The organism is Kocuria atrinae (assembly GCF_039531425.1).
GTDB lineage: Bacteria > Actinomycetota > Actinomycetes > Actinomycetales > Micrococcaceae > Kocuria > Kocuria atrinae.
This window is the reverse complement of record NZ_BAAAQA010000026.1, coordinates 1-89,094: the sequence shown is the minus strand read 5'-3', so window position 1 is coordinate 89,094 and position 89,094 is coordinate 1. Positions and strand designations below refer to the sequence as shown.

The 89,094-nt window shown below is 63.2% G+C and carries 71 protein-coding genes, 2 tRNA genes, 1 rRNA gene and 1 riboswitch; of the genes, 46 read left to right on the top strand and 28 right to left on the bottom strand.

Going from position 1 to position 89,094, the window contains the following annotated elements; genetic code table 11:
- Nucleotides 1-287: 287 nt before the first annotated feature.
- Together rrf and ABD283_RS12185 are read left to right on the top strand one after the other, a co-directional pair.
- A 5S ribosomal RNA gene (gene rrf, locus ABD283_RS12190) occupies nt 288-404 on the top strand.
- A gap of 348 nt (nt 405-752) precedes the next feature.
- Nucleotides 753-2,762: an acetoacetate--CoA ligase gene (locus tag ABD283_RS12185; protein ID WP_344225272.1), complete on the top strand. Its 2,010-nt coding sequence runs from the start codon at nt 753-755 to the stop codon at nt 2,760-2,762.
- Nucleotides 2,763-2,912: 150 nt separating this feature from the next.
- Here the strand turns inward: ABD283_RS12185 and ABD283_RS12180 are convergent, their stop codons facing one another.
- The 3 genes from ABD283_RS12180 to ABD283_RS12170 are packed head-to-tail and all read right to left on the bottom strand — an operon-like array spanning nt 2,913 to nt 6,310.
- Complete coding sequence (locus tag ABD283_RS12180; protein ID WP_344225271.1) at nt 2,913-4,589, bottom strand: FAD-binding oxidoreductase; 1,677 nt, start codon at nt 4,587-4,589, stop codon at nt 2,913-2,915.
- A 29-nt stretch (nt 4,590-4,618) separates the two neighbouring features.
- Nucleotides 4,619-5,524: a lysophospholipid acyltransferase family protein gene (locus ABD283_RS12175; protein ID WP_344225270.1), complete on the bottom strand. Its 906-nt coding sequence runs from the start codon at nt 5,522-5,524 to the stop codon at nt 4,619-4,621.
- A gap of 3 nt (nt 5,525-5,527) precedes the next feature.
- Nucleotides 5,528-6,310, bottom strand: a complete 783-nt coding sequence (locus tag ABD283_RS12170; RefSeq protein WP_344225269.1) for an SDR family NAD(P)-dependent oxidoreductase — start codon at nt 6,308-6,310, stop codon at nt 5,528-5,530.
- 89 nt (nt 6,311-6,399) lie between these two features.
- Here ABD283_RS12170 and ABD283_RS12165 point away from each other — a divergent pair, with 89 nt between their 5' ends.
- The 7 genes from ABD283_RS12165 to ABD283_RS12135 all read left to right on the top strand — a co-directional run bounded on the left by ABD283_RS12165 (nt 6,400) and on the right by ABD283_RS12135 (nt 14,000).
- Nucleotides 6,400-7,299, top strand: coding sequence for a hypothetical protein (locus tag ABD283_RS12165; RefSeq protein ID WP_344225268.1), 900 nt, complete (start codon nt 6,400-6,402; stop codon nt 7,297-7,299).
- Between the two features lie 87 nt (nt 7,300-7,386).
- Nucleotides 7,387-9,693, top strand: coding sequence for an HAD-IB family hydrolase (locus tag ABD283_RS12160; RefSeq protein ID WP_344225267.1), 2,307 nt, complete (start codon nt 7,387-7,389; stop codon nt 9,691-9,693).
- Nucleotides 9,648-10,463, top strand: coding sequence for a ferritin family protein (locus ABD283_RS12155; RefSeq protein WP_344225266.1), 816 nt, complete (start codon nt 9,648-9,650; stop codon nt 10,461-10,463). The genes ABD283_RS12160 and ABD283_RS12155 overlap by 46 nt, the downstream gene beginning before the upstream one ends.
- A 2-nt stretch (nt 10,464-10,465) precedes the next feature.
- Nucleotides 10,466-11,062, top strand: coding sequence for a TetR/AcrR family transcriptional regulator (locus ABD283_RS12150; RefSeq protein WP_344225265.1), 597 nt, complete (start codon nt 10,466-10,468; stop codon nt 11,060-11,062).
- Between the two features lie 159 nt (nt 11,063-11,221).
- Complete coding sequence (locus tag ABD283_RS12145) at nt 11,222-12,178, top strand: amino acid ABC transporter permease (RefSeq protein ID WP_425552836.1); 957 nt, start codon at nt 11,222-11,224, stop codon at nt 12,176-12,178.
- Entirely contained in the window at nt 12,175-13,035 is an 861-nt protein-coding gene (locus ABD283_RS12140; RefSeq protein WP_344225264.1) for an amino acid ABC transporter ATP-binding protein, read from the top strand. Before ABD283_RS12145 ends, ABD283_RS12140 begins: the two co-directional genes overlap by 4 nt.
- An 8-nt stretch (nt 13,036-13,043) precedes the next feature.
- Nucleotides 13,044-14,000, top strand: coding sequence for a transporter substrate-binding domain-containing protein (locus tag ABD283_RS12135; RefSeq protein ID WP_344225263.1), 957 nt, complete (start codon nt 13,044-13,046; stop codon nt 13,998-14,000).
- 13 nt (nt 14,001-14,013) lie between these two features.
- On the opposite strand, the gene ABD283_RS12130 is transcribed toward ABD283_RS12135, so the two are convergent.
- Genes ABD283_RS12130 through ABD283_RS12120 form a run of 3 tightly spaced genes read right to left on the bottom strand, consistent with a single transcriptional unit; the run spans nt 14,014 to nt 17,633 of the window.
- Nucleotides 14,014-15,294 (bottom strand): DUF4032 domain-containing protein, encoded by a 1,281-nt coding sequence (locus ABD283_RS12130; protein WP_344225262.1) that lies wholly within the window; start codon nt 15,292-15,294, stop codon nt 14,014-14,016.
- A 1-nt stretch (nt 15,295) separates the two neighbouring features.
- Nucleotides 15,296-16,099: a trehalose-phosphatase gene (otsB, locus tag ABD283_RS12125; protein WP_344225261.1), complete on the bottom strand. Its 804-nt coding sequence runs from the start codon at nt 16,097-16,099 to the stop codon at nt 15,296-15,298.
- On the bottom strand, nt 16,092-17,633 hold the full coding sequence (locus ABD283_RS12120) for an alpha,alpha-trehalose-phosphate synthase (UDP-forming) (RefSeq protein WP_344225260.1): 1,542 nt from the start codon (nt 17,631-17,633) through the stop codon (nt 16,092-16,094). Before ABD283_RS12120 ends, otsB begins: the two co-directional genes overlap by 8 nt.
- Before the next feature lie 193 nt (nt 17,634-17,826).
- Between ABD283_RS12120 and ABD283_RS12115 the strand changes: the two genes are divergently transcribed.
- Together ABD283_RS12115 and adhP are read left to right on the top strand one after the other, a co-directional pair.
- Nucleotides 17,827-18,702 carry a DsbA family protein gene (locus ABD283_RS12115; protein WP_344225259.1) on the top strand — a complete coding sequence of 292 codons (876 nt, stop codon included), beginning with the start codon at nt 17,827-17,829 and terminating at the stop codon, nt 18,700-18,702.
- A gap of 161 nt (nt 18,703-18,863) precedes the next feature.
- Nucleotides 18,864-19,889: an alcohol dehydrogenase AdhP gene (gene adhP / locus ABD283_RS12110; protein WP_344225258.1), complete on the top strand. Its 1,026-nt coding sequence runs from the start codon at nt 18,864-18,866 to the stop codon at nt 19,887-19,889.
- Nucleotides 19,890-19,963: 74 nt separating this feature from the next.
- Here adhP and ABD283_RS12105 read toward each other — a convergent pair.
- Nucleotides 19,964-20,037, bottom strand: a tRNA-Thr gene (locus tag ABD283_RS12105).
- A gap of 175 nt (nt 20,038-20,212) precedes the next feature.
- On the opposite strand from ABD283_RS12105, the gene ABD283_RS12100 reads away from it, so the two are divergent.
- Nucleotides 20,213-20,719 (top strand): ferritin, encoded by a 507-nt coding sequence (locus tag ABD283_RS12100; protein WP_344225257.1) that lies wholly within the window; start codon nt 20,213-20,215, stop codon nt 20,717-20,719.
- Between the two features lie 141 nt (nt 20,720-20,860).
- Here ABD283_RS12100 and ABD283_RS12095 read toward each other — a convergent pair whose 3' ends face one another.
- The 3 genes from ABD283_RS12095 to ABD283_RS12085 form a co-directional block, all read right to left on the bottom strand.
- The gene (locus ABD283_RS12095; RefSeq protein WP_344225256.1) at nt 20,861-21,463 is read right to left on the bottom strand and encodes a TIGR03085 family metal-binding protein; all 603 of its coding nucleotides are present in this window, start codon (nt 21,461-21,463) and stop codon (nt 20,861-20,863) included.
- Between the two features lie 63 nt (nt 21,464-21,526).
- On the bottom strand, nt 21,527-23,506 hold the full coding sequence (locus ABD283_RS12090) for an ABC transporter ATP-binding protein (protein ID WP_344225255.1): 1,980 nt from the start codon (nt 23,504-23,506) through the stop codon (nt 21,527-21,529).
- Complete coding sequence (locus tag ABD283_RS12085) at nt 23,503-25,248, bottom strand: ABC transporter ATP-binding protein (RefSeq protein WP_344225254.1); 1,746 nt, start codon at nt 25,246-25,248, stop codon at nt 23,503-23,505. The genes ABD283_RS12090 and ABD283_RS12085 overlap by 4 nt, the downstream gene beginning before the upstream one ends.
- 129 nt (nt 25,249-25,377) lie before the next feature.
- Here ABD283_RS12085 and ABD283_RS12080 point away from each other — a divergent pair, with 129 nt between their 5' ends.
- From ABD283_RS12080 to ABD283_RS12040, 9 genes are all read left to right on the top strand, one after another.
- The gene (locus ABD283_RS12080) at nt 25,378-26,625 is read left to right on the top strand and encodes an Nramp family divalent metal transporter (RefSeq protein ID WP_344225253.1); all 1,248 of its coding nucleotides are present in this window, start codon (nt 25,378-25,380) and stop codon (nt 26,623-26,625) included.
- Between the two features lie 83 nt (nt 26,626-26,708).
- Nucleotides 26,709-27,500, top strand: coding sequence for a DeoR/GlpR family DNA-binding transcription regulator (locus ABD283_RS12075; protein ID WP_344225252.1), 792 nt, complete (start codon nt 26,709-26,711; stop codon nt 27,498-27,500).
- Nucleotides 27,497-28,453: a 1-phosphofructokinase family hexose kinase gene (locus tag ABD283_RS12070; protein WP_344225251.1), complete on the top strand. Its 957-nt coding sequence runs from the start codon at nt 27,497-27,499 to the stop codon at nt 28,451-28,453. The genes ABD283_RS12075 and ABD283_RS12070 overlap by 4 nt, the downstream gene beginning before the upstream one ends.
- Nucleotides 28,454-28,512: 59 nt before the next feature.
- On the top strand, nt 28,513-30,696 hold the full coding sequence (locus ABD283_RS12065; protein WP_344225250.1) for a PTS fructose transporter subunit IIABC: 2,184 nt from the start codon (nt 28,513-28,515) through the stop codon (nt 30,694-30,696).
- 13 nt (nt 30,697-30,709) lie between these two features.
- Nucleotides 30,710-32,440 carry a phosphoenolpyruvate--protein phosphotransferase gene (gene ptsP / locus ABD283_RS12060; protein WP_344225249.1) on the top strand — a complete coding sequence of 577 codons (1,731 nt, stop codon included), beginning with the start codon at nt 30,710-30,712 and terminating at the stop codon, nt 32,438-32,440.
- A gap of 107 nt (nt 32,441-32,547) precedes the next feature.
- Nucleotides 32,548-32,829 carry an HPr family phosphocarrier protein gene (locus ABD283_RS12055; protein WP_344225248.1) on the top strand — a complete coding sequence of 94 codons (282 nt, stop codon included), beginning with the start codon at nt 32,548-32,550 and terminating at the stop codon, nt 32,827-32,829.
- A 121-nt stretch (nt 32,830-32,950) separates the two neighbouring features.
- Complete coding sequence (locus tag ABD283_RS12050) at nt 32,951-34,861, top strand: FMN-binding glutamate synthase family protein (protein WP_344225247.1); 1,911 nt, start codon at nt 32,951-32,953, stop codon at nt 34,859-34,861.
- 115 nt (nt 34,862-34,976) lie between these two features.
- Entirely contained in the window at nt 34,977-36,059 is a 1,083-nt protein-coding gene (locus tag ABD283_RS12045) for a lipid II:glycine glycyltransferase FemX (protein WP_344225246.1), read from the top strand.
- A gap of 99 nt (nt 36,060-36,158) precedes the next feature.
- Nucleotides 36,159-38,168, top strand: coding sequence for a threonine/serine exporter family protein (locus ABD283_RS12040; RefSeq protein ID WP_344225245.1), 2,010 nt, complete (start codon nt 36,159-36,161; stop codon nt 38,166-38,168).
- Nucleotides 38,169-38,218: 50 nt separating this feature from the next.
- Here the strand turns inward: ABD283_RS12040 and ABD283_RS12035 are convergent, their stop codons facing one another.
- Nucleotides 38,219-39,073 (bottom strand): siderophore-interacting protein, encoded by an 855-nt coding sequence (locus tag ABD283_RS12035; RefSeq protein ID WP_344225244.1) that lies wholly within the window; start codon nt 39,071-39,073, stop codon nt 38,219-38,221.
- Between the two features lie 19 nt (nt 39,074-39,092).
- Nucleotides 39,093-39,776: a uracil-DNA glycosylase gene (locus tag ABD283_RS12030; protein ID WP_344225243.1), complete on the bottom strand. Its 684-nt coding sequence runs from the start codon at nt 39,774-39,776 to the stop codon at nt 39,093-39,095.
- A 65-nt stretch (nt 39,777-39,841) separates the two neighbouring features.
- On the opposite strand from ABD283_RS12030, the gene ABD283_RS12025 reads away from it, so the two are divergent.
- The 5 genes from ABD283_RS12025 (at nt 39,842) to ABD283_RS12005 (ending at nt 44,636) form a co-directional block, all read left to right on the top strand.
- On the top strand, nt 39,842-40,066 hold the full coding sequence (locus ABD283_RS12025; RefSeq protein WP_344225242.1) for a DUF3263 domain-containing protein: 225 nt from the start codon (nt 39,842-39,844) through the stop codon (nt 40,064-40,066).
- A gap of 92 nt (nt 40,067-40,158) precedes the next feature.
- Nucleotides 40,159-40,854: a hypothetical protein gene (locus ABD283_RS12020; protein WP_344225241.1), complete on the top strand. Its 696-nt coding sequence runs from the start codon at nt 40,159-40,161 to the stop codon at nt 40,852-40,854.
- 281 nt (nt 40,855-41,135) lie between these two features.
- Entirely contained in the window at nt 41,136-42,767 is a 1,632-nt protein-coding gene (gene groL, locus ABD283_RS12015; RefSeq protein WP_344225240.1) for a chaperonin GroEL, read from the top strand.
- A 98-nt stretch (nt 42,768-42,865) separates the two neighbouring features.
- The gene (locus ABD283_RS12010) at nt 42,866-43,600 is read left to right on the top strand and encodes an MgtC/SapB family protein (protein ID WP_344225239.1); all 735 of its coding nucleotides are present in this window, start codon (nt 42,866-42,868) and stop codon (nt 43,598-43,600) included.
- A 40-nt stretch (nt 43,601-43,640) separates the two neighbouring features.
- Nucleotides 43,641-44,636 (top strand): RNase H family protein, encoded by a 996-nt coding sequence (locus tag ABD283_RS12005; RefSeq protein WP_344225238.1) that lies wholly within the window; start codon nt 43,641-43,643, stop codon nt 44,634-44,636.
- 6 nt (nt 44,637-44,642) lie between these two features.
- Here ABD283_RS12005 and ABD283_RS12000 read toward each other — a convergent pair whose 3' ends face one another.
- The 4 genes from ABD283_RS12000 to ABD283_RS11985 all read right to left on the bottom strand — a co-directional run bounded on the left by ABD283_RS12000 (nt 44,643) and on the right by ABD283_RS11985 (nt 47,571).
- Entirely contained in the window at nt 44,643-44,933 is a 291-nt protein-coding gene (locus tag ABD283_RS12000; RefSeq protein ID WP_016997837.1) for a WXG100 family type VII secretion target, read from the bottom strand.
- A gap of 104 nt (nt 44,934-45,037) precedes the next feature.
- Nucleotides 45,038-46,510: a sensor histidine kinase gene (locus ABD283_RS11995; protein ID WP_344225237.1), complete on the bottom strand. Its 1,473-nt coding sequence runs from the start codon at nt 46,508-46,510 to the stop codon at nt 45,038-45,040.
- Nucleotides 46,511-46,514: 4 nt separating this feature from the next.
- The gene (locus tag ABD283_RS11990) at nt 46,515-47,228 is read right to left on the bottom strand and encodes a response regulator transcription factor (RefSeq protein ID WP_344225236.1); all 714 of its coding nucleotides are present in this window, start codon (nt 47,226-47,228) and stop codon (nt 46,515-46,517) included.
- 85 nt (nt 47,229-47,313) lie between these two features.
- Nucleotides 47,314-47,571 (bottom strand): hypothetical protein, encoded by a 258-nt coding sequence (locus ABD283_RS11985; RefSeq protein ID WP_344225235.1) that lies wholly within the window; start codon nt 47,569-47,571, stop codon nt 47,314-47,316.
- Nucleotides 47,572-47,720: 149 nt separating this feature from the next.
- Here ABD283_RS11985 and ABD283_RS11980 point away from each other — a divergent pair, with 149 nt between their 5' ends.
- The 3 genes from ABD283_RS11980 (at nt 47,721) to ABD283_RS11970 (ending at nt 50,000) form a co-directional block, all read left to right on the top strand.
- Nucleotides 47,721-48,104, top strand: a complete 384-nt coding sequence (locus ABD283_RS11980) for a cold-shock protein (protein WP_344225234.1) — start codon at nt 47,721-47,723, stop codon at nt 48,102-48,104.
- Entirely contained in the window at nt 48,088-48,705 is a 618-nt protein-coding gene (locus ABD283_RS11975; protein WP_344225233.1) for a DUF3027 domain-containing protein, read from the top strand. Before ABD283_RS11980 ends, ABD283_RS11975 begins: the two co-directional genes overlap by 17 nt.
- Nucleotides 48,706-48,770: 65 nt before the next feature.
- Nucleotides 48,771-50,000: an MFS transporter gene (locus ABD283_RS11970; RefSeq protein ID WP_344225232.1), complete on the top strand. Its 1,230-nt coding sequence runs from the start codon at nt 48,771-48,773 to the stop codon at nt 49,998-50,000.
- A gap of 100 nt (nt 50,001-50,100) precedes the next feature.
- Here ABD283_RS11970 and serC read toward each other — a convergent pair whose 3' ends face one another.
- Entirely contained in the window at nt 50,101-51,222 is a 1,122-nt protein-coding gene (gene serC, locus ABD283_RS11965) for a phosphoserine transaminase (protein ID WP_344225274.1), read from the bottom strand.
- 198 nt (nt 51,223-51,420) lie between these two features.
- On the opposite strand from serC, the gene ABD283_RS11960 reads away from it, so the two are divergent.
- The 4 genes from ABD283_RS11960 to ABD283_RS11945 all read left to right on the top strand — a co-directional run bounded on the left by ABD283_RS11960 (nt 51,421) and on the right by ABD283_RS11945 (nt 55,214).
- The gene (locus ABD283_RS11960; protein ID WP_344225231.1) at nt 51,421-52,137 is read left to right on the top strand and encodes a metal-dependent transcriptional regulator; all 717 of its coding nucleotides are present in this window, start codon (nt 51,421-51,423) and stop codon (nt 52,135-52,137) included.
- Nucleotides 52,138-52,476: 339 nt separating this feature from the next.
- Nucleotides 52,477-52,634: riboswitch (cyclic di-AMP (ydaO/yuaA leader) on the top strand.
- A gap of 5 nt (nt 52,635-52,639) precedes the next feature.
- Entirely contained in the window at nt 52,640-53,332 is a 693-nt protein-coding gene (locus ABD283_RS11955; protein ID WP_344225230.1) for a C40 family peptidase, read from the top strand.
- Between the two features lie 242 nt (nt 53,333-53,574).
- Complete coding sequence (locus ABD283_RS11950; RefSeq protein WP_344225229.1) at nt 53,575-54,723, top strand: NlpC/P60 family protein; 1,149 nt, start codon at nt 53,575-53,577, stop codon at nt 54,721-54,723.
- A 212-nt stretch (nt 54,724-54,935) separates the two neighbouring features.
- Nucleotides 54,936-55,214: a hypothetical protein gene (locus ABD283_RS11945; RefSeq protein WP_344225228.1), complete on the top strand. Its 279-nt coding sequence runs from the start codon at nt 54,936-54,938 to the stop codon at nt 55,212-55,214.
- On the opposite strand, the gene ABD283_RS11940 is transcribed toward ABD283_RS11945, so the two are convergent.
- Complete coding sequence (locus ABD283_RS11940; RefSeq protein ID WP_344225227.1) at nt 55,185-56,075, bottom strand: DUF4031 domain-containing protein; 891 nt, start codon at nt 56,073-56,075, stop codon at nt 55,185-55,187. The genes ABD283_RS11945 and ABD283_RS11940 overlap by 30 nt on opposite strands.
- A gap of 63 nt (nt 56,076-56,138) precedes the next feature.
- Between ABD283_RS11940 and ABD283_RS11935 the strand changes: the two genes are divergently transcribed.
- Nucleotides 56,139-56,211: transfer RNA gene (locus tag ABD283_RS11935), tRNA-Arg, on the top strand.
- A 48-nt stretch (nt 56,212-56,259) separates the two neighbouring features.
- Here the strand turns inward: ABD283_RS11935 and ABD283_RS11930 are convergent.
- Nucleotides 56,260-56,955, bottom strand: a complete 696-nt coding sequence (locus ABD283_RS11930; RefSeq protein ID WP_344225226.1) for a hypothetical protein — start codon at nt 56,953-56,955, stop codon at nt 56,260-56,262.
- A gap of 165 nt (nt 56,956-57,120) precedes the next feature.
- Between ABD283_RS11930 and ABD283_RS11925 the strand changes: the two genes are divergently transcribed.
- Both ABD283_RS11925 and pcrA read left to right on the top strand, forming a co-directional pair.
- On the top strand, nt 57,121-57,852 hold the full coding sequence (locus tag ABD283_RS11925) for an NHL repeat-containing protein (protein ID WP_344225225.1): 732 nt from the start codon (nt 57,121-57,123) through the stop codon (nt 57,850-57,852).
- A gap of 52 nt (nt 57,853-57,904) precedes the next feature.
- Nucleotides 57,905-60,358, top strand: coding sequence for a DNA helicase PcrA (pcrA, locus tag ABD283_RS11920; RefSeq protein ID WP_344225224.1), 2,454 nt, complete (start codon nt 57,905-57,907; stop codon nt 60,356-60,358).
- Nucleotides 60,359-60,379: 21 nt separating this feature from the next.
- On the opposite strand, the gene ABD283_RS11915 is transcribed toward pcrA, so the two are convergent.
- A complete protein-coding gene (locus tag ABD283_RS11915; RefSeq protein WP_344225223.1) occupies nt 60,380-61,114 on the bottom strand; it encodes a hypothetical protein in 735 nt (244 codons plus the stop codon).
- Between the two features lie 227 nt (nt 61,115-61,341).
- On the opposite strand from ABD283_RS11915, the gene sucC reads away from it, so the two are divergent.
- Both sucC and sucD read left to right on the top strand, forming a co-directional pair.
- On the top strand, nt 61,342-62,511 hold the full coding sequence (sucC, locus tag ABD283_RS11910; RefSeq protein WP_344225222.1) for an ADP-forming succinate--CoA ligase subunit beta: 1,170 nt from the start codon (nt 61,342-61,344) through the stop codon (nt 62,509-62,511).
- A gap of 32 nt (nt 62,512-62,543) precedes the next feature.
- Nucleotides 62,544-63,461, top strand: coding sequence for a succinate--CoA ligase subunit alpha (sucD, locus tag ABD283_RS11905; RefSeq protein ID WP_344225221.1), 918 nt, complete (start codon nt 62,544-62,546; stop codon nt 63,459-63,461).
- Nucleotides 63,462-63,563: 102 nt separating this feature from the next.
- On the opposite strand, the gene purU is transcribed toward sucD, so the two are convergent.
- The 5 genes from purU to ABD283_RS11880 all read right to left on the bottom strand — a co-directional run bounded on the left by purU (nt 63,564) and on the right by ABD283_RS11880 (nt 71,445).
- A complete protein-coding gene (gene purU / locus ABD283_RS11900) occupies nt 63,564-64,436 on the bottom strand; it encodes a formyltetrahydrofolate deformylase (protein ID WP_344225220.1) in 873 nt (290 codons plus the stop codon).
- Between the two features lie 703 nt (nt 64,437-65,139).
- Complete coding sequence (locus ABD283_RS11895) at nt 65,140-66,312, bottom strand: VIT1/CCC1 transporter family protein (protein ID WP_344225219.1); 1,173 nt, start codon at nt 66,310-66,312, stop codon at nt 65,140-65,142.
- Nucleotides 66,313-66,435: 123 nt separating this feature from the next.
- Nucleotides 66,436-67,653 (bottom strand): benzoate/H(+) symporter BenE family transporter, encoded by a 1,218-nt coding sequence (locus ABD283_RS11890; RefSeq protein WP_344225218.1) that lies wholly within the window; start codon nt 67,651-67,653, stop codon nt 66,436-66,438.
- A gap of 96 nt (nt 67,654-67,749) precedes the next feature.
- Nucleotides 67,750-68,295 carry a TY-Chap domain-containing protein gene (locus tag ABD283_RS11885; RefSeq protein ID WP_344225217.1) on the bottom strand — a complete coding sequence of 182 codons (546 nt, stop codon included), beginning with the start codon at nt 68,293-68,295 and terminating at the stop codon, nt 67,750-67,752.
- A 156-nt stretch (nt 68,296-68,451) separates the two neighbouring features.
- The gene (locus ABD283_RS11880) at nt 68,452-71,445 is read right to left on the bottom strand and encodes a DEAD/DEAH box helicase (RefSeq protein WP_344225216.1); all 2,994 of its coding nucleotides are present in this window, start codon (nt 71,443-71,445) and stop codon (nt 68,452-68,454) included.
- A gap of 150 nt (nt 71,446-71,595) precedes the next feature.
- Between ABD283_RS11880 and ABD283_RS11875 the strand changes: the two genes are divergently transcribed.
- The 4 genes from ABD283_RS11875 to ABD283_RS11860 all read left to right on the top strand — a co-directional run bounded on the left by ABD283_RS11875 (nt 71,596) and on the right by ABD283_RS11860 (nt 80,191).
- Nucleotides 71,596-74,733 (top strand): hypothetical protein, encoded by a 3,138-nt coding sequence (locus tag ABD283_RS11875; RefSeq protein WP_344225215.1) that lies wholly within the window; start codon nt 71,596-71,598, stop codon nt 74,731-74,733.
- A 164-nt stretch (nt 74,734-74,897) separates the two neighbouring features.
- The gene (gene betT, locus ABD283_RS11870) at nt 74,898-77,060 is read left to right on the top strand and encodes a choline BCCT transporter BetT (RefSeq protein ID WP_344225214.1); all 2,163 of its coding nucleotides are present in this window, start codon (nt 74,898-74,900) and stop codon (nt 77,058-77,060) included.
- Nucleotides 77,057-78,550 carry an aldehyde dehydrogenase family protein gene (locus ABD283_RS11865; protein WP_344225213.1) on the top strand — a complete coding sequence of 498 codons (1,494 nt, stop codon included), beginning with the start codon at nt 77,057-77,059 and terminating at the stop codon, nt 78,548-78,550. The genes betT and ABD283_RS11865 overlap by 4 nt, the downstream gene beginning before the upstream one ends.
- Nucleotides 78,551-78,604: 54 nt before the next feature.
- Complete coding sequence (locus ABD283_RS11860; RefSeq protein ID WP_344225212.1) at nt 78,605-80,191, top strand: GMC family oxidoreductase; 1,587 nt, start codon at nt 78,605-78,607, stop codon at nt 80,189-80,191.
- A gap of 67 nt (nt 80,192-80,258) precedes the next feature.
- On the opposite strand, the gene ABD283_RS11855 is transcribed toward ABD283_RS11860, so the two are convergent.
- Nucleotides 80,259-80,555 (bottom strand): hypothetical protein, encoded by a 297-nt coding sequence (locus ABD283_RS11855; protein WP_344225211.1) that lies wholly within the window; start codon nt 80,553-80,555, stop codon nt 80,259-80,261.
- 259 nt (nt 80,556-80,814) lie between these two features.
- Nucleotides 80,815-81,969 (bottom strand): glycosyltransferase family 4 protein, encoded by a 1,155-nt coding sequence (locus ABD283_RS11850; protein WP_344225210.1) that lies wholly within the window; start codon nt 81,967-81,969, stop codon nt 80,815-80,817.
- A 102-nt stretch (nt 81,970-82,071) separates the two neighbouring features.
- Here ABD283_RS11850 and ABD283_RS11845 point away from each other — a divergent pair, with 102 nt between their 5' ends.
- The 3 genes from ABD283_RS11845 (at nt 82,072) to purH (ending at nt 86,576) form a co-directional block, all read left to right on the top strand.
- Nucleotides 82,072-83,874 (top strand): cell division protein PerM, encoded by a 1,803-nt coding sequence (locus tag ABD283_RS11845; RefSeq protein ID WP_344225209.1) that lies wholly within the window; start codon nt 82,072-82,074, stop codon nt 83,872-83,874.
- Nucleotides 83,875-84,318: 444 nt separating this feature from the next.
- Nucleotides 84,319-84,912: a phosphoribosylglycinamide formyltransferase gene (purN, locus tag ABD283_RS11840; protein ID WP_344225273.1), complete on the top strand. Its 594-nt coding sequence runs from the start codon at nt 84,319-84,321 to the stop codon at nt 84,910-84,912.
- A 53-nt stretch (nt 84,913-84,965) separates the two neighbouring features.
- Complete coding sequence (gene purH / locus ABD283_RS11835) at nt 84,966-86,576, top strand: bifunctional phosphoribosylaminoimidazolecarboxamide formyltransferase/IMP cyclohydrolase (RefSeq protein ID WP_344225208.1); 1,611 nt, start codon at nt 84,966-84,968, stop codon at nt 86,574-86,576.
- Nucleotides 86,577-86,692: 116 nt separating this feature from the next.
- On the opposite strand, the gene ABD283_RS11830 is transcribed toward purH, so the two are convergent.
- The gene (locus ABD283_RS11830; RefSeq protein ID WP_344225207.1) at nt 86,693-87,931 is read right to left on the bottom strand and encodes a VWA domain-containing protein; all 1,239 of its coding nucleotides are present in this window, start codon (nt 87,929-87,931) and stop codon (nt 86,693-86,695) included.
- 660 nt (nt 87,932-88,591) lie between these two features.
- On the opposite strand from ABD283_RS11830, the gene ABD283_RS11825 reads away from it, so the two are divergent.
- Entirely contained in the window at nt 88,592-88,969 is a 378-nt protein-coding gene (locus ABD283_RS11825) for a hypothetical protein (RefSeq protein ID WP_344225206.1), read from the top strand.
- The last annotated feature ends 125 nt before the right edge of the window (nt 88,970-89,094 follow it).

Below are 89,094 nucleotides of genomic sequence, written 5' to 3'. Positions count from 1 at the left end.
TATCACACACAACAAATCATCAATATTGTTGTTCGCGTTCACTATGTGGTTGACAACCAACAACACCACGGAGAGACCCTGTGTTGGGTGTTTCTGGTCTGGGGTTGGTTTGGTAATTGAATAATGGTCCACAACACCCGTGGTCTTGTTCCCCCCTTTTTTTTGAGTGGGGGTTCGGGTTGCGGGGTACTGGAACCCACCAACACTGCAGGGGCTGGTCTCTTGTTAGGTGTTGGGATGTATAGGTTTCCCACTACGCGACGTTCTCGTGTTGGTGGGGTTGGGTTTTCGGTGGTTATAGCGTGGGGGAAACGCCCGGTCCCATCTCGAACCCGGAAGCTAAGGCCCACAGCGCTGATGGTACTGCACTCGGGAGGGTGTGGGAGAGTAAGTCACCGCCGGAATTAACGTTAGTTGAGGGGATACACGCCTGTTGGTGTGTGTCCCCTCAACGCTTTTAACATCGCCTATGTAGCGCGGTGGCCAAGAGGAGGGGTACCGGCTCACGCTGGTACCCCTCCTCTTCGCATTTAACAGGCATGTCGAAGCCATGAGTGGTTGCTCTGCATCAGCGGGGCAGCTGCCCATGGCTTTCGTTGTTTAACAGCCGCGCCGGTTTGGGAGGTCGCCTCAAGGACACGGTGGTATTTGTGAACATTCATCTCCGATGTGCGTTTCGCCGTCGGGGACCCTTGCGCAGTACAGCAGAATAGGTGTGTTCCAGGACACGCCGCGCTGAGGAGATATGCGTCATGAACCCCATCAACAGTCAGAGCCAACGGACGCCGCTGTGGACTCCCTCTCAGGACGACGTCCAGACGTCGCGAATGTTTGACTTTGCCCGGTGGGTCTCGAACAGGAACGGACGCCAGATAGCCGATTTTCGTTCCCTGCACAGTTGGTCTGTGGAGTACCCCGAGGAATTCTGGCGGGGAGTGTGGGATTACTTCGACATCGTTGCGTCGGAGTCTGCGGATGTCGTCTTGGATGGGGCGTCGATGCCCGGCGCCCGCTGGTTTCCCGGTGCCAAACTGAACTACGCGGAGAACACGCTGCGCGCTGCGCGGTCGCGTCCTGAAGCCGTTGCCATCAGAGGCGAGCACGAGAGTGGAGAACCCACTCGCCTGACGTGGGGTCAGCTGGAATCACAGGTTGCGTCCGTGGCCCGCAGACTGCGTGAGATCGGGGTGGTGCCCGGGGATCGCGTAGCCGGCGTCTTGCCGAATATTCCGGAAACGACCGTGGCTCTCTTGGCCGCCGCGTCCGTGGGCGCAATCTGGTCCGTGGTGAACACCGACTTCGGCCCGGGCGGCGTCGCGGATCGTTTTGCCCAGATCGAACCGAAAGTCCTCTTCACAGTCGACGGGTATGAATTCGGTGGCAAGCTGCGGGATATGACCGACAGCTACCAGGCTCTGCGCGGCGTATTGCCGACCGTGGAGCACCTGATTGTGGTGGATCAACAACCCGTCGGTCGGGTGGGGCAGTTGCCGGTTGATGCGCTGCGCTATTCGGAGATCATAAATTCACCCGCGGAACCCGCATACGAGCAGGTTTCCTTCGAACATCCACTCTGGATCCTGTATTCGTCCGGGACCACGGGTAAACCGAAGGGGATCGTGCATTCGCACGGAGGCGTGGTGGTGGAGTTTCTCAAGGCACTGGGCCTCCATGCTGGTCTGGGCCCAACCGATGTCGCCTATTTCGCGGTGGCCACCACGTGGATGGTGTGGAACATGTTGGTTGGCATTCTTCTCACTGGCGCCACGATCATCACCTACGACGGCGCTCCCACATTCGGCGGTCCTCAGAAGTCTCTGGACTTGGTGGCCAAGAATAAAGCCACGTTCTTCGGCACGGGAGCAGGTGTGCTGACCATGATCGAACGATCGGGCGTGGTTCCTAATGTGCACCAGGATTTCTCCGCGTTGAAGTCCATCCTGGTCACGGGGTCGCCGTTGCCTGACTCCACATGGGATTGGGTATATGAGTCGGTGTCCGACAATGTCCGGCTCGGATCTGATTCCGGTGGTACTGACATCACCAGTGCCTTCATCGGCTCGAACCCCTACCAGCCGGTGTACCGAGGTGAGATCCAGGGCCCTTACCTGGGCGTGGATGCCCAGTCCTGGAACGCTCGCGGGGAACGTGTGTGGGATGAGGTGGGGGAGCTGGTCATCGCTCAACCGCTACCCAGCATGCCGGTGTACTTCTGGAACGATGCCGATGGCTCGAGATATCGGTCGGCGTACTTTGACATGTTCCCGGGCGTGTGGCGACACGGGGACTGGGTTACGCAACTGAGTGATGGCCCGTTCATCGTGCATGGCCGCTCCGACTCAACGATCAATCGGGGCGGCATCCGGATGGGCTCTGCGGACATCACCCACGTGGTGGACCAGGTGGCTGGGGTGTCGGCGTCCATGGTGATTGGTGCCGAGCTGGCCGGCGGTGATTACTACATGCCACTCTTCGTAGTCCCGGACCCCGCAACAAACCTCACGGATGAGCTGCGGGCAAGGATCGTGACAGCCATTCGGGACGAGATATCGCCGCGTTACGTGCCGGACGAAATCATTGAGGCCCCGGCCGTTCCCAAGACTCGAACGGGCAAGCTACTGGAGATTCCGGTCAAAAAGTTGTTCCAGGGTGCGGATCCAAGCAGTCTCAATCGTGCAACCGCCGAGGATGCCGAGGTCCTCGATTGGTATGCCCGAACCGCAAATGAATACACGGCTCGGAAAACGCGCCCGTCTGCATGAATCGGGCGCTGTGAAACCACATTGAGGCGGTAACGCAACCAAGTGTCATCGCCTCCGTGGTGGCTCAGGAAACGAACTGCTCCCCTGGTACGAACCAAAGGTTTCGGATCGCAGCAGGGGAGCAGCGCAAGTGACTGTCGAGAGACGGCGTTAGGAGATGACCTTTCCGGGGTTCAGGTTGTTCCCGGGGTCCGTGCTGGTGAACAAGGCTCGCATGATGTCTGCGCCCTCGGGGGAAATGTCCTGCTCCATCCACGGCTGGTGCTCCAGGCCAACACCGTGGTGGTGGGACAGTGTGCCACCGTTGTCGATGAATGCCTGCTGAATAGCACTCTTGACGGTGTGGTACTCCTCGTAGGGGTTCTCGTCGTTGTAAACGTAACCGAACGTGAAGTACAGGCAAGCTCCCGAATGGTAGGAGTGGGACATGTGCGACATGATCCACCCCTTCTTGCCCAGGGCCGCATAGGCGCGTTCGGCGGCGTCGTAGACGGCCTTGTGGACCGTGGTGAGCTTGGACCAGGGCGCTGCCGTCTCGGACACGTCACCCACGGTGTTCTGCTCGAGCAGGAAGTCGCGCAGGTAGGGGGTGTCGAACTTCTTCTGGTCGTAGAGGGCCCCGGGGCCTGAACCGAGCACGATGGCCCCGTTCTTCTTGGCGATGCTGGACACCGCCTTCTTACGCGCTTCCACATTCTTGGGGGATCCTTCGAAACACACGTAAGAGATGCACATGTCGTCCGTGTCCCAGCCGCGTTTACGCATCACGGCCCAGAGTGCCTCTTGGCCCTTGGCCGCGAGCTTGCCCTTGGTCGACGTCGGCTCTTTCTGCGTTGCGAGCGAGAAAGCCGTCTCGTGCGCATCGGAAACACGGGCGAACGCGAGCGGAATCTCCGCTTCGGTGAACTGTCGAACTGCAGTGAGCGCCTGCTGCCATGTGGGATACATGTAAGCAATGACCTGGTGCTTCTCGGGCAAACGATGGACGTGAACGGTCAGTTCCGTAATGATGCCCAACCGCCCCTCGGAACCGATGATCATTTCGCGCAAGCTCGGGCCCGTGGAAGTGGACGGCAAGGGCCGCAGCACCACGGTTCCGGTGGCACGCACCATGCGAAGCCCGCGAATAATGTCTGCGATGTCCCCGTACTTGTCCGATTGCATGCCCGAGGAGCGAGTCGCGGCCCAACCCCCCAGTGTGGAGTACGTGAAGGAGTCCGGGAAGTGGCCCAGGGTCCAGCCGCGAGCATTGAGCTGCTCTTCCATGTCGGGGCCGAGCACACCGGCCTGAATGGTGGCGAGCCCTGAGGTTTCGTCAATCTCGAGGACCTTGTTGAGACGGCCGAGGTCCACGGAGACAATGCAGCGATCTTCCGAAGGATCCGGCTGCAGGCTGCGTGAGATGCTGCTGCCGCCACCGAAGGGGATGAGAACCAGATCGTGCTCGACCGCTGCGCGCATGAGCGCAGCAACTTCGTCCTCGGTGCCCGGGTAGATCACGACATCCGGGATGCGGTGAAAATCGTTGCGCAATGTCTGGAGTAGTTCCAGAACGGATTTGCCGGCCCAGTGGACCACACGCAGCTCGTCGTCGGTGCTCACGTTGTCCGCGCCGCTGATGTTGCCCAGTAGCTCGAGAATCTTGTCCGGCGCTTGTGAAGCGGGAACGTTCGCGGTCGAGAAATCCACGGTGTCCCGCTCGCGCGGACGCAGCGTCACCCCGATGGCCTCCTTGACGAAGGGTGCAAAAGCGGGCTTGTTCTCGTAATTGAAGAAAACGCCTTCTTCGCCCCAGCCCCACCATTTCTGGTGTTTTACGTGTGCCACTGCTGTGCGACCTCTTTCTTCGGGGGTATTCAGTCTTGAATTTTGCTTCGGTTCGAAGCGTACAGTGCACGAACCGCTGCTTCGATGCGTTCGTTGAACCCGGCAACGGTTTCGTTTCCGCGTGTTCGCAGGGGCGCCCCCACGGCAACGACAACCGGTGGCCTACCGGGGCGCGGCCAGCTCGAATCCTTGGGCATGGCTTCGTGGGCACCGATCAAGGCCACGGGCACTACGGGTATCTCCAGCGAGTGAGCCAAACTGGCCGCGCCCACCTTGAAGGGGGCCATCTTGCCCGTCTTGGAGCGTGTGCCTTCGGGGAAGATCAAAATGGGGATTCCCGCGGCCAACAACTTCTTGGACAGGCCGCGGTTCGCCCCGGTTCCGGTGCGGTCAATGGGGAAGGCATTGAAGATCAACTGCGTGAACAGCTTTTTGTACCAGGCCGTAAAGAAATAGTCTGCGGCAACACCAGTGGCCAGATAACGGGAGATGTAGTGGGGTACCCCGCTCATGACCAGCGGGGCATCCAGGTGACTCGAGTGATTGGCCACCACTACGCAGCCGCCCTTCACACCGAACGCGGCGGGATCCACCACATTGGTTCGGGTGATCAGGCGATTGACCAAACCCTTGAAGAAGATGGTTTGTGCGATCTTCCGGGCGATCCTCCGGCCGGTATGTGTGTAGTAGGCCGTACCTACCTTGGCCGATTCAGCCGGCGGGGCCGGGGGAGCGGGATCGGCCTGTGCAACTGGCCCTTCCAGCGACTCCATGATGTGGGGCCGCTCGACCGGCTGGCGGGTGTGCTTACCGCGTGCCCGACCGCTCGGCTCCTTGGGCTGGCCCGGCTGTTCGTTGAGCCGGCGCGCGTGTTTCCCTCGAAACCGGTCGGTCTGGTCCTGAGGGGGTTTCGGCTGATCGTCCTGCGGTGCCATGGATCAGGCCTTCTTCTCGCGCTTGCGTGCCCCGGAAACCTGCCGAGAAATCCAACGCACCGTGGGGCGGGGCAGGTGATGCAGCGCTGTGAAAACTGTTTTGTATCGGATGGTGGGAATCGAGATGACCTTGCCCCGAGCGACGTCGGCGAGGGCTTCATCCGCGACGCTGTCTGCGTTGAGCCACATGAAGTTGGGGATCGAGGACCCCGCGATGCCCGCGCGACTGTGGAACTCGGTGCGCACCCAGCCGGGCAGAACGGCGGTTGCCTGCACGCCCGTTCCGTGCAGTTCGACCGCCAGCGATTCGGTCATGGACGTGACATAGGCCTTGATGGACGAATACTGGCCCATGGTCACACAGCCGGCGATAGAGGCGATATTGACGATCCAACCGGTGCCACGGTGCATCATGGATCGGCCAGCGGCACCGGAGAGCAAGGCTACTGCGCGGCACATGACATCCGTGCCCACATCGTGCGGGGAGAAGTCTTCGCTCAAGAAGGGCGTACCCACCGAGAAACCGGCGTTGTTGACCAGCAAATCAACGGGGGCTGAAGTGTCTGCCAGGCGCTGTGCAACGCGCTCCACGTGTTCACGGTCGGACAGATCTGCCGCTATGACCTCCACATGAATGCTGTACTCGCCGGCCAGATCTTCGGCTACTTCCCGGAGCCGATCCTCGTTGCGGGCCACCAGGATCAGGTTGAAGCCCTCACGGGCTAACGAGCGTGCGAACGCGGCTCCTAGGCCTGACGTTCCACCGGTCACAAGAGCGGTAAGCATGCCACTAAGATACACTACGGTAGGCGTAGCGAATCGGGTTCATGGCCCGTGCGGGCACAGATTTTGCTCGGAGTCATCGAGGAGGGACAGTGACAGAGGAGTCCTACCTGGCATTGCACCGGCAGGGCAGGTTGTACGGGCCCACGGACCACGAACTTGTCCTACGAACTCCCTTCGAGGTCCGACAATTCACCCGCGACGCCCAGGGAAGCCTGCGCGGGGACATCGATATGACCGCCTTCCACCAAAATCCGTTGAGCGAGGAACGGCTCCGAGAGCTGCGCTACCTGTGGGACGTGGAACGCTCCACCATGGGGCAGGTCCGCCACGTGGTGGTCAGCTATACGAACAAGGAATCGCGCGTCGCGGCTTTCCTCACCACGTGGGCCTATGAACGTCACTGGATCGCCGATGCCTATCAGGCCGTTCTCGAGGCACACGGCCAGGATGTTTCCGGCCCTGTGGAACACGACCACTTGCTCCTCGATCGTGTGGAACGCGCGCTCGACAACCTGGCCCCCATGACGGATTCCGTGTGGACCAACCTTTTCGGCGAGGATGTCGTGGCCGGGCAGATGGCACGCGGCTGGGCCCGCGAGGCCGCAGTGCGAGCGGCCCTGGAGACGTTCGACGACGCCGCAGCCCATCCCGATCTTTCAGCCCTCCTCCGGCGCGTGGTTGAGCTCAAGTCCGTTCACCAACGATTCTTCGCGGTGGAAACAAGCGAGCGAGTGCGTCGCTCTCCCCGAGCGGCGTCCTTCGCGCGCCGATACGTGTCCTTCGGCTTCAATCCGCTGCGACCGGTGGGTGTCTCACGAGCGGCCTTCCGAGAGTTCGTCGTCAGCTTGTGCCCCACGGTGCGCGACACCAGCCGACTGCTGCAACGAGCCGATGAACCGTTGCAACGAACGCACGAGACCGCCGGTACGGAACCGCTGCGCAGGGCGCTCGAACGCGATCAAGTGGTGAACCGCTACGCTCTTTTCTAAGTTGTTGAACCCAAGGAGACGGTGGCCAACCGTCCCCGTCTTCACGCCACGGGCGTGCCAGAACACCCCTACCTCCGGAGGATCCCGTTGACCCAGACCACCACCAAGCGCGTACTGCTCACGGGAGCCACCGGGTTCCTGGGTCAGGCGGTCCTGGAACGCTTGCTGTCCAGCCACGACGACATCCATGTCACCGCGGTGATCCGGCCCAAGGGATCTCTGTCCGGGCAGGCTCGACTGAAGCAGCTGCTGCGCAAACCCGTGTTCAAGACGTGGCGTGAATCGGTGGGGAAGGAACGTGCGGAGGGGATCTTCACGGAGCGCACGAGCGTCCTCGAGGGCGATCTCACCGGTCTGGCGAGCATTACGGAACCTTTCGACGTGGTCGTGCACTCCGCTTCGACCGTGTCCTTCGATCCGCCCATCGATGAGGCCTTCAAGACCAACGTGGGCGGCGCCGTGGGCCTCTACGAGTTGCTGCGGGCAACGGGCCAGAACCCCCACGTGGTGCACGTTTCCACGTGCTACGTGGGTGGTATCGCCAAGGGCCTGCGTCCAGAAGCACCCGTGGATCACAGCGTGGACTGGGACGTGGAGTTCCAGGCCGCGGTCCGTGCCGCGGACACCGCCCAGGTGGAATCCCGCTCTCCGGAGCGGCTGCAGTCCTTCATTGAGAAAGCCACCTCCCAGTTCGGCAAGGAAGGTCCCAAGTCTGTGGCCCGCGCCGCGGAAGAGGCTCGGCAGGCATGGGTCCAGGAACGACTGGTCGACCACGGACGCACCCGTGCACAGTCGCTGGGCTGGACCGACATCTACACCTTCACCAAGGCCCTGGGTGAGCGTGTAGCGGAGGAGAAGTGGGCCGGCGCGGGACACCAGCTGTCCATCGTGCGTCCGGCAATCATCGAATCCGCACTGCGCTACCCGTTCCCGGGCTGGATCGACGGTTACAAGGTGGCGGACCCGCTCATCATGGCCTATGCCAAGGGCGCGCTGCCCGAGTTCCCGGGTCTACCCGACTCCGTTCTCGACGTGATCCCGGTGGACTTCGTGGTCAATGCCATCGTGGCCCTGGTCACCCAGGGGCACCGAGCGCCGTCCGGCGAGCTGACCGAAGAAACGGATATCGACCCGCAAGCAGCCTACTACCAGGTGTGCTCGGGGGCCTCGAACCCCCTGCCCTTCCACCAGATGTACGAGAACGTGCGGGAGTTCTTCCTCGCACAGCCGCTCGAGGACTCCAACGGAAACCCCATTGCTGTTCCCGAGTGGAAGTTCCCCGCCAACAATGCCGTGGAGCGCGGCCTCGCGCTCAAGGAGAAGCTCGCCGCCGCGGGTGGCAAACTGAGCGCCGTCCTGCCCGCCACGGCTCGTACCCGGGAGTGGACCAACTCGCTGCACCGGATGCAGACAGGTCTGGGGTCGCTGCGCACCTACGTGGACCTCTACCAGAACTACACGCGCACCGAAATGATTTTCGACGATACGCACACGCGTCGTTTGGACCGGGCACTTCCTGAGTCCGCACCCGAGGATCAGCACTTCGACCCGCGCGCCATCGACTGGCGGGACTACTGGCAGAACGTACATCTCCCCGCGCTCACCGAGATGACCCGCGCCTACGGTCGTTTGAAAGCCGCCTCGCGCAAGCGTGAATCCCGACCGCGCGGACTCAAGTCCGGAACCGACGTGGTGGCGATCTTCGACCTCGAAGGCACGGTGGTGTCCGGCAACATCATCACGCAGTACGCCAAGCTGCGCCGCAGGGAACTGAGCCCGGTGCAGTGGCCCGGCGAGATCACCGAACTGCTCGGCAACGCACCCACTTACGTCAAGGCAGAACGCCGCGACCGCGGTGAATTCATCCGCGCGTTCCTGCGCCGCTACGAGGGCGTGTCCGTGGAACGAGTGGAAGAGCTCATGAACGGTTCGTTGGGCCGGGCCATGGAGAAAAGCCTGCGACCGGGTGCTCTGCAGCGGATCGAGGAACACCGTGCAGCTGGACACCACACCGTGCTGGTCACGGGTTCTCTGGACCTATTGGTGAGCCCCATCGCGGACCTGTTCGACCACGTGGTGGCCGGACGCATGGAGGTCACCGACGGCAAGCTCACCGGCTACCTGGCCACCCCGCCCCTCGTGGACGAGGCCCGCGCACAGTGGCTCAAGCGCTACGCGGAAGAGAACGGATTCGACCTGAGCAGGTCCTACGGATACGGCGACTCCGTGGCCGACGCGAGCTGGTTGTCCCAGGTCGGACACGCATACGCCGTGAACCCAGATTTGCCGCTGTACCGCCGCGCCAAGAAGTCGCACTGGCCCATCGAGGACTGGAGGAAGCCTGAGCCATGGCCTTCAACATCGACAAGTTCGCAGAGACATCGCAGCGTGTGAAATGGGCTGATCTGGACATGGGTGAATTCATCACCCACCCACTGCCCGAGAGCACCCTGCGCTGCCTGCGGTACATGTGCGATGTGGAGTACCACACCGTGTGCTACATGCGAGACATGTTGGTGACTCCTTCGCACCAGGACAAGGACGTTTCCACGTTCATGACCATGTGGAACCGCGAGGAGTACTGGCACGGTGAGGCGCTCGCCGAGGTGCTGGGCTTGCACGGCATCGTGGTCGACTACGACGAGCTCAAGGCCAAACGCATGAAGCTCGGGTGGTCCGAGGCGCTCAAGCCGCTCAAACAGTCGCTGTTGTCCAACATGGTGGGCGCGGACTTCATCGCCACCCACATGGCCTGGGGTGCAGCCAACGAGTGGTCCGCGGTCGCGGCGTACCGACGGTTGGCGGATCTCGAGAAGCATCCGGTGCTCGCCGTTCTACTCAATCGGATTGCCGCTCAGGAGTCTCGGCACGTTGCCTTCTACGCGACCCAGGCTCGACGTCGCTTGGAGTCCTCCCGCAAGGCCCAGCGGCTCACGCGCTTCGCCCTGCGAAAATTCTGGGCGCCCGTGGGCTCCGGGGTCATGGACCCGGACGAGGTGGACCATGTGATGCGCGAGCTTTTCGGCGGTGCGGACGGTGCCCGCGAGATTGATCGACTGGACCACAACATTGCCAGATTGCCGGGAATGGACGGGCTGCGGATCTTCCATAACGCGACCGCGCACGCGCGCGAGTCTCACCGGTCGGAAACCGTAACGGCCTGAGTATGGTGGCCGATACGACCACGCCGGAACAGGGAGGGGCAACGGACCCGCGCACCGCTCGCACCGACCGGAAGATTCTGGCGGGTGCGTTGAAACTGCTGCGCGAGTCAGGTCCCCAAAAGGTCACGATCGAAGCGGTGGCGGTAGTCTCCGGCGTTGCCAAGACCTCGATCTATCGTCGCTACAACAACAGCGACGAGTTGCTCGAGGCCGTTCTGGAGCAGGTGTACTCCACACTTCCACCGGTCCCGCCCACCTCGGGGGATTGGGAAGACAGCATGCGCGAGGCCATCGAGGTGCTGTTCGAGGACATGGGCAAGGGCGTGGCTCTGACACTGCTTCAGGACCCGGGTTCAACGATTTCGGAAGTACTGCGTCGCAAGATCATCAGGCCGCGCATGGAAATTCTTCGCAACCTTCTGCAGCGCGATGTGGAACTCGGGCTGATCCGCGAGAACGTTGACCTGGACGTGGTGATCGATTTCATGCTGGGTGCTTCCTACGCCCACGTGGCCAGGTTTGGCAGTTTGGGCGACGACTGGCCGGCCCGAGTGCACGCCACGCTGACGAACCTCGTGGCGGTTGAGAGTGGGGAGTGACACTCATACCGTCTCCAACTCACGACGGATCGCGTGCTGAAAACCCGACTATGAAGTTTTGCGTCTGACGTTTGGGTTCACGGACGCCGAACCTCCTACGGTGAATGACGTTGCCGCCTCCGGCGGTGAGTCCTACCCGTGACAGTCCAGGAGTATCGCGTGACACCGTCATCCACCGCCGCGCCCGCGGACACAGAGCGCTCGGGGCCACCCGGCACACCGCAACAGCGGCCCGAGACCTTGACCGTGGTACCCGCACGAAATCCCTGGCGCTGGGTTGGGACCGCGCTGGTGGCACTGGTGCTGTTCGGCATCGTGTGGTCACTCCTGACCAATCCCCGATGGCAATGGGACGTGGTGGCCCAATGGCTCACCGCGGAGTCGGTGATCAACGCCCTGGGCAACACCCTGCTGCTCACCGTCATCGCGGCCGTGGGCGGGTTCCTCCTGGGCTTCATCCTGGCACTCATGAGGATGTCCAATTCGGGTCTGCTGTCCTCGGTGGCGTGGTTCTACATTTGGATCTTCCGCTCCGTGCCCCTGCTGGTTCAACTGTTGCTCTGGTACAACGTGGGCTATCTCTACGAGGTGATCAGCGTGGGTATTCCGGGCACGGACGTGACGTTCTTCCAGGTGCCCACCACGGACATCGTGAACAAGTTCGGCGCCGCGGTGCTGGGGCTGACGCTGCACCAGGCCGCCTACTCCGCGGAGATCATTCGCGGTGGCATCCTGGCCGTGGACCAAGGCCAACAGGAGGCAGCGGCGTCGTTGGGTATTCCGCGCTGGCGCCGCTCCACGCACATCGTGCTGCCCCAGGCGCTGCGTTCCATCCTGCCGCCGGCATTCAACGAGATCATCAGCCTGGTCAAGGGCACCTCGGTGGTCTACGTGCTCGCGTACAACGAGCTCTTCTACACGATCCAGGTGATCTACGCCCGCACCAATGAGGTCATTCCCATGCTGCTGGTGGCCACGCTGTGGTACGTGATCATCACGACCGTCCTCAACATCATTCAGTACTACGTGGAGCGTCACTTTGCCCGCGGTGCGGTGCGGACGCTCCCGCCCACCCCGCTGCAGCGGTTGCGTTCACGCTTGGGAGGCACGCGATGAGTTCCAACGCCCACAACAGCCAGCACACTCCGCCGGAGCAGATGAAGGATAAGAGCCAGGAACCGAAGGTTCGGCCCGCCAATGGGCACGTGGTGATCGAAAACGTCTACAAGTCCTTCGGAGACGTGCGGGTGCTCGAAGGCGTGAGCCTGGACATCAAACCAGGGGAGGTCGCCGCCATTCTGGGGCCCTCAGGATCCGGCAAATCCACGCTGTTGCGTACGGTCAACCATCTGGAGAACATCGACGCCGGCCGCATCACCATCGACGGCAAAATGGTGGGTTACGAACAGCGAGGCGACAAACTCTACGAACTGCATGAGAAGGAGATCCTGCGCCGACGCACCAACGTGGGCATGGTGTTCCAGCAGTTCAACTTGTTCCCGCACCTTCGCGTGTTGGACAACGTGATGGAAGCCCAAGTCTCCGCGCTCAAACGGTCCACAGCGGAAGCCAAGGCCAAGGCCCGGGAACTGTTGAAGCGCGTGGGCCTGGAGGACAAGGAACTCGCTTTCCCCCGGCAGCTGTCCGGTGGCCAGCAGCAACGCGTAGCGATCGCACGCACACTCGCACTGGATCCCGCCGTGGTGCTCTTCGACGAACCTACCTCGGCCTTGGACCCCGAGCTGGTGGGGGAGGTACTGGACGTCATCCGAGACCTTGCATCGCAGGGCGTCACCATGCTGGTGGTGACCCACGAGATGGGGTTCGCGCGCGACGTCGCCGACACCGTGATCTTCATGTCCGACGGACTCGTGGTGGAACAAGGCCCGCCGCGCGAAGTGTTCTCCGCTCCCAAACACGGACGGACCCGGGCGTTCCTGGGGTCGGTCCTGGAACCGGCGTACAACCTGTGAGCCGCGCAATGGACCGCCGTACGGTGCTGCGCGCAGCCGGCCTGGGTGGCCTGGGCTTATTGGGGTTGAGTGCGTGCACCCAGCCCGAGCAGCCGCAACCAACTCGCGAGGACGGGGTGCCCTTCGACCTGAGTCCCGAACAGAACAGCCGGGTCCGCTCCGAGGTGGACCCCGCGGCGCGGGCGTTGCTACCCGAGAAAATCGCAGCGGGTGGGGTGCTCACCGCGGGTGTGCTCAACACCTCCCCGCCCTTGGCATTCAGCGCGACTGATGATGTCACCCCCATTGGTTCTGAGGTGGACACCGCCTACCTCATCGCGGACAAGCTGGGGCTCGAACTGAACCCGCAGGTCACCTCATGGGAAAACTGGCCGCTCAAACTCGGCGCCAACGAGTATCACGTGGCTTTCGCCAACGTGGGTGTCACCGAACCGCGGCTCAAACTCTACGACTTCGCTACCTACCGCGCGGCCTATATGGGCTTCCTGGCGCGCAAGGGCCAGGGGCCGGTGGTGAGTTCGCCGGACGACATCTCGGGGCGGAAACTCTCGGTTTCTCCGGGTACCAACCAGGAAAAGATCATCATGGCCTGGAACGACCAATTGGTCGCGGAAGGTAAGAAACCCGCAACGCTGGATCTCTACTTGGACAACACCAACGCGGTCCTGGCGCTTGCGGCCGGGCGCATCGAGTACTACTTGTCGCCGTTTCCCACGGGCTCCTATTACGCGGCCACCCGCGATGATCTCGAGGTTCGAGGCAAGATCAGCGCCGGGTGGCCCAGTTCGACCCTCGTGGCCGCAACCACGCTCAAGGACTCTGGCCTGGTCAGGCCTTTTCAGGCAGCGCTACAATCTGCCATTTCCTCCGGTGAGTACCGGGAAGCCCTCACACGCTGGGGGCTGGAAGAAGAGTTCCTGCCCGAGTCGCTGATCGTCACGGAGGAGACGGGGATGCCCTCGTAGGGCGAGTGAAGGGCTAGAAGATGTCCTTCTCGTCCGGACGCTTTGCCAACTGTGACTGCACATAGTCCGTCACAGCCTTACCTGTCGGGATATCTTTTCCGGCTTTCTCGGACATGAACCAGCGATGTTCCAGAACCTCATGGACGATCTCCGCGGATTCGAGCTTGCGCCGCATTTCCGCAGGAACCGCCTCCATGATGGGCACGAAGATCTCACGCATCCACAGCTGTGCCGTGAGATCTTCGGGTAGGCCCGGGTACAACGCCTGCCCGAACTGGCTGATGTCCGTGAGGATGCGGCGCGCCTGATTCTCGTGGGTGTCCAACCCGGTGAGGTGCAGCAGGCGTCGAGAGTGGTGTCCTGGTTCGACCACCCGAGGACGCAAATGAACCTGACCGGAATCGTCGGATTCCAGGGAAGCTTCCTCGACGTCGAAGCCCAGTTCGTTCAACCGCTCCACTCGTGCCTGCACACGCCAGCGCTCATCCAGGGCGAAACTCTCCTCCGCTGTGAGTTCTTCCCACAGGCTGGTGTACGTGGAGACCAAGCGGTCCGAGATGTCGAACGGGTCGACGTTCTCCGGGGTCAAGCCCACTTCCTCCAGGCGACGCTGCATGTGTTCGCCGGCCAGCAGGTCCATGACCTCTCCAGCGACATTGGTACGGGCCAATTCGATGTCGTACTCGCGTTGGCCGCGGGAAAGTTCATTGTGGATCTCACCCGTTTCGGCGTCCACCAGGTAGGCGGCGAAATGACCGGCGTCGCGGCGGAACAGCGTGTTGGAGAGCGAGACATCGCCCCAGTAGAACCCCGAAAGGTGCAACTGGACGATCAATGAGGCCAGCGCGTCCACGAGCAGCTCGACCGTTTGAGGGGAGGGAACTTGCTCGAAAATAGCCCGATATGGGAGAGAGAAACTCAGGTGATCCGTCACGAGAGCGGCGGGTAACGGTTCGCCCTCTTCGGTGAAGCGGTTGGTGACGACCGCGTCCGGGGTGACCGACGGGGTGCCCATGCGCAACAGCCGCCGTAACAACCCGTACTCCCGTTGGGAGTAATGGGGTGTGGTTTCTTTGACCGCCACGACCGTGGAACCCACGTGGGCAAACCGCACCACGTGGCGCGAAATCCCGCGCGGGTAGGCCGCCAGAACCTCGGGCGGCCATTCCTCGAGGGGAATATGCCAGGGCAGGTCCAAGAGCGCCGGGTCCGGGAACGCGGTGTTGATCGAGACCCGTCGGGAACCGGGGGGTGTGGGTGAACCGAGCGGTGCTGGTGCCGGGGAGGCGTTCATGTCACTTGATACTAGTCACCGCGCGTGCCCGTTGGTCGGCGAAAACGCCCAAGAGGTCCGCGAGTTCTTGCGGTCCGCTCACTCGCTGGGCGGCAACAGTTTCTTTGTCCCCCACCTTGATACCGAGATCCTGCCCGGTCAGAAGCTCCATGGCGTCCTCGTCCGTGACATCGTCGCCGGCGAAAACCGTCACGTCCGGCGACGCCGCGGTTTTGATGATCCGCAAACCGTCACCCTTGGTCGCGCTCAGTACGGAACACTCGACCACTTGCTGCCCGGGGGTGATGCGCAAACCGTCCAGAGCCGAGTAGGCGCGGGTCATCTCGTGCAAAGCGCGTTCAGACACCCCGGCGTCCTTGATGGGCCGGGTATGGAAGCACACCCCGGCGGGTTTCAGCTCCGCGCGGGATCCCGGGTAACGGGACACCATGTCTTCGGTCGCGTCCACAGCGCGGTCCAAAAGGGCCAGTTGCTCCGCCGTCAGATTGATGTCATGTTCGGCATCTTCCGGCAGATCCGGCAGGGCCGACAGATCCATTTCCGCACCGTGGGATCCGGACAACACCATGTGGCGATCCGGATCCACTACGTCACGCAAGAACTCCAACGGCCGCCCGGAAATGATGGCCACCGTGGTTCGGGGCAGGACAGCGAGAGCATCCAGCGCGGCTCGGGCTTCGGGCAATGGTCGCGAATCAGCGGGGTCCTCGGTGAAGGGCGCCAAAGTGCCGTCGAAATCGAAGGCGATCAACAGGTGCTCCGCGCCTGCAGCACGGGCCAGAGCGTCACTGACCGTTTCAGTCATGGGATTCACTTTCTGCCGATTGTTCGCCGTACTGGGCGAGGTCCTCCAGGAAGCGCTGAGACCAATCCACCACGTCGTGGGTGAGTACCTGTCGCCGCATGGAACTCATCCGCTTCTTGGCCTCTGCCCCGGACATGTCCCGGGCGTACAGCATGGCTTCCTTCAAACCGTCGATGTCGTGCGGATTGACCAGGATCGCCTGCTTGAGCTGCTCGGCCGCACCCGTGAATTCGGACAGCACCAGAGCACCCGAGCGGTCTTGTTTAGCGGCCACGTATTCCTTGGCCACCAGGTTCATACCGTCACGCAGCGCGGTCACGAGCATCACGTCCGCCGCCATGTACAGGGCCACCATTTCCTCGAACGGATAACCGTGGTGCAGATACCGCACCGCCGTGTTGGCCATGGTGTCGAACTGGCCGTTGATCCGACCCACCATGCCCTCGACCTGTTCGCGCAACTGGATATAGGAGTCCACGCGCTCGCGGGACGGGCTGGCCACCTGGATCAAGGCGGAATTCTCGACCGAGAGTTTCTCGTCCTCCAGGAGTTCTCCGTAGGCCTTGATGCGATGCAGGATCCCCTTGGTGTAGTCCAAACGGTCCACGCCCAGGTAAATGGTCTCCGGGTTGCCGAGTTCCTGCCGGATTTCCTGGGCGCGCTTCTTGGTTTTGGGGTCCGAGGCCAACTCGCGGATGGCCTCAACATCAATGGAGATGGGGTAGGCCGCCGCGTGGACAGTCCACGACGTCTTCTGGTCCCCGGCCCCGCTCGATTCCTGAGCTGACGCGGACGACGACGTCGCGGCGTCGTCGTCCGCGAAGGCCGTCTCGGAAAATTCAGCGGCGCCGTTCGTGAAGCGCACCCCGAGGAACTTGCGTACGCAGCGCTGGAAGTTCTGCGCGTCCCCGGGGCGCTGGAAGCCGATCAGGTCCGCGCCGGTAAGACCTTCCAGGACCGCCTTGCGCCACGGCAACTGGGAGTAGATCTCCGTGGGAGGGAAGGGGATGTGGTTGAAGAAGCCGATGGTGATGTCAGGGCGGAGCTTGCGCAGCATGCGCGGCACCAACTGGAGCTGGTAATCCTGGACCCAGACCGTGGCTCCCGGGGCGGCTGTCTCAGCGGCCATGCGCGCGAACCGCTCGTTGACCCTGCGGTAGGCGTACCACCAGGTTCGGTGGAACTCGGGCGGGGCAATCACATCGTGGTAGAGCGGCCAGAGCGTGGCATTGGAGAAGCCCTCGTAATACCGTTCGACCTCCAGTGCGGAGAGGCCCACGGGGACCAGGTGGAATACATCGTGGTCGAAGGGCTCGAGCGTCTCGTCAGGGGCACCGTGCCACCCCACCCAGGCGCCGTCGCGCGTTGCCATGACCGGTGCCAACGCACTCACCAGGCCGCCGGGGGAGCGGCGCCACGTGCTCTCACCGTGCTCGTCAATATCGCGATCGACGGGAAGTCGATTGGAGACCACCACGAAGTCGTACCCGTCAGTGGGTACCTCCACTTGGTGATCGGATTGGTCTGCAAGCACAACGAACTCCTTCCGCCCACGACATTGGGTTTACACCCATTCTAAGGTTGCGTACTAACTATTGGGTGGGGCGGGGACAAGGTGATCGCTTGTGAAGCTCCCATTTTCTGGACAACCCCTGAATCGTGGTGACCGCGGGGGCCGGGTAATCTGAACGTGACACATCATTTGACCGGAAGGAATCACGGACTCCATGGCTTCCCAGAAAAACACGGCCGGATCGTCGACCGCGGATCAGGCGCGCGAGCGTGCCCGTCAGATTGCGGACCGCGAGGCACGCAAATCCAATGGCAAGTCCAAGGGCCTGATCGCGGGCATTATTGCTCTCCTGCTGGTCATCGGCCTGATCATCGCGCTGGTGGTCTGGCAGAACAACAAGAACACGATTCCCGAGGCCGGTCCGGTGCCCGCCAGCGCCAACCAGTGGGGCGGCATTCAGGTCAATGAGTCCCAAATTCCCCAGAACACCTCGGATGTGGACGAACGTGACATCAACGACGTGCCCGAGCGTCCGGAAACCGTGGACGAGTCCCAGACCCCTCCCGGCATTGTGAACCCCGATGACGCTGCGGACAACGGAGAACCGGTACAGCTCGTGGTCTTCCAGGACTTCGAGTGCGTCCACTGCGCTGATTTTGAGGCCGAGAACGGCGATCTGATCAAGGAAAAGGTGCTTTCCGGGGACGTGACCTTGGAGAACCGTAACCTCAACTTCTTGGACAGCGGTAGCCCGGACGCCTACTCCTCGCGTGCCTCCAACGCTGCTTACCTGGTGGCCGAGCAGGTCGACCCGGAGCAGTACATGGACTTCACCAAGGAGATCTTCTCCCACCAGGGCTCCGGCGGCCTGAGCAACGAGGAAATCGCCGAGATCGCGTCCAAGCACGGTGCCAACGTGACCGCCGACCAGCTGAGTGAAAACACCTACCGCCCCATGGTCAACATCATGGCCCAGGAATCCGTGGCCAACGGAATCGCCGGGACGCCCACCATCTTCGTGGACGGCGAGCGCTACGCACAGGGTGACTTCGAGAAGGCCCTCAACGACGCCATCAAGGCCAAGAACTAAGGCTGCCTGTCGGGCGTACGAGTCCCGACGGATCTCGCTGAAGCGGGCCCGGTACCTCACGGTGCCGGGCCCGTTTTTCATTGAGACTGTGATGTCCGTCTCCTATACTGAAATTCCGTTGCGGCGGGCATCTAGACAACAGCGTGCAAAGGAGCATGACGATGAGCTCGACTTTCCAGGCAGCAGTAGTCCACAACTTTGGCGATGAACTCACGATTGATGAAGTGGAAATCCCCCAGCCGGGGCCGGGCGAGGCCCTGGTCAAGCTGATCTCCTCAGGCGTGTGCCACACCGATCTGCACGCTGCGGAGGGGGACTGGCCCGTCAAGCCCAAGCTTCCGTTGATTCCGGGTCACGAGGGCGTGGGCACCGTGGTCTCCGTGGGTGAGGGAGTGGACGACCTCAGAGAGGGTGACCTGGTGGGCAATGCCTGGTTGGGAAGCGCCTGTGGTAACTGCCAGTACTGTCGATCCGGCTGGGAGACCCTGTGCGAGGAGCAGGGCAACTCCGGGTACGCCACGGACGGGTCCTTTGGCGAGTACATGCTGGTCAACGCCAAGTACGCCGCGCGCATACCGGAAGGTTCCGACCCATATGAGGTAGCCCCCGTGTTGTGTGCCGGTGTCACCGTGTACAAAGGCCTCAAGGAAACCGAGGTGCGCCCCGGTGAGTGGGTCGTGATTTCAGGCATCGGCGGTCTGGGCCACTTGGCCGTTCAGTACGCGGTAGCCATGGGTATGCGCGTGGCCGCCGTGGACGTGGCCGATGACAAGCTTGCGCTCGCCAAGAAGCACGGCGCGGAGGTCACGGTCAACGCGTTTGCAGCGGATCCGGCGGAAACCATTCAGAAGGAAATCGGCGGCGCCCACGGCGTGCTGGTCACGGCCGTGCACCCTGATGCGTTCGGCCAGGCGATCAACATGACCCGCCGCAAGGGAACGATCGTGTTCAACGGTCTGCCCCCGGGAGAATTTCCCGCGCCGATCTTCGACATCGTGCTCAAACGACTGACCATCCGCGGGTCCATCGTGGGTACGCGTAAGGACATGGAAGAAGCCCTGGACTTCTACGCCCGCGGCATGATTCATCCCACGTACCACACCCGTGAACTCGGCGAGATCAACCAGATCTTCGACGAGATGCACCACGCCAAGATCGATGGCCGCGTGGTCATCAAGTACCAGTAGCGAGCGGCTGGGCTGCCTCAGACTATGACAACGGCCCGGACGCTGAAGACAGCATCCGGGCCGTTGCCCTGCCGAGCCCCCTGCCGGATTCGAACCGGCGACCCTCTGTTTACAAGACAGATGCTCTGGCCATCTGAGCTAAGGGGGCGTGCCCGTTGCCGAACTGAGTGGCACGGCGGTGGGACCGCTCCATATTACTGGACAACGCGTGGATGGACGAACCGCGACCCTCCGTTGCTGAGAGCGGCATCACTTAGGGTGCCCGTACTTAGTTAGGAATTACTCACTATCGAGCGGCACTCAAACGTGCTTTCATATCAATCATGGAAATCAAGGGAAAACTTGCCCAAGCTATCAACGATCAGATCACCATGGAGCTGCAGGCCACGGTTGTGTACCGTCAGCTCGCCATCGAGATGGACGTCGCGAGCCTGCCCGGATTCGCCAAGTGGTTCCGCGCCCAGGCCGCCGAGGAAATCACGCACGCTGAGAAGTTCATCGATCACATGGTGGACCGCGGCGGGGATCCCCAGATCGGTGACATGGCCGGACCCGATATCCAGGACAAGTCCGTTCTCGGCTGCTTCGAGGCCGCTCTGAACCACGAGCGCAAGGTCTCCGAGTCCATCCGCAACCTGTACCGCCTGGCGCAGGAAGAGGGCGACATCGACTCCATGCCGTTGCTGCACTGGTTCATCAACGAGCAGATCGAAGAAGAGGCCACCGTGGAAGAGATCTGCGATCAAGTGCGCCTGGTCCATAACGACGGTCCCGGTGTCCTCCGATTGGACGGAGAGCTCGGCGCACGTAAGGCACCCACCGTCGCATAGCTTGCCCGCACTTGGGGTGAGCGACAAAGGCCGGCACTGCGGATTCGCAGTGCCGGCCTTTTGCTGTCCCTTATTAGGACTTATTCGATACAGCCATCCTGCCAGCGGCCACTATCGAAGGATTGTCAACGGTGGTCTTGCCTACTCCTGAGTGATCTCCACATCAGCCTGTTCCTGGCGGCCGAAGGCCCACAGCAACAGTTCGGACGGTTCGCCGCGCACCAGGTCCACGCGGCGTGCGGAACGCTTACCTCCACGAACGGCACCGAAGCCATTGGCCAACAGCACCACCGAGTTGGATTCCTTGCGCAGCAGAGCCGGGCCCATGAGCTTGAGAATGTTCCAGAGATCCTTCTGCTCATCGTGGAGCAGCTGCCGCGCGTGCCACTGGGGCTGGGCGCGGCGGACGTCCTCGTGGTGAACGAAGAACTCACCGGTGTTCATGCGCTTGTCCACGGGGGACCAGCGTCCGGGGGAGTGCAACGGCGGGCGCTCCACGAGGTCGACGAGCTCTTCCCAGGGCATGTCGTTGTACTTGTTCTCCACGGTTTTGAAGTGGGAACCCACAACGGGGACCTTGGGTGCGAAGATGCCCACGGCGGCGTCGGGCCGGCCATCGCGAATCACCAGGTGGACGGCCAGATCGCGCGCGTTCCAGCCCTCGCACAGGGTGGGGGCATCCGGACCTACGCGGCGCAACAGAGCGGCCAAGTGGCGACGTTCAACATTGGCGAAATTAGTCATTGAGAATCCGTTCTAGCAGTGCGTACGGTCAGTTTCCACGGTAGACGGGCAGGGTGCTGATTACTAGCGACCCTCCGCGGGGGCTTCCTGGGCAGGATCCTGATCCGAGGGCACCTCGCTGGTCTCGGCGTGTGCTTCCGGGGCGTTGAACTGGGAATCGTAGAGATCCGCGTAGTAGCCGCCCAAGGCAATGAGCTCATCGTGGGATCCCTGCTCCACGATTTTCCCGGAGTCCATGACCAAGATGGTGTGCGCGTCGCGGATCGTGGAGAGCCGGTGAGCGATCACGAACGAGGTGCGCTGGGCTCGCAATGCGGCCATGGCGTGCTGCACCAACAGTTCCGTGCGGGTGTCCACCGAGGACGTCGCTTCGTCCAGGATCAGCAATGAAGGCTGTGCCAAGAACGCGCGGGCAATCGTGATGAGCTGCTTCTCACCCACGGAAATGCTCCCGCCCTCTTCATCGATGTGAGTCTCGTAGCCGTCAGGAAGGGCTCGGACAAAGCGGTCCACGTAGGTGGCCTTGGCGGCATCGATGACTTCATCATCGGTGGCGTCCTGACGGCCGTAGCGAATGTTCTCCATGATGGTTCCGGAGAACAGCCACGCATCCTGGAGCACCATGCCCACCTGGGAGCGCAGTTCCTTGCGCGACAGATCGCGGATATCGATGCCGTCCAGGGTGATGCAGCCTTGGTCGATCTCGTAGAACCGCAGGATCAGATTCACCAGTGTGGTTTTGCCGGCGCCGGTGTGACCCACGATGGCCACCGTATGACCGGGGTGCGCCTCGAACGAGAGGCCTTCGATGAGTGGACGAGCGCCGTTGGCCAGTGCCTCCTTGTCGTACGAGAAGCTCACGTTGTCGAAACGAACGTGTCCACTGGACCGAGCGGGCAGGTGCTCGGTGGCCGTTTCAGGATCCTGCTCCTGGGCGTCCAACAACTCGAAGGTGCGTTCCGCGGAGGCCACGCCGGACTGAAGCTGTGTTGCCATGCCGGCCACTTGGGACAGCGGCTGCGTGAATTCGCGCGAGTACTGGATGAAGGCGGTGGCATCACCGAGAGTCATCTGACCCGTGGCCACGCGCAGACCGCCGAACACTGCAATTCCCACGTACGACAGGTATGAGATGAACTGCATGACCGGCATGATGGTGCCCGACATGAACTGGGCGCCGAAGGATGCGTTGAAAAGCTTCTCGTTACGCTCGTCGAATGTGGCGTCCATGTCGTGCTGACGGCCATAGGCGTGCACCAGTTCGTGGCCCGAAAAAGACTCTTCGATGTGGCCGTTGAGGTGACCCGTGGCCTCCCACTGTTGGGTGAACAGCTTCTGGGACCGTGTACCGATAAATCCTGCGGCTACTGCGGAGAGCGGGAGGGCGATCAGTGCGACCAACGCGAGTTGCCAGGAGACGATGAACATCATCACGGTGATGCCGATGACCGTGAGCACACTCTGCACCAGCTGGGAGAACGCTTGCTGCAGAGCGGTCTGGATGTTGTCCACGTCGTTGGTTACACGGGACATCATGTCACCGCGCTGTCGTGAGTCGAAGTAGCTCAGGGGGAGAGCGTTGATCTTCCGCTCCACCTCCGCGCGCAGGTTGTACACCACGCGCATCACCACGATGTTCAGAACATAGCCCTGCAACCACATGAGCAGCGACGCCACCGCGTACATGCCCAGTACCGTGAGGATCAGCGTGCTCAGGAGCGTGAAGTCCACGCCCTGTCCCGGAACCAGGGTCATGGCCGACATCATGTCCGCAAGGGTGTCCTGGCCCTGCGCTCGCAATCCGTCGATCACCTGGGCCTTGTCCGCACCCTCGGGCAGTTGCCTACCGATCACGCCGGCGAAAATTACGTCCATGGCTCGACCCAGCACACGAGGCGCGTAGACGCTCAGCACGACTGACACGATCACCGCGGCGAACACCACCGTGAGCGCCAGTTTGTGCGGGAACAACAATTTGACCAGCCGGATCGCGGAAGGCCAGAAATGCCGCGGCTTCTTGGCCGGTGCTTCCATGTCGCTCATTGAAGCCCCTCGGTGCTCTGCTCAGCGCTGAGCTGAGACTCGACGATTTCGCGATAGGTATCGCTGGAGTCCAGCAGTTCCTGGTGCGTCCCCCTGGCAGTGATCCGTCCGTGCTCGAGCACCAGGATCTGGTCCGCACCAGTGATCGTGGAAACGCGTTGCGCCACGGTCACCACGGTCGAGTTGCGAGTGACAGGGCGCAGAGCGTTACGCAGGTTGGCGTCCGTGGTGACGTCCAACGCGGAGAAAGAGTCATCGAAAACGTACACGCGGGGGTCGGTCACAATGGCGCGTGCAATGCACAGCCGCTGCCGCTGGCCTCCGGACACATTCGTGCCGCCCTGGGAGATCGGAGAGTTCAGACCCTCGGGCTTCTCCCGGACGAAGCCATCTGCCTGAGCCACCTCGAGGGCCTTCCAGAGTTCGTCGTCCGTAGCTTCTTGGCGGCCGAACCGCAGGTTGGACGCAATGGTGCCGGAGAAGAGGAAGGGTTTCTGCGGAACGAGCCCCACGCTTGAGGCCAACTTCTGTGGTGGGTACTGCGTCAGGGGGACCTCGTCCAGGGTGACTTTTCCCGAGACCGGATCGAAGAGTCGCGGGATCAAGTTCACCAGTGATGATTTCCCCGAACCGGTCGCGCCGATGATGGCCAGAGTTTTGCCGGGCACCGCCGTGAAACTGATGCGGTCCAGCACGGGGGCCTCAGCGCCGGGGTACTGGAACGTGACGTCATGGAACTCGAGCGTGCCGTGGTGGGATACGGGTTCCACGGGGTGGGCCGGGGCGTTCATGGTGGGCTTGGTGTCCAGTACTTCGGTGATGCGCTCGGCACAGACCACCGCTCGGGGAACCATCATCATCATGAACGTGCCCATCATGACGGCCATGAGGATCTGCAGCAGGTACTGCAAGAAGGCTGTCAGGGAGCCGACCTCGATGAGCCCTTGATCCACCCGGTGGCCACCGAACCACAGCACTGCGGCCGTGGCGATGTGCATGATCATGTTGATGATGGGGAACATCAGGACGAACAAGGCGCCGATCTTCAGGGAGATGTCCGTGAGCTGCTGATTGGCGTGAGCGAAACGCTCGGTCTCGTGCCGCTCCTTGACGAAGGCCCGAACGACCCGGATACCAGTGATCTGTTCCCGGAGCACACCGTTGATGCCGTCAATGCGGTCTTGCATGATGCGGAACCACGGCATCAGCTTGGCCACGATGATTCCCAACAGAACACCCATGACGGGAATGGACACCCACACGAGCCAGGACAGTCCCGGGTCTTCCCGGAGCGCCATGACGATCCCACCCACGCACATGATGGGCGCCATGACCATGAAGTTCAGCCCCATGAGGGTCAGCATCTGGATCTGCTGGACGTCATTGGTGTTGCGAGTAATCAGGGTGGGAGCCCCGAACTTGCCCACTTCGCGAGCGCTGAAGGCTCCGACCTGGCGGTACACCGAGCGGCGGACATCCCGGCCCAACCCCATGGCAGTGCGGGAACCGCAGTAGACGGCAAACACGGCGGCGATCACCTGCACGAAGGCAACGCCGAGCATCACCGCGCCGGTGCGCCAGATGTAATCGGTGTCGCCGCGAGCTACACCCTGGTCAATGATCCGAGCGTTGAGGCTGGGTAGGTAGAGCGTGGCAATGGTGGCGGCCAACTGAAAGATGAGTACGGCGATGATCCAGGGCCGATAGGCGCGGGAGTAGGTGCGCAGCAAACGCAAGAGCATGCGGGGTCCTGACTGTGTCCATAGTGAGCGACGCTCGACTATGACCACAGGATACGCCTGGGCTCAGACAGTCAAACGGGCTAAAGTTTCGGTACACCGAAACTTTGCCATTCTGCCCGAGGAGACGCCTTGTTCAACCGCAGGACCACGGTCGAAAACCGGCCGGCCACCCGCCGCGTCATCACTGCGCTGGGTCCTGCGTTCGTGGCCGCCATCGCCTATGTCGACCCGGGGAATGTTGCCGCCAATGTCAGCGCGGGTGCGAGTTTTGGCTATCTGCTGGTGTGGGTTCTGGTGATTGCCAACGTGATGGCCATGGTGATTCAGTACCTCTCGGCCAAATTGGGCATCGTCACGGGCAAATCCCTTCCGGAGATTGTGGGGGAATCCCTGCCCCGTAAGGCCCGCATCGCGTACTGGGCGCAGGCAGAACTGATGGCGGTGGCCACGGATGTTGCGGAGGTGATTGGCGGGGCCTTGGCGCTGTGGTTGCTTTTCGGGGTTCCCCTGCCGTTGGGCGGCGTGATCGTGGCCGTGATCTCCATGGCCGTGTTGTCCGTTCAGAACCGCCGTGGCCAGCGGATCTTCGAAACCGTCATTCTGGCCATGCTGGGCATTATTACCGCGGGTTTCTTGGCGGGCCTGGTCGTGGCGCCGCCCGATGCGGCGGGGGTGCTGGGCGGTGTGGTGCCGCGATTGGAGGGTTCCCAGTCACTGGTGTTGGCCGCGAGCATGCTGGGCGCCACGGTGATGCCCCACGCCATTTATCTGCACTCCGCACTGTCCCGGGATCGTCACGGGGGCGCGCACGGCGTTCAGCACACTCGGTACCTTCTCCGGGCCACGCGGGTGGACGTGGTGATAGCGCTGATCGTCGCGGGGTCGGTCAACATGGGCATGTTGTTGTTGGCCGCCCGCAATCTCTACGGGGTGGACGGTACAGACACTATCGAGGGTGCGCACGCGGCCATAGCGGAGGCCCTCGGCCCGGCGGTGGGGGTCGTCTTCGCGATCGGCCTGCTCGCCTCGGGGTTGGCGTCCACCGCGGTTGGTTCCTACGCCGGTGATGTGGTGACCGCCGGGTTGCTGCACCGCCAGATTCCTTTATGTGCGCGCCGGATCTTCACCATGGTTCCCGCGGTCATCCTGCTTGCGATCGGCGCCGAGCCCACAGCCGCGCTCGTCGGTAGCCAGGTGGTGCTGAGTTTCGGAATTGCGTTCGCTTTGATCCCGCTCGTGTACTTCACCGGGCGACGCCGCCTGCTGGGGCAATTCACGAACGGACCGTTGCTCTCGGGGGTTGGTTGGGTGAGCGCGGGACTCGTGGTGGTCCTCAATATTGTCTTATTGGGACTCATGGCAATTGGTGTGGCTTAGGGGCTAGTAAAACCACACAAGCACACATAAACTCACATCTTAGTTAGGGGAATCATCGTCGCAGCCCCAACCGTGAGGTGAAAATGTTCGCTGAGGAACGTCAAGAAGAGATCGCCCGACTCGTGGCACAGTCCCGCCGTGTGAACGGCGCCGAGTTGGCCAAGCGATTCTCCGTGACCATGGAAACCGTGCGCCGCGATCTTGCGGTGCTGGAAAAATCGGGGAAGCTGCGACGCGTTCACGGTGGTGCCGTATCCGCGGACCAATCCACCAGTGGGGAGCAGGGGATCGATTCTCGGCAGCGGATCAACGCCACCGAGAAACGGCGGATCGCCGCGGCCGCGCTCGACGTCTTGGACGATTCGGATGCGGGCGCGGTGGTCCTGGATGCGGGCTCGACCGTGGAAATGCTGGCCGACCTCTTGCTGCGCCGTGACAACGGCTTGCAGGACGGCCAGGAGCGACTCATCATCACCCACGCGCTGCATATTGCGGCCAAGCTCGCGGACACGGAGGGCATCGGCCTGGAACTGGTCGGTGGGCGGATCCGCAAGCTCACGTGGGCCGCCACCGGCGCGCGAGCAAGTCAGCACTACGAGCAACTCCGCCCGGACATCGCGTTCGTGGGGTGTAACGGCATCCACGCTCAGTTCGGACTCTCCACCCCGGATCCCATTGAAGCAGTCGTGAAAACGGCCATTGTCCGGGGCGCTCGCAGAGTGGTAGCGATCTGCGATCACAGCAAGCAGGACCGGGAAACGCTCATGAAGTTCTGCTCCCTGCCCGAAATCGACACTCTCATCACTGATCGGGCGCCCGGAGCAGAACTCTCCCGCGCGCTCGAGGAAGCAAACGTGGAGGTGATTGTCGCGTGATCATCACCGTGACGCTCAACCCGTCCGTCGACCGCACCGTGGAACTCGCGGGACCCTTGCAGCGCGGCCAGGTGCAGCGCGCCGACCGGACTCGGCAGGATCCCGGAGGTAAAGGGGTGAACATCTCGCGAGCACTGCAGCTCAGCGGGGAACACACCCTGGCCGTGGTCCCCGGTGACAGTCAAGATCCGCTGCTCGAAGGACTGGACGCGGCGGGGGTTCGCTACAACGCCGTCTCCGTGGGAGCCCCGCTGCGTTCCAACATCACCGTGACGGAACCGGATGGCACCACCACCAAGATCAACGAGCCCGGTCCTGAACTGGACTCCAACACGGTGGACCGAATCATCGACCAGCTGATTGCTCGCGGAGCCGGAGCGCAGTGGCTGGTGCTGGCGGGGTCTGTGCCTCCCGGACCCGCCCCTAATATCTACGCCCACATCACCAACCGCGTGCGCGCGGCCCTGGGGAGTGCGGCACCGCGCATTGCCGTGGACACCTCGGGTCAGCCGCTGGCCGAGGCCGTATCGGAAACCGTTGAATCCCAGCCGGACCTCATTAAGCCCAACGGCGAGGAACTTGCCGAATTACTGGGCCGCAGTGACGGCGAGACCCTCGAATCGGACCCGGCCGCGGCGGCGTCGGCGGCCCGTTCCCTGATGGAACGTGGCGTGGGGGCCGTGCTGTGCACCCTCGGCGGCCACGGTGCCGTCCTGGTGTCCCCGGACGGCGCGTGGCATGCAGTGCATGCACCCGTGACCGTGAAATCCACAGTGGGCGCGGGGGACAGTGCACTGACCGGATATCTGATCGCCCATGTCCGTGGCGAGTCGCCGGATAGCTGTCTGCGTCAAGCCGTGGCCCACGGATCCGCCGCGGCTGCTCTGCCCGGCACCCAAATGCCCTCGATCGACAACACCACACCGCAAGCCGTGACCGTGACGGCCTTGTAGCTGGCCCCCGGGCCGGGCCGGCCCACCTGCGCACATCGCGTACACCACTAGGAGCTCTCATGTCGGACCTCATCAATCCCAGGTTGGTCCTGCTGGACCAGAATCTGGGCAGCACCACCGAAGAAGTGATTCGCGAACTCGCGAACACCGTTCACCGCGAAGGCCGGGCGGAGAACGCGGACGCCCTGGCAGCGGACGCTCTGGCTCGCGAATCCAAGAACGCCACCGGTATTCCGGGTGGCATCGGCATTCCGCACTGCCGTTCGGAGGCCGTTACCGAGGCCACGTTGGTCATGGCGCGGTTGCACCCGCCGGTCGACTTCGGCGCGAAGGACGGCCCCGCGGACATTCTTTTCTTCATTGCCGCGCCGGCGGGAGCGGACCAGGCACACCTCAAGCTGCTGTCGAAACTTGCGCGCTCGCTCATGAAGAAGCCCTTCGTGGCTTCGCTGCGCGAAGCAGAGACCTCGGAACGCGTGGTCGAGCTCGTGGACGACGCACTGGGTCTGGGTACGCCCGCCGACGCCGCACCCACCGCCGACGGCGCCGCCGCACCTTCAGGCAGCGCGGAACAGACGGCTGCATCCTCTGATTCAACCGGAACCGCGGCCACTGGCGCAGCGGCGGGTTCCACCACAGCAGCCGCTGCGGTGGCCGGCCCCAATGCCGTGGCGCAGGGCAACGATTCACGGGGCAACGCCTCACAGGACACCGTCTCCCAGGGAGTAGGTGAGGGCGGTGTTCGCAAACTCGTGGCCGTGACCGCATGCCCCACGGGTATCGCTCATACCTACATGGCCGCGGATTCGCTCAAGAACACCGCGGATGAGATGGGCGTGGACCTGCAGGTCGAAACCCAAGGTTCATCCGGTGCCACCCGCCTGGATCCTTCGGTGATTCGCAATGCGGAAGCCGTCATTTTCGCCACGGACGTGGACGTGCGGGAGCGCTCTCGCTTTGCCGGGCTGCCGTACATTGCGTCCGCGGTGAAGCGCGGTATCGACGAGCCCCGCGAAATGATCGACGAGGCCCTGGCTGCTGCGGACAATCCGGACGCCAAGCGCGTGAGCGGTGACCCCGCAGATGCGAGCCAGACCTCCGACGCCGCCGAAGGCTGGGGCACCCGCATCCGCAAGGCCGTGATGACCGGTGTCAGCTACATGATTCCGTTCGTGGCCGCCGGTGGTCTGCTCATGGCCATCGCGTTCATGATCGGGGATGCGGAGGCGCTTCCCCTCACGGCAGATGAGATTCTCGCGACGGCGACCCTGGGCAACCTGGGTGACGTGTCCTTGGGTGCCTACATTGCGGCCGTACTGTTCAAGATCGGTAGCCTCTCGATGAGTCTTCTGGTCCCGGCACTTGCCGCCTACATCGCGTACGGCTTGGCCGACCGGCCGGGTATCGCCCCCGGTTTCACCGTGGGCCTGGTGGCCAACTTCATGGGAGCCGGCTTCTTGGGCGGCATCGTGGGCGGTTTGCTTGCGGGTCTGTGCGCCTACTGGCTCACTCTTCCGAGGCTTCCCCGCTGGCTCGGGTCGCTCATGCCCGTGGTGATTATTCCGCTGCTGGCCACGCTGTTCGCCGGTGGCCTCATGTTCTTCTTGATCGGTGGCCCCATCGCATTGTTCATGGAGTGGCTCACCGGACTGTTGACCGGGATGAGTGGCGCCTCCGCCATTGCCCTGGGCGCTGTGCTCGGCCTGATGATGTGTGCGGACCTGGGTGGTCCCATCAACAAGGTGGCGTATTCCTTTGCCGCAGCCGGTCTGGGCGCAGCAACCGTTGCCAACACCGCACCGCAAGAAATCATGGCTGCAGTCATCGCGGCGGGCATGGTTCCCCCGCTGGGTATGGCCCTGGCCTCCACGGTTCTGGGTCGCAAGTACTTCACGGCACAGGAACGTGAGAACGGTAAGGCCTCCTGGCTGCTCGGGGCGTCCTTCATCTCCGAAGGTGCCATCCCCTTCGCCGCGGCCGACCCGTTGCGCGTGTTGCCCGCCTCCATGCTCGGCGGCGTGGTGACCGGTGCCATGACCATGGCCTTCGGTGTTACCTCGGCCGCGCCCCACGGTGGCATCTGGATCGCACCCGTCATTGGCGGCTTGCTCGGATTCATCGTGTCCGTCCTGGCCGGCACGGTGATCACCGCAGTGACCGTGGTGGCGCTCAAGCACATCGGTGGCGGACGCAAACGCGCCGCCGAGGCCACCGTTGCCGAACCCGCTCCCGTCAACGCCTAAGGGTGTGAACGACATGGAAAATACTCAGTCAGAAACCAATTCCTTGCAGATGCGTTACACAGGCGTGGGTGTCAGCCCCGGTCGCGTGATCGCGCCGCTGATCCCGATGGCACCGCCCGTGGAGGCACCCCCGGAGGGGGACCCGCTCGTGGAAGATGCCGAGGCCGCCGTCGAACGCCTGAACCAAGCGGCCAAGGCCGTCAAAGCTGAGCTGAAGGAACGCGCTGAACGGGCCCGCTCCGAGGCCGCGGCCGAGGTGCTCAAGGCGACCTCCCTCATGGCGGGGGACAAGGCGCTCATCAAGAATGCCGCCAAGCTGGTGCGCAACCAGTCAGTGAGCCCCGAACGTGCCCTGTGGGACGCGGCCACCGGCTACGCCGACCAGATGCGCGCGATGGGCGGTTACATGGCCGAACGCGCGGCGGACATCGAGGACGTGCGAGCTCGCATCGTTGCCGAACTACGCGGCATGCCTGCACCCGGAGTGCCCCAGCGCACCGAACCGTTCGTGCTGGCCGCCGAGGACTTGGCGCCCGCGGACACCGCGGTGCTCGACCCGGAGGCCGTGGTGGCGCTGGTGACCTCATCCGGTGGACCGCAATCCCACACGGCGATCCTGGCCCGAAATCTGGGTCTGCCCGCGGTTGTTGCCGCCACTGGCGTGACCGACGTGGAGTCCGGGACCCGGGTGTTCGTCGACGGGTCCGCAGGTTCGATCGTCACCTACCCGGGCGAGGAACAGGAGCTGGCGGTCACCGCCTGGCACAAGGCCTCGGAACAGCTGGCGACCTTCAACGGCCACGGCGCGCTCGCAGACGGCACCGAGGTCGCATTGCTCGCCAACGTGGGCACCGCCGACGACGCCCAAGCGGCTGCCGCGGCGGGCGCCCAGGGCGTGGGGTTGTTGCGCACGGAGTTCTGCTTCCTGGGTCGGGACACCGAACCCACGGTCGAGGAACAGACGGAGGCGTACGTCGAGATCTTCAAAGCATTCGGCTCCGCCAAGATCGTGGTGCGCACCTTGGACGCTGGGGCGGACAAGCCCCTGCCGTTCCTCACGGACACCACCGAACCCAATCCCGCATTGGGTGTGCGCGGCTACCGCACCGACTGGACCACCCCGGGTGTCCTGGAACGCCAGCTGCAAGCAATAGCCGCGGCCGCGGATCAGACCGAGGCGAACGTGTGGGTCATGGCGCCCATGATTTCCACGGCCGGGGAAGCAGGGCATTTCGCCGGTCTCGTCCACGCGGCGGGACTCGAGGTGTCCGGTGTGATGGTTGAGACCCCGGCCGCGGCGATCACCGCGGAGCAGATTCTGGACCGTGTGGACTTCGTGTCCCTGGGGACCAACGACCTCACCCAGTACACGATGGCCGCTGACCGCATGCTCGGTTCCCTCGCTGAGCTCAACTCGCCGTGGCAACCGGCCGTGTTGCGGATGATCGAACGCACGGCGGCCGGTGCGCAAGCGGCGTCGTCGGCATCTGGAGAGCACAAGAACGTGGGTGTGTGCGGTGAAGCCGCCGCGGATCCGGCCTTGGCCGTGGTCCTGGTGGGTCTGGGGGTGGACACCCTGTCCATGAGCCCGCGCTCGCTGGCGGCGGTGGCCGCTGTGCTGTCCCGGACCGACCCGGGGCAGGCTCGCACCGTGGCGCAGACCGCGCTGCACGCGACCGGTGCCCAGGAGGCCAGGGAATCAGTCCGAGCCCAGCTGCCCGTGTTGGAACAGCTGGGACTCTGAGCGAAACACTCGGTGCGCCTGGGGACATCCCGGGTGACACGGAACACAATGGAGATACGTCTTGTCCGGGCACTGACTCGGATGAACGCCAACAATGAGGAGTTGCAATGGCAGAACGCACCGCAACCGTGGCCTCGCGAGTGGGGCTGCACGCACGACCGGCAGCGATTTTCGCGGAGGCCGCCGGTGAGTACGAAAACCTGGAAATCACCATCCGTGCTGACGGCGAAGACGCCGAAGAAGGAATGGACGCCGCGTCCGTGCTGTCGCTCATGTCGTTGGGGGCGGCCCACGGAGACAAGGTCATTCTGGCCGCGGACGGCGACGGCGCCGACGAGGCACTCGATCACTTGGTGTCCATCATCGAGACCGATCATGATGCAGAATAGAGATTTCATTCACCTAGCCGCCTGAAAAGTGACATATCGGGCACCACGCTGTGTGGTGTCCGATATGTCATACAGGCGGTAATGTCACCCGCCATCACCGATTCGGGAGTACGGTGATTAGATGGTGCGAATTCTCATTTTGGCTGCCCTGATTGGGGCTGTAATCGCCACGGTCACGGCCGCGATACTCGGTCCCTGGGGATGGTGGATCCCCGCTGTCATCTTTATTCTGCTGCTACTGCTCGGCATCCGAGACGCTGTACAAACCCGGCACTCGATCCTCCGGAACTTCCCGGTGCTCGGTCACGCGCGGTATTTCCTGGAGGAGATCCGTCCGGAGATCCAGCAGTACTTCATTGAACGCAACTGGGACGGCAAGCCGTTCAACCGCGATCAGCGTTCTTTGATTTATTCACGTGCCAAGGGCTTCAAGGGTGACAAGGCCTTCGGCACCGAACTCAACGTCAACGAGCCCGGCTACGAGTACTTCATCCAGTCGATCGCCCCCAAGACGGTTCCGGATCTGGGGCACCGTGTACGGCTGGGCGGCCCGGACTGCAAGCAGCCCTATGACGCTTCGCTGCTGAACATTTCCGCCATGAGCTTCGGCTCGCTGTCCAAGAACGCGGTGCTGGCCATGAACAAGGGCGCAGCGCAGGGCGGGTTCGCTCATGACACCGGCGAGGGCGGGCTGACCAAGTATCACCGCGCCTACCACGCGGACCTCATGTGGGAGTTCGGCTCCGGGTACTTCGGAACCCGTGACCAGGACGGCAACTTCGACCCGGAGAAGTTCCGTGAGAAGTCCAACCTGGAGCAGGTCAAAGCCATCACCGTGAAGTTGTCCCAGGGCGCCAAGCCTGGGCTGGGCGGTGTGCTCCCCGGCAACAAGGTCACGGAAGAGATTGCCGAAGCTCGAGGCGTTCCGGTGGGGGAGACCTGCATTTCCCCCGCTAGCCACTCCGCCTTCACCACGCCTCGCGAGCTGGTGCGCTTCATCGGTAAGCTGCGCGAACTCTCCAATGGCAAGCCCATCGGTTTCAAGCTGTGCATCGGTTCGCGCGTTGAGGTGCTGGCCATCTGCAAGGCCATGATCGAGGAAGAAATCACACCGGATTTCATCATCGTGGACGGTTCTGAGGGCGGCACCGGCGCTGCGCCCCTGGAATACCAGGACCACGTGGGCACGCCCTTGGTCGAGGGCATCATTCTGTTGCACAACGCTCTGGTGGGCACCGGGCTGCGCGACCGCATCAAGATCGGCGCGGCCGGCAAGATCATCTCGGGTCACGACATCGTCCGCCACATCATCCAGGGTGCGGACTTCTGCATGAGCGCCCGCGCCATGATGATGGCCGTGGGCTGCATCCAGGCACAGAAGTGCCACACCAATACTTGCCCCGTGGGCGTGGCCACTCAGGACCCCAAGCTGTACCGGGCCCTGGACGTCGACTCCAAGGGTGATCGTGTGGAGCGCTACCACCGTCTGACGGTGGAAGAGGCCGGGCAGATCATCGCCACCATGGGCTGTGAAAGCCCCGAACAGATGACGCGCCAGATGCTGCGCCGCCGGATCACCGCCACCGAAAGCGTTTCCTACGAATCGCTGTACCGCTGGCTGGAGCGCGGCGAGCTCTTCGAAGGCGTCGAGGGTGGCTGGGGCGAAGATTGGGAGTACGCCAGCGCCGATAGCTTCACTCCCGGCCACCCCGGTAAGTACGTGTACAACGATCGCACCGAGTTCACCCACGAGGGCGAAACTACGGAGAAGCGCGAACCGGAACTGGCAACCGTCGCACAAGGTTCTTCCGCGCTCGGCTCGGAAGAAACGCCGGAGCCCCGGCGAGGCACCGCACCCCGGCTTGCTGAGCACGAACTTGCAGGGGCCGCCTCACAGCAGGACGACCGCCGGGCCGGCAATGTGGGCGACACCAAACGCGCCGAGGGTCAACCGGGCACCGAACTGAGTGCCCAGCACACGAACTCCAGCGCGGGCGAGACCGACGGCCACGTGGACCCGGCTGACAAGTAAGATCGGGAACTGACCTAGAATGTAGGTCGGAGATTTCATCTGAGGCGACGTCGCTGCCAGCGGCGTCGCCTCAGGTCCACCGAGCTACCGGCACCGAATCAGGATCGAGAGAGCTTTGCGAGAATTTACCGCACGCTTTGCCACGGACGAAGAGATTCGCGCGTGGGATTCCCACGTCACGGCCAATCCGACGGGCGGAAACCTGCTGCAGTCCGAGGCCTTCGCGGAGGTCAAGAAAGATCACGGTTGGACCCCGCGGTACGTGGTGTATGAAGCCACGGACGGCTCGCAGCCCAGCTACAACCTGGCACTCGAGAAGGGGGTCCCCGGTCTCGGCAAGATCTGGTACATGATCAAAGGACCGGACATCGAGTCCATTGACGACATGCCCGGGATCGTGGCGGCCAACAAGAAATTCGTGGCGGGCGCAGCCAAGGGCGTATTTGCCATCAAGTACGAACCCGAGATCCTCGCCTCCGACTACGCAGGTGGTCTGCTGGCCCGCTGCGGCCTGGTGAAGTCGTTCGAGATCCAGCCCAACGACTCAACCGCCGTCCTGGACACCACCCCGGACGAGAAGGCGTTGCTGAAATCACTGCACTCACGCGGACGCAATGCCGTGCGGCGTGCCACCCGTGAGGGCTGTGAAGTGGAGCGCGTTGAACTCACGGAGGACAATATGCGCGCCATGTACGCGCTCATGGACACCGTGGGCCAGGGCCATGCAAAGGTCACCCTGCGTTCCTACGAGTACTACCGCGAATTCTGGACCAATTTCGCGGAGCGCGGCCAAGGGCGGCTGTACTTCACCTACGAGGACGGCCAGCCTTCCGTGGGCGCGTATGTGATTGCCTACGGTTCCAAGGGCACGTACAAGGACGGCGGTTCCAAGCCACGCCGCAAGCAGTACGGGGATTCTCATCTGTTGCAGTGGCACGCGATCCTCGACCTCAAGAACGAGTTCGAGATCGAGCAGTACGATTTCTGCGGCACCCCTCCCAGCGATCAGCTCAAGAACAAAGAGCACCACTACTACGGACTGGGGCTGTTCAAGACCAGTTTCACCAAGACGGTCGTGGACTACGTGGGTGTGTGGGACCAGCCGTTGAACAAGGCCAAGTACGCGGTGTGGGCCAATATCGGCGAAAAAGTGCAGCGCCAGCTGTGGGTCCGGCGCACCGGGCAGCCTTTCTACTGATCGAATCGCACGAACGTACAACGGCGTAGGAACTCGTCTGTACACCGTTTTCACCACTAGCAGTACCTGCGGGGTCAGGGAGGTTCAACGGCATTGAGCGTGACCGAACAGCTTCGAGAACTTGCCCATCACGGGTATCCCTCATCCGGGGCGGAGCCCTGGCATGACGATCTGGGCGGTGAGCCGTTCGGTCCGGGTGGCGATACATCGCTGTCGGATGCGGCCCGCCCGGTCACCATGTACGGTTTCCCCTCGGCTGCGGTCAGGCCCACGGAATCACAGGCCGCCCGCGCACAGACCCGCGCTGAACTCGCAACCCAGATGCAAGCGATCGTTCCGGGGCGATCGGAACCCGGCCTCGAGGGGGGCGTGTCCTCGCAGGTGGGTGCGTTGCCGGTTCTCACCCCCGGGCAGATCGAGGCGGACAAGGCGGGGGTCACTCCGCGTCCTCAGGGTGCTGTCGCGACCCGGCCGGTCACCCAGATCTCTCGTCGCGGAACCGCGCAGACCATGGCGGTCGAGCGACCTGAGACTTCGGCTGTTCCTCACGAACCGGCTCCGGCCACCACACAGGTGCCCCGTGGTGTTTATCCCTCCACACGCACGCGTGTAGCGCGATCGTCCAAGGACAAGCTCAAGTCCATGATCCGGGGCGACGCTGCTCCCACCGCGCCCATGCGTGTGGTTGATCGCCTGACGGCCACTCCGTTCCACAACCTCCGGCGCTTCGGGGACAGCAACGATCGTCAGGCCCGCCGGACCCTCAATTTCGCGCTCCGGCTGGCGGAGACCATGTTCCACTACGGCGCGGACGCGCTGGACGTGGAGAACGCGATTATCGCGGTGTGTGCCACGTACGGGGTGGAAAACCTCGAGGTCGACATCACCAACCAATCGGTGACCATCAACTACGTCGCCGAAATCACCGAAACCGGCAAATTGACGGCTGCCGGCCACAACAAAGATGGCACGGGCCAGGTCACCAAATCACGCACGAGTCAGGACGTGTTGGATGACCCGAACACGTACAGTCACACGGTGATGCGCGTGGTTCGTTCATGGACTGACAACTACGCCGGATTGGCGAACTCCCATCAACTGGTGACTCGCATCATCGAGGGAACCATGCCGTTGAAGGAGGCCGAACGGGAGCTCTCCGAGATCAACGCGCAGCCTAAGCCGTATCCCAAGTGGGCCGTGTGGCTGGCCACCGTGTTCGCCGCGGCGACCATCACCACGGCAATCGGCGGCGGCGCGGCCGGGGCCCTGGTGGCTTCGGTGTCCTCCGTGCTCGTCCAGATCGTGTCCTCCAAACTCGGTGCTTGGCGTATTCCCGAATTCTTCGCGTTGGCCGCCAATGCCCTGATTGTGACGCTCGCGGCCATGGGGATTTCTTCGCTGGGCGTGGACCTGTCACCGCCCAAAGTTATCGCGGGCGGCATCATCATGTTGTTGCCCACCACGCGCATGGTGTCCACCATGCAGGATGCCATCAACGGTTTCCCCGTGACGGCCATGGGTCGCCTCATGTCCACGTCATTCGCGTTCTTGGGGATCATCGCCGGGATCGCCCTGGGTATCGCATTGGCGGGGTATCTGGGGGTTCCGCCCATCGACGTGTCCCAGTCATCGTTCACGCCACCCGACGCCCTGACCAACACGGTCTTCATGCTGATCTCGACCGTGCTGGTCGCAGTGACCATGCAGGCCAAGCCTCGACATTTGTTCCCGGCTGTAGTGGCCGCGCTGGCGGGGTTGTTGGTGTTCCACATCGGTGGTGACTACGGTTTGGGCGCTCGGTTGGATACCGCGCTCGGAGCCACCACCACGGGTTGCGTGGCGGCGTTGTTAGCGGCGCGTTCACGTATCCCGCAGACAATCTTGGCGATTCCGGCCATGACCTATCTGCTGCCGGGGCTGTCCATTTTCCGAGGGATGTATGCGATCACGGTGGAGGCCGAGACCACGGGACAAGGCTTCACGGGCCTGATCAACGCCATGGCATCGATCGTGATGATGGCTTCCGGCGTGGTGCTCGGGCACTATCTGATGCGCCCGTTCGTGGAGCGCATGAAGATCTTCTCGCTGCGCCGTAACCGTCGCCGCTGAGGCACCCGGAGACTGAACCCGCCGGGTGCCGGGGACAAGAGGTCCGGGGACTAGAGGATCTTGCCCACGGGTAGTTTCTTCTCCGCCTGGAAGAGATCCTCGTTGCGGCCCGCAGCCCAGTAGCCGGACAGGGACACCTGGGAGCGTTCCAGGTTCCGCCGGTCGAAGAGTTCCTTGCGAGCTTCCTTCATGGCTTCGCGTTCACCGTGCACGAAGACCTGCACACCGGTGAGATCGGCGGGCCATTCCGCCTGGCCGAGCGCCGACACGAGGGCGCGTTCACCCTGCTGCTGGCTGGATCGGTAGACCCAACGGATTTCGAGATCCGCGGGAATGGCCACGTCGCTGAGGTCGTGCTGGTGCGCCGGGTCCTGCACTTCGAGGATGGCAAGCCCACGAGCGTTTTCCGGTAGTGCCTCCACATTGGCCAGCACTGCGGGGATGGCCGCTTCGTCGCCGGCCAGTAGCGTCCAGGACGCTTTCGGATCCGGTTCCCATTTGCCGCCGGGGCCCACGGCTACGAAGTGATCGCCGGCCTTGGCGGTGGCGGCCCACGGGCCCGCGTGCCCCTCGGTGCCGTGCAGGGCGACGTCGATCCACAAGGTGCCCGCGGCGGCGTCGTACCGGCGCAGTGTCATGTGGCGGGTGACGGGGAGGTCCTCGACAGCGGCCGTTTCACGGACCGACCAATAATCCGGGAACTCGCCGGCGGGTGTCTCCGACAACGTGCCGTCCGAGAAAAAGACCAGCTTGACGTACTTTTCGGGCGGGGCAATGTCCTGGTAATCCTCGTGATTGAGGATGCTGCACACCACGCGAACCATGCCCGGGGACAGCTCTCTGCGTTCAACCACCTCGAGGTTGAGCTGAGGTTTGCGAGGTTTCCGGGCAGCGGTCTTGTTCATGCCCCAAGCTTAGGTGCTCCTAAGCCGGGAGCGTCCAGTTGACGGGTTGGGCGCCTTGCTCCTCGAGCAATGCATTCGTGCGGGAGAAAGGCTTCGAGCCGAAAAACCCCCGAGACGCGGACAGCGGCGAAGGATGCACGGATTCCACCGTGGGTGCCCCGCCCAACCACGGCTTGGTGTCCCGGGCATCACGACCCCACAGAATTCCGACCAGGGGAGTGCCTCGCTGAGCGAGCGCCTTGATTGCGCACTCTGTGATCGCCTCCCAGCCTTTGCCGCGGTGCGATGCCGACGAACCCTCGCGGACGGACAAGGCCCTGTTCAATAACATGACGCCCTGTTCGGACCACGATGACAAGTCACCGTGTTCGGGCGGAGTGATCCCCAGATCTGATTGCAGTTCCTTGTAGATGTTCTGCAGGGAGCGTGGGATCGGACGAACCTGCGGTTGCACCGAGAAGGACAGGCCCATGGCATGGCCCGGCGTGGGGTAGGGGTCTTGGCCGACAATCAATACCTTGACCTCGGACATGGGCTCCTGGAAAGCCCGAAAGATGTTCTCGCCCGCCGGGAAGGTGCGGTGGCCGGCGGCATGCTCCGTGCGCAGAAATTCGCCCATCGTGCGGATGGCCGGCTCCACGGGTTCGAGTGCCCGCGCCCAGTCATCGCTCATGATCTCGTTCAGAGGACGAGGCTCGGCCATGAACTGGTCTCCATTCAATAGCGGGTACGAATAACGCTACGAGATTACCGGTTATGGTGGCTGTCATGGCTGAATCAAACGACGGGCTCGATTCCCTCGACAAGGCCATCCTGCAGCTGGAATCCGAACACTGGAAGTATCGAGGGGCCAAGGAATCTGCGATTCGCCAGCGCCTGGGGCTGAGCCCGGTCCATTACTACCAGCGGCTCAACGCGTTGATCGACCGCGACGACGCCGCTCGGTTCGCTCCCATGCTCATCTCCCGTTTGCGCCGGGCGCGGCTGCGCTGATTGAGCCTTGCCCTGCCACGGCGGCGGGTAGGAGAACGCACCGGGCACATGGGATAGTAGAGGCAAACCCAGGCTGACCGGAAGTATGGACTATGAGTGAATACCCCCGCGACGAATTCGACGACGTTCCCGAGGACGGAACCCGTCAAGGTGCCCACCGAGGTCATAACCCTCAGGCGCGTACCGGTTCTCGCAAGGGATTTCTCGCGATCATCGGAGCGGGTGTCCTGGCGCTGACGGTCGGGGCCATCGCATTCGTGAATGCCCCACGCACCGCGCAGGACGCGGTCGAGAACACGCCCACGCCCTCGGGCAATATCACCACGAGCACCTCGGAACCCAGTCCTTCCGAAACCTCCGAGAGCCCCTCTGAGGCACCTGCGGCCCCAGCGTCACCCGCAGTGCCTGCCGTCCCCGGTGACGGTGGCGTACCCGGTCAGGACCCGGCAGCTCCCGAAGCGCCTGCGGATCCGGCCGCGCCCCAAGATCCGGGCGCACCCGCTGCTCCGGAGGCTCCCGCCCCGCCGGCGCAGCCCGCGCCCGAGGCACCGGCCAACCCCGCTCCCGAGGCCCCCGCAGAGCCGCCCGCGGCGCCGGGGGTTGAGGAAGCACCGGCCGGTGATCCCGCCGTGCCGGGCGCCGGTGCGGCCGACGTCGAGCCCGGTGAACCGGCCGCCCAAGAACAAGAAGGCGCGGTCAATGACGCGGGCGCCACCGATGTCACGGCAGAAGCCGCTGGCGCATCGCCAGACACGGAGGCTGCCGCTGCTCCGAGTCCGGGTCGCTGAACGGTGGACACGTTCGAGGTTTCAGCCTCGGATGAAACCTGAGTTTGCGTCACTCAAGGTGTTTGCACTCTCCGCGGTCGAGTGCCAGTATTGACTTAGCACTCAACTGAGTGGACTGCTAAACCCGGGTCCGGGCGAAGCCCACTCACATGATTCGAGTGAAAACCATCCATCACGGTGAGGTGCGTTTCACGCGGGTGAGGATCCGCGCGAGCCATCGTCCGTCGCGGGCATCGTGATGAATAGATTTGTTTGTCAACCGTCCAGGAGGGACGCAACACATGGCAAAGATGATCGCTTTTGACGAAGAGGCACGCCGCGGACTCGAACGGGGCCTGAACACCCTGGCCGACGCCGTCAAGGTGACCCTTGGCCCGCGCGGACGCAACGTTGTTCTGGAGAAGGCCTGGGGCGCTCCCACCATCACCAACGATGGTGTGTCGATCGCCAAGGAAATCGAGCTCGAAGATCCGTACGAGAAGATCGGCGCGGAGCTCGTCAAGGAAGTTGCCAAGAAGACCGACGATATCGCCGGTGACGGCACCACCACGGCCACCGTGCTTGCACAGGCCCTGGTCAAGGAAGGCCTGCGCAACGTTGCCGCCGGTGCCGATCCGTTGTCGCTCAAGCGCGGCATCGAAAAGGCCGTTGCCGCCGTGACCGAGGAACTGCTGTCCTCGGCCAAGGAGATCGAGACCGAGGAAGAGATCGCTGCAACCGCTTCGATCTCCGCCGCTGACCCCGAGATCGGCAAGCTCATCGCCGCTGCGATGGAGAAGGTCGGCAAGGAAGGCGTCATCACGGTCGAGGAGTCCAACACCTTCGGCCTGGACCTCGAGCTCACCGAGGGCATGCGCTTCGACAAGGGTTACCTGTCCGGTTACTTCGTGACCGACGCAGACCGTCAGGAAGCGGTCCTCGAGGATCCCTACATCCTGATCGTCAACTCCAAGATCTCCAATGTGAAGGACCTGGTCCCCGTTCTGGAGAAGGTCATGCAGGCTTCCAAGCCGCTGCTGATCATCGCCGAGGACGTCGAGGGCGAGGCCCTGGCCATGCTCGTGCTGAACAAAATGCGCGGTGCCGTGAAGTCCGTTGCCGTCAAGGCTCCCGGTTTCGGTGACCGTCGTAAGGCTCAGCTGGCAGACATTGCCATCCTCACCGGTGGTCAGGTCATCACCGAAGAGGTCGGCCTGTCCCTGGAATCCGCAACCCTGGACCTGCTGGGCACCGCCCGCAAGGTGGTCGTCACCAAGGACGAGACCACCATCGTCGACGGCGCTGGCACCCAGGACGAGATCGAGGGCCGCGTGGCTCAGATCCGCGCGGAGATCGCCAACTCCGACTCCGACTACGACCGCGAGAAGCTGCAGGAGCGTCTGGCCAAGCTGGCCGGCGGTGTGGCAGTGCTCAAGGCCGGTGCCGCAACCGAGGTGGAGCTCAAGGAACGTAAGCACCGCATCGAAGATGCTGTGCGTAACGCCAAGGCCGCCGTGGAAGAGGGCATCGTGGCCGGTGGTGGCGTTGCACTGATCCAGGCCGGTCAGAAGGCCTTCGACAAGCTGCAGCTGACCGGTGACGAGGCAACCGGTGCCAACATCGTCAAGGTCGCCATCGACGCACCGCTCAAGCAGATTGCTGCTAACGCCGGCATGGAGCCCGGCGTGGTCGTGGACAAGGTGCGCGGACTGGAGACCGGTCACGGTCTCAACGCCGCCACTGGCGAGTACACCGACCTGATGGCTGCGGGCATCAACGACCCGGTCAAGGTGACCCGCTCTGCTCTGCAGAACGCGGCCTCCATTGCCGGTCTGTTCCTCACCACCGAGGCCGTCGTGGCCGACAAGCCCGAGCCCGAGGCTCCCGCCGGTGCCGGCGCGGATCCCATGGGTGGCATGGGCGGCATGATGTAAGCAGTGCCTTAGGGCACGCTTGACCGCATCACGGTCCAGCCGTGACAGAGCCCCCGGAGCGCAGTTCAGCTGCGTCCCGGGGGCTCTGTCGTGCGCTTATGATCGGACGTAACCAGGGGAGGCGTACCGTGTGGGAATTGGACGAGCAGGTCTGGGCTCAGGCCACCGCGGTGCTCCTTGCGTTCGGACTGTGCACCGTGGTGGGAGTGGAGCGGCAGCTGAGGCGAAAATCCGCGGGAGTCCGCACCCATGCGTTGGTGGGCACCGGTTCCGCTATTTTCACGCTGGTTTCGGCCTACGGTTTCCACGCACTTCCCGGAATCGAACAGGGACCGGGGGACCCCTCGCGCATTGCCGCGCAGGTCGTCACGGGAATCGGCTTCCTGGGTGCGGGGGTCATCTTCTTGCACAAGGACGTGGTCCACGGACTGACCACGGCAGCGAGTGTGTGGGTGGCTGCCGCCGTGGGCATGGCCTGCGGGGCCGGGCTCTTTGCCTTGGCGGTCCTCGGCACTCTGATCCAACTCTTCGTCTCGTTGGTGCTCAAACCCGTCTCGGCGTATCTGCTTCGGTTCCCGGGCCGACGGACCATCGAACTCCGTTACGAGGATGGTAAGGGAGTGCTGCGCTCCGTGCTGACCATGGCAACGGAGTTGGACCTAGCGGTCACGGTACTGCGCACGGACCGGGTGTATACGAGTTCCGGACCTCACGTGGTCATGGTGCTCAAGATGCTGGGGCGTACGGATGTGCACCGAGCCGTGGTGGAATTCTCCGAGGTACCCGGGGTGATTTCGGCCGCGGTCATGCCGGAACCGGAGGCTGACGAGTAGTGGGTTATTGCCTGTCGGAGTCTTTTGCAAAGATAATCGCATGACGATTATTGCTGCGGCGGACGGTTCTGCCCTGGGAAATCCCGGCCCTGCCGGCTGGGCCTGGTTCATCGACGAGACCTCGTGGCGGGCCGGTGGCTGGGATCACGGCACCAACAACATGGGTGAGCTCACGGCGGTGTTGAACCTCTTGGAATCGACCCGCCACATTCCTGACGAGCCGCTCAAGATTTTGTGCGACAGCCAATACGTCATCAACTCCATCACCAAGTGGATGCCGGGGTGGAAGAAGAAGGGCTGGAAGAAGAAGGACGGCAAGCCCGTTCTCAACGTGGACATCATGAAGGCCCTGGACCGGGAAATGGCCGGGCGCACCGTGGAGTTCGAATGGGTCAAGGGTCACGCCGGGCACGAGCTCAATGAGGCCGCGGATCAACGAGCCCGTGCAATGGCATCCGCTTACCAGGCGGGCCACGCCGAACAGGACATGCCCGTGGGGCCGGGCTTCCGCGACAGTAATGGGTCCGTCCAAGAGGTTCCGTCGCAACGCTCGGCAACGGGACCGGCTAACTCCTTCGGAGACGACTCCCACGAGGAGCCGGATCTGTTCTCGGAGCTGTGGGCCCAGGAGAATGATCCCGCGCTCGAGGAACCTGGTAATGCTGAGCGGATCGCCCAGGACGCGGATCCGGCGAACCGCCTGATCACACTTGAAACCACGCTCTTGTCCCCGGAGACCTCGGGGGAACGTCGCGAAGAATTGCTCCACGAGGACTTCGAATTCGTCGCTCGTGATGGTTCGGTCAAGGATTCCGGGGCATTCCTCGCTGAGCACCGGGGGACTACCTCGAACGCCCGACCCGATCTGAGCCACAGCAGCGTATTGGCGCTGGGATCGGGGGCCATTCACCTGTCCTACAGGCTTACCGACAGTGCCACCGTGACCCGGCGAAGCTCACTGTGGATCCGCGAGGACCACCACAACGAAATGGGGCCTTGGCTACTGCGCTATCACCAGGTCACGACGGAGAGCTGACCGCACTCAGCCTGCGAACATGCGGGCGTTGGCTGCTTCGGTTTCCGCGTACTGGTTACCCGCGGTCGTCAAAGCCTGATTGATCTGGGCCATGGCCTGCTCCATCTGTGCTTGAGCGGCACGCCACGATCGGAAGGCTTCTTGGAAGTTTGCGGATGCCGTGCCGGTCCAAGAGTTCTGTAGATCCGTGAGCGTGGATGTCATGCCATTGACCTCGCCCGTCAATCGTTCAATGTGGCCTTGGGCCTGTTGGGATTTGGCGGCAATGGTGTCGCTGTCGACCACGAACTGTGCCATGGCTGTCTCCTTGCTGTGGGTGTGAGCTTCCGGGGTGTCCCGGACGCTCATACCGTAGGCAACAATGCCGTTCAGCAACGTGGGCCGCCGGAGCAACAGTGGATTCAGTCGACAGCAGGGGCGTTGTCCACAGGCTGACTGTGCGGCACCCGCACGGTGAAGGTTGCACCGCCACCGTCCGTCTCCTCGAGTTTCACGGTGCCGTCGTGCTGTTCAACGATCGCCGCCACAATGGACAGGCCCAACCCGGTACCACCGGTCTCACGTGTGCGGGAAGAATCCGCGCGGTAGAAGCGCTCGAAGACCCGATCGGCGTCGTCACCGTGGATACCGGCCCCGTGGTCGCGGACCTGGATCACGGCGTTGGAACGCCCGTCGACGCTTGGTTCCAGACCAACGGCCAGCTCAACAGGGGAACCGGCGGGCGTGTAGCGCAGCGCGTTGGTCAGGAGATTGGCCACCACCTGGCGCAGTTTCGACTCCTCACCGTAGGTCCACGCCTGTTCCGGTGCGGTATCAGCGAGGCCCACCACCTGAACGGCGCGGTCCGGCGCGGTGGCGTGTGCGTCGGAGGCGGCGTCGTAGGCGAGGTGTAACAGGTCCATGTGCTGCATGGTGGCGGGGCGGCGCTCATCCAGGCGGGCCAGAGTGAGAAGGTCCTCCACCAACTGGGTCATCCGTTTGGCCTCGGATTCGATGCGGTCCATGGCCTTGCCAACATCGTCCTTGTTCTGCAGGGCACCGTGCCGGTAGAGCTCTGAGTAGCCACGGATGGACACCAGCGGCGTGCGCAGTTCGTGGGAGGCATCGGCCACGAACCGCCGGAGCTTGGTCTCGGACCGGGTACGCGCTTCAAAGGCGTCCTCGATGTGGCCGAGCATCGTGTTGAGCGACATGGACAGTTGACCGATCTCGGTTTGGGAGTTGTACCCTTCCATGCGCTGTGAAAGGTCACCCTCCGCAATCTGGGCGGCCGTGGACTCCACTTCCCGCAGGGGCGCGAATGCCCTGGTGACCAGGACCCAACCCACTGCCATGGCGGCCAATAATGTGGCGACACCGAAACTGAAGGTCAGCAGCGACACCGCTGAAATGATCGAGTTGGTGCGGTCCAGCGGCTGGGCCACCACCACGGACATGTCGTAGTGCTGAAGTTTGGCGGGCAAGACCCGCCATTTCCGCTCGGGTGCACCGATGGCAGAGACCGTGGTCGGTTTCTGATTGTGGGACACCACGTAGGAGAGATTCATACCGGACAGATCCGGGGCGGGACGAGTGATACTGGAGTCCTGGCTGTTCTCCGCAGACGCGATGACATTGCCCTGAGCGTCCAACAAGTACCCGGCATGGGGAACGGGGGTGGCAATGGTCCCCTCCAGCTCGTCCAGGAGCACGGAGGACACGGAACTCATGGACTGTCGCAGCTCTTGATCCGTATTGTCGACCAGCGTGTCCCGCAGCACGGAAATGGCCACCAGCGAGGTCACAAGAATGCTGGTGGCCAGCAGCAGGCCCGTGAGGACCATGAGCTGCGAGCGCAGTGACGCGGAACGCCACCTGCGGGAAATCTGGGACAAGGGATCAGTGGCGCTTGTCGGACGAGCGCAGCAGGTATCCCACACCACGCTTGGTGTGGATCAACGGTGCTTGTTCAGGATCGTTGTCGATCTTGCGGCGCAGGTAGGAGATGTAGGACTCCACGATGGAGGCATCCCCGTTGAAGTCGTATTCCCACACGTGATCCAGGATTTGTGCCTTGGAGAGCACGCGATTGGGGTTCAGCATCAGGTAACGCAGGAGCTTGAACTCGGTGGGGGAGAGGTCGATCTCCCGGTCGCCGCGGAAAACCTCGTGGGCGTCGTCATCGAGCACCAGATCATCCACATGCAGCCGCGAATCCTCTTCCTCCAGAGGCTGGGTGCGGCGCAGGACGGCGCGGATGCGGGCCACTACTTCGTCCAGGCTGAAGGGCTTGGTCACGTAGTCGTCGCCACCCACGGTGAGACCAGTGACCTTGTCATCGGTGTCATCCTTGGCCGTGAGGAACAGGATGGGAAAATGCCGGCCGGCAGCGCGCAGCTTGCGGGTCACAGAGAATCCATCCATGTCCGGGAGCATGACGTCCAGTACGGCGAGGTCCGGGTTCTCGGCCTCGGCCTTGAGGAGCGCGTCACGCCCATTGGCCGCGGTCACCACCTCGAAGCCGGCGAAGCGCAGTGACGTTGCCAGCAGCTCAAGGATGTTGGGTTCGTCGTCCACGACGAGCAGTTTGGCCTCAGAAGTATTATCGTTCACCAGCCCAGTGTCTCGGAGTTTCCTGAACGCAGACTGAGGCAATTCCAGTTGTTTTCTGGACGGGTCCGACGTCGTTCGGGCGGGTTCAGCGGCGGCGTCGCCTCAGGGCTGTGCGGGCCAGCTCGATGCACATGAGCATGAACGCGACAGGGAAGAAAATGGCCGGAAAGATTGTGAAACCGCCCCAGACGACGTGTCCCATGAGAGCCGCTACAAGCACCACGATGAGTGACAGCGAACTCAGGACGGCCAGGACCAGGGCAATCATCCCGAGCACGGAGACCTTGCCCTTGGACGGCGATCGGGATGGGCGGGAGGGTTCTGGGCGCGCGGGATCAGACATGATCGTTAAGGTACCAAGTCCACTCACGCGTTGGGTGAACAGCGCTCCTCGTCGCGCGCCGGAGCGGTAGACTCAAGAGTTCTTAGAAGACATATGAACGCCCCAGCCCACAGGGTCGGAGCGCAACAAGAGAAACTGAGGTGATCCGCGTGCCCACGGGCAAAGTCAAGTGGTTCGATGCCGAGAAGGGTTTCGGATTCCTGGCAACGGATGATGGGCAGGAAGTGTTCTTGCATTCCTCCGCCCTGCCCCAAGGCGTCACCACGGTAAAACCGGGGACCCGTATGGATTTCGGCATAGCAGCTGGGCGTCGCGGTGCTCAGGCATTGTCCGCCACCCTCATTGGCAAGCCGCCCTCGGTGGCTCGCAACACCCGCAAACCGGCGGAAGAAATGGCCGTCCTGACGGAGGACCTGATCCGCCTGCTGGACGACATGTCCAACGGCTTGCGCAAGGGTCGCTACCCGGATCGTGCCCATGGTCAAAAGATCGCCTCCATCCTGCGAACCGTGGCGGATGAGCTTGATGTCTGAGGAGACCACACTTCAGTCCGAAGCCACCGGCGATGAAGCGCGACAGTCGGCTGCGGCAGCCACTGTGCGGCGTCGCGCGCCGAAACAGGACGCCACGCTCGCACAGGCTGTGGACCTGGCCCGCCAGGCCGTTGTGGAATCGGCCGGGGCGGACAACGTGGGCGAGCACGTGGGTATTGACGTTCATGAAGATCGTTTGCTGACCCACCTGTTCGCCTGCACCATGGCCGGCTACCCGGGGTGGACATGGTTCGCCACCGTTGCGAGGGCGCCACGGACCAAACTGGTGACCGTGTGCGAGGTCGGTTTGTTGGCCGGAGAGAAATCGCTCTTGGCTCCGGAGTGGGTTCCGTGGGAGGAACGCATGCAGGCGGTCAATGAACAGAACCACGATGAAGGCAAAGCGGACAAGGACCCGCAGGGCGAGCACGAGACGGCCACAAGTTCTGAGTCCTCCGGGTCAGACGATGCTTCCGAGACTTCGGACTCGGAAACGCACACCGCCGAGGCCGACGCCGAGCCGGCCACCAACGGTGGCACTCCCGACCGGAAGGAAGCTCCAGAGTCTGGCACCGATAATCAGAACGAGGCGTCATCGTAAAACGCCCTTCCACTGCCGATGAAGCCAACGAACGCCCCGGCCCCGCGGAAACGCCGGGGACGGGGATGTTTCGTTCTCTGAGGATCCGCAATTACCGCTTGTGGTTCACCGGGGCATTGGTGTCGAACATTGGCACGTGGATGCAGCGCACGGCGCAGTCGTGGCTGGTGTTCGACGAACTGACCGACCATGACGCCACCGCAATGGGCGTGGTCATGGCGTTGCAGTTCCTCCCGCAGCTGCTTTTGGCCCCGTACGCGGGTGTGACCGCCGATCGGTACGATCGCCGCAAAATTCTGCTGGTGACCCAATCGCTCATGGGTCTGCTGGCGGCAGGCTTGGGGCTGTTGGTCCTAGTCGGTGTGGCCGATCTGTTCACCGTCTACGCGTTCGCCCTGGGGCTGGGCATCGTGGCCACCTTCGACGCGCCGGTGCGTCAGACCTTTGTGTCGGAAATGGTTCCGGACAGCTACCTGTCCAACGCGGTGGCCTTGAATTCCACCTCATTCAACTCAGCGCGGTTGATCGGTCCCGCTGTGGCCGGTGTGCTTGTCGCTGCCATTGGTTCCGGCTGGGTTTTCCTGTTGAACACAGTGACGTTTGCGGCCATGATCGCGGCCATCCTCGCCATTGATGACAACCAGCTTCGGTTGATGCCCAAAACGAAACGCGGTCGAGGGCAGATCCGGGAGGGTATGGCCTACGTGGTGCACCGACCGGACCTTGTTGCCGTTATGGCCACAATCTTCATGATCGGTACTTTTGGCATGAACTTTGCCGTGTACCTGGCTGCCATGGCCGGTTCCGAGTTCGGGCGTGGATCGCAGGAGTTCGGCGTGCTCAATTCGATGCTTGCTGTCGGTACGGTCACGGGCGCACTCTTGGCAGCTAAGCGAGCGCGAGCCCGGCTGCGGTTCTTGTTCGCGGGGTGCATCGCATTCGCGCTTTCGGCACTGGGAGCAGCCACGGCGCCGTCCCTGGCGATTTTCGCGCTGTGGCTCATTCCGAGCGGCGTCTCCGCCATGACCATCATGACCACGGCCAACGCGTACGTTCAGTCCACCACTTCACCGGTGATGCGCGGTCGAGTGATGAGTCTCTATATGGCCATCTTCATGGGCGGCACGCCCTTTGGGGCGCCGGCGGTCGGTTGGCTCACCGACACTCTGGGCGCCCGGTGGGGTATGGGTTCGGCGGTCGCTGCGGGTCTGATCGGCGCGGCGATCGGAGCATGGTTCTTCTGGCGGCTACGCAGGGACCAAGGCCGAGTTCAAGGGGAGTCGGCAGCTCAGTAGAGGCGTATTCCGAAAACCAGAGCGGGCGGCGTCGTGAATCACGACGCCGCCCGCTCACCTGTCCAGGGCTCGCTCGCTTTGTGAGGACGAGCCAGTGTTTTCAGGACAGGGCGTTCTCCAGGGTCCAATCGATGCAGGCGAGCAACGCGTGGATATCTGCTTCGGGTACGGAGGCGAACGTGGCGATGCGCAGCTGATTGCGGCCCAGCTTTCGGTACGGGTCCACATCCACCACGCCGTTGGCACGTAGAACGGACAGTACGCGAGCCGTGTCCACGCTGTCGTCGAAATCAACAGTGCAGACCACGGGGGAGCGGTGCTCGGGATCGGTCACGAACGGCGTGGCCACGGTGGTGCGTTCAGCCCAGTCATAGACGAGGGAGGACGTGGTGGCGGTGCGCTCGGCCGCCCACGGCATACCGCCGTTGCCATTGAGCCAGCGCACCTGCTCGTCAAGCAGCACCAATCCGGCCAGCGCTGGGGTGTTGTAGGTCTGGTTCTTGCGGGAATTCTCCACCGCTGCGGCCAGGGACAGGACATCCGGGATCCAGCGGTCCGACCGGGAGATCTCGGCGATGCGCTCCAGGGCGGCAGGGGATACGGCGGCGAACCACACGCCGCCGTCGGAGCCGAAGTTCTTCTGCGGGGAGAAGTAGTAGACATCGGTGTGGTTGATGTCCACGTGCATTCCGCCGGCCGCGGACGTCGCATCGATCACCGTGAGCGCATCAGGGTCCGTTCCTGACGGGCGGGTGACGTCCATGATCACGCCGGTCGAGGTTTCGTTCTGAGGCCACGCGTAGACGTCAACGCCTTCTCGTGGCTCGGGACCGGCGGGGCGAGAGCCGGGTTGCGCGCGGAAGATCTCCGACCGCTCCAAGTGGGGCGCCTTGTCCGTGACCTGAGCGAATTTGGAACCGAACTCGCCGAATGACAGGTGCTGGGCGCGGCGTCGGACCAGGCTGAAGGCCGCGCTGTCCCAGAAAGTGCTCGCGCCGCCCAGGCCCAGAATGATTTCGTAGCCCTCGGGAAGGCCGAAGAATTCCGCAAGGCCCTCGCGAATGTCTCCGACCAGACTGCGCACCGGAGCCTGTCGGTGCGACGTGCCCAGAAGGGATGTACCCGCATCGACCAACGCGCTGACTTGCTCGGGCCGAACACGGGACGGGCCCGCACCGAAGCGCCCGTCGGTGGGCAACAGGGAAGCGGGAATGACAGGCATCTCGGACACGAATGCTCCTTGCATGGTGGATCATTGAGGCAGTCTCTATTCTGCCCCCTCAGCTCCGGACGAGCGGCAGTGTGGTGGAGCGGGTATGCCTGTCGTCAGGGGCCGATATGCTTATCGTGAATCATTCACGAAACCCGCATGAGAGTGCTTCCACTCAACGCGCACCCCAGTTTTCTCGAAGGATGGACCATGAGCGGCGATTTGATCGACACCACCGAGATGTATTTGCGCACCGTGCTCGAACTCGAGGAAGAGGGCATTGTGCCCATGCGAGCCCGCATCGTGGAGCGCCTCCAGCACTCCGGGCCCACTGTTTCCCAGACCGTTTCCCGCATGGAGCGGGACGGGTTGCTCGAGGTTCTCAAGGACCGCTCGCTGTCCTTGACGGAGACCGGACGTGCCAAGGCCATCGAGGTCATGCGCAAGCACCGCTTGGCCGAAAGGCTGCTTGCAGACGTGGTGGGCCTGGACATGGCCTACGTGCACGAGGAGGCCTGCCGGTGGGAACACGTGATGAGTGAACGTGTGGAGCGGCGCCTGATGGCCCTGTTGGACGGCCCCCGCTACTCGCCGTACGGCACGCCCATTCCCGGAATGGACGCCATCGGGGGTCCGCAGGTGGGCGCCGAGAGCTTCAAGGGGATGAACCTGCTGGACGCTTCCGTTCAAGACCGAGATGCCTCGTTCACGGTCAGGTTGCTTCCCGAGGTGATCCAGGCGGATCAGGAGTTGATCGAAACTCTCAGCTCGGCCGGTGTCTTGAATGGCGCGCGCGTCACGGTCGCTCCGTCGGAGACCGGGGAGCAACGCGTTCTGGTGACTGTCACGGAGAGCGGACACAGTGTCGATCTGGACCACGTGGTCGCCAAGGCAATCCGCGTGGACCTCGAACAGGACCGTGTTTGATAACGATCCAGGGGCTTGTCCCCGGATGTGTGGATCATCACGACATGTACTATGTGTGAGCTGTGTCACATACCCGCAAGTAGGTAATGTTTCTCCAGGTCAAAGCGAGTTAATTAGCCCGAGAGCACCCTCGCTCCACAGCGAAACAGGGGACTCGCTATGTCAAACTGGTTACTCAATCACCCCTGATTGATCCAAGCCGGAACTCGCTTCGTGACCTTCCGTAACCAAAACGTGACAATTTCGTTATCTGTCATGTACTGTTCTTCTCGTGCCGATCGCTGGTCGGATCGGCGCGCACATGCGTACCGCCTAGTTCTGCCATCGCATGTGGTCCGTACACACAATCCGCTTGGCAGAAGCGGGGGAACCAACTTCGGGCCCGTCAAGATTCTTGGGTCCTTGGGGTTAAGTCACACCGAAGCCACTGGCTGAAGTGCGGCCGGATGTCTCCCATCCGAACCCGACAGCTCACCTCGTAGGCGCAGGGAGGAAAACCGAAATGACTTTTGTTAAGAAGAACTCTGCCCGCCACCGCGTCGAGACCAACTCGCACGCAGTCCGCAACACCTCCATCGCAGCAGCCGCTGCTGGTGTTGCAGTGGCCGGCATCGTTACCCCGGCTCAGGCCAACAGCGGCATCGTCGATCTGGGCAGCAACGCCTCTTACGGCTACCAGTCCGTGTCCTCGCTCGATTCCCTGGGTGGCTACACCTACTCCTGGACCACCGAGGCTCCGGCTACTACGCAGGCTCCGGCTCCCGCGCAGGGCCCGGCTGCTCCCGCCACCGGCGGCGTGGCACAGGCCTCCGGCAACACCCAGCAGGACTCGGGCGTTTCCACCCAGTCCAACGCTTCCGCTGGCGGCATCGTGGGCACCGCGTACAAGGGTGTCGGACAGGGCTACGTCTACGGTGGCCCCGCTGTTCCCGGTCAGTGGGACTGCTCCTCGTTCGTGCAGTGGGTTTACGCTCAGCACGGCATCGACCTGCCCCGCACCACGTGGTCACAGTTCGCATCGGCCACCCCCACCTCCACCCCGCAGCCGGGTGACTTGGTCTCCCAGAACGGCGGCGGCCACGTGGGTATCTACATCGGCAACGGCCAGATGATCTCCGCTCTGAATGCATCTCAGGGCACCCAGGTTCACTCCGTGAACGCTATGCAGTTGGACGGCTACTACTCCGTACGCTAATCCGCATGAGCCGGGTGGCGATTCAATCGCCACCCGGCGTTCTGCGTGTCTTGACGGGCGAGTGGGTTTCCAGCGCACCGTCAGTCGGGTCCCCCCAGTTGACCCCACTTCTTCTTTGATCCCGGCACCTTCGTGCCCCACCGCTCACATCTTTGATCACTATGCGTGTGTCTCCACACGCCCAGTATCAGCACACTCCCGTGCCTGTGGGCGGTCCCCGAATGCGTAAGGAACTCTGACTCATGTCGCCCGAAACGAACACCCAGACCCGCGCCGGCCTCTTCGCCGGTAAGGCCCGCACCGTGGCCGCCGTTGCCGCTTTCTCCGGTTTGGCTCTCGCCACCACCGTGTCCGTGCAGGCAACCCAGAACGCCTCCGATGAGAGCCCCGCAGCCGTTGTGGCCGAGGCTCCCGCCGCCGAGCAGACCGTGACCGCAGAGCCGGCCGCCAAGTCCGATTCCTCCAAGGCCGAGAAGGCTGAGAAGAAGGAAGAGAAGGCTGCCCCCAAGGCTGAAGCTGCCCCTAAGGCTGAAGCTGCCCCTAAGGCTGAAGCTGCCCCGGCAGTCGTCGAGGCAGTGCCCGCTTCCGAGGTTGCTCCCGCCGCCGAGGCCCCCAAGGCTGAGGTCGCACCGGCTGCTGAGGCTCCCGCCGCAGAAGCTGCTTCCATCAACGTTGCTCCCGCTTCCGAGAACGTGACCCCGGTTGCTCCCGCTGCTCCGGCCGCCCAGGCTCCTGCCGCTGAGGCGCCCGCAGCTCAGGCTCCTGCCGCTGAGGCGCCCGCAGCTCAGGCTCCCGCTGCTCAGGGCCGCCACGCAGCTCCCGCCAACGCTGAGACCCAGGCCCGCGAGGCTGCTGCAGCTCAGCAGGCCGGCGTTGCCTACCAGGCTCCCGCCGCCCCGGCTGTGACCCCCGCGTCCAACAACAACGCTCCGGCTGCTGCTCAGGCTCCCGCCGCTCCGGCTCCGGCCGCTGAGGCACCCAAGCCTGCTGCTCCGGCTGCGCCCGCCGCTCCGGCTGAGAAGCCCGCCACCGTGGCACCGCAGTCCTCCAACACTTCTGCCAGCGGCAAGGGCCAGGCCATCCTGGGCGCTGCCGAGGGTCAGATCGGTGTTACCCAGGACTGCACCATGCTGGTGACCAACTCCCTCAAGGCTGTTGGCATCAACCACCACGGCTCGCCCGCCAGCTACAAGTCCCTGGGCACCCAGGTTTCTGCCGCTGAGGCTCAGGCCGGCGACATCGCCTACTACGCCGATGCTGGCGCCGGTGTGCCCCACGTTGCCATCTACGCCGGTAACGGCCAGGCCATCCACGGTGGTTGGAACGGCAACCAGACCGTGAAGACCACCGCAAACCTGGGCTCCGGCCCCGAATACATCCGCGTGGGCTGAGTCTAAACACTCAATTTTCCGCGGTAGGTTCCCGTCTCTGACGGGCACCACGCCTCGAGTCGGGACCGGTTGTGTACCCGGCCCCGATGAGAAAACAGCAAGAACACACGAACCCCGCCGACCACGGGGTTCGTGTGTTTTTGCGTTGTGAACATGTTGATTGAGTCACGCCGGCCACGCCGTGCCCAGCGGATCGGCCTAAAATGGGAATCATGCCCACTGATTACTCACGTGCCGCGCGCACGCCCCTGGACCAGGAATTCACGTACCTCGCCATCGGCATGGTTGCCGGTGCGATCCCCGGCATCATTGTGGGGTTCATCGTGGCGGCGTTCGTGGGCCACGCAGCCATGTGGCTCTCGGTATTCGGCGGTGTGGGCATCGTGATCGGTCTTGTCGTCGGCACGTTGCTCTACCGACGACGCCGCTCCAAGACTTCCGCAACGTCCGCCCCCTCGAACTCAAGCGCCGGCGATCGCCTCCAGGGCTGAGACCTCCCGGCTCACATTGTCACGAGCCCGCTCCTCCCACAGCGCGGCACCTTGTGCCGTGTGGAAGAGAACCGGTTTGGCCAGAAGCCGCTTAAGGATCTCGGCCCGCGCGGGTGCGAACTCATGATCCGGCACATGACGATACTCGTCGCGCACATCGCGGGCGTACTCGTCGTAGGTCTCGCTGTCGGCGCCCAGGATCGATAGATCCGCGTCCACGAGGACCTGCGCTTCAACGTCATGCCCATCAGGTTTGTGGTCCATGGTAACCAGGATCAATTCCGCCACACGTCGGCAGCGGTCTCTGTCCCAACCGGCCATGCTCAGGCGGTTCCTGGCCAGATCCGCGGACTGCTGTTCGTCCGTACCCGCTTGCCCCTGATGAACGGCGTCGTGGAACCACGCCGCAGCCATCAACTCAGGATGCTCGCGCGGGTCCGTGAGAATCTCGATGGATTCGAGTACCCGCAGTAAGTGACCGAGGTCGTGGTAGCTGCGATGCGGCTCGCTCCACCGTTCCACGAGCTCTTCACTGAGCCACGGCATACCGGGAAAAGTGCTGTGCCAGCGTTGGTGCAGCGCTGATGCCAGCCGTTTGGGGCGGCGTCGCGCGGGCACACGCATACCGCTGGCCACGAGGATCTTGACCAGTTCTTTACCGTCAACGGGAATCGCTCCGGCTCGCACCGCGTCCGCGTGGCGGTGGGCCGGGACGTCGTAATGGTCCAGGTCGAACGCGCGCGGGGAGATTTCGAGGGTGGCCGCGAACGCGTGGAGCTCGGCCACCGACGTGTCGGAGACCAGGTGGGAGAAGACTGTTCCGTGCGCGGGCCACCGGGGAGGGTCGATAAACAAGGTCATGGTTCCATTGTGGGGCTTTCGACTCGCGGCGGGCGTTCACGCGGCATAAACTATGTTCTCGTTGCCCTCGTAGCTCAGGGGATAGAGCACGGCTCTCCTAAAGCCGGTGTCGTTGGTTCGAATCCAATCGAGGGCACGAAAAAAGTCCCACCGGAACCGGTGGGACTTTTTTGCGCAAGGGAACCTATTCGCGCGGCCGCTGGCCGGGAAGTTTCCCCTCGGCAAAGTCGTTGAGTTTGCGGCGCACGATCATAATATTCACGATCAGGGCCACGACAACCAACGCAGCGAGCAACGCCCAGCGGGCGATCACGAGACCGGAAGCCGAGGCAACCAGGTCGGCGTCGTTGGGAGAAGCAACGGCGCTCTCAAGAACCCGGTTCCCTACGACGAAAACCAATGCGTATGCCAGCGCGGCCAGCCAGAACAGCCATTTGAGGGCTCGCTTGGGGGTGTTCAACCCGAAGAACAGCAGCATGCCCAGTGCGAACAAGAGGGGTGCGAACAGGCCGGTGGTGGCATGGACGCCGGTGTAATCGCCGAGTCCACTGTCACCGAGAGCTTGTGAGAACTGCGTGATGTACGGCTGATCGAAGCCGCCCAACTGGAGTTCCGGAACGCCCATACCGCCGGCCGCTCGCTCACTGAACCCTGTCAGCACCACGGCGTGGTAATAGGCCCAGATCGCGATGCCGATGATGAGAGCTGCTCCCACCACGATCGAGGCGGAGGACGACTTACCGGGCTCAGCCTTGAGCGCGCCGTCCGGCATCTCGTAGACGTGCTGACCCCTGCGGGGTGACCGTGCTGGGGAAGAACCTGCGCCACCGGCCTTACCGGAGGAAGCGCCATATTTCTTGGCTTTTTGCGAATTGGTCATACCCATGGCTTTCATTATCCCCGTTACGCAGCATCCGCGGTGGTTCGCCGCAGTCAGGGACAGGCCGCCCCCGCCGGAGTAGGCTTTGTGACTACGGGTACACACCGGGTAGATACCGGTGACACTAGGTGCCCCCGCGGGCACCGCGGAAGGATGGTGACGGTTGTGGAACTTTCCATTGGCCTGCCTGACGGGTTCCTCATGCGAGTCGATCAAGGGTCAGAACTCACGCTGTTCGAGACCGATCACAGTACGGTGCGGCGGCGCATTGACTGCTCGTGTCTGGACGGGGCCGAGATCGTGGACATCGTGTGGTCTCACAAGCTGTCTGCAGTGATCGTGGCTGTTCCCTCCCGGCATCAGCTCTTCCGGTGGGATGCCTACACCGACACTCTCCAGGAGTACGCGGGTACCGGTGAGAAGGGCCGCCGCGACGGTCGCATCGCCCAGGCCAAGTTCGCCTCCACCGTGTCCATCACCGAATCCGGTGACGGCCGGCTGTGGTTCGTGGACAAGGAGTCGTCCTCGTTGCGTTACATCGAGATCGACACCGACCGACCCGATGGCGGCCCGCAGGTGGTAACCGTGATCGGTCGCCACGGCGCAGGATACAAGGACGGTCCCGCGGACGAGGCCCAGTTGAACCATCCGGAGGACCTCCAGGTTCTCTACGACGGTTCGATCGTGGTGGCTGACACCGGTAACCACGCCATCCGGCACCTGGACCTCACCGAGATGGAAGTGTTCACGACCTACGGAGGGCCCGAGCAGGACCCCAACGAGTTCGACGACGACGATTTCGAACTCGAGGCACCCGTCCGGGTGACGGTCGCGGACTCACAATTGTGGGTCGACGACGCCAACGGCCGGCACATGCTCGAACCCAAGTACGTTTGAGCTGAATCCGAGCGTCATGGGTGTCTGATGGCCTGGATACACTGGGCGGACCATGGATTACCTCGCAGACAACCCTTTGCTTTCGGCCGCTTCAGTGCGTTCATCGGCGGCGCCCGCTACACCCGCGCACCAGGGTGCCTCAACGGCGCAGTTGGTGGACGGCCTCAACGAACCGCAACGTGCTGCGGTGGAGCACGCTGGGTCGCCACTGTTGATCGTGGCGGGTGCGGGGTCCGGTAAGACTCGTGTGCTGACGCATCGGATCGCCTATCTGCTGGCCTCCGGACGAGCCAATCGCGGTGAAATCCTGGCGATCACGTTCACCAACAAAGCTGCCGCGGAGATGCGAGAGCGCATCGAAGAACTTGTGGGAGACTCCGCCCGGTCCATGTGGATCTCCACGTTCCACTCCCTCTGCGTGCGAATTCTGCGCCGCGAGGCCAAGACCTTGGGGCTCACCTCCAACTTCTCGATTTACGACGCCGCCGATTCGTTGCGTTTGATCACGCAGGTGGCCAAGCAACACGAGCTGGACCCCAAGCGCTTTGCGCCCAAGGCGATCCAGCACAAGATTTCCGCGCTGAAGAACGAACTCGTGGACGACGAGACATTCCTGTCGCGTGCCAACAGCACGGACCCGTTCGAGATGGCCGTGGCCGAGGTGTACCGCGGATACATGCAGCGGCTGCGTGCGGCCAATGCTCTGGACTTCGACGATCTCATCGGGGAAACGGTGCACATGTTCCGTGCGTTCCCCCAGGTCCTGGACTACTACCGACGCCGCTTCAAGCACATCCTGGTGGACGAGTATCAGGACACCAACCACGCCCAGTACGCCCTGGTGCGTGAATTGGTGGGCGGCTCCTCGGAAAACTACCGTGACGAAACGGGTCTTCCGCCGGCTGAACTCACGGTCGTGGGTGATTCGGATCAGTCCATTTACGCGTTCCGCGGTGCGGACATCCGTAACATCACGAACTTCGAACGAGATTTCCCCTCCGCCCGAACCATCCTGCTGGAACAGAACTACCGCTCCACCCAGAACATCCTCTCCGCCGCCAACTCGGTGATCTCGCAGAACTCCGGGCGGAGGGACAAGAAACTCTGGACGGCGGAGGGCAGCGGTGCCCCGATCATCGGTTACGCGGCGGAGAACGAGCACGAAGAAGCCCGCTTCATCTCCGAGGAGATCGACCGGCTGCAGGATGAACACGGTGTGCGTCCCGGGGACGTTGCGGTCTTCTACCGCACCAACGCACAGTCGCGCTCGCTGGAAGAGATTCTCATGCGTGTGGGTCTGCCGTACAAGGTGGTCGGCGGAACCCGCTTCTACGAGCGCAAAGAGATCAAGGATGTGATCTCTTACCTGCGCGCCATTGCAAACCCCGCTGACGACATCAACGTGCGGCGGGTGATCAACGAGCCCAAGCGTGGCATCGGAGACCGCGCTCAGGGGGCAATTGCAGCCCTCGCGGATCGGGAGAACATCAGTTTCAGCCAGGCCATGCACCGCCTGGATGAGGCACCCGGGCTGGCCAAACGCTCGGCCAACGCTGTTGAGAAATTCGTGCAGCTCATGGATGACCTGGAGGAGCTGTCCCGAACCGCCTCCGTCACAACCGTGCTCGAAGCGGTGCTTGAACAGTCCGGTTATCTCGAGGCTCTGCGCTCCTCCAACGATCCCCAGGACGAATCCCGGGTGGAAAACCTGGCCGAGCTCGTAGCGGTGGTCCGCGAATTCGAGAAGGACAACCCGGAGTCCGGGCTGGGCGAGTTCCTGGAACACGTGGCCCTCGTGGCGGACGCGGATCAGATCCCACAGCAGCCCGAGCCGGCCGACGGGTCGGTCAGCGCGCAGCAGATCGCCAAGGAGGTCGAGGAGGCCCGCTCACAGGGGGTCGTGACCCTGATGACCCTCCACACCGCCAAGGGGTTGGAATTCCCGGTCGTGTTCCTCACCGGCATGGAGCACGGGATTTTCCCGCACCAGCGCAGTTTCCTGGATCCTTCCAGCATGGAAGAAGAACGTCGGCTGGCCTACGTGGGTATTACCCGCGCCAGACAGCGCTTGTACCTCACGCGGGCGGAATCGCGCTCCATGTGGGGTCAGTCCCAATTCAACCCGCCCAGCCCGTTCCTGGAAGAGATCCCGGGGGACCTGCTGGAATGGAAGCGGGTGGGCTCGGCGTCCTCCGGGATGGGCTGGGGATCACCCATCCACGCCGGCGGCGACCGGCGGGACAGCATGCGGGGATCCTCCTGGGCGGCCGGTGCCGGATCGGGAGCGTCCTTCTCGAGGCTTGGAGCGGCGTCGGCGGGCCGGGTGCAACCGCGCAAAGAAATCCCGGCGCTCTCCGTGGGAGACGCCGTGGAACACACGGCGTTCGGTAGGGGTTCCGTGATCTCGCTGGAGGGCAGCGGCGACAAGACGGTGGCCAAGGTACGTTTCGGTGCGGAGGAGAAGCGGCTTCTGCTCCGTTACGCCCCCATCAGCAAGGTGTCCTGAACCGAGATCGAGACGGCGACCTCAGAGGAACAGGAACACCAACGCGGTGAACACCGCCGTGGTGCGCAATGACTCACCCGTGAGCACATGGATGATTCCGAGCAGGAACGTGCTGATGAGTGTCGCCAGCGCCACGGCCCCGCCCGGGGCCAGGAACATGACCGCCCCGAGCACGAGACCCGTGACAATGCCACCCCAGGGAATGTAACGAGCGGCCGGGAACGAAAACCGTAACCGCAGGGCTCGATGGGCGTAGGACAAGAAGCTTGCGATCAGGCACGCCCGACCCACGTGATAAATCAGCCAGGCGACCATGGGCAGCCACGCAATGGGCCCGTACATGCCGTAGACCTCCCAGTAGTTGCGCACCGGGGCCATGCTCCACGAATCGGTGACGAAGACCGGCAATACGATGGCCGCAAGCACTGCCGCAATGAAGCACACGAGAACTTTGGACCACGTCCGGTGGCTCAGGGGTGAGGCGAACTCCGAGGGCAGTGGATCCAAACCACGTCGCCGGGACCATGCGAGCAACAGGCGTGCCAGGACGAACCAGGCCAGCCCCAATCCCACCCAGAAAAGAATCTGCAGAGCCAAGGGGTAATAGGTGGGAATGTCGCCGGTGACCGTGAGCACCGAACCATCGACCACGAGCTCGAGGCCCAGACCCACAAAGGACATGGTGGCCAGAGCGGTCATGAACCCCCGGTCGGCTGGGCGGGCATCCCATACATCGGCAAGTTCCACGCTACGCATGGCCACCAGTCAACCAGTAATAAGGACCCAATCAACGAATTGCATGGGGTGGTGACCTTTGCATCTACCGGACTGTGACGCGAGTTATCCACTCCATGGACTAAAATCACAGTAAGGGCAGTATTGCCGTGCAATTTTCGCGGCCTACCCGATCTATCAGGTCGTCCTGCTGAAGCTCAATGCTTGGGCAGTTCGACACACCACCTCGACGCAAAGGACACTTATCCGTGGACCTGTTTGAGTACCAGGCACGCGACCTGTTCGAAAAGCACGGTGTTCCCGTGCTGGCCGGCATTGTCGCCACCACCCCCGAAGAAGCCAAGGCAGCAGCAGAGAAGATCGGCGGCGTGACCGTCGTCAAGGCACAGGTCAAGGTCGGCGGTCGTGGCAAGGCCGGCGGTGTGAAGGTCGCCAAGACTGCCGATGAGGCCTACCAGTACGCCAAGGACATCCTCGGCATGGACATCAAGGGCCACACCGTTCACCGCGTCATGATCGCTGAGGGTGCGGACATCGCCGAGGAGTACTACTTCTCGGTGCTGTTGGATCGCGCCAACCGCTCCTACCTTGCCATGTGCTCCGTCGAAGGCGGCGTGGAGATCGAGCAGCTGGCCGTCGAGCGTCCCGAGGCCCTGGCCCGCGTGGACGTGGACCCGGCGGAAGGCATTACCGAGGCCAAGGCCCGCGAGATCGTGGAGCAGGCCAAGTTCGATACCGAAACCGCAGAGAAGATCGTGCCCGTGCTCGTGAAGCTGGGCGAGGTCTACGCGAAGGAAGACGCCACCCTGGTGGAGGTCAACCCGCTGGTCAAGACCGGTAACGGCGATGTACTGGCTCTCGACGGCAAGGTCTCCCTGGATGACAACGCCGAGTTCCGTCACGAGGACCACGCTGGTCTGGCCGACAAGTCTTCTGCCGATCCTCTTGAGGAGAAGGCCAAGGAGAACGACCTCAACTACGTCAAGCTCGACGGCGAAGTGGGAATCATCGGCAACGGTGCCGGTCTCGTGATGTCGACCCTGGACGTTGTGGCTTACGCCGGCGAGAAGCACGGCAACGTGAAGCCCGCCAACTTCCTCGACATCGGCGGTGGCGCATCCGCAGAGGTCATGGCCGCCGGCCTGGACGTCATCCTCAACGACCCCCAGGTCAAGTCCGTGTTCGTGAACGTGTTCGGCGGCATCACCGCGTGTGACGCGGTGGCCAACGGCATCGTGAAGGCCCTGGAAATCCTGGGTGACTCCGCCACCAAGCCCATCGTGGTGCGGTTGGACGGCAACAACGTGGATGAGGGGCGTCAGATTCTTAGCGATGCCAACCACCCGTTGGTCACCTCCGCGGAAACCATGGACTCCGGCGCCGACAAGGCCGCCGAGCTGGCCCACTCCGCCAAGTAATCGCCCACGCGTAGATCTATCAGGAAGAAGACATGTCGATCTTTTTGAACAAAGACTCCAAGGTCATCGTTCAGGGCATCACCGGCGGCGAAGGCACCAAGCACACCGCCCGTATGCTCGCTGCCGGCACCCAGGTGCTCGGCGGTGTGAACGCCCGCAAGGCCGGCACCACGGTGCAGCACAAGAGCAAGGACGGCCAGGACGTAGAACTGCCCGTTTTCGGCTCTGTGTCCGAAGCAGTGTCCGAGACCGGCGCCAACGCGTCCATCGTGTTCGTGCCCCCGGCCTTCTGCAAGGACGCCGTGATCGAGGCCATTGACGCCGAGGTCCCGCTCATCGTTGTGATCACCGAGGGCATCCCGGTTCAGGACTCCGCTGAGTTCTGGGCCCACGCCAAGGCCAACACCGGTGCGGACGGCAAGCCCAAGTCCCGCATCATCGGCCCCAACTGCCCGGGCATCATCTCCCCCGAGGAGTCCCTGCTGGGCATCACCCCGGCCAACATCACCGGCAAGGGCAAGCTGGGCCTGGTCTCCAAGTCCGGCACCCTGACCTACCAGATGATGTACGAGCTGCGCGATCTGGGCTTCACCACCGCGATCGGCATCGGCGGTGACCCGGTCATCGGTACCACGCACATCGACGCTCTGGAAGCGTTCGAAGCTGATCCGGAGACCGAGGCCATCGTGATGATCGGTGAGATCGGTGGCGACGCCGAGGAGCGTGCCGCTGACTTCATCAAGGCCAACGTGACCAAGCCGGTTGTCGGCTACGTCGCGGGCTTCACGGCTCCCGAGGGCAAGACCATGGGCCACGCGGGCGCCATCGTCTCCGGCTCGTCCGGAACCGCACAGGCTAAGAAGGAAGCTCTCGAGGCTGCCGGCGTGAAGGTGGGTAAGACTCCTTCCGAGACCGCCCAGCTCATGCGCGAGATCTTCGAAGGCAAGTAAGTCGCGCGCGGCCGGTTGAACCGGCACGTACGAATGCCGACGCCGCTCGCCCACTTCGGTGGGGGAGCGGCGTCGGCGCGTTAAAGGCTTGGGAGCGGTAGGTCAGGCGAGCACGATGGTCCGGTTACCGGAGATCACCACGCGGCCTTCGGCGTGCCATTTCACGGCGCGGGACAGGGCCTGCGTTTCGGCGTCGGAACCGACGGCCACCAGGTCGCTGGGTGTGTGCGCGTGGTCCACGGGAATCACCCGCTGGGCAATGATGGGGCCTTCGTCCAGATCCGACGTCACGTAGTGGGCAGTGGCACCCACCATCTTCACGCCGCGGTCATACGCCTGGTGGTACGGCTTGGCGCCCTTGAACGAGGGCAGGAACGAGTGGTGGATATTGATGCACTTGCCGGACAGGGCGCGGGTCAGGTCATCAGAAAGGATCTGCATGTATCGGGCGAGCACCACCAGCTCGGTGTCGTAGTGCTCCACGAGCTCCAGCAGCTCTGCCTCCGCTTTCGGCTTGGATTCCTTGGTCACCGGGATGTGGTGGAACGGAATGCCGTAGAAGTCCACGAGCGGCTGCAGGTCCGTGTGATTGGAGACCACCGCAACAATCTCGATGGGAAGCGAATTGACCCGCTGTCGATGCAGCAGATCGGTGAGGCAGTGGGAGATCTTGGAGACCATGATGAGCACCCGGGTCTTCTTGCGGGCGTTGACCAAGCGGAAGCGCATGCGGTGCTGATCGGCCACCGGCTGGAACCCCTCGATGAGGGACTCCGTGGTAACCGTCCCCGGGTCGCTCATGGTGTGACAGCGAATGAAGAATTCGCTGTTGTGGCGGTCGGAGAAGTGCTTCACATCAAAGATGTCGCACCCCTGATTGGTCAGGTTCGATGCCACAGCACTGACCAAACCGTAAGCCTCGGGGCAGTGGACGGTAAGGATGTGCTCATCGGGAGTGGACAGCGGGGCGAACATCAGCGGGGATCTCCTAGGACAACACGGGAAACGGCACGTATGAGGGCCGTAGATGATCCTAGCCGGGTGCTCGGGTCCCGAGCCATGTGGGGGTGCCTGATGAGATCGATATCTCGCGTGTGACGGGGTATGACCCGAAAACAGGCGAGGGCGTTTACAACCGGTGGCCCCCGGAGCGGACGGTAGGAGCCCGTCCGGCGCGGGGAGAGGTGCGCCTCTGTTAGAGAACCAGCGGCCACCGGCAGGCGTAAACGCCTCAACGGGATGAAGCCGTGGGCTGAGCGGCTATCGACGCAGAGCATCGACCACAAAGCACCCCCCAGTGCAAGTGTGGTGATTTATCCCGTGCGAAGTCTCCCGTTGTGGTGGTTTCGAGAACCACAGGTCAAAGAATATCCGAAATGTGCGGTGGCCAGTAACCTGCCGATCGTGTTGTGGAGACCGCATGGCCTCTAGACCCCACCGATGAATACGTTGGAATGAACTTGTTACCAAGTCGTAACCATTGGCGGGCTAGGCGAAATGCCTATGGTTGTTGGCCGGCGAGGGAGTTTAACCAGACCAGAGCATGCTTTTGCATATTACGGCGGTGCTATGTGTGGGCCGAAGTGGGGACAGGACATATTCGCCCTCAGTTGTCATCGACGCGTTTAGAAGCTTCTGTCTCGTAAATAGGCTCAACAGACATCTTGTCCGAATCCCATTATGCAACAGTGGTATTAAATGCCAGCCCCAAGAGGTAGGTCGCGATGGCCGCGCCGTAGCCGATGGCGAGTTGCCTCAACCCACGTTTGAGCGGGGACGCACCGGAGAGCAAGCCTACGCAGCCGCCGGTGAACAGTAGCGCGAGGCCGACGAGGAACATGCCCACGAGCAATGCGGTGCCGCCACCCAGCCCCAGGAAGTACGGAAGGATGGGGATGATCGCACCGGAGGCGAAGAAGCAGAAACTGGATGCGGCTGCTCCCAGATCCGTGCCGAGGGCCTGGTTCTCATCCGATTCTCGTGGTTCCTCATCCGTGTCCTCGACCTGGCCACGATTAAGAGCCGCTCGTGCCTTGGCGTCCTGGAAGGACAGGGACGGGTCGCAGTCGCAATCGAAGTGTCCTAGTCGTTCTGCCGCGCGGTGTTCCGCAGCTTCCTCGGACATTCCGCGAGCCCGGTAGATCAGGGTCAGCTCGTTGGCATCGAGATCAAGTTCAGGGGCGACCTCCAGGGTCACCTGGGTGGGGCGTGAGGCATCCAGGAGCTCGCGCTGGGAACGGACCGACACGAATTCTCCGGCTCCCATGGATAGCGCCCCGGCCAGTAAGCCGGCGATGCCGGAGACCATGACAATCGAGGAAGAGACTCCCGTGGCACCGATACCCATGATGAGAGCCAGGTTGGAGACCAGGCCGTCATTGGCTCCGAACACTGCTGCGCGGAAGTTACCTGACAGCCGGGTGCGTCCGTCGGTGGCCAGCGCGCGGATGATCTCCTCGTGAACGGCTTCGTCGGCGGCCATCGCCTCTGAAGCGTCCGGGTCCTCGCGGTAGGGGGATCGAGATTCGGCGCGTTGCAACAGGGCCAGGACGAAGACCGTGCCGAAGTGCTTGGCGAGGAACATGAGCGCCCTGGATCGCAGGGAGGGCCGAGCGGATTTTTGCGCGTGCGGGCCAAGAAGCCTGCGCCAGTGCTCCGCGTGCCGGTCTTCCGCCACGGCGACCTGGTGCAGAATCTCACCTTGTTGGCCGGGGGCGTGGTCGGCGAGATGCTGGTAAATCGCCGCCTCTGCCAATTCGTCGGCCAGGTAGCGGCGCCAACGGCGGATCTGCGCGGATGTGGGTTCGGTGGATGGCGTGTGAGCTGAATGGGGCGATTCTGAAAATCCCATGGGGCAAGATCTTACGCCGCGGCTCGCGATCAGGGTTTCGGGAATCCGAAAGGAGAGCGAACCGCGAGCGAGGGTCGCATCGCGGTTCGCGTGGCGGGCTGGTTCGACCCGGGTGGCTTTCGGTCAGCGCGGACGACGCCGCAGGATGGCGAAGGCGACGACGCCCACCAGGATTCCCCAGAACGCAGACACAATGCCGAAGGGCTGAATGCCGGACACCGTGACCACAAGAGTGATCAGCGCGGCCTCGATGACGGCGGGCTGATGGTTGCCCTGATGCATGGAATCGAACATGGAGCCCTGGAGCGCTCCGAGCAGCGCGACACCCGCCAGCGCGGAAATGAGTCCGGGAGGAATGGCGGAGAACAAGGTGACGATCGTGGAGGCGAAGGCGCCGAACAAAATGTAGAAGGCGCCGCACGCGATTCCGGCAACGTAGCGGCGTCGGTGTTCGGGGTGGGCCTCGGGGCTCGTGGCGATACCCGCCGTCACAGCGGCGAGATTCAATGCGTGCGATCCGAACGGGGCGAAGATGATGGACGCGATGCCGCTGGCACCGAGCAGTGCCCTGTCATTGGGCGGGAAGTCAGCGGTCTTCATCATGGCCAGACCGGGCGCATTCTGACCGGCTGCGGTCACGATGAGCAGGGGAATGGAGATTCCTGCGATCGCGGCCCACGAGAAAGTGGGCATCGTGAACTCGGGTACCGTTAATCTGAAATCGGGGGACACGGAATTGATGGCCCCGGTCAGCCAGGCCACCCCCACGCCCAGTCCCATGGCCACGAATACGGCGTACCGGGGGAGGAAGCGCTTGCCCAGAAGGTAGCCGATCACCAGTGCGCCGGCGGGCGCCGGGTTTTCGACCACCGAGGGTGCCACCTGGATCGAGAAGGGCAGAAGCACACCGGCGAGAACCGCAGCGGTAATGGGTTTGGGAATGGCGTCCAGAATTTTGCCGAACCAGCCGGTGACACCCAGTATCAGACCCAGCACGGCGGTGACGATATAGGCACCGATGGCGTCAGAGAAGGAGAAATTACCCAGCGAGGTAATTAAAAGGGCCGCGCCGGGAATCGACCACGCCACCATGACCGGCTGCCGGAACCACCAGCTGCACAGCACGCACGTAATTCCGGATCCGACGGAGATGGCCCACACCCACGACGCGGTCTGCTCGGTGCTCAACCCAGCTGCCCGGGCCGCTTCGAGGACCACAAGTAGCGGTCCGGCGTAGGAGACGACCACGGCCACGAATCCCGCGAGGGTCGCGGACAGGGACCAGTCCTTCCCGAGTGAGTTCCTCGGTGTGTCCCGGGATGGCCGGGGGGCGGTGCTCATGGTTCTCCCGATGAGTTGACGGTGCGGTGGGCTCAGCTCACCATATGGGGAAAATCACACCGGGGGAAATATGAATGCTGTGGAACTTTATCTGATTTACATATCAGTGTCGGCGAGGTCCTGCTCGGGGTCGATCACGGTCAGCGTGCCCGTGCGGCCCTCCGGCACGGGGAAGCTGCCCGTACCCCAGTGGAAAGCATAGGGATCATCGCACGAACGGCCATGTCGAAGGGCCGCCAGAATCCGGTGGGATGCCTCCGTCGGATCGTGCGGTCCAGAGGTCCACGGTTGGTCCGTGGCCAGGGGACGGTTCCAGCCGGCGTTGTCGAAGAACTCGGTGCGGTGGGGCCACGCCTCGGGCGGCAACTGGTGGGCCGAGCTAACCGCACATTCTGCGCCGCCGGGTCCGGTGCGGACCCACGCAGCGGGTGTGTCGGAATCCGAGGGAGCGCCGTCGTACTCGAGCACCAGGAAATCGTTCCACAGAAGTTCCTCGATAGCGCTGGCGAACAGCGCCTCGAGCTTCTCCCACACGGCGGTCGCCTGACATGTTTCGGTGATATCGACCACCCCGATGCCGGCCCGCTCGAGTCTGTGACGGCCCCCGGGGACTGGCGTCTCCGGGTTGACGGTGGGGGACATGAATTTCACTCCATACGCGGTAAAACGGCGGCTGATCAGAGGGAACAGTCCGAGGAGACTGTTCGCAGCAGGGTGTGCCGCTGATGCTTACGGTAACTATCCATGTGGGCCCGGTCGATACCCCGCACGAATATGACTCCGCGCAGCGCGGACGACTCAGGGGGAGAGGAGTGAACGAATGTCGTTGGCCGTAATGGCGGAGGAGAATGCGCGGTCATCATCGAGCACCGCGGAGAACAGGTCCGCCTTGCGTTGCTTGAGTTCCATGACCTTTTCCTCAATGGTGTTCTCCGCGACCATTCGGTACACCATGACCTTCTTGGACTGCCCGATACGGTGGGTGCGGTCTACTGCCTGGTTCTCCGTGGCGGGGTTCCACCAGGGGTCCAGGAGGTAGCAATAATCGGCCTCGGTCAGGTTGATGCCGAAACCACCGGCCTTCAAACTGACCAGGAACACAGGTGCCCTGCCGCTGCGGAACTTGTCGAGAGCGCCAGCGCGATTGCGCGTGGAGCCGTCCAGGTAGCTGTAAGGGATCTTGGCCTCGTCCAAGCGCGCGGCCACGAGTTTCAGGAAACTCGTGAACTGGCTGAACACCAGGGGACGGTGGCCTTCCGCAACGATCTGGGGCAATTGTTCGAACAACGCGTCCAGCTTGGAGGATGACGCCGTGGACTCCGGATCCACCAGCGCGGGGTCCAGGGCGAGCATGCGCAGGGTGGTCAGTGATTGGAAAATGGTGAACCGGTTGCGGTCGAAATTCTGCAGCAGCCCCAGGATCTTGGCGCGTTCACGCTGCAGTCGCCGGTCGTAGGCGGTGCGGTGCGCTTCGTTCAGGCCCACCTGCTGCGTGTGCTCGAGCTTGGGAGGAAGCTGCAGATCGACGTCGTCCTTGGTGCGGCGGAGCATGAAGGGGCGGATGCGCGCCCGCAGCCGCGTGAGCACCTCGGGATCCTGGGCGCGTTCGATGGGCGTCTGGTAATGCTCCGTGAACTTCTTCTTCGAGGGGAACAGTCCCGGCGCCGTCAACGAGAACAGCGACCACAACTCGGAGAGGTTGTTCTCCATGGGAGTACCGGTGATGGCCAGCTTGAACTGCGCCGAGAGATCTTTCACGGCGCGGTACGCCTTGGTGCGCGGATTCTTGACGAATTGGGCTTCGTCCATGATCACACCGGCCCACGGGAGGGACTGGTAGAGGTCCGCTTCCAACCGGAGCAGCGTGTAGGACGTGAGCACCACGTGCGCCCCGCTGGCCGTATCGGGCAGATGCTGCCGCGTGGAGTTCATGGTCTCGATGGTCAACGACGGCGCGAACCTCTTCAGCTCAGCGGTCCAGTTGGCCACCACGGACGTGGGTGCCACCACCAGGAACGGGGGAAGATCCGGCTCCAGCTCTCGGGCTCGGAGAATAGCGGCAATCGTCTGGACGGTCTTACCCAGGCCCATGTCGTCCGCCAAGATGCCGCCCAGCGAGTGGTCCCACAAGAAACTGAGCCAGCGGTACCCCTCGTACTGGTACGGGCGGAGATTGGCCTGGAGCGACTCCGGCTCCACGGGGGCGGGAATTTCCTGCAGGTTGGCCAGCGCTCGCACGCCGTTGCGCCATTGTTCGGCCTGGTGGGTGTCGGTGGCAATGTCCTCGAACTGTTCCCACAATCCGGCTTGGTACCGGTTGAGGGACAGCGGTGCGTCCTTGTCCTCTTGGAGAGAGCGGGCCTCGGCGATCAGTTGCTTGAGCCGCACGAATTCGGGACGGTCCAGCGGGAAATAGGAGCCATCGGGCATGAGCATGACGTCCTGGCCGACGTCCAGGGCCTGGAAGATATCCGCGAAGGGAACGTAGTGCTCTCCCACCTTGATGGTGACGCCCAACCCGAACCAGTCCCGGTGTTCCGTGGGCGCGGTGGACACGGTGATCTCCGGGGCGCCGGTCACTTCCTGGTAGGCGGGAATGCCGCCGCTCTCCTCGATGCGTAGGTCAGGAACCTTGCGCAAGAGGGGGAGCCACACGCGGATGAACCGCAGCGCATCCGATGCGGCATAGGAACTGCGTTTGAAGTCCAACTCAGGAATTCTGCGGTGCACGGCTTGAACGACCGAGGACTCCCACCGTGACTCGCGGTTCACGGGTTCGTCCGCGAGCGGGTTCAGGGGGCGGAAAGGCAACCTGATGCGTTCGCGGCCCTTCTGGTATTCCCATTCCCACTCCACGCGTTCCGTGAGGTCGTCGTGATGCACGGTGAGCACCATTTCGGGGTCGGCGACCTGGGGCAATTCAAGGGAACCGTCCGTGGCGGTGATGTCCATGCTCTGGTGCAAGCGTGGGAAGTAGCGCTCGAAGAACTCGTCCACGCCGTCCCGAGGAATGGTCAGCTCCTCCGCTCGGTCAAGGAACGAGCGTTGCTGTTGGTTCAACCGCGTGGCCAGCGGGACCAAGTGCAACGGGAACTGGTTGAGGTCATCCGCCAACTCGAGTTCGCGGGGTTCCGCCTCGGGGAAGAACAGCCCGTGTCCGGGCTGGCCAATGATCCGGGTCCAGTGGAGCGGGATCTCGCTCTCACCCATGATCAATTGGGGAAAGAGCTTGAGCGCCCCGTTCTCGTCCGAGCTGACGCTGACCTCGAACCGACCCGCCGGCCCCACTTGCACGGGCTGACCGGTACCTTGTGAAACCAGAGGAATTCCCAGGGCCTCGGCCCGATTCAGGATGGGCCACAACAGGGGAGAGGTATAGCGCTCCATATGCAGCTGATGGCGGTCCACGGCGTAAGAACCCCGGTGCGATTCGGACAGCGCACGTAGTTCCTCGAACCAGTCCAACTGATCCTCAGTGAGCCGCCCTGACCTGGTGTGGTTGGCCAAATTGCCCCAGTCGATACCGGTGTGGATCCACCCGGAACGTTGCCCGCGCAGTACCGGTTGAGCAGTGAGCGTGACCGGCACGGCGTTCTGGTCCTGCTGCCAAGCCCGGGGGCCGCGGTGCTGGACGCGGGACAGGTTGAGCTCCAACGCGACCGAGGGGCCATCCTCCGGGTCCGTCACCACCCGATCATCGTCGGACCCCGGGACAATGCGGGACAATTCGCTACGCCAGTCGGTTGTGAGCCCGGTGGGCCGAGCGCTCGCGAAATGTACGTCACCATCCATGCCAATTACCGTACCGCCCTCCGGCGACACGCAAAGTCCGCGTGTGGTGAGGGCGACTGTCGCGCGGGGTCTCGCGGCGGCGTCGGAAACCTATAATCGACAAGAACCTGATTTATTTTCACCGCGCCGCTGGGCGCAGACGGAGGATTTGTGGCAGACGCCGCCGGGCTCCACACGGGAGACCACGCCATTGCATCGGGACCCCAAGAAGTCGAGTATCTACGCTGGAACGACGCTGTGGCCAGGGCCTTCTTCGGCACACAGGCTTCCGGTGAACTGGTCCACCTGGACCTTGACGACAAAACATTAGAGATCATCGGCGCCGAATTCGGGCTGGACGGCCCCTCCGCACTGCGGGCCATGGCCGATTCCGTCACACCCTTGTTGGTGGCTGACGGCTCGCGGCGCTCCATGTTCGACACGTTCAACAAGCTGACGGAGGCTTGGTACCGCGCGTCCAGGCGGCAACTCAACGACCTCAACAGGATCGGTCCGCCGCCCGTGGTCGCGCTGCTTGCCCTGTTCTCCCTGGCCGGCCGGCACATGTCCGCACTGGCTGCACGCACGGGTAATAAGTCCGTCTCCGCGTTCTACCTCCCGCTGGCCGTTCTGCTGCAGGCCGGTCAGGACAACGCCAAGGCCTTGGAAACCGCGGTTCGCAAGGACTCCGAGATGTACTGGGATGCACTGCGCTACTGGTTGGAACTGTTCGACGGTCAGGTCGGCCTGCCTTCCGCCTACGCAGTGAATCACCGCCCGGTGGGGCTGGCGCTGTCCCAGACCATGTTCGGTGAGGCCGAGCTGCGGCAGTTGCACCGCATGTTCGAAGACCTCGAACTGACCACCGCGCAGGGAATGAGTGCCCAGGAACTGGGTATTTACGTGGACTTCTGGCTCGATATCGCGGACACGGACGTGTCCAAGGGCATGCGTCGGATCTGGTCCAACCCGCTCACTCGCGACGCCGGCCTGCAGGTCGCCTTGGCACAGCTGGGCGCGTGGGAATCTTCCCGCGACGATGACGCCACGATTGCGGTTGCCACGGAGCGCCGGGCTTCCCGCCACCTGGGTCCGCGCAGTGTCAGCCTGTCCATGACCGACGGCACGGACTACGTGGGTAACCCGATCTTCGAACTCGGATTCGTGGTGCCCAAGCGCATGATTTCAGGACGGGAAGTGGAGCTGACCACCGAGGCCGGCCCGCGCACCATGTTCCTGTCGTATATCGGTGACGCCTATCTGGGTATCTCCGCGTACAACTCGCGCATGTCCAGCGAAACGTTGTTGTCCGGTGAGCTCAAGCTGTCCAACGGGGACACCGAGATCATCCGTAATCCGCGTCCGGTCGTGGTCTTCGCGAAGGACGCCTACTCGGACACGTTCATCTCGGTGGACCATATTCCGGCGGCCTGGCCCAGCCGCATCATGGTGCAGAACAAGCCGGAATGGGTCGAACAGATCCGGGCGATCCTGGACGACTCGGCCTCTCCGGACTACCGCGTGGTGGGCCCCGGCGAGAACGGACTGCCCGAGGACTGGGTGCTGTTCGACGACGTCCAGGTACTGCGCGCGGGTGACCCCATGCTCACTGTCAACGACAACTTCTCCGGGCTCGTGCCGCGGCTGGTGCCGGCCGTGACGCTGTCCGGCGGGTTGCGGATTCCCGGTGACGTGGATCGGTTCTCGGCGTCGCGTCCACCGCAGATCACCGTGACCTCGGAATCGGACGATCCGCTGTCGCTGGAATGCGAATGGCGGAATCCGCACTCGTTCAAGCTGATGTCCACCAAACTTTCCGCGCCCAGGGTCCCACCGTTCCAGGTGAGTCTGGAAGGCTCGGACCTGATGCGGGAGAACAAGACGCTCAAGCCCAACGACTACACGTTGGTGCTCAAGGCCGGTCGCACGGTGAAACAGCGTTTGGAATTCCGCGTTCGGGACAGTTCCTTCTACATCACCCAGCGTTCCCTGGGCTACGAGGGGGAAATGGTGCACGTGGCGCAGGAGCCTCTGTGGCCCGTCACGGCCACCACGTTGGATGAACTTCCCGACGAATACGTGCAGGGTTCCTTCGACAACATGGATTCGGTGGAATTGGCATCCGAATCCCTTGACGTGGAGGTCCCCGAGGTCGCGGGCTGGCACTCTGCCGAGGGGCTCATGTACCCCGAGCGCAGTAACGAATTGCCCGCGCCGGAGGGGGCGTCCTGTTTGGTCACGGGCAAACACAAAGTGATCCTGCCGCCCATGGATCCCAAGGCCAAGGCGCCGTGGATCTTCGGCCGTTGCCGTCACTGCGGCCTGACCAAGCGTTATCCCGGACGACTCACCAAACTTTCCGCGGTCGGTCAGACCGGAACCGTGGAGTCTCTGCAGTTCATTGGTCCGGATTACAGCGATTACCCCGATTCGTGGGCACCGCTGAAGGACGCGTTGACGTTCCTGGGCGGTGGCAAGCGAGGCAGCCTATCGATCATTGCCCGCCAGTCCGAGGACTCGGAGCGCTTCGAGGAATGGTTTGTGGGCCATCTGCAGGCGCTGGGTTTCCTGGAGGTCATCCGCGACGGCAGCTGGACGGTGCGCCGTTGGCAGGTGTGCTCCCCAGCGCTGACCCAGTTGGTGGACGGCTCCGTGCTGCTCACCGGCGGTTGGCGGGCAGAGCAGGAGGAAACCGTGACGGCGGCCGCCGAGGCGCTCGGCGCGGAGGTCGTGGTGCTTTCCCCGGAGGACCATGCGACCACCCTACTGCAGGAGGTTGATCTGGACGCACTGCGGGATGAGCTTCCGGACGGCATGTGCGACGTGGTCTACGAGGCCGGCCCCATCATGCTAGACACCCTGCCGCCGCTGTCCTCCGTGGTGGATTCATTGCCGTTGATCGAGATGCAGTACAACGGGGTTGCGGAGCATTTCGTTCCGAAGGACGCCACCTGGCAGGCCACGGAGGATCGCAACCAGGCGGGCTTGTTCCGCATCAATCACCACCATCGCACCCGGTACGCCTACCGCACCGAGGCCGACGTCGCATCCGGCCACGCGCGCCCGGTCTCCTCGGCCCTGGGTAAGCACCTGGCGGCTCGCGATCACGGTACGCCGCTGGTCAGTTATGACTCGGAGCTGCAGTTGCTGTCGGTGCCGATCGGGGCGGAGCTACCCGGGTTGTACGCTCGTGCGGCCGTGCTGTGTTCGGGCCTGTTGCCGACCAAGGTGGACGAGGACTTCTCGCTGAACTACGGGGACATCTCCGATGAATTCGCGAGCGCGCTGGTGGCCAAGCTGCTCGCGTGATCGAACACGTGTGAACGGTGAAAGCGCCGCCCTGCTCACCAGGGCGGCGCTTTCGCGTTGGGTTCAGCTACAGTAGAAACAGCTGTATCTGAATACTGAGTAGTAACCAGACGTCTCTAGCCCCCGGGTCGTCCAGCGTCCGGCCCGAATCTGCGAACGTAACCATGAGTGATTCCTCGACCATTCCCAGCCCTGATTCCGGATCATCAACCTCAGCTCAGTCCGATCTACCTGCTGAGGCGTCGCCTCAGCAGAAGTCCCCGATCTCCGTCAACTGGCGTGTCCTGATCGCCTCTGGCATTCTCATCATCGCCTTTTCAATCTGGGCCATTGTCGCCCCCGAGCAGGCAGATACCGTGATTGGCGGTGTCGTTGCCTGGGTGGCCACCCATCTGGGGTGGTTCTACATTCTCACCGCCACCCTGGTCATCGTGTTCGTGGTGGTCGTGGCCGTTAGCAAACAGGGCAATATCAAGATGGGCCCCGATCACGCGAAGCCACAGTTCAACATGTTCACGTGGACCGCCATGTTGTTCGCGGCCGGTATCGGCGTGGATCTGATGTTCTTCTCCGTGTCCGAACCGGTCACCCAGTACTACGCACCGCCGGTCGGTGACGGCCAGAACCTGGAAGCGGCCCGCCAGGCAGTCGTGTGGACCCTGTTCCACTACGGCATTACGGGCTGGGCCATGTATGCCCTGATGGGTATGGCCTTCGGGTACTTCGCCTACCGGTTCGGTATGCCGCTGAGTATCCGGTCTGCCCTGTACCCGTTGATCGGTAAGCGCATCCACGGTGTTGCCGGAGATGCCGTGGACACCGCGGCCCTCTTGGGAACGATCTTCGGCGTGGCCACTTCGCTGGGTATCGGTGTGGTGCAGTTGAACTTCGGTCTGCAGTACCTGTTCGGAATCCCCGAAAACCTGGCCGTGCAGTCCGCATTGATCGCTCTGGGTGTGCTGATGGCGGTCGCCTCGTGCGTCTCCGGCGTGGACAAGGGTATTCGCCGGTTGTCCGAGCTGAACATCATTCTGGCCATCGGGCTCATGCTGTACGTGTTGGTCACCGGCCGCACGGCGTTCCTGCTGGACGCCATTGTCATGAACATCGGTGACTTCCTGGCACGCTTCCCGGACATGACCCTGAACACGTTCGCGTTCGAGGCGCCCCAGGAATGGATGAGCGGCTGGACCCTGTTCTTCTGGGCCTGGTGGATCGCGTGGGCTCCGTTCGTCGGCTTGTTCTTGGCGCGCATCTCCCGCGGCCGCACGCTGCGTCAGTTCGTGGTGGGCACCATGACGGTCCCGTTCGCGTTCATTCTCCTGTGGATCTCGATTTTCGGTAACTCGGCACTGGATCTCGTGGTCGGTGGCGACAATGTCTTTGGCGAAGTCGCGATGAGCACTCCCGAACGCGCCTTCTACTCGCTTCTGGCCGAGTACCCCGGAGCAACCATCGCGGCCTCCATCGCGACCTTCACCGGTCTGCTGTTCTACGTGACCTCGGCGGACTCCGGCGCATTGGTCATGAGTAACTTCACGTCCAAGATCGATGACCCCAACCAGGACGGCGCCAAATGGCTGCGCGTGTTCTGGGCGGTCGGTACCGGTGTGCTGACATTGGCCATGCTCCTGGTGGGCGGTGTGACCACGCTGCAGAACGCCACATTGATCATGGGGCTACCTTTCTCCATCGTCATGTACCTGATCATGGTCGGTTTGTGGCGAGCGCTCCGCGTGGAGGCGAGTACCGCGGCGTCGAACGCTACGGCCAGCCGCTCGGCCGTTGCCGGGCGAACGGGTCGCGAGACCCACTGGCGCTCGCGACTGACCAGGTTGGGCAATTACCCGGGTGCCCGCACCGCACAACGCTACGTTCACGACGTCGCCGCGCCCGCCCTCAATACGCTGGCCGTGGAGCTGCGCGAATCGGGAGTGGACGTCACGGTCGAATGCACGTCCATTCCGGACAACTCGCCCGTGGATCAGGTGTGCATGCACGTGAACCTGGCCCCGGAACGTGATTTCACTTACCAGGTGTACCCCGTGGCATTCCCCACGCCGGGCTTCGGCGGGTTCCGCACCAACCCGGACTCGGACCTGTACTACCGCTTGGAGGTGTTCACGGCGACCGGCTCAATGGGCTACGACGTGCTTGGATACACCCAGGAACAATTGATCAACGACGCTCTGGACGGTTACGAACGTCACCTGGAATTCATCCGAATCAACCAGGAACACCCCGGAAGTACCCAGATTGGTCTGACCACGTCTGAGACCATTACGTGGAGCGAAGATTTCTCTGAACCCCAGGAGGAAACACGATGAGTAACACCCTGTACATCGACGGCCAGTGGGTCCCCGCTATCGAGGGCGGTACCAGGACCATCACATGCCCCGCGGACGGCACCGAGGTGGCTGTGGTCGCCGAGGCCACGAGCAAGGACACCGAGCGCGCCATCGCCGCAGCGCGAGCGGCCGCGGACGACGAACGTTGGGCCCGCGTCCCAGCCCCGGAACGCGGTCAGTTCCTGCTGCGCGTGGCGGACACCCTGCGAGAGCGCTCGGAAGAATTCGCTCTGGCCGAGTCCAAGGACACGGGCAAGCGGATGGAAGAGTCGCGCCAGGACATGTCCGACATCGCGGACTGCTTCGAGTATTTCGGCAAGATCGCGGCCGTGGACGCCGGTCGCATCATCGATGCGGGTGACCAGGACGTACTCAGCCGAGTGGTTCACGAGCCCGTGGGTGTGTGCGGGATGATCACTCCCTGGAACTACCCGCTGCTGCAGGCGGCGTGGAAGATCGCGCCGGCCTTGGCCGCGGGAAACACGTTCGTGCTCAAGCCGGCAGAACTCACCCCGCACACCTCGATCCTCATGCTGCAGGTGCTCGCTGACCTCGGACTCCCCGCCGGTGTCGGCAACCTGGTGCTGGGCGCGGGTGCCCAGGCGGGCGCGCCGCTGTCCAACGACCCGCGGGTGGACCTGGTCTCCTTCACCGGTGGCCTGGTGACCGGTCGAGTAATCGCTGCCGAGGCGGCGTCGACGGTCAAGAAGGTGGCCCTCGAGCTGGGCGGTAAGAACCCCAACGTGATCTTCGCGGACGCCGATTACGACGCCGCTCTGGACAACGCCCTCAACGCCGCGTTCATCCACTCCGGGCAGGTTTGCTCCGCCGGTGCGCGCCTGGTGATCGAGGAATCCATTGCCGAGAAGTTCGTGACCGACCTGGTGCGTCGGGCCGAACAGATTCAGCTGGGTGGGCCGTTCGACGAGAAGGCCGAAACCGGTGCGCTGATCTCCGAAGCTCACCGCGACAAGGTCCACGCCTACGTGGAGCGGGCTCGCGAGCAAGGTGCGCGGGTGCGTTGCGGTGGGAAGTTCGCCGAAGGCCCCTCGGCGGACGGGTCCCTGGAGCTGAGCAAGGGCGTATTCTACCTGCCCACCGTGATCGACCAGTGCACGCGTGAGATGGATTGTGTCCACGATGAGGCGTTCGGCCCCACCGTGACCGTGGAAACTTTCCGTACCGAGGAAGAGGCCATCGAGATCGCCAACGACACCAACTACGGCCTGGCCGGCGCAGTGTGGACCCAGGCAGCGGGCCGCGCCCAGCGCGTGGCGGGCAAACTGCGCCACGGAACCGTGTGGATCAATGACTTCGGACCGTATCTGCCCCAGGCGGAATGGGGCGGTATGAAGCAGTCCGGCGTGGGCCGCGAACTGGGCTTCCACGGTCTGGCCGAATACCAGGAAACCAAGCACATCTACCACAACACCCGTCCCGCGGTGACCGGCTGGTTCGCCGAGCACTGAGCCGCTCGGCCGAACCGCAGCAAGCACACTGTTGACTCAACGATGGGAGACATCATGACCACCACCGAAAGCGTGGCAACCTACGATTACATTGTTGTTGGCGCAGGTTCCGCCGGAGCCGTGATCGCGGCCCGCCTGAGCGAGAACCCGGACGTAACCGTAGCGCTGCTCGAGGCAGGCGCCCACGACGAGAACGTACCCGAGGTGCTGACCCTCAACCGCTGGATGGAACTACTGGAGTCCGGCTACGACTGGGATTACCAGATCGAACCGCAGGAAAACGGTAACTCCCACATGCGGATGGCTCGGGCCAAGGTGCTGGGCGGCTGTTCCTCACACAACTCGTGCATCGCTTTCTGGGCGCCCGCCGAGGACATGGACGAGTGGGAATCGAAGTTCGGGGCCGAGGGATGGAACGCCGAAACGGCCTTCCGCCTGTACCAGAAACTCGAGAACAACGAGGACTCCGGAGCCCACCACGGCCACGAGGGCCCGGTGCGGTTGCGGCAGGTACCCGCCGTGGACCCGTGCGGTGTGGCCGTGCTCGACGCCGCCGAACAGGCCGGTATTCCGCGCGCGGACTTCAACACCGGCAAGACGGTGACCCAGGGCGGCAACTTCTTCCAGATCAACGCGCGCGAGGACGGCACCCGTTCATCGTCTTCGGTGAGCTACCTCCACCCGATCAAGAACCGTGAGAATCTCACGATCCTGACGGGCACCCAGGCCAAGCGCGTGCTGTTCGACGAGAATCGGCGGGCCACCGGAGTGGAGGTCACGGACAACGCCTTCGGACGCGCGCACGTGATCACCGCCAACCGGGAGGTCGTCGTCTCGGCCGGCGCCATCGACACCCCCAAGCTGCTGATGCTGTCCGGCATCGGCCCCGCCGAGCACCTCTCCGAGGTGGGGGTGAACGTGTTGGTGGACTCCCCGGGTGTCGGATCGCACCTGCAGGACCACCCGGAGGTCGTGATCCAGTGGGAGGCCAAGAAGCCCATGGTCGAGGATTCCACCCAGTGGTGGGAGATCGGCCTGTTCGCCCAGGTGGACGAGGGGCTGGATCGCCCGGATCTGATGATGCACTACGGCAGCGTGAACTTCGACATGCACACCTACCGCCAGGGATACCCCACCGCGGACAACGCATTCTGCCTGACCCCCAATGTCACGCACGCCCGTTCACGCGGCACCGTGCGATTGCGCTCGCGGGACTACCGGGACAAGCCCCGGGTGGATCCGCGGTACTTCACCGACCCCGAGGGATACGACATGCGGATCGCGACCGCGGGTATTCGCAAGGCGCGTGAGATCGTCTCCCAGCCCGGCCTCTCGGAATGGGCCGGGGAGGAATTGTTCCCGGGGCAGGACGTGCAGACGGATGAGGAGATCGCCGATTACATCCGCCGCACCCACAACACGGTGTACCACCCCGCAGGATCGTGCCGTATGGGGCCGGTCGAGGACCAGGAATCGCCGCTGGATCCGCAGTTGCGGGTCAAGGGCGTGAGCGGCCTGCGCGTGGCCGATGCCTCCGTGATGCCGGAACTGGTCACCGTGAACCCCAACATCACCGTGTACATGATCGGTGAACGTGCTGCTGAACTGATCGCACAGGATCAGCAGGCGGCAGCACGGTAGACCCGCCTTCCAGGACACGGATGAGGCCCGGCACTCTTGGTGCCGGGCCTCACGTGTTTGGTCCTGATCAGGCGCTGAGCGCCACCGGTTTCGGTTCCAGTTTGTAGAACGGAATGCCGCCGGAGACGTCTGAGGCTCCGGGAACCAGTAGCTGCTGGTACTTCTCGCACCACTGGGCGCGACCGCGGTTGTGGGCGGCTGCGTGGGCCAGGGCACGAACGTTGTTGCTCACGTATTCATGAATGTCCCCATTGGACTCAATGAGACGCACCAGTTGGTGGTCGAGGTCGATATCGACGGTGACATCGACCCATTGTTCTCGGGGGGACTCGGTCTTTGTGCGTAGTTGTTTAATGTTCTTCATCAGTGTTGTGCCTTTGTACAGGGAGGTCCTTGCTGCGCCCGCGGTTGCGCCACAGCCGCTTCGTCATCCAATCCACCCCTGAACCAAGGGTTGGCGTACGCCGGGTTGGAGCCCAGCAGGTACCCGGTTTTTCGGACCGGGCACCAGAGCGCATCTCGAGAAGCTGGATTAGAGCGTAACGGGTCCGGCGCATGGCAAGCCAGGGGATGACGCATAACGTCACCAAAAGTTAATCAACTCATTGTTTGCGCGCTACGAGTCAGAGGGCTGTTGTGGACAACCTGCGCGCACGGGATGCCACGATGCGTGCTTGTGCATAATGCTCCATGAGCTGATCACACACGGCGGTCCAGGTGCGCGTCTGCACGGTGTCGTACGCAGTACTGGAGAAGGCGGCCCGTTTGGCGTTGTCGCCCACCAGGTCCTGTACCCGGTCACGAAGCATCTCGGTGTCGCCAGGTTTGTAGAGCCACCCGTTGCGGGACGAGTCCACGAGGTCCACGGGCCCGCCGCGTCCGACCGCCACCACGGGGACGGCACTGGCCATGGCTTCCTGAATCGTCTGACAAAACGTTTCGTGTTCACCGGGGTGCACGAACACGTCCAAGGAGGCCATGGCGGTGGCCAGCTCGTCCCCGTCCAGGAACCCCACGAAGTAGGCGTTGGGGAGCAGCATGCGGAGCTTTTCCTTCTCGGGCCCGGAACCCACGATCACCAATCGGGTGTCCGGCAACGAATCCAGAACCACGAGATCTTGCACCTGCTTCTCGGGTGCCAGCCGACCCACATATCCCACGAGCTTTCGCCCGCCACCCACTCGCTCACGCCACTGGTGATCGCGGCGAGCCGGATTGAACCGGCGGGTGTCCACGCCACGGCGCCACATCCGCACCCGCTGAATACCGTGCTCGTGCAGCTGCGTGATGGACGCCGTGGACGGCGCCAGCGTCACGGTGGAGGAATTGTGCATGTTGCGCACATGGCCCCACAGGACGTTCTCCAGAACGGGGGCTCCGTAGCGCGCGGCGTAACCGGGCACGTCCGTCTGGTAAATGGATGCGCAGGGCAATCCCAGGTTCTTGGCCGCTTGGATCGCCTGCCAGCCCAGGACGAAGGGAGAGGCAACGTGTACCACGTCGGGCCGGAACCGAGCCAGGATCCGCTGCATGCGAGCCACGGTACAGCTGGCTACTCGGACATCCGGGTATCCGGCCAGCGGGATGGATGCGATGCGCTGAACTTTCACCCCGTCCATGGTGTCCACGGACCCCAGGGCTCCGAGCTTCTCGTAGGACGGTGCAATGACCATGGCCTCGTGGCCCTGCGCCCGGAGATACTCCAGGACTCGAACCACGGAATGTGTCACACCGTTGATGTGGGGGAGGAACTGTTCGGCAACCACTGCGATTCTCACATTTAATACAGTGGCTGCCACGGGTCACCGGCTCTCCACGCCCCGGTGACCTCTCGGTGAAGTCTGGACCAACTCCGGTCGGGACGTGGAAAGATGGAGGCGATGAACTTCCCCACTTTCTCCCGCACGCTTTCGGGGGCCCGCGAGCGGTTGCAACGCCGCGAGGACGGTGCCCCCGGTCATTCACCCACGCCTCAGGACTCGGCCGATTCCGAACGGAGCGGCTCCGAGGACGGGTTCCCCATGCCCTTGTGGCTGCAGGGTGTCATCGAGCTACTGGCAGTGGCGGCCGTCGGCCTGTTGCTCACCGGACTGCTGATGGCGGCGGTGTGGCTGGCGGGAGGTTTCGATTCCCTGGGCGCGCTGGGCGGTTTGCAATTGGCGGGCCAGGTATGGCTGGTGGCCCACTGCACCCCGTTGACCATGGCGGCCATCCAAGGGATCGATCTGTCTTCCGGCGGCGGAACACTCACATTGGTGCCGCTGGGGTTGACACTGATTCCGTTCGGGCTGGCGGTCATCGCAGGCCGACGGATTGCACGGGCGTGCTGGCGCGGACAGTTCCTCAAACCGTTCATTGCCGGCATGATCACCTACGCCCTTATCGGGGCCTTGGTTGCGCTCGTGAGCAGCACCGAACATGTCTCGGCGAGCGTGCTGGCCGGAGCGTTGTTCCCCTTGATTCCAGCCGGCCTGGGCACTCTCGTGGGCGGATGGAGTGTTTCTCGTTCCTTGACTGCCGTGCTGGGTGCCGACGCCGCGTCATGGATCCAGCGGACCAGTCAGTATTCGCGCTGGGCCGGATCCTACGTGTGGGCCGTGGTGCGCGCGGGCTTTTTGTCCGCGGTGGCCGTGATCGCCGCTGGTGCTCTGCTGACAGCGGTGGCATTGGTGTGGAACTGGGACGGCATCATCTCCGTGTACCAAGAACTGGGTACGGGCGCGGCCGGGGATACTGCCCTGACCGCTCTGCAGCTCGGTTATCTGCCCAACATGATCGTGTGGGCCGCCGCGTGGGCCAGTGGCGCCGGATTCTCCGTGGGGGAGGGCACGATCACCTCCCCGTTCGAGAACGCGTTGGGAGCATTGCCGCACTTCCCGCCGTTCGCTGCGCTGCCCGAGGGGGAACCGTGGCTGTACGCCTCAGCCGTGGTGGTGTTGCCGGTCCTGGCCGGAGTTCTCGCGGGCTGGTGGTTCTTGCGCGAAGGAGAGAACCACCTGGACGACTGGATGGCCATTCGGCTTCCCATGCGGTGGTTCACATTCTTACTGTCCACGGTGCTGACGGTGGCGTTCATCGCTGCAATCGGCGCTGGCCTCGTGGCCCTGCTGGCGTGGCTGTCCCACGGTTCGTTGGGTTTGGGCAGGCTGACGGATATCGGCCCCAATCCATGGCACGTGTTCCTGTGGACAGGTGCCGAGATCACCGCCGGCGGCGTGATCGGTTACGTTCTGGGACCTTGGCTCGAGCGCGAGGGGTATCGAAAGAACCCCTGGAACAGTTCCCTGGAGGATACGACCGAGGACGTGTCGGATCCCGACGCTCAAGACGAGCACGATGGTGACGCCGAGGGGAGCGCCCGGGCGGCCAAGAAGGCCGCGAAGGCCGAGGCGAAGCAGGCTAAGAAGGCAGAGGCCCGTGACAAACGAGCCGCCAAGAAATCAGCGAAACGCAAGGCTGCTCGGTTGGCGCCCTGGGATGCCCAGGGCTCAACGGCTATGACCGCTCAGGAACCGGGCGACGCGGATTCAGCGGGGGTCAACGACAGCGACGGTGACGGTGTTGCCGTGCCCGAGGGGGACTCGGTAGGTTCCGAGGATTCTGTCGGTGCGGCTGACTCGGACGGGGCGGAAGCCGGGGAGGACTCGGCGGGTCCGGTTTCCAGTTCAGATCCGGAGAGATAGTTCCAGATATTGTCCGTGAGCTGGCGCTCGCAGTGACTCGTTGAGGACAGTGTCAACGCAGAATCAACGCATTCCTGGTAAACCTGTGAGGCCGGCCACACGGCCAAACGAGCGCCGCCCCCGAAGGCGTTGAACGCGCCCCACACAATGGCCAGGATGGCCAGGAACGTGATGAAGAACCGCGACTGCACCTTACGGGACGTGCTCAGGACCACGATGCCCAGGACCACTGCCGCGAGTGCCATGACCACGCCCACGGCGGTGGACCACACGTGACCGGTGACCAACGCGGAGGACAGCAGCGCCAAAGCGGCTGCCAGTCCGGAAAGCCTCAAACGGGAGGACGCGTGTGCTGTGTCGGGGCTTTCGGAATCCTGCATGATCTCCACTGTAAGGCAGCGGCAGGGGCGGGTCGGACCACAGAAAATCGTTAGCATGATTGGTATGCGACTCGTGGTCATGGTTTCCGGTTCCGGTACCAATTTGCAGGCAATCATCGACGCTCTTCACAAGGGCGATGTGGACGTTGACATCGTGGCGGTGGGCGCAGACAAACCCTGTGTCGGTCTGGAACGTGCTGAGGCCGCAGGGATCGATACGTTCCTGGTCCCGCTGGCGAACTACCCGGAGCGCGAACAGTGGAACCGGAGCCTGGAGCGAGCCATCGCCAACTACGCTCCGGACCGCGTGGTGTTCGCGGGTTTCATGCGCATTGTGGATGCCCAGCTGGTGGAGCGTTTCGCCGGCCGGATCATCAACACGCATCCCTCGTTGCTACCTTCGTTCCCGGGGGCACACGCGGTGCGTGACGCCATGAACTACGGCGTGAAGGTCACCGGCGCCACCGTGCACGAAGTCGTGGCCGACGTGGATGCGGGTCCCATCCTGGCGCAGGTCGCCGTGCCGGTCAGGGCGGAAGACACCGAGGATTCACTTCACGAACGCATCAAGTCCGCTGAGCGCGGTCTCCTCGTCAACGCATTGGCCGCGCTGAGCCGTGACGTCAATTTTGACCTGCCCATCGAGGAGCAGTCGTAGACTTTTCCTGGCCCCGGCGCCACCCACCCAACCCAACCTCTCCTGGAGTTTTTGTGAATTCAATTCAGCTGGACCGTGTACCCCTCAAACGCGCCTTGATTTCCGTGTACGACAAGACGGGTCTGGAGGAGTTGGCGCGCGGCCTGCACGAAGCCGGGGTGAGCATCGTCTCGACCGGTTCCACAGCACAGCGGATCTCTCAGGCGGGCGTGCCCGTGACCGAGGTTGCCGACATCACCGGCTTCCAGGAATGCCTGGACGGCCGCGTCAAGACTCTGCACCCGCGCGTACACGCCGGCATTCTGGCCGACCGCCGCAAGCAGGACCACGTGGACCAGTTGAAAGAGCTCGAGATCGAGCACTTCGACCTGGTGGTCGTAAACCTCTACCCGTTCGTGGATACCGTGCGTTCGGGCGCGGCTCAGGACGACGTGGTCGAACAGATTGATATCGGCGGCCCGTCCATGGTGCGCGCCGCGGCCAAGAACCACGCTGCCGTGTCCGTGGTCGTGGATCCCGCCAGCTACCCGGACGTGATCAACGCGGCCCAGGGCGGCGGCTACGACCTGGCCGCACGTCGGAAGCTCGCGGCCACCGCCTTCGCGCACACCGCGGCCTACGACACCGCGGTGGCCACCTGGACCGCACAGCAGTTCGAGACGAACACGGACGCCAACTTCTGGCCGCCCTACGCCGGCCTTGCGTTCCAGCGCGCGGAGTCCCTGCGCTACGGCGAGAACCCCCACCAGAAGGCGGCCCTCTACGTCGACGACGCCGCATCGCCGGGTATCGCACAAGCCGAGCAGCTCCACGGCAAGGCCATGTCCTACAACAATTACGTGGATGCAGACGCCGCCTTGCGCGCCGCCTACGACTACGATCTGCCCGCGGTGGCCGTGGTCAAGCACAACAATCCGTGCGGTGTGGCAGTGGCTTCTCCGAACGCTGAAGACTCCATTGCCGATGCGCACCGCAAGGCGCACGCGTGCGACCCGTTGTCCGCCTACGGCGGCGTGGTTGCGGCCAACCGCACCGTGACCGCGGCCATGGCTGAAACCCTCAAGGGCATTTTCACGGAGGTCGTGGTGGCACCGGGCTTCGAGCCGGCGGCCCTGGAGATCCTGCAGGCCAAGAAGAACATCCGCCTGCTCGAACTCCCGGAAGGCTTCGGACGGGATCCCCTGGAGTACCGCGCGGTGTCCGGCGGTGCGTTGTTCCAGCAAGCCGATCGCCTGGATGCCCCGGGCGATGACCCCTCCAACTGGACGCTGGCCTCGGGTGAACCCGCCGACGAGCAGACACTGGCGGACCTCACGTTCGCCTGGCGCTCGCTGCGCGCCGTGAAATCCAACGCCATCCTGCTGGCAGACAGCGGTGCCTCCGTGGGGATCGGCATGGGGCAGGTCAACCGAGTGGATTCCTGCAAGCTGGCCGTGGAACGTGCCAACTCTCTGGCGGAGGACGGCGCCCAGCGCGCTCGCGGTGCCGTAGCGGCGTCGGACGCGTTCTTCCCGTTCGCGGACGGTCTGCAGGTGCTGCTGGACGCCGGTGTGCGCGCGGTGGTGCAGCCCGGCGGTTCAATCCGTGACGAAGAAGTAGTCGCGGCTGCACAGGCAGCCGGTGTGACCATGTACTTCACCGGAGCTCGCCACTTCTTCCACTGAGTCGGCAATCGCAAGAGTTGACCGGCCCCGACGGTGGGGCGGAATGTTCTGAGGGCACGGTACCCGGACGGGTGCCGCGCCCTCAGCGCGTAGTACTGACAAGTTTCCGTGCCCGATTAATAGGTCGACAGTGTATGTAAGTAGCGCTCCTGGATGTCCTGCAGAGTGGCCGCAGAATGGGACGTGCCGCCGGTTGCCTCGGCAATCTCGCTGAGGTCCTGGGGCGGATCGCCATCGGTGATAGCCATGGTCACGATGTGGACCGGCTTGTCCTGATCCTGTTCCTGCTTCAGTGTGCGGACCAACGAGCTGAGCTCGGAAGCGGTTCCACGGTCACTGGAACCGCTGCTGATGATCACCACGGAGTTCACCGCGCCCTCGCGATAATTGGCCTTGACCTCGCGGAAGGCATCCAGGGTCGTGGCGTACAGACCGGATGGGACGTCCTCTTCGTAGTTGGCCCGCGCCAAGGCGTCCTGGAGTTCCTTCCGTTGCGGAGTACCGTCCACGTATTCATCCATGCGACGGATGGGGACCAACTCTTGTGATGTGCGGTCCGAGTCTTCCGTGGCCGCCGAGCGCCACAGTCCGATCGAATCCCTCGTGGGGATGAATTGCAGACGAATGACCGTGGAGTCCACGGCGGTCCGCCAGTACGAGCGGTGGGCCGGCGGATTCTCGCTGCCCATACTGTCCGAGGCATCCAATACGTAGAGCGCGTTGTGGGCAGAGGTCTGGCGGCCCCAGGTGGTCATCAGACGATTCCAGTCCAGTTCGTCCTCGACCGACAAACGCTGGGACATGGGCGCCGAACGTGAGTCGGGCACCCGTCTGCCGTCCTTGCCCCGCAAACTCTGTTCCGCCAAGACCTCCCGGCCGGATTCCGACGTCAAGAAGGACGCGATTTCGTCAGCGGCCTGGGCGATGGTTTCATTCCGGTGAGCGGCTTCTGACGGGACGAGCAGGGGATAGTCCAACAACCACGCCCCCGAGTCGGGGACCAGGGCGCGCACTTCGTCACCACGCGGATGAGTCTTGGCGAAATCCAAGAAATTCTCCTCGGAAACCACCACACTGCGCCCCTGGTTCACGGAGTTCTCCAGAAGTTCTGCTTCGTCTGTCGTCGGTTGACCGGAATCGCCGGATACCGTGCGAGAGACAACGGCCTGCGTCAGTTGCTGTTTGGAGACGGTGTCGTTCTGGACTTCGGCCACAGCCGAGCGGGCGGCAGCATGTGCGGCACTGTTGTGCAGCGGATTGCCCATCAGTACTGAGCTGTCGCCGATAATCTCCGTCCAGGTTGTGAAGTCCCTCGTGTGTTCGGGGGCCACCACCACCGGTAAAGTGCTGGCCAAGGAAGTCGGTGTGCACCGTGAATCGATTCGTTTCCGGGGTTGTGGGGAAGAACGCGCTGGAGGCGGGGATCCAGACGCCCGCCGACATGTCCTGTCGAGGTTCGGTGTGTCCGGTGGGGTCTTCACTTTGCCGGGTGGTTTCCAGCACGATGCAGGAACCGGGATCCACGGGCTTCTGCTCGAGCACTTCAGCCATGGTCCGGTCGGTGATGACCGGGACGCGTTGAGTGCTGCTGCATTCAGAGGGAACGGTAGGACCGGATGCCTGCTGGGCATCGTCGAAGACCACGAACCCCAAGCCCATGCCACCGAGGAGCAGGATCGCCAACCCCCCGGCCACGGCCGTTCGGCCGCTGCGACGGGTGCGTTCGGCATCGCGCCGAGCACGGCGCGTGCTCTGGACGTTCATGCTGTCTCCCTCGAACCCATTGATACGACGATCCCACCGATTATTGCCCGTTCCCGCCGGGTGCGGTGTCGTGTGTCTCACTCGGGTGACAACTGACCACCAAAGTGTGGACAGTTCTTTGACTAGATCGGGATCGGCGCTTGGCTACCTTTTAACATGGGTGCCCGAGGGGTACTCAGCCGGGGAGGGCGGTCTTGGGCGGACGGCTTGCCGCGGCGTCAACATTGCTGCTTTAGGGGGCGCAAGATCCAATGAAAAATCGTATTGCACGTGCGGGTGCTGCAGTCGTCGTTGCCGCTGGAATGACCTTCGGTGCGGCCGCGCCGGCACAGGCGTTCTCGTGGTTCGGCCCGGGGTACACCTACCCGTCGCACTCGGAATGGGTTGTTCCGACGTGCCAGGGCACCGGGGAATTCGGTTCATTCTTCAACCGGAACTTCAACAGCCACATCGGTGATTTGAACAACTTCACCAGCACCGCGAGCAACATCTACTCCAATACCTTCTCGAGCCCCAGGGGCTTCCTGACCAGCTTGGCGTACACCGTGACGCAGCCGATCAACTTCTTGGCATACCCGGCACTGGACTTGTTGGGTCATGGAAAGGCTACGGCGCAGTCCGGTTGCTGAAAGATCACTACCTCGAACGCGACCAGCGTTCATGACGAATCCCCGGTCGTTCGAAATGAACTGGTCCCCAGTAGTTGGACTGGTCTAGCGGTTAGAGCCTATACGGCAAGGGCCTGTTCCCGGTA

Bases quoted from the DNA above. Each gene is read 5' to 3' on its own strand.
- ABD283_RS12185 (WP_344225272.1), top strand. From the start codon at position 753: ATGAACCCCATCAACAGTCAGAGCCAACGGACGCCGCTGTGGACTCCC.
- ABD283_RS12175 (WP_344225270.1), bottom strand. From the start codon at position 5,524: ATGGCACCGCAGGACGATCAGCCGAAACCCCCTCAGGACCAGACCGAC.
- ABD283_RS12170 (WP_344225269.1), bottom strand. From the start codon at position 6,310: ATGCTTACCGCTCTTGTGACCGGTGGAACGTCAGGCCTAGGAGCCGCG.
- ABD283_RS12155 (WP_344225266.1), top strand. From the start codon at position 9,648: ATGGCCTTCAACATCGACAAGTTCGCAGAGACATCGCAGCGTGTGAAA.
- ABD283_RS12150 (WP_344225265.1), top strand. From the start codon at position 10,466: ATGGTGGCCGATACGACCACGCCGGAACAGGGAGGGGCAACGGACCCG.
- ABD283_RS12140 (WP_344225264.1), top strand. From the start codon at position 12,175: ATGAGTTCCAACGCCCACAACAGCCAGCACACTCCGCCGGAGCAGATG.
- ABD283_RS12135 (WP_344225263.1), top strand. From the start codon at position 13,044: ATGGACCGCCGTACGGTGCTGCGCGCAGCCGGCCTGGGTGGCCTGGGC.
- ABD283_RS12130 (WP_344225262.1), bottom strand. From the start codon at position 15,294: ATGAACGCCTCCCCGGCACCAGCACCGCTCGGTTCACCCACACCCCCC.
- otsB (WP_344225261.1), bottom strand. From the start codon at position 16,099: ATGACTGAAACGGTCAGTGACGCTCTGGCCCGTGCTGCAGGCGCGGAG.
- ABD283_RS12115 (WP_344225259.1), top strand. From the start codon at position 17,827: ATGGCTTCCCAGAAAAACACGGCCGGATCGTCGACCGCGGATCAGGCG.
- adhP (WP_344225258.1), top strand. From the start codon at position 18,864: ATGAGCTCGACTTTCCAGGCAGCAGTAGTCCACAACTTTGGCGATGAA.
- ABD283_RS12100 (WP_344225257.1), top strand. From the start codon at position 20,213: ATGGAAATCAAGGGAAAACTTGCCCAAGCTATCAACGATCAGATCACC.
- ABD283_RS12095 (WP_344225256.1), bottom strand. From the start codon at position 21,463: ATGACTAATTTCGCCAATGTTGAACGTCGCCACTTGGCCGCTCTGTTG.
- ABD283_RS12090 (WP_344225255.1), bottom strand. From the start codon at position 23,506: ATGAGCGACATGGAAGCACCGGCCAAGAAGCCGCGGCATTTCTGGCCT.
- ABD283_RS12085 (WP_344225254.1), bottom strand. From the start codon at position 25,248: ATGCTCTTGCGTTTGCTGCGCACCTACTCCCGCGCCTATCGGCCCTGG.
- ABD283_RS12075 (WP_344225252.1), top strand. From the start codon at position 26,709: ATGTTCGCTGAGGAACGTCAAGAAGAGATCGCCCGACTCGTGGCACAG.
- ABD283_RS12065 (WP_344225250.1), top strand. From the start codon at position 28,513: ATGTCGGACCTCATCAATCCCAGGTTGGTCCTGCTGGACCAGAATCTG.
- ptsP (WP_344225249.1), top strand. From the start codon at position 30,710: ATGGAAAATACTCAGTCAGAAACCAATTCCTTGCAGATGCGTTACACA.
- ABD283_RS12055 (WP_344225248.1), top strand. From the start codon at position 32,548: ATGGCAGAACGCACCGCAACCGTGGCCTCGCGAGTGGGGCTGCACGCA.
- ABD283_RS12050 (WP_344225247.1), top strand. From the start codon at position 32,951: ATGGTGCGAATTCTCATTTTGGCTGCCCTGATTGGGGCTGTAATCGCC.
- ABD283_RS12035 (WP_344225244.1), bottom strand. From the start codon at position 39,073: ATGAACAAGACCGCTGCCCGGAAACCTCGCAAACCTCAGCTCAACCTC.
- ABD283_RS12030 (WP_344225243.1), bottom strand. From the start codon at position 39,776: ATGGCCGAGCCTCGTCCTCTGAACGAGATCATGAGCGATGACTGGGCG.
- ABD283_RS12025 (WP_344225242.1), top strand. From the start codon at position 39,842: ATGGCTGAATCAAACGACGGGCTCGATTCCCTCGACAAGGCCATCCTG.
- ABD283_RS12020 (WP_344225241.1), top strand. From the start codon at position 40,159: ATGAGTGAATACCCCCGCGACGAATTCGACGACGTTCCCGAGGACGGA.
- groL (WP_344225240.1), top strand. From the start codon at position 41,136: ATGGCAAAGATGATCGCTTTTGACGAAGAGGCACGCCGCGGACTCGAA.
- ABD283_RS12010 (WP_344225239.1), top strand. From the start codon at position 42,866: ATGATCGGACGTAACCAGGGGAGGCGTACCGTGTGGGAATTGGACGAG.
- ABD283_RS12005 (WP_344225238.1), top strand. From the start codon at position 43,641: ATGACGATTATTGCTGCGGCGGACGGTTCTGCCCTGGGAAATCCCGGC.
- ABD283_RS12000 (WP_016997837.1), bottom strand. From the start codon at position 44,933: ATGGCACAGTTCGTGGTCGACAGCGACACCATTGCCGCCAAATCCCAA.
- ABD283_RS11985 (WP_344225235.1), bottom strand. From the start codon at position 47,571: ATGTCTGATCCCGCGCGCCCAGAACCCTCCCGCCCATCCCGATCGCCG.
- ABD283_RS11975 (WP_344225233.1), top strand. From the start codon at position 48,088: ATGAGCTTGATGTCTGAGGAGACCACACTTCAGTCCGAAGCCACCGGC.
- ABD283_RS11970 (WP_344225232.1), top strand. From the start codon at position 48,771: ATGTTTCGTTCTCTGAGGATCCGCAATTACCGCTTGTGGTTCACCGGG.
- serC (WP_344225274.1), bottom strand. From the start codon at position 51,222: ATGCCTGTCATTCCCGCTTCCCTGTTGCCCACCGACGGGCGCTTCGGT.
- ABD283_RS11960 (WP_344225231.1), top strand. From the start codon at position 51,421: ATGAGCGGCGATTTGATCGACACCACCGAGATGTATTTGCGCACCGTG.
- ABD283_RS11955 (WP_344225230.1), top strand. From the start codon at position 52,640: ATGACTTTTGTTAAGAAGAACTCTGCCCGCCACCGCGTCGAGACCAAC.
- ABD283_RS11950 (WP_344225229.1), top strand. From the start codon at position 53,575: ATGTCGCCCGAAACGAACACCCAGACCCGCGCCGGCCTCTTCGCCGGT.
- ABD283_RS11945 (WP_344225228.1), top strand. From the start codon at position 54,936: ATGCCCACTGATTACTCACGTGCCGCGCGCACGCCCCTGGACCAGGAA.
- ABD283_RS11940 (WP_344225227.1), bottom strand. From the start codon at position 56,075: ATGACCTTGTTTATCGACCCTCCCCGGTGGCCCGCGCACGGAACAGTC.
- ABD283_RS11930 (WP_344225226.1), bottom strand. From the start codon at position 56,955: ATGACCAATTCGCAAAAAGCCAAGAAATATGGCGCTTCCTCCGGTAAG.
- pcrA (WP_344225224.1), top strand. From the start codon at position 57,905: ATGGATTACCTCGCAGACAACCCTTTGCTTTCGGCCGCTTCAGTGCGT.
- ABD283_RS11915 (WP_344225223.1), bottom strand. From the start codon at position 61,114: ATGCGTAGCGTGGAACTTGCCGATGTATGGGATGCCCGCCCAGCCGAC.
- sucD (WP_344225221.1), top strand. From the start codon at position 62,544: ATGTCGATCTTTTTGAACAAAGACTCCAAGGTCATCGTTCAGGGCATC.
- purU (WP_344225220.1), bottom strand. From the start codon at position 64,436: ATGTTCGCCCCGCTGTCCACTCCCGATGAGCACATCCTTACCGTCCAC.
- ABD283_RS11895 (WP_344225219.1), bottom strand. From the start codon at position 66,312: ATGGGATTTTCAGAATCGCCCCATTCAGCTCACACGCCATCCACCGAA.
- ABD283_RS11890 (WP_344225218.1), bottom strand. From the start codon at position 67,653: ATGAGCACCGCCCCCCGGCCATCCCGGGACACACCGAGGAACTCACTC.
- ABD283_RS11885 (WP_344225217.1), bottom strand. From the start codon at position 68,295: ATGTCCCCCACCGTCAACCCGGAGACGCCAGTCCCCGGGGGCCGTCAC.
- ABD283_RS11880 (WP_344225216.1), bottom strand. From the start codon at position 71,445: ATGGATGGTGACGTACATTTCGCGAGCGCTCGGCCCACCGGGCTCACA.
- betT (WP_344225214.1), top strand. From the start codon at position 74,898: ATGAGTGATTCCTCGACCATTCCCAGCCCTGATTCCGGATCATCAACC.
- ABD283_RS11865 (WP_344225213.1), top strand. From the start codon at position 77,057: ATGAGTAACACCCTGTACATCGACGGCCAGTGGGTCCCCGCTATCGAG.
- ABD283_RS11860 (WP_344225212.1), top strand. From the start codon at position 78,605: ATGACCACCACCGAAAGCGTGGCAACCTACGATTACATTGTTGTTGGC.
- ABD283_RS11855 (WP_344225211.1), bottom strand. From the start codon at position 80,555: ATGAAGAACATTAAACAACTACGCACAAAGACCGAGTCCCCCCGAGAA.
- ABD283_RS11845 (WP_344225209.1), top strand. From the start codon at position 82,072: ATGAACTTCCCCACTTTCTCCCGCACGCTTTCGGGGGCCCGCGAGCGG.
- purN (WP_344225273.1), top strand. From the start codon at position 84,319: ATGCGACTCGTGGTCATGGTTTCCGGTTCCGGTACCAATTTGCAGGCA.
- ABD283_RS11825 (WP_344225206.1), top strand. From the start codon at position 88,592: ATGAAAAATCGTATTGCACGTGCGGGTGCTGCAGTCGTCGTTGCCGCT.